This is a genomic window from Bradyrhizobium sp. SZCCHNR1093, assembly GCF_032381175.1.
Taxonomy (GTDB): Bacteria; Pseudomonadota; Alphaproteobacteria; order Rhizobiales; family Xanthobacteraceae; genus Bradyrhizobium.
Genome location: NZ_JAUHJJ010000018.1, coordinates 1 through 84130 on the forward strand (window position 1 = coordinate 1; position 84130 = coordinate 84130).

Annotated in this window: 79 protein-coding genes and 2 pseudogenes; 62 read left to right on the plus strand and 19 right to left on the minus strand. The window is 62.7% G+C overall.

Features of this window, described 5'->3' with window-relative positions; all coding sequences use genetic code 11:
* Positions 1 to 279: 279 nt before the first annotated feature.
* From QX070_RS31455 to QX070_RS31465, 3 genes are all read left to right on the plus strand, one after another.
* On the plus strand, positions 280 to 1038 hold the full coding sequence (locus tag QX070_RS31455; protein WP_315741030.1) for a hypothetical protein: 759 nt from the start codon (positions 280 to 282) through the stop codon (positions 1036 to 1038).
* A gap of 70 nt (positions 1039 to 1108) precedes the next feature.
* Positions 1109 to 1486: a hypothetical protein gene (locus tag QX070_RS31460; RefSeq protein WP_315741031.1), complete on the plus strand. Its 378-nt coding sequence runs from the start codon at positions 1109 to 1111 to the stop codon at positions 1484 to 1486.
* On the plus strand, positions 1486 to 2136 hold the full coding sequence (locus QX070_RS31465; protein ID WP_315741032.1) for a hypothetical protein: 651 nt from the start codon (positions 1486 to 1488) through the stop codon (positions 2134 to 2136). Before QX070_RS31460 ends, QX070_RS31465 begins: the two co-directional genes overlap by 1 nt.
* Positions 2137 to 2328: 192 nt before the next feature.
* Here the strand turns inward: QX070_RS31465 and QX070_RS31470 are convergent, their stop codons facing one another.
* From QX070_RS31470 to QX070_RS31490, 5 genes are all read right to left on the minus strand, one after another.
* Positions 2329 to 3942 (minus strand): recombinase family protein, encoded by a 1614-nt coding sequence (locus tag QX070_RS31470; protein WP_315741033.1) that lies wholly within the window; start codon positions 3940 to 3942, stop codon positions 2329 to 2331.
* 1484 nt (positions 3943 to 5426) lie between these two features.
* The gene (locus QX070_RS31475) at positions 5427 to 5693 is read right to left on the minus strand and encodes a hypothetical protein (RefSeq protein WP_315741034.1); all 267 of its coding nucleotides are present in this window, start codon (positions 5691 to 5693) and stop codon (positions 5427 to 5429) included.
* A 340-nt stretch (positions 5694 to 6033) separates the two neighbouring features.
* Positions 6034 to 6594 carry an antirestriction protein ArdA gene (locus QX070_RS31480; RefSeq protein WP_315741035.1) on the minus strand — a complete coding sequence of 187 codons (561 nt, stop codon included), beginning with the start codon at positions 6592 to 6594 and terminating at the stop codon, positions 6034 to 6036.
* 16 nt (positions 6595 to 6610) lie between these two features.
* Positions 6611 to 6844 (minus strand): hypothetical protein, encoded by a 234-nt coding sequence (locus QX070_RS31485; protein ID WP_315741036.1) that lies wholly within the window; start codon positions 6842 to 6844, stop codon positions 6611 to 6613.
* Positions 6845 to 6847: 3 nt separating this feature from the next.
* On the minus strand, positions 6848 to 7582 hold the full coding sequence (locus QX070_RS31490; protein ID WP_315741037.1) for a hypothetical protein: 735 nt from the start codon (positions 7580 to 7582) through the stop codon (positions 6848 to 6850).
* A gap of 719 nt (positions 7583 to 8301) precedes the next feature.
* Here QX070_RS31490 and QX070_RS31495 point away from each other — a divergent pair.
* From QX070_RS31495 to QX070_RS31635, 29 genes are all read left to right on the plus strand, one after another.
* Positions 8302 to 8901 carry a deoxynucleotide monophosphate kinase gene (locus QX070_RS31495; protein ID WP_315741038.1) on the plus strand — a complete coding sequence of 200 codons (600 nt, stop codon included), beginning with the start codon at positions 8302 to 8304 and terminating at the stop codon, positions 8899 to 8901.
* A 4-nt stretch (positions 8902 to 8905) separates the two neighbouring features.
* Positions 8906 to 9478 (plus strand): terminase small subunit, encoded by a 573-nt coding sequence (locus QX070_RS31500; RefSeq protein ID WP_315741039.1) that lies wholly within the window; start codon positions 8906 to 8908, stop codon positions 9476 to 9478.
* The gene (locus QX070_RS31505; RefSeq protein ID WP_315741040.1) at positions 9468 to 9653 is read left to right on the plus strand and encodes a hypothetical protein; all 186 of its coding nucleotides are present in this window, start codon (positions 9468 to 9470) and stop codon (positions 9651 to 9653) included. The genes QX070_RS31500 and QX070_RS31505 overlap by 11 nt, the downstream gene beginning before the upstream one ends.
* Positions 9646 to 11619 (plus strand): phage terminase large subunit family protein, encoded by a 1974-nt coding sequence (locus QX070_RS31510; RefSeq protein ID WP_315741041.1) that lies wholly within the window; start codon positions 9646 to 9648, stop codon positions 11617 to 11619. Before QX070_RS31505 ends, QX070_RS31510 begins: the two co-directional genes overlap by 8 nt.
* A 252-nt stretch (positions 11620 to 11871) precedes the next feature.
* Positions 11872 to 12750, plus strand: coding sequence for a hypothetical protein (locus QX070_RS31515; RefSeq protein ID WP_315741042.1), 879 nt, complete (start codon positions 11872 to 11874; stop codon positions 12748 to 12750).
* Positions 12751 to 13074: 324 nt separating this feature from the next.
* Positions 13075 to 13281: a hypothetical protein gene (locus QX070_RS31520; protein ID WP_315741043.1), complete on the plus strand. Its 207-nt coding sequence runs from the start codon at positions 13075 to 13077 to the stop codon at positions 13279 to 13281.
* Positions 13281 to 14897 (plus strand): phage portal protein, encoded by a 1617-nt coding sequence (locus tag QX070_RS31525; protein WP_315741044.1) that lies wholly within the window; start codon positions 13281 to 13283, stop codon positions 14895 to 14897. Before QX070_RS31520 ends, QX070_RS31525 begins: the two co-directional genes overlap by 1 nt.
* Positions 14894 to 16210 (plus strand): S49 family peptidase, encoded by a 1317-nt coding sequence (locus QX070_RS31530; RefSeq protein WP_315741045.1) that lies wholly within the window; start codon positions 14894 to 14896, stop codon positions 16208 to 16210. Before QX070_RS31525 ends, QX070_RS31530 begins: the two co-directional genes overlap by 4 nt.
* 12 nt (positions 16211 to 16222) lie before the next feature.
* Complete coding sequence (locus QX070_RS31535) at positions 16223 to 16585, plus strand: head decoration protein (RefSeq protein WP_315741046.1); 363 nt, start codon at positions 16223 to 16225, stop codon at positions 16583 to 16585.
* 39 nt (positions 16586 to 16624) lie between these two features.
* Positions 16625 to 17683 carry a major capsid protein gene (locus QX070_RS31540; protein ID WP_315741047.1) on the plus strand — a complete coding sequence of 353 codons (1059 nt, stop codon included), beginning with the start codon at positions 16625 to 16627 and terminating at the stop codon, positions 17681 to 17683.
* A 3-nt stretch (positions 17684 to 17686) separates the two neighbouring features.
* Positions 17687 to 18127 carry a hypothetical protein gene (locus tag QX070_RS31545; RefSeq protein WP_315741048.1) on the plus strand — a complete coding sequence of 147 codons (441 nt, stop codon included), beginning with the start codon at positions 17687 to 17689 and terminating at the stop codon, positions 18125 to 18127.
* Positions 18127 to 18480, plus strand: coding sequence for a head-tail joining protein (locus QX070_RS31550; protein WP_315741049.1), 354 nt, complete (start codon positions 18127 to 18129; stop codon positions 18478 to 18480). The genes QX070_RS31545 and QX070_RS31550 overlap by 1 nt, the downstream gene beginning before the upstream one ends.
* Before the next feature lies 1 nt (position 18481).
* A complete protein-coding gene (locus QX070_RS31555; RefSeq protein WP_315741050.1) occupies positions 18482 to 19009 on the plus strand; it encodes a hypothetical protein in 528 nt (175 codons plus the stop codon).
* Between the two features lies 1 nt (position 19010).
* Positions 19011 to 19799, plus strand: coding sequence for a hypothetical protein (locus QX070_RS31560; RefSeq protein ID WP_315741051.1), 789 nt, complete (start codon positions 19011 to 19013; stop codon positions 19797 to 19799).
* A gap of 54 nt (positions 19800 to 19853) precedes the next feature.
* Complete coding sequence (locus QX070_RS31565) at positions 19854 to 20267, plus strand: phage baseplate protein (protein WP_315741052.1); 414 nt, start codon at positions 19854 to 19856, stop codon at positions 20265 to 20267.
* A complete protein-coding gene (locus QX070_RS31570; RefSeq protein ID WP_315741053.1) occupies positions 20267 to 21127 on the plus strand; it encodes a baseplate J/gp47 family protein in 861 nt (286 codons plus the stop codon). Before QX070_RS31565 ends, QX070_RS31570 begins: the two co-directional genes overlap by 1 nt.
* Positions 21127 to 21972, plus strand: coding sequence for a hypothetical protein (locus QX070_RS31575; RefSeq protein WP_315741054.1), 846 nt, complete (start codon positions 21127 to 21129; stop codon positions 21970 to 21972). The genes QX070_RS31570 and QX070_RS31575 overlap by 1 nt, the downstream gene beginning before the upstream one ends.
* Complete coding sequence (locus QX070_RS31580; protein ID WP_315741055.1) at positions 21956 to 22654, plus strand: hypothetical protein; 699 nt, start codon at positions 21956 to 21958, stop codon at positions 22652 to 22654. Before QX070_RS31575 ends, QX070_RS31580 begins: the two co-directional genes overlap by 17 nt.
* Positions 22654 to 25872, plus strand: coding sequence for a DUF4815 domain-containing protein (locus QX070_RS31585; protein ID WP_315741056.1), 3219 nt, complete (start codon positions 22654 to 22656; stop codon positions 25870 to 25872). Before QX070_RS31580 ends, QX070_RS31585 begins: the two co-directional genes overlap by 1 nt.
* 3 nt (positions 25873 to 25875) lie before the next feature.
* On the plus strand, positions 25876 to 26982 hold the full coding sequence (locus QX070_RS31590; protein WP_315741057.1) for a hypothetical protein: 1107 nt from the start codon (positions 25876 to 25878) through the stop codon (positions 26980 to 26982).
* Positions 26983 to 26992: 10 nt separating this feature from the next.
* Positions 26993 to 27565 carry a hypothetical protein gene (locus tag QX070_RS31595; protein WP_315741058.1) on the plus strand — a complete coding sequence of 191 codons (573 nt, stop codon included), beginning with the start codon at positions 26993 to 26995 and terminating at the stop codon, positions 27563 to 27565.
* A gap of 90 nt (positions 27566 to 27655) precedes the next feature.
* A complete protein-coding gene (locus tag QX070_RS31600) occupies positions 27656 to 29065 on the plus strand; it encodes a phage tail sheath C-terminal domain-containing protein (protein WP_315741059.1) in 1410 nt (469 codons plus the stop codon).
* Positions 29066 to 29077: 12 nt separating this feature from the next.
* Positions 29078 to 29581 (plus strand): phage major tail tube protein, encoded by a 504-nt coding sequence (locus QX070_RS31605; RefSeq protein ID WP_315741060.1) that lies wholly within the window; start codon positions 29078 to 29080, stop codon positions 29579 to 29581.
* A gap of 74 nt (positions 29582 to 29655) precedes the next feature.
* Complete coding sequence (locus tag QX070_RS31610; protein ID WP_315741061.1) at positions 29656 to 29943, plus strand: phage tail assembly protein; 288 nt, start codon at positions 29656 to 29658, stop codon at positions 29941 to 29943.
* A 20-nt stretch (positions 29944 to 29963) separates the two neighbouring features.
* Positions 29964 to 30101 carry a hypothetical protein gene (locus QX070_RS31615; protein ID WP_315741062.1) on the plus strand — a complete coding sequence of 46 codons (138 nt, stop codon included), beginning with the start codon at positions 29964 to 29966 and terminating at the stop codon, positions 30099 to 30101.
* Positions 30102 to 32696, plus strand: coding sequence for a phage tail tape measure protein (locus QX070_RS31620; protein ID WP_315741063.1), 2595 nt, complete (start codon positions 30102 to 30104; stop codon positions 32694 to 32696).
* A 2-nt stretch (positions 32697 to 32698) separates the two neighbouring features.
* A complete protein-coding gene (locus tag QX070_RS31625; protein WP_315741064.1) occupies positions 32699 to 33085 on the plus strand; it encodes a phage tail protein in 387 nt (128 codons plus the stop codon).
* Positions 33085 to 33294, plus strand: a complete 210-nt coding sequence (locus QX070_RS31630) for a tail protein X (RefSeq protein ID WP_315741065.1) — start codon at positions 33085 to 33087, stop codon at positions 33292 to 33294. Before QX070_RS31625 ends, QX070_RS31630 begins: the two co-directional genes overlap by 1 nt.
* Positions 33291 to 34400 (plus strand): phage late control D family protein, encoded by a 1110-nt coding sequence (locus QX070_RS31635; RefSeq protein WP_315741066.1) that lies wholly within the window; start codon positions 33291 to 33293, stop codon positions 34398 to 34400. Before QX070_RS31630 ends, QX070_RS31635 begins: the two co-directional genes overlap by 4 nt.
* Positions 34401 to 34436: 36 nt before the next feature.
* Here the strand turns inward: QX070_RS31635 and QX070_RS31640 are convergent.
* A pseudogene (locus QX070_RS31640) lies at positions 34437 to 34707 on the minus strand (transposase); the annotation flags it as partial.
* A 216-nt stretch (positions 34708 to 34923) separates the two neighbouring features.
* Between QX070_RS31640 and QX070_RS31645 the strand changes: the two are divergent.
* The 6 genes from QX070_RS31645 (at position 34924) to QX070_RS31670 (ending at position 39659) form a co-directional block, all read left to right on the plus strand.
* Positions 34924 to 35436 carry a DUF2867 domain-containing protein gene (locus QX070_RS31645; RefSeq protein ID WP_315741067.1) on the plus strand — a complete coding sequence of 171 codons (513 nt, stop codon included), beginning with the start codon at positions 34924 to 34926 and terminating at the stop codon, positions 35434 to 35436.
* 154 nt (positions 35437 to 35590) lie between these two features.
* Positions 35591 to 36514: an N-acetylmuramoyl-L-alanine amidase gene (locus tag QX070_RS31650; protein WP_315741068.1), complete on the plus strand. Its 924-nt coding sequence runs from the start codon at positions 35591 to 35593 to the stop codon at positions 36512 to 36514.
* Entirely contained in the window at positions 36495 to 37001 is a 507-nt protein-coding gene (locus tag QX070_RS31655; protein ID WP_315741069.1) for a hypothetical protein, read from the plus strand. Before QX070_RS31650 ends, QX070_RS31655 begins: the two co-directional genes overlap by 20 nt.
* A 19-nt stretch (positions 37002 to 37020) precedes the next feature.
* Complete coding sequence (locus QX070_RS31660) at positions 37021 to 37203, plus strand: hypothetical protein (RefSeq protein ID WP_315741070.1); 183 nt, start codon at positions 37021 to 37023, stop codon at positions 37201 to 37203.
* Positions 37200 to 37544: a hypothetical protein gene (locus QX070_RS31665; RefSeq protein WP_315741071.1), complete on the plus strand. Its 345-nt coding sequence runs from the start codon at positions 37200 to 37202 to the stop codon at positions 37542 to 37544. The genes QX070_RS31660 and QX070_RS31665 overlap by 4 nt, the downstream gene beginning before the upstream one ends.
* 774 nt (positions 37545 to 38318) lie before the next feature.
* Entirely contained in the window at positions 38319 to 39659 is a 1341-nt protein-coding gene (locus QX070_RS31670) for a hypothetical protein (RefSeq protein WP_315741072.1), read from the plus strand.
* Positions 39660 to 40334: 675 nt separating this feature from the next.
* On the opposite strand, the gene QX070_RS31675 is transcribed toward QX070_RS31670, so the two are convergent.
* Complete coding sequence (locus tag QX070_RS31675; protein WP_315741073.1) at positions 40335 to 40706, minus strand: hypothetical protein; 372 nt, start codon at positions 40704 to 40706, stop codon at positions 40335 to 40337.
* 1050 nt (positions 40707 to 41756) lie between these two features.
* Complete coding sequence (locus QX070_RS31680; protein ID WP_315741074.1) at positions 41757 to 42758, minus strand: UDP-glucuronic acid decarboxylase family protein; 1002 nt, start codon at positions 42756 to 42758, stop codon at positions 41757 to 41759.
* Between the two features lie 173 nt (positions 42759 to 42931).
* Between QX070_RS31680 and QX070_RS31685 the strand changes: the two genes are divergently transcribed.
* On the plus strand, positions 42932 to 44014 hold the full coding sequence (locus QX070_RS31685) for a glycosyltransferase family protein (RefSeq protein WP_315741075.1): 1083 nt from the start codon (positions 42932 to 42934) through the stop codon (positions 44012 to 44014).
* Here QX070_RS31685 and QX070_RS31690 read toward each other — a convergent pair.
* Positions 43959 to 45092, minus strand: a complete 1134-nt coding sequence (locus tag QX070_RS31690; protein WP_315741076.1) for a glycosyltransferase — start codon at positions 45090 to 45092, stop codon at positions 43959 to 43961. The genes QX070_RS31685 and QX070_RS31690 overlap by 56 nt on opposite strands.
* Positions 45089 to 46231, minus strand: a complete 1143-nt coding sequence (locus QX070_RS31695) for a glycosyltransferase (protein ID WP_315741077.1) — start codon at positions 46229 to 46231, stop codon at positions 45089 to 45091. Before QX070_RS31695 ends, QX070_RS31690 begins: the two co-directional genes overlap by 4 nt.
* Before the next feature lie 353 nt (positions 46232 to 46584).
* Here QX070_RS31695 and QX070_RS31700 point away from each other — a divergent pair, with 353 nt between their 5' ends.
* The 4 genes from QX070_RS31700 to QX070_RS31715 all read left to right on the plus strand — a co-directional run bounded on the left by QX070_RS31700 (position 46585) and on the right by QX070_RS31715 (position 52053).
* The gene (locus QX070_RS31700; protein ID WP_315741078.1) at positions 46585 to 47838 is read left to right on the plus strand and encodes an LptF/LptG family permease; all 1254 of its coding nucleotides are present in this window, start codon (positions 46585 to 46587) and stop codon (positions 47836 to 47838) included.
* A gap of 44 nt (positions 47839 to 47882) precedes the next feature.
* Positions 47883 to 49088: a pyridoxal phosphate-dependent aminotransferase family protein gene (locus QX070_RS31705; protein ID WP_315741079.1), complete on the plus strand. Its 1206-nt coding sequence runs from the start codon at positions 47883 to 47885 to the stop codon at positions 49086 to 49088.
* A gap of 76 nt (positions 49089 to 49164) precedes the next feature.
* The gene (locus tag QX070_RS31710; protein WP_315717191.1) at positions 49165 to 50382 is read left to right on the plus strand and encodes a radical SAM protein; all 1218 of its coding nucleotides are present in this window, start codon (positions 49165 to 49167) and stop codon (positions 50380 to 50382) included.
* Between the two features lie 171 nt (positions 50383 to 50553).
* Positions 50554 to 52053 carry a B12-binding domain-containing radical SAM protein gene (locus QX070_RS31715; protein ID WP_315741080.1) on the plus strand — a complete coding sequence of 500 codons (1500 nt, stop codon included), beginning with the start codon at positions 50554 to 50556 and terminating at the stop codon, positions 52051 to 52053.
* Here QX070_RS31715 and QX070_RS31720 read toward each other — a convergent pair whose 3' ends face one another.
* The 7 genes from QX070_RS31720 to QX070_RS31750 form a co-directional block, all read right to left on the minus strand.
* Positions 52054 to 53187 (minus strand): glycosyltransferase, encoded by a 1134-nt coding sequence (locus QX070_RS31720; protein WP_315741081.1) that lies wholly within the window; start codon positions 53185 to 53187, stop codon positions 52054 to 52056. It lies immediately after the preceding gene.
* A 12-nt stretch (positions 53188 to 53199) separates the two neighbouring features.
* A complete protein-coding gene (locus QX070_RS31725) occupies positions 53200 to 53994 on the minus strand; it encodes an SDR family NAD(P)-dependent oxidoreductase (RefSeq protein ID WP_315741082.1) in 795 nt (264 codons plus the stop codon).
* 12 nt (positions 53995 to 54006) lie between these two features.
* Positions 54007 to 54957 carry a MaoC family dehydratase gene (locus tag QX070_RS31730; RefSeq protein ID WP_315741083.1) on the minus strand — a complete coding sequence of 317 codons (951 nt, stop codon included), beginning with the start codon at positions 54955 to 54957 and terminating at the stop codon, positions 54007 to 54009.
* A complete protein-coding gene (locus tag QX070_RS31735) occupies positions 54863 to 56077 on the minus strand; it encodes a beta-ketoacyl-[acyl-carrier-protein] synthase family protein (RefSeq protein ID WP_315741084.1) in 1215 nt (404 codons plus the stop codon). The genes QX070_RS31730 and QX070_RS31735 overlap by 95 nt, the downstream gene beginning before the upstream one ends.
* 1 nt (position 56078) lies before the next feature.
* A complete protein-coding gene (locus tag QX070_RS31740; protein ID WP_315741085.1) occupies positions 56079 to 56345 on the minus strand; it encodes an acyl carrier protein in 267 nt (88 codons plus the stop codon).
* Positions 56346 to 56413: 68 nt separating this feature from the next.
* Complete coding sequence (locus QX070_RS31745) at positions 56414 to 57613, minus strand: hypothetical protein (RefSeq protein WP_315741086.1); 1200 nt, start codon at positions 57611 to 57613, stop codon at positions 56414 to 56416.
* On the minus strand, positions 57610 to 58749 hold the full coding sequence (locus tag QX070_RS31750; RefSeq protein ID WP_315741087.1) for a hypothetical protein: 1140 nt from the start codon (positions 58747 to 58749) through the stop codon (positions 57610 to 57612). Before QX070_RS31750 ends, QX070_RS31745 begins: the two co-directional genes overlap by 4 nt.
* A 157-nt stretch (positions 58750 to 58906) precedes the next feature.
* On the opposite strand from QX070_RS31750, the gene QX070_RS31755 reads away from it, so the two are divergent.
* From QX070_RS31755 to QX070_RS31770, 4 genes are read left to right on the plus strand one after another with little or no spacing between them, the layout of a single operon-like run.
* A complete protein-coding gene (locus tag QX070_RS31755; RefSeq protein WP_315741088.1) occupies positions 58907 to 60331 on the plus strand; it encodes an ABC transporter ATP-binding protein in 1425 nt (474 codons plus the stop codon).
* Positions 60328 to 61206, plus strand: a complete 879-nt coding sequence (locus QX070_RS31760) for a class I SAM-dependent methyltransferase (protein ID WP_315741089.1) — start codon at positions 60328 to 60330, stop codon at positions 61204 to 61206. The genes QX070_RS31755 and QX070_RS31760 overlap by 4 nt, the downstream gene beginning before the upstream one ends.
* A gap of 25 nt (positions 61207 to 61231) precedes the next feature.
* Entirely contained in the window at positions 61232 to 62122 is an 891-nt protein-coding gene (locus QX070_RS31765) for a glycosyltransferase family 2 protein (protein ID WP_315741090.1), read from the plus strand.
* Between the two features lie 2 nt (positions 62123 to 62124).
* Positions 62125 to 64137 (plus strand): HAD family hydrolase, encoded by a 2013-nt coding sequence (locus tag QX070_RS31770; protein WP_315741091.1) that lies wholly within the window; start codon positions 62125 to 62127, stop codon positions 64135 to 64137.
* Here QX070_RS31770 and QX070_RS31775 read toward each other — a convergent pair.
* Positions 64096 to 65496, minus strand: a complete 1401-nt coding sequence (locus tag QX070_RS31775; RefSeq protein WP_315741092.1) for a hypothetical protein — start codon at positions 65494 to 65496, stop codon at positions 64096 to 64098. The two genes, QX070_RS31770 and QX070_RS31775, sit on opposite strands and share 42 nt — an antisense overlap.
* 130 nt (positions 65497 to 65626) lie before the next feature.
* Between QX070_RS31775 and QX070_RS31780 the strand changes: the two genes are divergently transcribed.
* From QX070_RS31780 to QX070_RS31820, 9 genes and pseudogenes are all read left to right on the plus strand, one after another.
* The gene (locus tag QX070_RS31780) at positions 65627 to 66475 is read left to right on the plus strand and encodes an ABC transporter permease (protein WP_315741093.1); all 849 of its coding nucleotides are present in this window, start codon (positions 65627 to 65629) and stop codon (positions 66473 to 66475) included.
* A 48-nt stretch (positions 66476 to 66523) separates the two neighbouring features.
* On the plus strand, positions 66524 to 67834 hold the full coding sequence (locus QX070_RS31785; RefSeq protein ID WP_315741094.1) for an alpha/beta hydrolase: 1311 nt from the start codon (positions 66524 to 66526) through the stop codon (positions 67832 to 67834).
* 133 nt (positions 67835 to 67967) lie between these two features.
* Positions 67968 to 68981 carry a UDP-glucose 4-epimerase GalE gene (gene galE, locus QX070_RS31790; RefSeq protein ID WP_315741095.1) on the plus strand — a complete coding sequence of 338 codons (1014 nt, stop codon included), beginning with the start codon at positions 67968 to 67970 and terminating at the stop codon, positions 68979 to 68981.
* Positions 68982 to 69036: 55 nt separating this feature from the next.
* A pseudogene (locus tag QX070_RS31795) lies at positions 69037 to 69324 on the plus strand (methyl-accepting chemotaxis protein); the annotation flags it as partial.
* 581 nt (positions 69325 to 69905) lie between these two features.
* Positions 69906 to 71234, plus strand: a complete 1329-nt coding sequence (locus QX070_RS31800; protein ID WP_315741096.1) for a dicarboxylate/amino acid:cation symporter — start codon at positions 69906 to 69908, stop codon at positions 71232 to 71234.
* A gap of 301 nt (positions 71235 to 71535) precedes the next feature.
* Positions 71536 to 72858 (plus strand): NAD(P)/FAD-dependent oxidoreductase, encoded by a 1323-nt coding sequence (locus tag QX070_RS31805; protein WP_315741097.1) that lies wholly within the window; start codon positions 71536 to 71538, stop codon positions 72856 to 72858.
* A gap of 155 nt (positions 72859 to 73013) precedes the next feature.
* Positions 73014 to 74816: an ATP-binding protein gene (locus QX070_RS31810; RefSeq protein ID WP_315741098.1), complete on the plus strand. Its 1803-nt coding sequence runs from the start codon at positions 73014 to 73016 to the stop codon at positions 74814 to 74816.
* A gap of 12 nt (positions 74817 to 74828) precedes the next feature.
* Positions 74829 to 76205: a sigma-54 dependent transcriptional regulator gene (locus tag QX070_RS31815; RefSeq protein ID WP_315741099.1), complete on the plus strand. Its 1377-nt coding sequence runs from the start codon at positions 74829 to 74831 to the stop codon at positions 76203 to 76205.
* Positions 76206 to 76291: 86 nt separating this feature from the next.
* Positions 76292 to 76528 carry a hypothetical protein gene (locus tag QX070_RS31820; protein WP_315741100.1) on the plus strand — a complete coding sequence of 79 codons (237 nt, stop codon included), beginning with the start codon at positions 76292 to 76294 and terminating at the stop codon, positions 76526 to 76528.
* A gap of 20 nt (positions 76529 to 76548) precedes the next feature.
* Here the strand turns inward: QX070_RS31820 and QX070_RS31825 are convergent, their stop codons facing one another.
* Positions 76549 to 76899, minus strand: coding sequence for a RidA family protein (locus QX070_RS31825; protein ID WP_315741101.1), 351 nt, complete (start codon positions 76897 to 76899; stop codon positions 76549 to 76551).
* Positions 76900 to 77190: 291 nt separating this feature from the next.
* On the opposite strand from QX070_RS31825, the gene QX070_RS31830 reads away from it, so the two are divergent.
* The 6 genes from QX070_RS31830 to QX070_RS31855 all read left to right on the plus strand — a co-directional run bounded on the left by QX070_RS31830 (position 77191) and on the right by QX070_RS31855 (position 83642).
* Positions 77191 to 78168, plus strand: coding sequence for an ABC transporter substrate-binding protein (locus tag QX070_RS31830; protein WP_315741102.1), 978 nt, complete (start codon positions 77191 to 77193; stop codon positions 78166 to 78168).
* 24 nt (positions 78169 to 78192) lie between these two features.
* Complete coding sequence (ilvD, locus tag QX070_RS31835) at positions 78193 to 79899, plus strand: dihydroxy-acid dehydratase (RefSeq protein ID WP_315741103.1); 1707 nt, start codon at positions 78193 to 78195, stop codon at positions 79897 to 79899.
* Positions 79900 to 80187: 288 nt separating this feature from the next.
* Positions 80188 to 81033: an ABC transporter ATP-binding protein gene (locus QX070_RS31840; protein ID WP_315741104.1), complete on the plus strand. Its 846-nt coding sequence runs from the start codon at positions 80188 to 80190 to the stop codon at positions 81031 to 81033.
* The gene (locus tag QX070_RS31845) at positions 81030 to 81806 is read left to right on the plus strand and encodes an ABC transporter permease (protein WP_315741105.1); all 777 of its coding nucleotides are present in this window, start codon (positions 81030 to 81032) and stop codon (positions 81804 to 81806) included. The genes QX070_RS31840 and QX070_RS31845 overlap by 4 nt, the downstream gene beginning before the upstream one ends.
* Positions 81803 to 82564 carry an ABC transporter permease gene (locus QX070_RS31850; protein ID WP_315741106.1) on the plus strand — a complete coding sequence of 254 codons (762 nt, stop codon included), beginning with the start codon at positions 81803 to 81805 and terminating at the stop codon, positions 82562 to 82564. The genes QX070_RS31845 and QX070_RS31850 overlap by 4 nt, the downstream gene beginning before the upstream one ends.
* A 31-nt stretch (positions 82565 to 82595) precedes the next feature.
* On the plus strand, positions 82596 to 83642 hold the full coding sequence (locus QX070_RS31855) for a peptidase M29 (protein ID WP_315741107.1): 1047 nt from the start codon (positions 82596 to 82598) through the stop codon (positions 83640 to 83642).
* Positions 83643 to 84130 lie beyond the last annotated feature (488 nt).

Genomic DNA, 84130 nt, shown 5'->3' on the forward strand with positions numbered 1-84130 from the left:
AATTGCAGCCGATGTTTCACTATTTCATCGGACCTCGCGGCGTTGAGCCAAAGCTCAAACTGAAGATCTCGCCGATACCGGGTCTAACCGCTGATGATCTTTCACTCTCGAAGATCACAGATCGAATAATTCTCGGTCCGAGCATCTCATCGCCCCTCGCTCATTCATCCGTTTTAAGAATGCTGGATCTTCTTGGCCATCCCGACCTCAAGCCAAGGCTCCGAGGATCGACTATCCCATTTCGAGGGGTCCGCTGAGGCGGCATGCGGGTGCGGGGCCATGAAGGATTTCTTAGAACATTTTGCTGCGGTTGTCGCGTCGATAGGCGTCTTCATTTTCGCGATGTCTTGGGTTCACGAGTACGGATATTTTTGGAGCGTCGGCCGCCAGTTTCAGGCATTTCTATCAACAACCGACTACATCACTAACAGCGCTCTGTGGATGCCAGCTGCGCTCTTCTTCGTGTACGCTTACACAGATTGGACTTGGTTCAAGAGGAAGGAAACGTCTTCCAAGACGAACTGGAAAGCGTGGTCTACTTGGGTCGGTTTCTTCTTTGTCGCGTTGTATGCACTCTCTTGGCTGAACGCTGCGAAATGGCCGCTGAACTATTTTGCAGCTATGAACACATTCGTTGCGGTTCTGTTCATTTGGTCCAAAATCTGGACGGTCTACGCCAACATGATTGTATTTGAGGAGCCGTTCAAAGGGCCGCTGACAGAGACGATCAAGGTGGGTCCAGTAGTTTTGATAGGAATGTTTCTGTATGGTTCGGTCGATGCCAATTTCGATCTAACGAGGTTGGATGATCCATACCTCTTCACGTTTAAGGGGCAGCCAACGCCAAAGCTAGAGGTTTTCTTGCGCAGCTTTGACCGGGGCGCACTTGTTCGCGATGCCGTGAGCAATCGGATCGAATTTCACCGATGGGATGAGATCACGTCTATCAGCGTCGCAGCCGCAAAACAGACCCGGAGTCCCCTTTGTTGGATTACTGGGCTGCTTTGCGAACAGACGCCGCTAGCCATAGAACCGTGAGTTGAGCTAGCAACTCTGAGGCTATCGGATCAGTCTCTTACGCGGCGGTGATCCGCAGCACCATGCGAGCATGGAAACTCGCGTCGTCAACACCATCCCCGAGTGGCGCTATCAGGCCGCTGTCATTGCCCGCCTCCACGACATGGAGGACCGTGGCTTGCCCTTCACATGCGCCGGCGACATGAACCGGGCCAAGCGCAGCCGTCGCGAGCGCATGGAGGCCAAGATCACCGGGATGACCGCCGGTGAGGCCGACGTTCGGGTCTACATGTTCGGCGGTCGTTTGCTCTCGATCGAGCTGAAGACACCCACCGGGTCGCGCTCGAAGGCGCAGAAGGATCGGCACAAGAAGCTGATCGCGCTCGGCTTCACCATCGTCACGCTGAAGGCCGACACCCCCGAAGAGATGGCCGACATGGTCGAGCAGATCGTGCGGGACCATCTCTGATGCAACTCACGCTGAAGCTCGACGACGCGGAGTGGCGCAAGCGCATCGAGCAGTTGCGCGTGAGCAGCGTCAACACGGCAACGGCGAAGGCGCTCACGTTCACCGCGAAGGATGCCCAGGCCGCTTTGAGGGCTGAAGTGCCCGGCCTCTTCGTGCTTCGGCGCAACTGGATTCTCACGGGCATCCGCATCCGGCCTGCGAACGGCAACAAGCTCACCGCCGTCGTCGGCTCGATCGACAAGTACATGGAACGCCATGTCGTCGGCGCGAAAGCGGACAAGCAACCGGACAGCAAGCTGTCGGTCCGCAGCAGGCGAGACCCATCGACCGGACGCCTCGCCACCGGCGGCATCCTGATCAAGCCTTACGGCTCGATCGGGAGCGCACCCATCCATACGGTGGTGCGTCGCCAGTTGAAGCGCATGGATGGGCAGAAGAAGAAAACGTTCCAGGTGAAGGGCAAGGACGGCAAGGTGTTCGTCGTCCGCCGCAAGGGGAGCGCGAAGAAGCCGCTCCAGACCCTGGCCGTGCTCCAGAACGAAGCGAAGATCGCGAAGGTGTGGGACTTCAGGGGCACCGTGTCCGGCGTTGTCCAGGCACGCTTCCCGCAGCACTTCTTCCGCGCAATCCTCGGCGCATCGAAGCGGTAGGGGACGGTCGTGTGCGGCTCCTGTCCACCTCGGACCCTTCGATCGGCATCCGTGATGTCCGTTTTTGGTGGGCAACCGGAAATAGGCAGTCCGACTGCCGGAAGGCCGCTCTTGACCCAAGGGCGACCTCATTTACCCAGCATGGTTCTTCCTGTTAGAGTCGTGTCCTCATGTGCATATGCGTCGGTGATGTCATCGCTCGCGAGAGGGCGCCCCCTTTGCTTGGCGGTTCCCTTTGCTGCCGAGGCCCACGCGTCTGACGAGCGATCGCGAAAGCTCCTCGAATGTCTCAAACCGTTCTATTTTGTGAGCAGCCCGTGACTCCTCGGAAAGCCAAAACAAGCGGCGAACATTCGGTATCGCAGTCGAGGGCATCAATAAATAGTCGAGGATCGACTTGTTGTGTTCACCCAACCTGAGCGCAATGACCCAACCCCTTGGCCACCGTACGCGACGCATTATTGTCCAACGCACTGGACGACCTTGGTATTTGCGCCACTTCGCTATTCGGAAGCTGATGTTCATCCCGTCATCGATCCGCAAACATTCCGAAGCTGGATCGAGAGTCGAGCGTATCCGTCGCTTCTCAAAGTCATCGCGGAGACGGGCGGCATTTTCGAGATGCAAACTGGCCCACCTCTTATGTTCTTCGAGCTTGTCCCAGTAGTGTTGATTGCCTGTGTATCCAATTAGTCGATATACATTCTTTAGGGTCCCAAAGTGAAGTAGGTACGCGGAGACGGACGGAAGGCCACGGGCCGCGTCGATTATTTCCGCAGTTAGTTTGGCATTCTTCGCCAGAAACTTTCGGAGGCGAACGAGCATCTCTTCCTCCGAGATATTGATCTTACGTTCCTCCATGATCTTCTTTGCGCGCAGGAAAACGTCTCGTTCGACGACGGGCTCGATGGCGCCCTCGCTCCTGATCCAGTTTTCCTTTGGGTTTCGGCTCCGCTTCGTGCCCAGCTTCTCGGTGTCACGATTGTAGATGAAGGTGCCGATGTAAGCTTCGTTTCGAAGGAGCACGCTCACGGTGCTTTTTGCCCAAGGTCCTCCTCGGTTTGAAGGAATGCCACGCCGGTTCAGCTCTCGCGTCACTTCCGCTTGCGACTTGTGTTGAACGTACTCGTTGAAGATCCATTTCACGACGTCGGCTTGATCGCGTGCTGGACCTAGTCTAACGCGGTCAGTAATCAAAAACTTCCGTTGGCCTCGTTTGAGGACGCCTTTGGGCTCACATTTGTCGTCAAAAACGCGGCGCTCAAGACCATAAGGTGGTGGACCGCCCATTTTGAAGCCGAGACCTGCGAGGCGTGAAGCCCCTGCAAACACCTTGGCTGACAACTCTCGGCTAAACTCCGCCGCCATGACTCTTTTGATATTCTTCACGATGCTCGAAAGCAGACTTCCGTCGTTGTCAAATTGCTCGGCGCAATAGACGACTTTGATGCCTGCACGTCGACAAACGAACTCGTAATGCGCACTCTCGTCAATGTCCTGAAAGCGTCCCCAGCGGCTCACGTCGAAAATCAGCAAATGGCCGAAGTCAGTGCGGCCGGACTCTACGTCTTCAATCAGCTCACTCAGGCCAGCCCTATTCTCTATCTTGAGGCCGCTTTCACCCGCGTCTCGATAGGTGCGGACGATCTTGAGGCCATGAAGCTCGGCATAGGTTGCGATGACCACCGCCTGATTTTCGATTGAGTATTGCTGATAGTCCGTCGACATACGGACGTATTGCGCCGCCCGATGCATCCTTTGCGATTGGGGCAGGTGTTCCTTGTGGACGATGAGCGCATTCGCCATGACATTCCTCCCGCTGCAGCGATTTCACCCCGCGCACTCGGTAAAGCTCTGAGCACAGCCAAGAACTCAGGCAGCCAAGAACCATAGCGTCGGCAGAGCGACGGGGAATATTAGTCAAAGCGTTCTTAAGCGCCTATTGTATCCCCTTTGGTTTGCGGGTCGGCGCAGCACGAATTGCGCCCGTGTGCGTCAGCATGCCCGACCTACGTTTCGCCGCAAGTTGAGCTTTGGGAGTTTGTAAAGCGTAGAGAGGGGGGGCGTGGCGCGGCCCTCCGGGCCTACGCTAAAAGTTCTTACGCGGGAAAAAATTTTTTCGCGTGTGCTTCCCGGGAAATCGATTTTGCCGACTCCTCGATCCGGCAACTTTGCTCGCTGGCACATGCCCGGCAATTTTATTAGGCTCGGATCGGTGGGGAATAATCGTGCTTCGCGTGAAAAGGGCAGCCCGACGATGGGGGGTTTGAAGCCTGCGCGCCGCGCCAGCGCGCGCCGCCTAGCGCGGTCCCGACACGCGGCCGTTACTACAACGACCACGCCACGGAGCACGCGTCAGCGGCCTCCTAATCGCTTCCTGACCGTGGCCGCAAAAAGCGCGTGGGACCACGTCACAGCGCCCTAGCGGTTGCTGATTAGTCGCCATGGTGCGACGCCTTGTCACAGCCTTGTGAACACGCGCGCGCGTTCGATCGCGCCGCAAACCGCGCGGCGGACCGTAGCGCGCGCCGCTATGGCCGCGCGTCATCGGCTGATTCCCTCCTATCGATCGCGCCCTAAGCGCATAGCGAAACGGCCGCACAATCGAGGCGCGGCCGTTCTTCCTATGCGCTAGCTAGATCCTGCATGCGGCTGATAGCGGGAGTCCGCGTTTAAGCATGACAAAGAACGGGGCTTGTTCGTTCGGACGGCGGACTAAGAGCGCGTCATGTCCCGCGCGAGCCGCTGGCATGCGGGACAACAGGACAGCAGGCTTTCCCCAAACGCAAAACGTGGTCGCGATATCTTCGGACGGTGCCGCATAGGCGGGACAGGCGAGCGCGACCAATGCCGCGCCCAAACGAGAAGCTTCATTCCGGTATACTCTCGACTAGGCCGCGCCGTGCGGCCGTCCCAACGCATTAAGGCGGGTAAGCTTGCGCTACCCGCTGTTAAGAGGATTGAGGATCGTGCTAGCCGTGTTTGCGCTGGCTTGCGGCAAACCTTCGGACTTCGCTAGGCGAGTACCAAAAGATCATGCCGAACGTTCCGCGCCACGCGTGACCGGCTGACACCGCGTCGTCTTCAGCTTTCCGAAGTGCCGCGCTCGTCTGGGTGTCAGCCGATAGCAGCCGCAAGCCTTCCGGCTCATTGGCTAGGGCAGTCTCTAAATCCGAGCGGCGAACGTTGCCGTAGCCGTTCGCAATGGCCCAATCGCAGAGCGCCTTAGACGCCGCGTCCCATTTCTCGCGCGCGTGCTCGCAAAGCTTGCGGTGTGACAGTCCCATGGTTCAGCCTTTCGCGCCATGCGCGTAAATGATCGTTAGGTTGCGGCCGTGTCCGTCTCGAATGCAGACATGGGCGCTGTCACCATCGAACCACCATGCACCACCCGCACGATCGAACGCCTTCCGCCAACGAAACGGCAGAGCAGCGCGGACCGCGTCGTTATCGGGGCGGTATGGGACTCCCGCGTCATAGAAGCCGACCAATCCGGCTTCCTTGGCGGGTACGGTGCAGCCTTTAAAGCCTGCACCATTAATCCGGAATGTCACCATGGCGTCACCGATAGAAGCGAGCGGCGGGATGCAAGGCGCGGATTCTTGCCTTTGCGGAGTCACGGTCCGAAGCGCGCATAAAGCCGCTTGCGTCTTCGTCCCGGCAACCCTCCTCAATGAGCGTGACGGACCACCAAAACAGCGGTTGTCCGTGTCCCCAATAAGCCCCGCCGCTGTCATATCCGCCGCTGTCAAGGCGGACGCGCTGCAAGGTGAAGCGGGAGTCCTGGTCAGTGACTAACAAGCCGCTCAAATGATCCGAGCTACGGCCGCAAGGCGCGCCGTAAGAGGTTCCAACGTTCGGAGTCGGGTTGTGCTTTGCCATGATCCGCGCTCCTAATTAGTGGTTCCAGAAAATGTACAGGTCCCCGCCATCGTGGCGGTAGCCGCTGAAATCGCCGCACATTTCAAATTCGCGCGCGATGCTGTCCCAATCGATATGCGCTTGCAGCCATTCCGGAATGGCGCGCATGTCTTGGGTTTCTTCCGTGAACTGCTCTGCGAAGTCGCGCCACGTATCGTATTTGCCGCGATAGCGGTCCGAGATGAAATCAGCCGCGTCGTCCGCGTTCGCGTCGTTCATTGCCTCGCGGAGAACGGCAAGCGGAATGTCGTGTTCTTCAGCAATCTCATTAATTGCGAAGATTTCGGCGATCTCGGCGAGTCCGGTGTACTCCTCTAACTTGCCGAATCCCTCATGATCATGAATCGCCCATTCTTCAGCGCTAGGAACGAAATCGCCTGTTTCGGGATGCTTTACCTTGATGTTAGGGAAAGGCGAGGCGCGCAACATGGCGTTGATTGCGTCCTGCATTGCGTCGATATCGTCCGACGCATCAACCCAAACGCCGTGCAAACGGCCGTTGTTATAGGAGGAGAGGCAAGCGGCATAGAATCGCATTTTCGGAGTCCTTAGTTCAGAAAATCGGGCGGGATTGATCAGGCGAAACCTCGCAAGAGACGACGCGGAACACCGCGATTCCCTTGCCGTGTAGTTCCGCAATCTTTTCGCGTGTCAGCTTGCAGGCGAGGCGCGCGCGCTCCGTCGCGCGCTCGCATGCCTTTTCCGCGTCGTTTGCGAAAAGTGAGACGTGAAAGTCTGTGCCCGTGGAAAGGCGGCGGACCGTGACGTTAAAGCGAGTGCTGGGCATGGCTTAGGCTTCCCATGCCGGATGCGAGTCGAACGCGTCGGAAATGTCCGCCCGCTCTTGCCGGGCTTGCCCAATGCTTTCGAGCAAATCAGCAACCGCGCCGCGCAACGCCTTGCACGTTGCGGGACCAAACGAGCGCATACGGGGCTTTAGTTCTGCGATCAAAGCGAGGCATTGCTTACGCTCGCCGCTGATATGGTCCGCCAATTCGTCATAACGAGCGCGTGCGCCAGTGACGCGCTGATAGTCGCGTTCGGCAGAGGCGTAACAGTCCGCCAAATGATCAGCCCAAATCGCGGCCGTGGTTTCGTCGTCTGTCGATTCAAACGACACAATGGCCGGACCATTGTTGTACGGGTCCGCGATGCCAGCCACTAAGAGCGTGCGGCCGTTGCGGGAGGGCAGGCGGAACACAACGCCGCGCGCCTTTTCGCCCATGCCTTCGTCATCAAGAAACCATCCCGTATGACCGACGGAGCGCGGCGCGATGTTGTCAGCAAAGCCGACAATGCGGAGTCCGTATTGCTCGGGACACTCAACCCATCGGCACATATCCCCGCCGACTTTGAACGGCGCGCCAATGGTCGCGGCGGGGATGAAAGAGGGATAGCGGATACCCCATGCTTTGCCGCTGGCAACGTTGAGGCGCGCCCAATGCAGCGCGAAAGAGCATTCGCGGTGCGGATAAGCGAGGCGCATTCTTCGGTATTCGTTCAAGAGGCCGTCGTTGAATGCCATGGTTTGCCGTCCGTTTGTTTGGCGAGCCGTCCCGCCGTTGTCCGTCATAGGCCGCAAAATGCGGCGGACAATCAAGCGAGAACGACGGACAAAACGGATGGGTAGGGCGAGGCACGGCGCTTAGGAAGGCGCTACAACGCCCCGAATGGGCATGGCGTGGTGATAGTCTCGTTATTTCAATGTCTTAATCAGCGCTTTGTTTGGTAAGTGACCAGCGCGTGACCGTAGCGCGCGAGGCGCAAAAGCCCGCGCGCAGAGCGCACACAACACATTGATATCATTACGCGAAGCGGCGCGTGGCGAAGCGCGGGGCGCCCTCCGGCTGCCCCAATGCTGCAACCGTGAATTGAAGCCTGAACAGCCGTGTTGATCTTCGGACAGTAGATGTATTCTGCGTAATGGACACATTAGAGAAGAAAGTTGTCGCTTTAGGGCAGAAATCGCCTTTTGGGTCCTTCCAGGAGGCCCCAGGGGGCGGGTGACGCGCGACCTCGACACATTTCTAGGTGCGAATTTTCAAAAGGCGATTGTTGTTCCTGGGATACCCTTTTCGGGGAGCCTACTTTTGCGTGTGCCGAATAGGTATTCTTGCGAGTTTACGGCGGATAAAATGAAAAATGGTCCGTTGGACGTTGCGTAGATCTCGAAGGATACCAAAGTAACCTCGAAAGAAATGATCCGGTGGGAGACCGTATGGCCCCAACGGAGCAATCGAGCGAATGATCATTGTCGGCATCAAGGGGCTGATCGGGTCCGGCAAGACCACGGTGGCTCGGTATCTAATCGAGCACCACGGCTTCGTGCGTGGCCGGTTCGCTGGCGCACTGAAGGAGATGCTGCGCGCCTATCTGGCCTACCGGGGTTGCGACCACCGGACCACCGAGCGCCTGGTTGAGGGTGATCTGAAGGAAACGCGCACCGATTGGCTCGGGGGCAAGTCGCCCCGCGAGGCCATGGAGTGGCTGGGCGGCTCGGGTCGCGACTATATGGGCGAAGACTTCTGGATCGACACGGAGGCCGACAAGCTTCTGTTCGAGAGCCCTACGCGTGTCGTGGTCGAGGATGTCCGCCACGCCAACGAGGGCGTTTGGATCGGCCAGAAAGGCGGCATGGTTCTGGAGGTGATCCGTCCAGGCCAGATGCCGCAAGATCACCGCACCGAGCGCGCCCAGGCCGACGTGAAGTCGGACCGCTGCCTGTTGAATTATGACGGCGATCTCGCCTCGACCTTTCGCCTGATCGATATCGTGGTCCGCGACCTGATCGCCAAAAACGTCGAGCCCGGCTCGCCACCGATGCAGTTGCAGCCGGTGCGGTAGCGCCATGGGCACAATCGTCAACCGCCAAGAGCTGGCGGACATCCTGGGCTACTCGCTTCCGACCATCAGCTCATGGACGGAGGACGGCATGCCGGTGAAGTCGCAGGGCAGCCGTGGAAAGCAGTTCGAGTATGACACCGCCGAGTGCGTGAAGTGGCTTCTCGCGCGAGCGCGCGGCGAGGCGAAGGCCAAGACAGCCGCGACCGTGAACGATGGCGGCGACGACATCACCATGGACAAGGCGCGGCTTCGCAACGAGATCGCCAAGGCGAAGCTATCCGAGTTGGAGTTGGCCCAAGAGATGGGCCTTGTCCGGCCGATCGACATGGTCGTGAAGGTGCTCAGCAACGAGATCGCGAACGCGCGGGCTCGCTTGCTCGGCATACCGTCGAAGCTACGGCCTGCGATCCAGCTTGAAGTTGGCTCGCCCGAAGGGACGAAGACGCTCGTGAACGAAGTCGAGCGCCTGATCCTCGAAGCCCTCAACGAAATTAAGTCCTACGCCGACGCGCCGATCGAGGAAGAGCCGCATGCCGAGCCCCAGGACGAACCGGAAGTGACCGCAGATGGCGAGTAGCGAGTTCAAACCTTCTTGGATGCGGTGGCCGCCGAACAGTTGCGAGGTGTGCACCGGCTGGGAAAAGCAGGACGACTGGATCGGAGTCTGCAAGCGCGCGGAGTCGATCCATTGCGGCGAGCGCACGGACGCGCGCCAGCGTTGCTTTGAGTACAAGCGCAAGCCCGATGCCTGAAGCTATCGCAGTCCTGGCCGAGTATGGAGCCGATCCCGCGTATGAGACGCGGCTTCGCGCCCAGGTGCGCCAGATCATTGCACAAAGCTTCAGTCCGCCGCCGGACCTAACCGTTTCGGAATGGGCGGACGAATACCGCGTGCTCTCTCCGGAGGCTTCATCTGAGCCGGGCAAATGGTCCACGGCCCGCGTCGAGCCGTCGCGCGGCATCATGGACGCATTCGCAGATCCTGAGACCGAGATCATCACTTGTATGGTCGCGGCTCAGACGGTGAAGACGGAAGTCATCAATAACGTCGCGGGGTATCACGTCCACCTCGATCCGTGCCCGATGCTCATCCTGCAACCGACGTTGCAGATGGCAGAGGCATACTCGAAGGATCGTCTCGCGCCGATGATCCGCGACATGCCTGAGCTATCTGCGAAGCTCGGCAACGCGGCGCGCGACTCCGAAGACACGATCCTCCACAAGAAGTATGCGGGCGGCCATATCACGATGGCGGGTGCAAACTCGCCTGCGTCGCTCGCGTCGCGACCGATCCGCATACTGCTCTGCGACGAAGTCGATCGCTATGAGGCGAGCGCCGGTAAAGAAGGCGATCCCGTCTCGCTGGCAATCGAGCGCACCACGACGTTCTGGAATCGCAAGATCGCGCTGGTCTCGACCCCGACGATCAAGGGCGCGTCGCGTATCGAGGCGTCTTATGAGGAAAGCGATCAGCGGCGCTTCTTCGTGCCGTGCCCGGAGTGCGGCCACATGCAGCATTTGCAGTGGAAGCAAGTCCGCTGGCCGGACAGCAAGCCGATGGAGGCGCGCTATCACTGCGAATACATGGACCCTCAGACCGGCGAGCTGTGCGACCGCGCGTGGAGCGAAGCCGAGCGGCTGAAGGCGATCTCGCGCGGCGTCTGGATCGCGACGCGACCGGACGTAAAGGGACACGCGGGCTTCCACCTCAACCGTATCGCCTCGCCGTGGCGCGCCCTGGGCGAGATGGCGCGCGACTTCGTGCTCGTGCGCAAGCATCCCGAGCGGCTGAAGACCTGGGTCAATACCCGGCTTGCCGAGACTTGGGAAGAGCGTGGGGAGCGCGCGAACCCGGACAGCATCCATGGCCGCCGCGAGGAGTATGACGCGGCTGTCGTGCTGCCGTTTGGTGTTGGGACGATCACCGCGTCGGTCGATATCCAAGACGACCGCGCCGAGATCGAGTGGTGCGGCTGGGGAGCCGACGACGAGTCATGGTCGCTGGATTACAAGGTCCACTACGGCGTGCCAAACACGCCCGGCTTTTGGGAGGTGATTGATAACGCGTTGCTTCGGACATTCCAGCACCCGGCGGGTGTTGAGATGCGTGTCGAGGCATCCTGCATCGACTCGGGCGGTCACTTCACGCAGCACGTCTACAACTTCGTCCGGACCCGAATGGTCCGTCGCGTGTATGCGATCAAGGGCATGAGCGGTCCCGGCCGCCCGATATGGCCGGTCAAAGGCACGGTGAACAAGGCTAAGAATGTGACGATCTTTGTCCTGGGCGTCGATCAGGCGAAGGACATGCACTACAAGCGGCTCGAAATCAAAGACCCGGGGCCGGGATACTGCCATTTCCCGCTGGCCGAGCACTATGACAAGAAGTATTTCGACGGTCTGACGGCCGAGAAGGCGGTTCTGAAGACCGACAAGAAGGGTTTCACTGTCAAGGAGTGGCACAAGGTCCAGCAACGCAACGAACCGCTCGACCTGCGCGTCTACAACATCGCGGCGCGGCTCTCCCTTGGCATCAACATGGAGCGCCGGCTGATGGCGCTGCGGGCGGCGGCTGCCCATGTGCTGAATGCACCTCCGGTGCAAACTAGGGTGAGCGTACCTGTGGAGCCGGACCGCGACCAGCGGGAGGAGGGCATCAGGGCGTGGAGTCATTCTGCGCCGAGGCGCCGCGTGCGGAGCCGCGGCGTTGAATCCTAATTGTGCCATCCGGAAGATGGAAGTGTCCCAGAGAGTTTCGGGACGCTCGCAGCGGCTCCGCAGAGTCGGATGACTCGAAGCCGCCCTGATGCGCGACCTTCGGCATCTCGATTGCGAACCGATACGCGGCCCGCCGAACTAGCGGACTTGCAACGTCAGATGGAAAGTTATTGCAAACATCTTTCGATGCGATATCGTTAGAGTTTGCTGGTTGCAGTACAAAGTTATTAATTTCGTTTTTGAGAGCGGGTCATGTCTTCAGAAACAGGCGGCTCACCTTCGGGACTAAATCTTGGTCCTCCAAACACCCAGACGAAATATTGGCTCATCTTCGGGGCAGTATTCGCAGCAGCAGCATTCGTCTTATTGATAGTAGCCTTCTTTGCGCCCGACAACTCTTGCGATAGGTGGACCCTTCTAAAGTTCATTATGCCACTATTTTCTGGAGTGGCAGCCGGGGCGTTCACTGGAGCCATCTCAGCTCAAGGGTCGCTAGGGAGACTCGTTGTTGCGGGTACAGGCGGGTTTGCTGTTTACTTGATCTCGCTCTTGGCCGTTGGAGAGCCGCGCCGTTGTGAAGTACCGCGGATCGAGAACTTCAAGAAGGTTGAAAACCAAAATGCTGAAGGCCCTCGCTCAAAGCGAGTGCCGCATGCTCTGAATCCCAAAACAGACCCATACGAAATCACCGGCAACGAAGACTTTGTGCTCTTCTTGGGGGCGGTCATCGGCAACGTGTATTCCGTGGGCAAGAAGGTTGATTTCACAATCACCGTTACGGGTTTGGACGCCAACGACAAAGTTGCATGGGTCGAGCGGGAGCATGTTCAGAACTTAGACTCTTGGAAAACCGACGGAAAAATCGTTCAGAGATGGAAGCCAGAAGAGATTCAAAAGTTCTTCGAGGTCTCAGACAACGCGGGAAAGTACATTATGCTCTGGGGTATCGAGTGCTTCACGGAAGATGAGATAGGCAAATGGTCCGGCAAGGTCGAAATCACAGTACAAGATAATAAGATGGCGCAGCCTCCGGCAGGAATCGCGTCTACAATAACCGAATACCTCTCAATTGGAGCGCGGCCCACGAAAACGTTACTACCTGGAAGTAGCGGCTGCCAGGCCAATACCTAGATCTTGTCTGCCACCAACGGAGGTGGCTTCAGGAGAACTCCTCCATGCGCAGCCTCACCAAGTCCTGCCACGATGCCTGCCACGTCACCCGGAAGCCGACCCGGACCTGCCATCACCGGTAAGAGCTGAAGAAGACGGAGTTCGACTGAGACGGCCACACTTGGCCGTCTTTTTTTTGAAGCGTCCCATTGGACTCTTCGAGTCGGCTGAAGGGCTAAGGCCCCAGCGCGGGCATGTGTCGGCGATAGCAAGGTCTGAGTGCTCCTTGCAAACAGATACCCAAACGATCTCTTCGCGTGCTGTCGTGTCCTTTAGCTTCGGGGCATGGCAAAGAGCGTCGAAGAGCAGCTTGAAGAGACCCTGAACTCGATTAGCACGGTCGAGCAGAACGGTCAGCGTTACACGATCAAGGATCGTGAGCTGTGGCGGGCCGACCTGCGGCAGCTCGATCAGCGTGCCCAGCGCCTCGAAAAGCAGGCGGCTCGGGCAAAGGCGGGCGGCATCAAGGTTCAGCGGGTGATCCCGCTGTGATGAAGCTCGCCGCCCCATCGTTTACCGATCGCCTTCTGGCGAGCGTCGCACCTGCCTACGCCACGCGGCGCTACCAGACGCGGATCGCCTTGAACCTTGCAGGCCAGTACGCTGGTGCCAGAGGCAACCGGGCGGCCCTGAAGGCGTGGCGCCCGCACGGCGGCTCGGCAGATGGCGACTCGATCGGCGATCTCCCCGCGCTGCGCAGCCGTTCGCGTGACCTCAACCGCAACAACCCCATCGCCACCGGCGCGCGCTCCACCTCGCGGGCGAACATCGTCGGCTCGGGGCTCCGCGCCCGCTCGAAGATCAAGCACGATCTGCTCGGGCTCAGCCCGGAGGCTGCTGATAAGTGGGAGCGCAAGACCGAGACCCTGTTCGACCTATGGGCTCAGTCCAAGCTCTGCGACATCTCGCTCGCGCAGAACTTTTACGAACTTCAGTCGCTGGTCTTCAACAGCGTGTTCGAGTCGGGCGACACGTTCGTCCTGCGTCGGACGCCGAAGCGGCCGAACGCGATCGTCCCACTCGCGCTAAATGTGGTCGAGGCCGACCGCGTCGCGACCCCAACCGATAGGCAGGGCGATTACTACGTGCGCGACGGCGTCAAGATCGACGACGACGGAGCGCCGGTGAGTTACTACGTACTCGACGACCATCCGGGCGAAAATCCGAACTATACGATCACCAACTATCGCGAGATTCCTGCGTTCGGCGCGAAGTCCGGCGAGCAGATGGTGTTGCATATCTTCGAGCGCCTTCGCCCCGGCCTGCATCGTGGGATTCCGCAGCTCGCGCCGGTCATCGAGCTTCTGAAGCAGCTCGACCGCTTCACCGACGCCGAGCTGATGAAAGCGGTCGTGTCGTCGTTCTTCACGGTCTTCCTGAAGACCGATGGGGACGATGGCCTGGCACCCGCCGTTGCGCCGGGGCAGCATCCAACCAGCGCCGACTTCTTCGGCCCCGGCGAAGTCACGATGGGGCCGGGCACGGTCGTTGACATCGGGACCAACGAGAGCATCGAGACCGCTCAGCCCGCGAACACCGCCAACTTCGATCCGTTCTTCACGTCCGTCGTGCGGCAGATCGGCGTCGCACTCTCGATCCCATTCGAAATGCTCATGCTGCATTTCACGGCGAGCTACAGCGCTTCGCGTGCGGCCCTGGAGATGGCCGCCATGTTCTTCCGCGACCGCCGGACGTGGCTTGTCCGCAACTTCTGCGACCCCGTTTACGAGTGGTTCATGACCGACGCGATCAACGCCGGTCTGATCACCGCGCCCGGCTTCTTCGAGGACCCGGTCAAGCGCGCGGCGTGGCTCGGTGCGCAGTGGATCGGCCCGGCTCGGATCATCCTCGACCCACTCAAGGAATGGAAGGCCGAGACTGAAGCCGTGAACCTCGGTGCTCGCACCGTCGAGGCCGTCATCATCGAGCGCGGCGGCGACGACTTCGAGCAGACCACCGCGCAGCGGGCCAAGGAACACGCAGCCCGCGCCGCCGCGAAGCTCGAACCCGAAATCCTCGCGCCGTCCGGCATGGGCTCGCAAGTCAAGGAAGACGTGAGCGAGCAGCCCACCGACGAACCGAAGAAGCCGAAGAAGGCCGAGAAATGACCATCAACGTCCGCAATCCGCTGATCTTCGATGCTGCGCTGACCGCCAATTGGGCGATCGACGAAGCAGCACTGCGTCAGATGATGGAGATCGCTGCGCGGCAAGATCGCCTCGATCCGCAGATGCTCGAAGCCTACCGCGCGCAAGAGCTGGCGCGAGCCGAGCGCGCGACGGTTCGCGACGGTGTCGCGATCATCGACGTGACCGGCCCGCTGTTCAAGCGCGCGAACCTGATGACGACTTTCTGCGGCGCGACCGCATACGAGACCGTCCGGCGCGATCTTCAGACCGCGATGGACAATGCCTCGGTGCGCGCGATCCTGCTCAACATCCATTCACCCGGAGGCGAGGCGGCGGGCGTTGCGGAGCTTGCCAGCGCGATCCACGACATCAGGGGCCGCAAGCCCATCGTGGCCTACGCAGGCGATCAGGCGGCCTCCGCAGCGCTTTGGACGGCCGTTGCGGCAGACGAGTTCTTCGTCGGGCCGACCGCGAGCGTTGGATCGCTGGGCGTCGTCTCGGGCTACCGGGACACGTCCGGCCAGGACGCGGCGCGCGGCATCAAGACCTATGAGTTCGTGTCGTCGCAGTCCCCATACAAGCGCGTCGATCTCAACACCAAGGAAGGCCGCGACCGCGTCCAGGCGCGTGTGGACTCCATGGCTGCCGTGTTCGTCGAGACGGTCGCGAAGTATCGCGGCAAGAGCGTCGATCACGTCCTCGAACATTTCGGCCAGGGCGATGTCCTGATTGGTCAGGCGGCTGTTTCCGCCGGAATGGCCGATGGCATCGCGACGTTCGAACAGGTTCTCGCGAGCCTCGCTCGCGGCGATAGCCCGAAGGCATCCTTCGGATTCAACCCGGCCGCCACCGGCCAAATGGAGAGTGAGACTATGGACAAGACCCCTGAGCAGTTGGCGGCCGAAGCTGAAGCCGCCGCCGCTGCGGCTGCCGCCGCTGCTTCGGCAGCGACCACGCAGACTGCCGCAACCACGACTGTCGAGACCGTGGACGCGGCTACCGATGCACGCGCTGCCGAGCGCAAGCGCGTGACCGACATCATGGGTCTCACGCTGCCGGGGTACGAGGCCGAAGCCCAGAAGGCTATCGAAACGGGCTCTTCGGCTCATGAGTTTTCGGCGATCATCGTGGCCGCTGAAAAGGCCAAGCGCACCACGCGCGCCGCTGACATCAAGGAAGACACCAAGGCGAATGCCGACGTGTCGCCCGCCGGTGCCACCGAGTCCGCGACGGGCGACGATGCCGCCGTCAACGCAATTCTCGCGTCCTTCAAGGCCGCGACCGCTAACTAAGGAGCCGCAACAGTGGCGAAGTATCAGGACGAAGGCACGTTCATCCAGAAGACCTGGGCGCTCGGTCATTGGCGCGCCCGCAAGGTCACCATCCCGGCCGGTGCGGGTGTGCTCGCGGAAGCGACCGTGCTCGGCAAGATCACCGCCAATGGCAAGTACATCAAATCGCTGAAGGCAGCGAACGATGGCTCCGAAGTGCCGGATGCGATCCTGTCCGAGGCGGTCGATGCGACCACGAAGGACGTCGAAACCATCGTGTTCATCGCCGGTGAGTTCGATCAGGACGCGCTCGTGCTGGGCGCAGGCCACACCCTCGGATCGATTGATGCGGTCTTCCGCACGAAGTCGATCTGGCTCGTGAAGCCGATGGGCTAACCGAGACTCCAACGAAGCATCTCAACGGGAAGCCCCACTATGAACCTCTTTTCGACTACCGCTCTCAACCGCGTTGTGGAGGAGCTGCCGCTTTCGGCGTTCTTCTTCCTCAACACCTTCTTCACCACTGTCGAGACCTCGGACACGGAGGATGTCAAGTTCGACAAGGTGAAGGGTCGGCGTCTGATCACGCCGTTGGTCTCCCCGATCGTGGCTGGCAAGGTGATCCGCGAGCAGGGCTACAAGACTGCCTCGATCGCCCCGGCCTACGTGAAGGACAAGCGCGTCTTCGATCCGAACAAGCAGTTCAAGCGCCGCGCCGGTGAGAAGATCGGCGGCAGCCTCACGCCCGAACAGCGCCTGCAAGCCTCGATCGCCTTCGCGCTGTCGGAACAGCTCGACATGTGGACGCGTCGCCAGGAAATCATGGCCGCCGAAGTGCTCCGCACCGGCAAGCTGATTCTCGAAGGCGACGACTATCCCCGCGAGGAGGTGGACTTCGGCCGCGCCGCCGGAGCAACCGTCGTCCTCACCGGCAACGATCGGTGGAGCAACGCGGCGGTGAACCCGCTCGACGACATCGAGCAGTGGGGTCAGGACATCTTCATCGAGTCCGGCCTGACCTGCCGTGACGTGATCATGGCCGCCGACGTGTGGAAGGTCATCCGCGCGAAGATGGCCGCGCCGGACACCGATGCTGTGGGCAAGGCGTTGCGTCTTCAGATCGATAACACCAAGGAAACCATTTCGGCCGCGCGCGCCGAGCTGGGTCCGATCCTGATCATGCCCGGCATCCGGCTTGTCGGCGTGTTCGGCGATTACCGCCTGTGGGTGCACTCCGACAAGTACATCGACCCGCTCGATGGCCTGGAGAAGGACGTGCTTCCGGCTGGTGAGATCGTGATGGCCTCGCGTGAGATCGAGGGCGTCCGGCACTACGGCGCGATCCGGGACCTAAAGGCGGGCATTCAGCCCCGTGCCTTCTTCGTGAAGTCCTGGGAGGAGGAGGACCCGAGCGTTCGCTACATCCTGGGTCAGTCGGCCCCGCTGATCGCGCCGTACCGCGTGAACGGCACGCTCGGCGCGAAGGTGCTCTAAGCCATGCCGCTCTACGAGGGTTTGGTGACGATCAAGCGCGGGGGGATTTACCATCCCCCCGGCACGATCCACGACTTCAGCGAGCTTGACGCGAAGGCTCTCGGGCCGTCCCGCGTCCGGCTTGCGCCGGAACAGGCCGCCGCCGAACCGGCGACCGTCGCCGACGTTGCCAGCGACTTCCCTGGCACCGAGACCGCCGGTGGTGCCCCCGGCGACGCGCCGTCCGCCGTTGATGCCCCTCCCACTCAACAGGCGGACGGCGCCAGCAATCGCGTGGCCGAGATCATGCACGCGCTCGATCTGCTCGACGAGAAGAAGGACTTTTGGAAGTCCGGCGCTCGCGCGGGCAAGCCGAAGCAGAAGGCGGTCGAGGACATCGTCGGCTTTGGCATCTCGGACGTTGACATCGACGCAGCGCTGGCGTTGCGCGACGCGGGCGTCTGATGCCCGTCGAGACCGACAACGATCTGCTCATCTTCCTCAACCCCGGCGAGTTCGGGGTTGAGGCGATGTATGTCTCGCGCGCCAACGGTGCCGAGCCGAAGCCGATCCCCGGTCTCTTCGACGACGAAGGAAGCAACTGGAACCCGAACCGCTGGAGCGGAACGGAGTTCCAGGCGCAGATGGGCGCGAGCATCACGTCCACCGGCCCAACGTTCCTATGTCGCACGTCCGATCTGCTCAGGGGCGGCCGGAAAGGCGAGGCCCTGACCATCAAGGATCAGGAATACCGGATCGAGGACAAACGGCCGGATGGCACCGGCATGACGCTGCTGTTGCTCATGGCAAACGACTGACATGGCGCATCCCCGCAAGCTCATTCGCGCGTCGTTCGTTGACCGGCTGAAGAACAGTCTGCCAGACGGCAGCTTCCGCACGCGTGCTCAGTCGCGTGTCTACAAAAGCCGCCTTGCGCCAATCAGCGAAGAAGAGCTGAACGAGGACGGGCCTGCCATCCTTGTTTATGCGCGCATGGAGGAGACGGGCAAACCGCAAGATTACGGCGTGGAGGGCGACGCCACTCATGTCGAGCGCAATCTCACGCTTGTCACCGAAGCGATGTTGCTCGCCGGGAGCGAGGTGGACGACGCGCTCGATGATATGGCCGAAGAGATCGAAGCGGCGATCGACGGCTTCATGATCCCAGGTTTCGAGTCGGCGCAGATCAGGCTCATTGAGTCCGACATCGACGTGGTGACCGAGCAGGTGAAGCGCCCGATCGGCGCGATCGGTCTCGTCTGGAACATCAAGTATCGCACCAACTGGCGCGCTCGGGCGAGCGCCAACGACCCGGACGCGCTCGAAGCGTTCCTGCGCGGGGAGTGACATGGTCAAGTTCCTGCGCGATCCAGCCTACACCGGCGGCGTCTCGGACCCGGAGGCGACGGACATCGACCGTCGCGCCCAGGACGTGGTGAAGTTCGGCCGCGTGAAGGAAGTTGACTACAAGCGGAGCCCGCCTTCCTACCGGATCGAGATCGGCGACGAGAACGACGAAGACAACTACATCCTGACCGATTGGCTTCCGGCGACTGGAGGCCGCGCAAAGGGCGACCGCGAAACGCATTACCTCGAAAAGGGCGAGAAGGTCGCGCTCTTGGCCGAAGGCGGTGAGCTTGCGACCGCCTATGTCATGCCCGCCGGGCAATACACCGAGCAGGAAGACGAGAAGGAAACGACGGACAAGGCGGGTGTCTGGCGCAAGATTTTCCAGAAGCCCAAGAGCAACGACGGGGAGGGCGGTGAGGGCGGCCAAGATGGCGGCGGGGACGGCCAGGAAGGCGATGACAGCGAGATCCTCGGCGAAATCTCCTATGACCGCAACACCGGCGATTGGCTGATCAAGGGCATCGAAGACAAGGGATCGATCACTCTCGAAGGCTCGGGCTGTAAAATCGTCATGAAGGATGGCACGATCACGCTGAAGGCGAAGAACGTCGTGGTCGAGGCCGACGATAAGTTCGAGTCCAAGACGAAGCAGTCGCTGCACACGGCCACCGCCTTCAAGACCATCGGCAAGACTTACCTCGGTCTTGAGGACAAGAACGATATGCCGGAAGAAAAGGTTGTCACCGAAGCCGGACCGGCGAAGCAGACCTTCGCAAAGGTCGGCTAGTAGGCGATCGGAACGGACTGTCGAGCAGCGCGCCGACGTGTCACGGTGCGCTTCATGGCGACGATCAATCTCACCACGGGCGAGAAGTTGGAAGGCATCGACGATGTCTGGCAATCGATCGCGACCATTCTCGGGACCACCATCGGATCGCTCGTGATGGCCCGTGACTTCGGCTCGAAGATGCCGCGCCTTGTGGATCGTGCCGTGTCTCAGGTGACCGTCATCGAGTTCTATGCGGCCGTGCCCGACGCCATCAATCGCATCAACCCCGAAGCGCTCATGGCTGAAGAGCCGCGCTTTCGCATCATTCAAATGACGCTCTCCGACATGACGGACCAAGGCAACGCGACGTTCGACATCGACGGCATCTATTACCCGCGCGGCCACCTTGGCGACTACTCGGAAGCGCGCGACGCTCAGGGGCGCGTCGTGGTCGCGAACAACGTTATCGTGGGGAGCTACGTGTAATGGACGCTCCGCTCCCGAACATCCCTTTGCCAGTCATCGAGCGCGAGCCCGAGTTCGAGACGCTGTTCAACAACCGCCTCGCTCAACTACGCGGCCTGCTCGCCGATGTTGGTTTCGATTGGGACACGCACATGCTGCGGTCCGATCCACTCAACCGCTTCTGCCGTCACGCAGCTTATGGCGATCTGCTCATGGTCTCGGCCATGAACGACACCTTCCGCGCCACGCTGACCGACTTCGCCCAGGGCGCGGATTTGATTGCACTGGCTTCCGATTGGAACCTCACGCGGGCCGATGGTGAGACGCTTGAAGATCTGCGCCGCCGCCTTCGGGAGACGAAGAAGGGGCAGGGCGGCTTCACCGACAACTGGTATAAGCGCTATACGTTCGCCTCCGATCCGCCGCGCGTCGATGACGTGGGCGTTGCAGGCGATGCCAAGGGCGGCGTGATCGTCTCGATCCTCTCGAAGGACAACGGGGGCGTGGCGAGCGATGATCTGCTCGCGACGGTGAGCGCTGCACTCAATCAGCCGAGCGTTCGTGGTGACAACGACCATATCACGGTCGTCCGCGCGGTGATCCGCACGGTCAACGTCGAGGCCGACATTTGGCTGCTGCCGGAAGCCACGATGGACACGACCATGGCCGCCTCACAAGCGGCGCTGGTCGCCGAGTTCGCGGCCGAGCGTCGCTTGGGCTGGGACTTCACATCCGACTTCGCAATTGCCGCGCTGCGGACGATCGGCGTCAAGCGTGTGTCGCTGGTCTCCCCAGCACCCAACAGCGTTGTGGTGACCGCGTCGAATGAGGCCGTGGCGCTCGGCACCATCAAGCTCAATTACATGGGTCGGGCATACTGATGACCGATCTTGCCGATCTCGCGCCACGCAACTCCACGCCGCTCGATCTGGTCGCTATTCGGACGGCAGACGCACGCTCTCGGTATGCGGCGATCGTCCAAGAGATCGCGGATATTCGCTATCGCGACGTGATCCCGGACGACGTGCTGCCGTGGCTGCTGCGCCATTGGGGGCTCGAAGACGCGGCTGCGTTTATGGACGAACACCAACGCCTCTACAAGGAGGGGAAGCGTTGGCAGACCGTCCGGGGCCGCCTGGAGGCGTTCCAAATCATCTTCGAGTGGCTTGCCCTCAATGGCGTGCATGAACGCGGCACGCATGCCGACGTTCGCTTTGGGCTGTTCCAGATCGGCCTAGACGGCGAGCCCGAGCTGAAGACGCTCCTCAACCTGATCGGCCTTGCAGACCTCTCTAAGGGCGCTGCAAGCGTCCTGGGACGCGTTTATGGCGGCTATGACATCCGCCCGATGCGGCTCGACATGATGCCCCTTGACGGCGCGCTGCTCGACGATTGGTCCGGCGTCTATCTGGAGGGCATCGGGCCGAAGCTTTCGTTCGGCCGCCTCCACGGCGAGGAGATCTATTTCGGAGCGCAAATCTCGAGCAGCTCGGACGGCCTGGTCTCCGGGACCGCGCGCTTCGAAGAGGGCTTCGTTCTCGACCGCTCGCAGCTCGACGGCGAAGTCCTCGAACCGTCCGTTGTCTCGATCCAGGCGGCGCTGTCCGGCGAGACGATCAATCTCGCCGACACTGTCTTCATGCCGTGGCCCAGCGCCCGTTGGGGCCAATCCTGGAACTTTGAACCCTTCATCATTTACGGAGGCCCTGATGGCACTTCTGGTTAATAGCGGTCGCGCCGGTCTGGCCGCCGCCCTCAAAGCTCGCCCGATGTTCTTCGCCTGGGGACGCGGGGCGTCGTGGTGGGGTGCGACCGACGTGAAAAACAAGACGTTCGCGGGCTCACCCGAGAAGTTCACGCTCGATCACGCGCCCGTTGCCTCGGTCGTGGTGAACAACGCAGGCAGCGCTCAGACCTATCAATCGCCCGCTGACTACCTGTTCGATCCGAACAGCGGTGCTGTGACGCGCGTCAACGGCGGCGCGATCCCCTCGGGAGCGACCGTCCAAGCGCAGGCCGTCTACGGCACCCCGCCCTTGAGCGCGAGCGACGTTGCCCTGACCGGGGAGGTCGGACGCCGCGCGGCTTCCGCCGTTGAGTTCGTTACGCCCGACCCGAACGGCAACCTCTACACGCCCGGCGGCGAGCGTTGGTCCGTATCGAGCACCGCCACGCGCTACCTGTACGTCGCCACGCAGTTCGATTTCCTCGAAGCTGCTACCGAGACGATCCGCGAAGTGGGCATCTTCGTCGATAGCGTGCGCGCGGCGGGAGTGCCCGAAGGGCAACTGTACTTGACTCCCGAAGAAGTGGCCGAACCCGGATACTTGCTTCTGCTCGACCGCTTCGCCGGTATCCCTCGGTCCCCGAGTTCTCGGCAGGGCTTCTCTTACGTCTTGGTGATCTAATGGCAGACGCTCGCGACCAACTCCCGACCTACATCAACACCTTCGATCGGGCGAAGGGTTACCAGCGTCTTGCGGCTCACTATGACCGCTTCCTGACCAGCAACGAGATCAATGTCATTCAGGACATTGAGGCGAACCGCGTGAAGGGTATTGCGGATGCCTTCTGGCGCGACGGTTCGCTCGTGAGCGGCGGCGCGATCGTGCTCGGGCCGATCACCAACGGCACGGTCGAGGCTCGCTTGGCGGCAGCCAAGGTCTACATTCGCGGCGCTGTTCATGACATCGAAGCGCGCAACATCACGATCTCGGCCATCGGAACCGTGGTCATAGGCATTCGCCTGCGCACCTTTACCGTGACCTATGAGCAGGATCCGACGCTCAAGGGTATGGCCCCCGGCACGCGTGCCCAGGGCGAGCCGGGGGCGTCCGCGCTCGCCATGCTCGGACGTTGGGGCTATGAGGGCGACGGCGAGGAGGGCGACTTCTTCCCGATCTACACGATCAAGGACGGCACGATCGACACGCCGACCGAGCCGGGCATGGACGATGCCTGGGCGAACTTGCTCGCGCGCTATGACCGGGAAGCGCACGGCGGCTATGTCGTTGAGGGCTTCAACGTCAAGGCGCTGGGCCTCGATGAAACCGGCAAGCAAGCCTTCACCATCTCGGAAGGAACGATCAACGTTTACGGCTACAAGCGCACGCGGCCTGCGTCCGCTCGCCTGCGCGTGACCGAAGAGCCCGAGATCATGCTGATCGATGACGAGCCTCACGCGGTCAATTCCGGCACGCAGACGATCAAGGTCCGGTTTGCGCCCATCGCGGCCGTGAGGGAAGTCACGATCATCGCCGAGAAGACCGTGACGCTCACGCACGGCACCTATACCGGCGTTTCGGACACGCTGCCCGACCCGACCGTGCTTTCGATCCGGCAAGTCAGGCAGGGCACGACCGTCTATGCGCCGACCGCCGACTACAAGCTGACCGGCGCGGCAGTTGACTGGTCGCCGAGCGGCGCGGAGGTTGCGCCGGGCTCGACCTATCAGGTCACGTATCGCTATCTGACCAATGCGGTTCCGACCAACGTGACGCGCGACTCGTTTGATATCACCGGCGCGGCTGACGACACGACGGCCTTCGTGAAGTATGACACGAAGCTGCCGCGCTATGACGCGATCGTTGTCGATCAGGCGGGCGCGATCTCTTACCTCAAGGGCATCAGCTCGCTATACGCGCCGCAGCCCGCCACGGTCGCGCCGACGCTTCACAAGCTCGCCGATGTCTACAACAATTGGGGGCTCGTCCCGACCGTGAAACAGGTCGCGACGATCCGTATGCCGTTTGCTGATCTGCGCAGCCTCGAAACGATGGTGAGCGATCTCTACGCGCTGGTCGCTGAAGAGCGGCTTCAGCGGGACGTGGACCGCAAGGAAGTGTCTTCGAAGCGCGGCGTGTTCGTCGATCCGCTGCTCGACGACGATATGCGGGACCAGGGCCTGCCGCAGACGGGCGCGATCTTCGGCGGTCTGCTTTGGCTGCCGGTGACCCCGACCGTCTCGATCATGCCTCTGTCGGCGACGACGCTCGACTTCACCACCGAGAACGTATTCGAGCAGCGCCAGATCACCGGCGAGTCCAAGATCAACCCCTATGCGTCGTTCGCGCCGCCCCCGACCGATGTCACGCTCGATCCGTCGGTCGATCTGTGGACCGATACGCAGAACGTGTGGACCTCCGTCTTCACGTCTCGCGTCGCATGGCAGCGTACCAACTTCGCCGCCGGGCCGCTGATCGGCACCTCGACACAAACGACCGACCGCATCGTGAACAGTGTCACGACTGCGGAGGAGAACATCCGGCAGCGCTCGGTCGGCTTCACGATCCACAAGTGGGGCTTCAACGAAGTCCTGAAGAAGGTCACGTTCGACGATATCGACGTGACCCCGCCGAACGTGCGCGCGGATGGCAATGGGACCGTTGTCTCGGCATTCCAAATTCCGGCGGGTGTTCCGGTCGGCGTGAAGCACGTCGCGTTCGAGGGCATGGGTGGCTCGAAGGCCGACGCGCTCTATACGGCCTATGGGTGGCTCACCACCATCAACAACGAGCGCACGGTCGTCACGACCTATTGGTACAGCGCCGACCCGCTCGCGCAGACCTTCCGCTTGAGCGAGCCGCGCCAAGCGCTCGGCGTCGATGTCAAGTTCACCAAGGTCGGCGACCGGAGCAAGCCGGTGCGTCTCCAGATTCGGGAAGTCGAGCTGGGCATCCCGACTGAGCGCGTTGTCGCCGAGTCCCTAATTGACATGAACACCGTCACGGTCATCGATCCGCTCTCGGTTGCGCCGCGCGTCGAGTCCGATTGGACCTATGCGCCGTTCGCCCGGCCCGTGACGCTGCGCGAGGATCGCAGCTATGCGATCACGCTCCTCACCGACGACGCGACGCACTCGGTCGCTATCGCCGACCTGGGCGGCTTTGACCAGCTCAATGGCTGGGTAACCAGCAACGCGTTCCCGCTGGGCACCTTCCTCGACGGCTCGGACTCTCGTACTTGGTTGCCGAAGCCGGGTCGCTCGCTGGGCTTCCGTCTGCGCTGCGCGAAGTATGCGCCGGCGGCGCGTTCTATCGAGGTTGGCACGGTCGATGTCGTGAACTGCTCGGACCTGATGCCGCTGATCGCGGCCGAGCGCCCTGAAGGGACGGCAATCGAAGTCGAGTTCGAGGCCCCGGACGGTGCGAAGTACGTCACTGCCCCGGCGGTGAACATCCAACTTCCGGTCTCGATCACCGGCACGTTGAAGGTCCGCATGCGGATCACGGGCACGTCCAGCCTGTCGGCTCTCATGCTGCCTTTCCTGCAAGTCGTCGCGGGCTCGATCCAGCCGAACGGCGACTACATCACGCGCGCCTTTGAGGCCGGGACCGACTCGAAGATTCGTTTGATCCTGGACGTTTACCTGCCGGGCAACTCGACGTTCGAGGCCAAGATTCAAACGGGCGTCAACGCTGGGCTTCCGGTGTGGTCTGCCGCCAACGCGCTCACCCTGGAGAAGGCCACGCCGCTCGGGGATGGCTGGGAGGAGCGTCAGTACATGCTCGACCACGTCTCGATATCGGCCTCGCGGGCTTACGTCAAGCTCGGCGGCGGCCCGGCGGCACGCTCGAATGCTCGCAACATCCGCGCAGTCGCGGTCAAGTCCACCACGGGGGCCTAATAGATGACTGACGAGACCACGCAGCGGGGCTACCCGCTGCCGAACCCCGACAACATCGCGCGCGACGATGCGACCCGCATCCGCAGCGCCATTGCGATGATCAACGACGACGTGACCGAGCTTGAAGAGCGCAATGTCGTTGCCACCGAGACGGAAACGGGCAGCGTACGTCTCGCCACAACCGCAGAGGCCAGCGCCGGAACGGCGACCGATCGCGTGCTTACCGTCAAGCGCACGAAGGATATGATCACGTCGGCTCTGCAGGCGATCCAAGGCGCGATGACGGCGCTACAGGACGCCGTCACGAAGCAATTGACCGACAATGACGCTGAAGTTGATCAGGCTATTCACGATCTGAATGACTCAGTCGCGACCCAGCTCCAGAGCTTCACGACCACTCTGGCCGCGAAGTTCGACAAGGCTGGCGGTACGCTGACGGGCGACGTCTCCCTCGACCGGGCGAACGGTGGCATCAACATTCGCGGCAAGCTCGGCGGCAAGGATCGCTGGGTGCTCCAGCTTGGCGATGGCGCGGCAGAAGGGGCCAACAACGCGGGGTCAAACTTCAATCTTCTCCGCTATGCCAACGATGGCACGGTCCTCGATACGCCGGTGAGTATCAACCGCGCCTCCGGAAGCTTTGCGATCAAGGGCAATGTCACGCTGAACGGCACTTTCTCGACGACTGCGGGCGCAACCTTCGGCGGCGATAGCAAGGTGGCAGCCCGCTTCGCCATTGGCGGCGAGCCGGTCGGCGGATCGCAAGCTGGCGACGTAACCGTAATCCGCGCGGGTTCTCCAACGACTGGCGTTGTCTTCCTTGGCAATAGTGGAGCGCGCTACATCTATTGGGATGGAAGTAGCTACCAACTCGGTAGCGCTGGGGCGATCTGGCACGCTGGAAATATCCAGCCCGTGACATCTCTGCGCGCTGTCCACGCGGGCGATCTCGACCAGAGTAGCGTCGCACAGGTATCGGGGGGCACCGACAACTTCGGGACGATGTGTGCCGTTTCCGGAATCTTCACCAGCAACTTCACCGGCAACACCACCTATCGCTTCCGCTATCATCAGTACGCAACTCCGCAAGGATGGTTCAACTTCAACTAAGGGGACGATCATGAACATCATCGACCGGGGCTATTGGGCATCGTATATTCCCGACCCGTTTCCGCCCGAGCTCGCCATCAACACGGCGTTCGCAAAGCGCGAGAGCGATGGGCTCGATTGGTACGAAGCGCTCTACGGCGAAACGGCACTCTTCGCGCCTGGGACCGTGAAGGCAACGGTCTGGCAGTTACCGAACGGTGATTGGCAGGTACAGGCGGTGGATCGCGACCCGTCGCGGATGTTTCCGCCGGGCGCTCGTGTGATCGAGATCGAGGGCTATACTGGTTCTGATCCATTCGCGGACTTCAGCGGGAAGAAGTTCGACCCGGTCGCAATGAGCGTGGCGGACTTCCCGGTCGTATTGACGGTCTCGCCGCGCCAGATCAGGTTAGCGATGACCAAGATGGGCGTGCGGCAGCAAGTCGAGGACTACGTTAAGTCTGCATCACTCGACGTGCAAGATAGCTGGGATTACAGCACGCAGTTCGTCTCCACCGATCCAATGGTAGCGGCCTGCATGCAGGCACTTGGCAAGTCGGAGGGTGATCTGATTGCACTCTTCCAATTGGCAAAGTCGCTCTGATCTGGGGGCTACTGGAACGGTCCCGACAACTAAGCGGGCGCTTCCTACGGTGCTCTCAATCCCAATGCTTCGAGGATTGAGAGCACACATATGTCCCTTACCGACTTTCTGCACGGCGTCGAGACTGTCGTCGTTGACTCCGGCCCCCGGCCGATCCAGACCGTCCGCTCGTCCGTCATCGGATTGATCGGCACCGCCCCCGGAGCGAACGAAGTCGCATTCCCGCTCGACTTTCCGGTTCTCGTCAATCGTCGGCAGGCCGCTGCGATGATCGGCACGACCGGCACCCTGCCGCAAGCTATCGACGCAATTTACGATCAGGGCGGCGCTCTGATCGTCGTGATCCGCGTTGCGGAGGTGGAGCACGAGAACGAGCAGCTTTCGAAAGTGATCGGCGGCGTGGATGCCGACACCGGCGCATTCACCGGCGTTCACGTCCTGCGCGCTGCGGAGGCCGAGTGCGGCGTTGCGCCGATGATCTTCATCGCGCCGGGCTTCACCCATCAGCGCCCGATCGGCGTGAGCGGTCACACCGTCATGTCCCAGGGCAACGGCTACACCCACGCGGAAGTTGTCTTCACGGGCGGCGGCGTCGGCGCGGTGCTTCCGTCCGCGACCGTAATCCTGACCAACGGCAAGGTGACCGGCCTCGACTTCAAGTCGCTGGGCTATGGCATCGTGTCGCCGATCACCGCGACGATCACCGGCGACGGCACCGGCGCGGCGATCACGATCCTGACCGGCGCTTCGGCGAACCCGGTGGTCGGCGAGCTGAAGCAGCTCGCGGACGGCATGAAGGCGCACATCATCGCCGATGGTCCGGCGACCACGGACTCGGCCGTCTTCGCCTATCGCAACGACCACGGCACCCGTCGCGTGTTCATCGTCGATCCCAAGGTGTCGGGGTGGTCGGTGAAGACGAACACCTATGCGCTGGAGCCCGCGTCGCCGCGCGTCGCCGGTCTGATCTCTCGCGTGGACAACAACTCGGGCTTCTGGGAGTCGCCGTCCAACAAGGAAGTCTACGGCATCGGCGGCATCTCGCGTCCGATCGACTACGCCTATGGCGACAAGAACAGCCGCGCAAACATCCTCAACGAAAACCAGATCGCGACGTTCATCCGCGACGACGGCTGGTATCTGTGGGGTAACCGTACCTGCTCGGCTGACCTGAAGTTCGCCTTCCTGTCCGTGTCACGGACGGCCGACATGATCGATATCTCGATCGCGAAGGCGCACCGCTGGGCGGTCGATCGCTCCATCACCAAGAACTACCTCGACGACGTGGTCGCGTCGGTCAAGGCGTACATGCGGCAGTTGAAGACCAAGGGCGCGATCCTTGGCGGCGACTGCTGGGTCGATCCGGAGTTCAACACGGAGGCCGACATCACCGATGGTCATGTCACCTTCTCTTATGACTTCACCCCGCCGTATCCGGCCGAGCGCGTGACCTTCCGGTCGCATCTCGTCTCCGACTACATCCGTAACCTCTTCGCATAACGGGGAAAAGAGATGATCCCGCGCGTACTTCGCAACTTCAACACCTTCGTCAACGGGACCGGCTGGGCCGGTCGCGTTGCCGAAGTCGAGCTGCCGGACTTCCAAGTGAAGACGGAGGAGTATCGCGGGGGCGGCATGGACGCCCCCGTCGAACTCGACATGGGCTTGGAGGTCATGACCGCCAAGTTCACCTTCGGCGAATACAACACGCAGATTCTCGGGCTGTTCGGCAACATGGACGGCAACGCTGCGCGCGTGCAGCTCCGTGGCGCTCTTCAGCGCGACGGCGAGGCCGCCGTCGCGATGGTGGTCGATCTGCACGGCGGCTTCAAGGGCAACACCCTTGGGAGCTGGAAAGCCGGTGACATGACGCAGAACGAAGCCGAGATGACGCTTCGCTACGTCAAGGTCCAGATCGGCGACACCGTCGCCATCGAGATCGACGTGGACAACATGATCCGCATCGTCAACGGCGTGGATCAACTCGCCTCAATCCGGGCAGCGATGGGCATGTAATGCGGCGAGACTAGCCCCTCTAAGCGTAAGCGCACGGGCTAGTCTCTTCGAACCATCAACGGGAGAACTAAACAGTGAGCGACGAAGAGAAGCAGCCCGATATGCGGGCGGAGGCCCCGATCACTCTCGACTTTCCGATCGAGGTGGACGGCGTGAAGTATTCGAGCCTGACCATGCGTCGGCCGAAAACCAAGGACTCCAAGAAGGCCGCCAAGTTCAAGGGCCACGACGCGGACCGTGGCGTGCTGCTTCTGGCTGATCTGTGCGGTGTCGCGCCGAACGTGATCGACGAACTCGACGAGTACGACGCGAAGAAGCTGGGCGATCAGCTCGATGCTTTTCGTGGGGGTCAGTCGAGCTAAGCGATCTCCGCAAGGCGATATTGACGCTAGTTCGGCTGACCAAAGGCGGCGTCACGATCAGCGAGGTCGAAGAGATGTTCCTCGACGACTTCTATGAATGGCTTGAAGCGGCAACTGAGCTTCAGGCCGACATCAACAAGGCGATGAAGGCGAAGTAAATGGCGACCGGCTTCTCGGTATTCGTCAATATCGGTGGCAAGGTCAGTCCGAGCCTCAACGCCGCTGTTAGCGTTGCGAAGGCCCAGATCAACGGCCTGGGTGCTTCGCTCGCTAACATGGGCGCGCGCATGAACGCGCCATTCCAGGCCGTCAACAAGCACATTGCCGAGACATCGAAGCTGATGTCCAAGGTCCAGCGGACCGGCCGCAACGCGACGTTCGGCGTCACGGTGCCCGCCGGGCTCCTGGGCGTCGAGGCGATCAAGGCTGCCAACGAGCGCGCCAAGGCGGGTAACACGCTCGAAGCCATTGGCCTCGACGGCATGACGTCCGAGCAGCGCACGAAGGCGCGCAAAGAGATCGTGGCCTACGCGGACGCCATTGCCGCGAAGTACGGCGACGCGACCGAGATCATGAAAACCTTCAACGAGCTTCTGAAGGCGGGCTTCAGCGTTGATGCGGCTAAGGGGGCAATTGAGACCATCTTGCAGGGCGCGACCACGGCCGAAGACATGAGCGGCGCAGAGCTGGGCGGCTACGTCACGAAACTCGCGACGCAATACAAGCTCGGAATGAAGTCAACGGAGGACGCGGCGGCGAGCACGCAGCGCATCGTGGATAACTTGGTGTATGGCGCGTTGAAGACCAGCGCGAGCACGAAGGATATGGCGCAGTCGTTCCGGTACGTCGGCGCTGCCGCCGCAGCGGCTGGCAACTCGGTCGAGCAGACGAACGCCATGATCATCGCCATGGCAAAGGCTGGCATCCTCAATTCGGAATCGGGCGTCGCCTTGCGCTCGGCCTACGTCCGCATGGTCAAGCCGACCAAGGCGGGGCGTGCCACGATGGCGAAGCTCGGTCTCCAATATTCGGACTATGTGAACCAAGGCAACCGCACCGGCGCGAACCTGAGCGCCGGTCTCGCGGCGTCGGGCTATGACATCGATCCCAAGGTTCTCGACAAGGTGCTCAACGCGAACAAGGGGTCGCCCGAGAAGCAGCGCAAGGCGATCTATGATGCCGTCGTGGCGAGGCTCGGCACCAAGAGCGCGCAGGACATGAGTGCGATCATGGAGGCGGTGGATGACACGTTCACCACGGCAGGGTCCGAAATCGATCTTCTGAAGCTTGCAAAGGATCTGAAATCGAAGGGGGCGACCCAAGGCGATCTCGCCAACATCTTCGAAGGCCGCCAGTCGGTCCGCATGTTGGCGCTGCTATCGCAGAACCTTGACGAAATCCTCAAGGACATTTCAGACAACGTCAAAGGCTACTCTGCGAAGGCGTGGGGAGTTCGCTACCAGGGTCTGGAGAAGTCGATCCTTGAACTCGACGCTGCCTACAAGGGGCTTCGGAACACGCTGACAGAGCTGGTCATGCCGGACATCCTCAACGGCATGAAGTGGCTCGAAAACCTGATGAAGGGCATGGCCGCGTCATCCCCCGGCTTGCTCGAGACGGGCCTGTATCTCTCCGCTGCGGCTGCCGCCGCAGGACCGCTGCTCTATGTGCTGGGTGCAGTCGGTCGCGTGGCCCTGTTCGCTATGCGGGGCTTGAGTGCAACCATGATGCTGGCGTTCGCGTCCTCGCGCATGTTGCTCGGTGCTATCGCGTTGCTCTCGGGCGGCCTTGTTCGCGGCGGTGCCATCATGCTCGCGTTCGCGGCCCGCACTCGCGTCGCCCTGGCCGCGATGTCGATGTTGCGTTGGTCAACGATCGCGCTTGCCGGGCTGTTCGTCGCGGGCGGCGGTCTAATGGCACTCGGCAAGGCAATTTTGCTGTTCCCCGTCACGGCGCTCCGCGCGATCGGCGCTGCCATGTGGGCACTTGTCGCGAACCCGGTGGGGCTGATCATGACGGCGCTGGTTGCCGCGCTCACCGCGCTCGGGGTGTGGGTCTACAATAATTGGGACGGCCTCAAATCCTTCTTCGCGGGCTTTGGGGAGGGCTTCATGAAGGGCCTGGGTCCGGCAGGGGAGGGGGTCAAGAAGCTCGCTGACGGCCTCGGCAGCGTCGTGGATTGGTTCGGGAGGTTGCTTGGTCCCATCGACGAGAGCGGGGCGAAGTGGCGGACCTGGGGCGAGACGGTCGGGGGCGTGGCGGCCGAAGGTGTCAAGAAGGTGATCTCGGCCATCGAGACGCTGGTCGGCTGGATCGGAACGGCGATCGACAAGATGTCGGCCCTCGGCGCGGCCATCAAGAACATCTTCAATAGCGGGCCGAGCACGAAGTCTTGGCTCAACTCTGGCAATCCGGCGAACCCTGTTGCTGGTGCTCGCGCCCTGGGCGGCCCGGTGAGCTATGGCAAGCCGTACCTTGTCGGCGAGCGCGGCCCCGAGCTGTTCGTGCCCGGCGCGAACGGTCGGATCGAGACGAACGCAACGCTGCGTCGCCTCAACGCGAGCGGCGCGGCTGCGGTCGCGTCGTCGTCGGCGGCGGGTACGGGCGGAATGGTCTCCCGGTCCCAGCGCGCGGAGGTCAACATCACCGTCAAGGGCGGCGATCCGGCTGAAGTCCGCCGGGCCGCCGAAGAAGCCGTCTATGCCGCCTTCGCCCGGCTCGAGTCCGAGCAGCGCGGCCTCTTGAGTGATTGATCATGCAAAGCTCGGTGATGCTCGCGCTCGGCGCGTTTCGCTTCTCGGTCTCGACAGCCGCCTATCAGAAGTTCGAGCGGTCTTCTGAATGGCGGTGGCCTGCCACGGATCGCATTGGCATGGCCCCGGCCAAGCAATACGTCGGACCCGGCGAGGACACGATCACGGTCGATGGCGTGATCTTCCCGCACTATCGCGGCGGTCTGCGGCAGATGGACATGATGCGTGCGCAAGCCGGTCTCGGGCAGCCGCTCCCGCTGATCACCGGCTTTGGCCGCTATCTCGGCTTCTACTGCATCGAGAAGGTCAAGGAGAGCATGGAGACCTTCATGTCGGACGGCGCGCCGCGCAAGATCGAGTTCACCGTTGAGCTGGGGGCCTACGCCTGATGGCCGAGACCTACACCACGATCGAAGGCGACACGGTTGACATGATCGCCTGGAGCCGGTTCGGCGTCACGCACGGCGCGACCGAAGCGATCCTGCGCGCCAACCAGGGCCTCGCCGCAGCGGGGACGCGGCTGCCCCAGGGCCTCACGATCGTCATCCCGGCCTACGCCCCGAAGAAGGTCTCGGCAGCCGCGAGGATTTGGTCGTGACGCCTGCTGCACGCGTAGTCCTCGGCGGCAGGGACATTACGGCAAACCTAATTCCGGCCCCCTTCGGAATGCCGCTGCTCGGTGGCGGTGTGGGCATTCCTGGCGGCCTCATCCCAGCAATCGGCAACGGCGGCGGCCCGCTGCTCTCCCTCACGATTCAGGACAACGAGGGCAAGAAGTCCGACTCGTGCGAGCTGGAGCTTGACAACCACGAGTATATTCCATCGCCGGGCAAGGGCTCGAAGCTGCAAGTATGGCTCGGGTTCGTCGAGAGCGGCATCAACTTCATGGGCTCGTATCAGATCGACTCGTGGACGAAGAAGGGGCGGCCGAAGATCATGACCGTTTCGGCCAAGGCCGCCGGTCTGACCACGGAGATCAAGGCCCCGAAGTCGCGCTCCTATCACGAGAAGAGCATCGAAGAGATCGTGCAGTACATCGCCGGGCGCAACGGCCTGCGTGCAATCGTGGCCGGTGAGCTGGGCAGCATCAAACCAGGCCATCTTGACCAGTCCAACGAGTCCGATCTCAACTTCCTCACCCGCCTCGCGGGCCGCGTCGGCGGGAACTTCAAGCTGGCGAACGACACGGTCATCTTCAACAAGGCGGGCTCCGGGCAACTTCCGAGCGGCGGCGCGGCCCCGACCTTCATGCTGACCGAGACCGGGCAAACGGATTGGGACTGCACGGGCTCAACGCGCGGCGATTACGAGTCGGTCGAGGCGGCGTGGCACAACATCAAGAAGGGCGAGCGCGAGTGGGTCAAAGCGAGCGGGGCAGGCGGCGGGAGTGGTGGCCGTAACGGGCCGAAGCATCGCGTACGCAAGCTCTTCAAGACGAAGGAGGAGGCAGAAGCCCAGGCGAAAGCGACGAAGGGCGCGCTCGCTCGCGGCAAGAAAGTCTTTGCCGCCAGCTTCGTCGGGCGGACCGAGATCTTCGCCGGTGCTGGCCTAACGGCGGTCGGCTTTGACCCTGACTGCGACGGCAGCTACACCATCAAGTCCGCGATCCACACTCTGAATAGCTCGGGCCTCAAGACACGCATCTCATGTGAGACCGCTGGCGAGGGCGATGGCGATACATGGGGAGGCGGCGGCTGGGACTAGGACGCGGACTCATTACCGCGCAGCCATAGCCTGATTATCGATCATCTGAACAGCAGCATCATGGGCACGGCAAGCGCGTCTATGATGCTACCCCAGACACCGGCCCGCCGCCAACGGACAAAGCGATTGTAGCAGGTGGTATAGGGGTCAAACTCCTGCGGCAGATCGCGCCAGGGTGCCCCTGATCGCAAAACCCAAAGATGCCATTGAGGACTTGTCGGTCATTCACTCGCGGTACACCTCGCGGCTTGCTTGGCAGCATCGGGCTTATAGCGGTCCATTCATAGTCGACGAGTTCGTAGCGCATGATTCGAGCTCCCAGTTTCGGAAGTTTGAATCAGGAGTGGCTAACCGAAAGCAACGGTTCTGGCCCGGCCAGGCTTCAGCGTTTTATGGGCTGGAGCAGAGATCGATCGGCTGACAATCCCGGCCGCACCGTCAAAAATTTCAAGAGGCGTTTCATAGAACTTACCCGTATTGCTTGGTAGTATGAATATAGGGAAGCGAGAGAGGAATCTGGCCTATGCCAAATGCGCGCAAGGTCGCGTTTCCAGTGGAAAGCCAATTGCATCGAGACCTCGATCAAGCGTTTTACAGTGACGCCTTTGAGGCTGATTTGATCGATAAGAGTCTGTCTCCTGTAGATATCGCCACTCGCGCATTGGTATCCACGCCAAGGTGGGTGGACGGGCTGGTCAATCTCCGCGACCACATCGCATCCCTGTTTGGACTCAAGACGGTCGGGCGCCTAAGGCTGTCGGAAAGTGATCGTGCGCTTAAAGAACCTGCCGTTGGCGATGCGTTCAGCATCTTCCGCGTTGTCTTTCTTGACAGCTCTGAACTGGTGCTCGGTATCGACGACACGCACCTCAATGTGCGCATGTCGTTCCTAAAGCGCTCTTCGGATTCGCGCGCGAGCTACGTTGTCAGTTCTTGGGTCAAGACGCACAACCTGCTGGGCCGCTTCTATATGCTACCGGTTGCTCCCGTTCATCGTGTCCTGGTCAAACTGATGATGCTTGGTGTCCCAATGTGAAACTTGGTCGGGAGCTGGATGGATAGAGCGAACATATCCTCCGTCGCGTCGCGTCGCCGAGTTTGTGGGTAAACGGCCTAGTCGAGGGCGACTCAAACGGTCCCGCCAACTACGCAACGAATAGCCATGATGCTTCCAACAACTGGAGAGCATCATGTCGATCAGCATCAAGAAGGGGCTCGGCTATCGCGACGGGGCACCGTTCCCGTTCAAGAAGAGCCCGAACCACGGCGGCGCTCTGAAGCCGCGCTTCATTGTGATCCATGATACCGCGTCTGGCCTCAAGGACGACGGCGACATTTCGTGGCTGACCAATTCGGCAGCGAAGGTCTCCGCGCACGTCGTGGTGAGCCGCGAGGGCAAGATCACCCAGCTCGTCCCGTTCAACGTCGTCGCGTGGCACGCCGGTCAGTCCCAATGGAAGGGGCTGAAGTTCATGAATAGCTACGCCATTGGGATCGAGATCGACAACCCTGGCAAGCTTCAGAAGGTGTCGGACGGCGTCTACAAGAACGACATCTGCACGATCGACACGAACAAGAATCAGGCGCTGAAGGTCGAGTACGCGAAGACGGCGGCTCACGGTGCGGGCTATTGGCTGCACTACAGCCCCGAGCAGATCGCGGCCGTAACCGATCTGTGCTTCGCCCTCGCGCAAGAGTTCAAGATCGAGGACATCATCACGCATTGGATGATCTCGCCCGGCCGGAAGATCGATACCAACCCGCTGTACCCTCTCGATCAGTTGCGCGCCTCCGCGCTGCCCTACAAGCCGGTCGGCCTCATGGAGACCCCGGACGGTGGCGAGCGGCAGGACAGCGACGAGTCCGGTGAGGAGCACGTCCACCTCGAACCGCAGTGCGACGTACACGACGAGAGCGCGACCAAGCCGGGCAAACTGAAGGCGTTCATCAAGAGTAAGCTCACGGCAGGCACCGGCTTGTTCACCGGCCTCTCGCTGTCGTCCTTCACGGGCCTGCTCACCGACTGGAAGGTGATCGTGGCGCTTGGCGGCGTGATCATCGTGGGCCTGGGCGTGTGGTTCTGGATCGACCGCGATGATGGCTGCGCTCGCTAAGTCGATGGCTGACAAGCTCGGCTTCGGCGATCTGCTGTGGCAGATCGCAACGTCGGATGCCGTTCTGTTGCTGGTCGCCGGGCTCATCGTGATCGCCATGCTCGTCGGTCACTTCCCGGTGCTCTCAAAGCTGTCGGTACTGCAACAGTACGTCATTCCGGCGAAGCTCGCCGTGTACGCGTTCGTCTTCCTCTTCGCGTTCCTGCTCGGATTCCGGACGGCAGACGATCGGGCAGAGGCGAAGGTGCTGCGGGCCGATGTCGCGAGAAAAGACGAGGTGATCGCCGCGAAGGACTTCGATCTGCGCCTCGCGCTCGAAGCTGCCGAAGCGGCGCAGAAGCAACGTGATGAAGCGGCGCTCCGCGCCAAGGAAGCTCAGGACGAAATCGATGACTATGCCAAGCGCCTCAAGGCGCGCCCTAACGCTTCTTGCGTGCTCGCTCCTAGCGACTTCCCTGGGAGCTTGCCAGACGACGGAAAGCGTTAGGCCCTCGCCGAGCTTCACCATGCCGCACGAGTCAACGCTCGTGCTTGACGAAGTGCCCGCTCCAAAAATCAAGCCCGGTGACGACGCGCGCGTGGCTTGGCGTCTGGAGCGGGCCGCCCGGATCGAGGCCAATCATCGGCTTCGTGTCTCCCGGTCAAACGTGCGCGACGTGCGCCTCAAAGCATCGGCGATTGCAAAATGATCACGATCCCTGAATGGCTCATGGGCCTGCTCGGCACCGGCTTCGGGGCGGTTGTTGCGCTTCTGATCCGCAACGCGGTCTCGCACACAAAGAACGAAGCGTCGGCCAAGGCGGGGCAGGCCATTGCCAATGAGGCAAAGGCCGCAGCCGCCGAAGCGCAGAGGCTTGCCGCAGCGCTCGAACGCGACCTCGCGCAGTTCCGCGAGCGCGTCGCGCAGGAATACGCGACAGTGCAACTGATCGACCGCATCGAAGAGCGTCTTGTCGGAGCGTTGGATCGCATCGGCGCGCGCTTCGATCAGTTTCTTTTGACGCAGACCGGGAAGACAAGTGACTACTGACAAGCAAAGATGATAACTATCGAGACGGGCTTTCGTGAAGTCGTCGTAGCCTGGCGAGTAGGAGGCACTGAAAGGGTTAGCCGTAGGTATCGGCCTTGGACTGAAGCTGAATTGGAGCGCGATCACAGTCGGTGCGCGTCGAACACTATATAGCCTGAGGCGAAACGGACAGGTTGTTATGTTGCGCCGGGGCCTGTGACCGCAACGTTACCGCCTCTTGACTCTTGCGGTTGTGTATCGGATCATATCGCCTTTAAAGAGAGAGGTTTGTAGGATGTGCGTCTTCGCGCATCGAGAATGATTTTGCGGCCGATGTGCCTATTTGGAGGCTCTTATGAAGATACTATGGACGGCCGCGCTGTGGGCCGTATTCTGCGCTGCAACATCTACTGGCGCATCTGCGCGAGACGGCATCGTGCCCGAACGTGCGCTGCGACTTGCGCAAACGTCAACGAAGTCGTCCGAATGCATTAATCAAATTACTTGCGGCACTAAGAACGGGGTGCGCAAAGAATATCCGACGCCCTGTGCCGCGAGAGACGATGGTGCGGAGAACATTTCACCTAAAGTAGGACCAACCTGCGAAGCCTCAAAATAGGCGCGTATGCGGCGAGACCTTTACGGCTGCGACAGTCCTATAATGCTAACGTTCTCTGGTTGGATCGACTGATCTCCCAGTGGCTAGTCTGCCAAGGCTGCGCTTCCGCTTTACTGCTTTAGTGTCATCGTCGGTTTTATGCCGGCGCCCAATTCAACGCGCAAGGGAGGGATTTCATGGATTTGATTCGTCCGCGTCATTACAAGCTTGTGCCGGAGTTGGTTCGCCGGGATCGAGGAGACCACGGCCGGCGTGGAGAGAGCTTTTTCCCGGAGCTGTTAAACAGATCGGCCGCGCTTGACTTCATCCATGAAAGCCTCCCGCGGCCGGTCCGCCCGACTAGTCCTTCGCTGATGCCCACTGCTGAGGGGCCAATTGAGCGTATTCTGCTAACGATTCCAAACTATGCCGTGCAGGATCCAACCATGGCAGCAGCATTCCAGGGCTTGCTTGGGTCACTTCCCGCAGCGACTAGACTTGTGGTGCTCGTCCAGGCTTCCGCGAAGTCGGTTGTGGAGGCTTGGCTGAAAGCAGCGGGGAAGGAGCAAGCCGAGCTCAATACTTTCGAGGATACATTAAACATATCCATCTGGGCGGAAGACGCGTTCGTAGTAGCGAAGGACACGGTGACAGGAGCGACATTCTTTGTCGAGCCCTACTCTTTTCCCCGGTATGCGGACGGACTGATCGGAGACTTCGTGGCAAATTTCACTGATCTAAGAGACACGCGGGCTCCGTTGTATTTTCAAGGTGGCAATACCTTGATCGGCGACGACTTCTTCTTCATCGGCGCTGATTACCCGGCAAGGTCGCTACAATACATCAGCAGTCATGTCCTAACCCCGCCAGTCGGAGTGTCCGCGAAAGAGTTCGTAAAAAGCGCCTACAAGGACTACTTAGACAAGAATCGGAAGATAATCTACGTTGGAAGCCGCGTTCCTGTACCACAGGAGACGACTAGAAAATTCAATGTAAGCGGAGAAGAATGGACAGAGACGCTCTATGCCGGGAATGCTCAAGGAACGACCCAGCCCCTCTTTCACATTGATATGTTTATCACGTTAGTAGGGCGGGGGGACGCCGGAAAATACAAAGTCCTGGTGGGCGATCCTAAAATGGCATTTAAGACGTTGGGCCGGCCCGCACCGTTACACGCTATGGTTTCTGTTTTTGACGACATTGCTTCAGGCTTGGCGGATCAAGGCTTTGATGTAGTCCGCAATCCGTTGCCCCTTGTCTACATGGACGACCCCCAAAACAAAGAGCGGCGCTGGTATTTTGCGACATCGAACAATGCTCTCGTTCAGAACGGTCCTAAGAAGGAGGTTTGGCTTCCCACGTACGGCTACGGAGATTGGACCGAGCTGAAGAAGACGGACGATGAAAATGCGACAATTTGGGAGGAGTTGGGTTTTGCAGTGCACAGGCTCCCGGATTTCCATCCGTTCGCCGAGAACCTTGGAGCTGTGCACTGCATCAAGAAGTACTTAGCAAGATCGCAGCCGGCTACGTCCTAGAACCTAGAGACAATCTACCTACACTGCGCTGGCGCGCCTCACGAAGTTGCTCGGGCCATGACCGGAGCGCGTCTGACAGAATGTCTGGCCTCGCTGCGGTGGACGCAGCGGGGCCTTGCCGCGATCCTGGAATGTGATGATCGCCTCGTTCGCCGGTGGGTCCAGTCAGGCGGACATTCCCCCCAGCGTTGCGGCCTGGCTAGAGGCGTTAGCGAAGGCGCACGATGCGCTCCCGCCCCCGGAAGGATGGAAAAGAAGGGCAGTCAGCGGAGGTAAGGCTGGTACCTGAGGCGGCCTTCAACGAAGTAACCCTGCCGCCACGAGACGTGGCGTCGACTTAGATCCCGATCGATCCTACAGCGTCAGCGTTGTCCACTGAGCTAGTTTCGGAGCAGGGCGGGAGATGCGGAGAATCATCTTAAGCATGCGTCCGCCTCTCTACCCGGGCTGATCCAGGCTGCAACGAAGGTAATTCGGATACTCCCAAAGTCAACTTAGGACACGTGCGCTAACAGCGAGATTATCCTAATTCACGTGAACGCCCCGTTCTTGCACGGCGAGCCTGCCAAACAGGACGTGAGCCAGATCACGGGCGGAAGTCAGATGGCCCGGCGCAGACCCGCGCCGTGGGTGTCGTGGGTGTGACGCGTGCAGGCTGTTTCCCGGCTTCCGTTTTCAAGAATTGTCTGAGATATACTTCAGCACTTGGTCCGCGCTCTTGAATTTCTTTTGGGACCCTGGGACGATAGTCGGAATCGTGAATGATCCCTTTGTTCCTCCCGTGCCGGGCTTCAGGATCAGACAGCTGTAAACGTCCGAGCCCACATCAACCCGGATCGTATCCTGACCACGGGTGAGCTGAATCGTCTGACCTTCACGGGAAAGCGAAAGGCCGACTTCCTCGGGGTTCTTTGCCTTGATCGCCTCCTCCATTTTGGCGGCACGATCCAGGGCTAGATTCCTTTTATCTTGGCGCTCTTGTTCGGCCGCTGCTTTCGTTGCTGCCTCAGCCGCAGCCTTTTGATCTTTCATGTCCTTGAAACTCATAAAGTATGCTCCGTATTCCTCTGAATGCTTGTCAGGTAGAAAGTGGGACCACATTTTCAAGCGCCGACCGCCGGTTATGCGGCGAATTTGTGGGGCCGAGCGATCCTAGGCGATCTGGCGCGCCTCCCGCCTCGCACGCGGCTGCCCTCAGGGTCTTCGCCCGTCCACCGACGTGCTTCACCGACTCCCGACGTTCGCTCGGGCAGGAAAGGCCATCCTAGATGGTGCCAAGTGTGATATAAATCGGGATTCGTTTGTGATACAGGGCGTTCGCAAGAGCGGTAAATGTTAAGCAAAATCAATGATAGTGGTCGTGTTGTGGTTCCCTCCGAGCGCACCAGCACTTGGCACTGTCGACTTGGTATGATCGTCTCGCGATGCACATCGGTGTTCAGGCTGCCGCACGATGCTGACGGGAGGGGATCGGCCGACCGGGCATCGCGCCCATGACGGAAAGCGCGTCTATGCGAGCAAGGCTCACCTCAGACCAGATGCGCCCCATCTCGGCCCCCTCCACCGGGTTGGCGTGGGCTCGGACATCGAGCCGCAATTGATCCGCCAGGAATGGGTCGCCCTCGTCTTTGGGGAAGGTCGCTCAAGGGTGGCGGGAAGGCTTGGCGGTGCTTTTTTCCGGCAGCTTTGGCTTCTGAATCGCCCAGTAACCTGTTGAGATCGTTGGGGTCGAAATCCGCTCCAAGTTCAGAATGCCCATTGAAATCATTCAGCTTCCAGGCAGCTTTTGATTCCGCCATTCGGAGGTTCGATCCCTCCCGCCCCAGCCAGATTTCTGAAGCGAAGTCAGTATTTTATATTTTCGCGATTTTGTTGTTCTGAAACTCTCAGGCGTCCCAGGAGTCTGGCCCTCCGAAGGCGGTTGCTGCGAAAAGATTGCCCTGCACTCTCATGATGCCCGCTTGTTTCTGGCAGCCAATTTACTTGGAGCTGAGCGAGAGTCTGTGCTCCGCCCAGCTCGTCTTGCCACTTCTCGCGCAGGCATCAGACGCTGGCGAGCGAGATTCCGTCGACCGATCCACACCGAGGCCCGTCACCTCAATCCGGGTCGTCCAGCAGGGATCGGCGGACAGCATCCTCGGAGAGGAGCCGGTCGAAATAGGCGATCGTCCTGGTCAGGCCTTCGGTAAGGCCAATCCTCGGCTGCCACGACAGGACAGCTTCGGCACACGCAATGTCGGGCCGTCGCCGACATGGATCATCCACCGGTCGCTTCCCGCATACGATGGCAGACCGCGAATTGCACAAGTCGATGATGGTCCTGGCGAGTTCCTGGATCGAGATCTCGGCGGGGTTGCCGAGATTGACCGGTCCGGTCACATCGTCGGGTGTCGCGGCGAGGCGGACGAGCGCATCGACCATGTCGTCGACATAGCAGAACGATCGCGTCTGCGATCCGTTGCCATACAGGGTGATCGGCTTGCCGAGCAGCGCCTGGACGATGAAGTTCGAGACGACGCGCCCGTCGTGGGGGTGCATGCGAGGCCCGTAGGTATTGAAGATTCTGGCCACCTTGATCTGTAAGCGGTGCTGGCGCCAATAATCGAAGAACAGCGTCTCGGCGCAGCGCTTACCTTCATCATAACAGGACCGCGGACCGATCGGATTGACGTTGCCCCAATAATCCTCCGTCTGTGGATGCTTCTCCGGGTCGCCGTAGACTTCCGAGGTCGAGGCCTGAAGGATCATGGCCTTGAGCCGTTTCGCCAGCCCTAGCATGTTGATGGCGCCGTGAACGCTGGTCTTGGTCGTCTGCACGGGATCGTGCTGGTAATGGACCGGCGAGGCGGGGCAGGCGAGGTTGTAGATGCTGTCGACCTCGACATAGAGAGGAAACGTCACGTCGTGCCGAAGCAGCTCGAAATTCCTATCGTCGAGAAGGGGCTCGATATTGCGGCGTGTGCCGGTGAAGAAATTGTCGACGCAGACGACCTGATGGCCGTCGGAAATCAGTCGCTCGCACAGATGCGAACCGATGAAGCCGGCGCCGCCCGTAACCAAACTGTTCTCGCTGATGCGCCTGGACGCTCTTCTCGACACGACCCTTGCTCGTTAGAATGTTCAGCAACCAATAACAACCATAAGATGAGTCGAAGGGCAAGGCGACGGTCCTGCGGGACTGTCGGCACAAGGAATGAACGGGCCGATGGTGAATTGTCCTTCGCGGCGCTGGCCGCCGCTTCACCCGCCTGCCGGCGCATCGGTCTGAAGTCATGGCGCGCATTCTCTATGGCGTGCATGGGACCGGCCGGGGGCACGCGATCCGCGCCTTGACCCTGGCTCAGCATTATTCCCAGCACGACTTCCTGTTCGTCTGTCATGGAGAAGCGGCGCGCCTGCTCGGGGGCCAATTCCGGGTATTCGAGTGTCCCAATCCGGTTACGCCCGTGGGCTCGCATCGGGTCGATGCTCCGGCGGCGTTGCTGCGTACCGCGGCGACACTCAGCAATGGCGCACATTGGCGCCGCCGGGTCGAGCAGGCGGCCGAGGCCTTCGTCCCGGACTTTGCCATGACCGACTACGAGTTCTTCGTGCCGCGGGTGGCGCGCAGGATGGGAGTGGCCTGCCTGTCGCTCGACAACCAACATGTCATCACCATGGGACGGATCGCATGCCCTCTGGGCCAGATGTCGAGCCGGTTAGCGACGGCTGCGGCGGTCCGGCTTCTGTTCAGTTCGGCCGACCAGTACCTCGTCTGCAATTTCTTCGACGTTCCCGCGCGGGCGTCGAGCCCCTGGCTTCGGCAACTGCCGCCGCTGCTGCGGCGCGACGTCGTTGCGCGCCGGCCGACGACGGGTGACCACGTCGTCGCCTATCAGGGCTATCCGACGTTCCCGGCCTTCGTCGAGCATCTCGCCACGCTTGGCCGGCCTGTCCGCGTCTACGGCCTGGGCGAGCGCTGCAGCCTGGGTCGCGTCATCTTCAAGGCATTCGACGAGCAATCGTTTCTCGATGATCTGGCGTCCTGCGCCTTCGTCGTCTGCGGCGGTGGCCATACGCTCATCTCCGAGGCGCTGCATCTCGGCAAGCCGGTGTTGTCGATTCCGGTCCGTGGCGCCTTCGAGCAGTTTCTCAACGCGCACTATCTGGAGCGGCTCGGTTACGGCATGCGTGCCGATCTGGCGACTTTCTCGTCGCGGATCCTGCACGAATTCGAGGTGCGGCTGGAGAGCTATCGCGCCCGGATTGGTCACGGAGATTTCTGCGGCAACGATGCGGCCTTTGCTGCGATCGACGCGTTCATCGACGGCCGTTGGCGCCGCTCCCCGCGCTCCGGGCCTCGAGCACGGATTTGAACAGCGTTTCATAGGCTTCGACCACGCGATCCGAGCCGTATTGCGACAGCGCGCGGATCGCGCCCCTCGCGGCAACGCGGGCCCGTTCCTCGGGATGGGCTATGACGTGGCCGATGAGCTCGGCGAGCGCGTCGGGATTGCCGGGCGGCACCAGCCAGCCGTCGACGCCGGAGGTGATCAGGCTGCGAAGTCCATCGACCGGCGAGGTAATCACCGGTTTGCCCATGGCCATGGCCTCGAGGACCGCGAGCGGCAGACCCTCGAAATAAGTCGGATGAACGAAGATATCCATCGCGGCGATCCAGTCGCGAACGTTGCCGCGGTCGCCGGCGAAGACCACGCGATCGGCGATGCCGAGCGCGCGCGCCTGCTCCATGAGTTGCGCGCGATCGGGTCCGTCGCCAACCAGCCAGAGGCGAACGTCCGAACACGCCAGCTTTGCGAACGCCTCGAGGAGATCGGGGTGGGCCTTCTGTGGGTGCAACCGTGCGACCATGCCGAGGATGGTTGTGGCGCTGCCGCCATGGTCCCGGCGCAGGGCGGATGCTGCAACGGAACGGTCACGGTCGTCCGCATCGACCCCGTTCGGAATGACCTGAACCTGGTCGCGCCGGACACCTTCATGCGCGAGCGAGAAGGGAACGATTTCGGCGCTCTGGAAGGCCACGCGGTCGGCCCAGGCCGCGGTCTTGCGATCGAACCACAATTGCAGCCGCGGCTTGTCCGCGTAGCGGGCGGTCACAGTCGAGACAATCGGGGCGATGCCGGCGACGCGGGCGGCGGTACGTCCGATCAAATCGCCCCACGGGAGTTCGGTGTGGACGAGATCCGGCCGGCGCCGCCGCAATTCCGCGGCGAGGTGCCAAAGACCGATCAGGCCGTACAGGCGCGGCCGCCCGATGATCTCGACGCTGGCTCCGGCGGCGCGCATGGTAGCGACGACCTCTTCGTTGAATATCTCGTTGAGGCAAATGATGTGCTGGATGTGGCCGCGCGCCGTGAGGCCGGCCACCACGCTGCGCAGCATGGTTTGAGCTCCGCCGCGGTCGAGATTGTCGAGGATATGAACGATCTTCATCGCAACGGGGCTCCCACGCGCAGTGCCGCGTCCTTCAGGCCGTCGCGATACAATGTCGCGTAGGCATCCGCCATGCCATCCAGTGAGAAATGCTCGCGAACGTGCCGCAAGCCTGCCTGGCCGATGTCGGCTGCCCGGGCGGGATCCGCCAGGATATCCATCATGCAACGTGCAAGGGCGTCGGCGTCGCCCGGCCTGACCATCCAGCCGGTCTTGCCGTGGATCACCAGTTCGCGGATGGCGTCGACATCGGAAGCGACCACCGGCCGGCTCGCGGCCATGGCCTCCATCAGTGCATTGGGCATGCCTTCCCACAACGAGGGAAGCGCGAAGAGATCGATGGCATCGAGGATGTCGCGCACGTCGCGCCGGGTGCCCGCGAAGCGGACGAACGTCGTTATCCCGAGCTCGTCAGCTTCGCGCTCCAAGGCTGCTCGACACTCACCGTCGCCGACGAGCCACAGAACCGCGCCGGGGTAGCGCTCGCGAACGAGACGGAAGGCGCGCAACAGATATTGTTGTCCCTTGGACGGATGGAGGCGGGCGACGGTCGCGAGCACGGTCGCTTCCGCGGACGTCTGTAGTTCCCTGCGCACGTCGCCGGGTGGCCGGCGCGCCGTCGTGATCGAAACGCCATTGGGAATGTAGACGACTTGGCCTGCGCGTATACCCTCGTGGCGGATCGCAAACGGCACCGCCTCGCGGTCATTGAAGACGACCGCTCTGGCCAGATGTGCAGTGCGGCGATCAAGCCACCTCTGCCAGCTTGGTTTGTCGACGTTCCGGCCGCGGATGGTCGAAAAGATCGCCGGTACCCCCGTCAGCCATGCCAGCAAGCGGCCGATCATGTCGGAGGTCGGCAGCGCCGTCTGCACGACCTGTGCCGGCCAGGTCCGGAGTTCCTGCGCCAGCCGCAGCAGTCCGGGTCCTGCCCACAGGCGGCCTTCGCCGATGATTTGAACTTCGGCGTGAGGCGCCAGACGTTCGAGGATCTCGGGATGTGCGATTGCACGCATGCCGTAGACGCGCACTGCGAAACCGCGCGCGGCCAGCGCCGGCACCAGGAGAGTCAGCCAGTTCTGGGTCCCGCCGACACCAAGATCGTCGATGAAAATCGCGAGATTGATGAGCTTCTGCATTGCTGCTCAGTGAGCCTACGCTTCGTGACGACAGTACCGCGTCGGTCGGTTCCGTCGGCGGTTGGTCGGGGCGTCCACACGGCGGGGTCGGATGGCTGTGGACGTGGAAAATTGTCCAAAGACGTCATTGCCGCGAACCATTGACCGTATTCGGCCGCTGCCCGCAAGAGCGGCGCGAAATGTGGACGGCCGGCGGCGTTTTCATGACATGCTCGCCAAGATAGTATAATTTTCGTATGTCTAGTGTCGGCGGTAAGAGACAGTCGCCGGCAATACGGCTTTGGGGGCCGTGGTGGGAACGATTCCTAGGAAGGACCGTCCCCCCGGAGTGGAACTGCTGCCAGGGGCGAAGCGTGCTAGTTGGGGTCATTGACAGATATCTGACACGGCAGATTTTGCTTGCTTCGGCCGTCGCCGTTGCGGCTGTCGTCGCGCCGGTGATTCTGATCTCTCTGATCAGCCATCTGGGCGAAGAGGCGCTCTATACCAGCTTGGTGTGGCCCGCGCTCGCCAGCACTGGGCCGATGATCCTCTTCCATGTTCTCCCGGCGTTGGTTGCGATCGCGATCGTCTGGTCCTACGGCAGGTTTGCAGCAGATGGGATCCTGATCGTGATCTATTCGAGCGGTCGCTCGACCTTCGCTGCGCGGTTGCCGGGTTTTGCCGTCGCGTTCGCCGCGGTGGCGCTCGGCTATTTGCTGACCTGTTGGGTCGTTCCGCTAACCTCAGGGCATCTCCACGACGTGCTGTTCTCGCTGCGGCGCGGGGTAAATCCGGCGTTGCTCAAGGTCGGCGTTTTCAATCAGTTCGATCATGGTCGTCAGGTCTTCTATTTCAGGAACTATATCAAGGGCAACGAGCTTGCCGATGTCTTCATCCGGCAGGAGATGTCCGACGGCGAGGAGCGGGTCTTCAAAGCTCGTTTCGCGGTGTTCGAAAGGCAGGGGGACGAAAGCGGCTTAGTGCTGCTCGACGGGACCGTTCAGAGCTTGCGGAACGGACAGTCGGAGGTCAGGGGCGTCGCCTATGCTCGTATATTCGTACCACTGAACGAATATGGCTTCGGAGGCGTCAAGCGTGACTATACGATCATCGACGAAGTGCCCCTGCGGGACTTCCTCGATGGCCGCTCCAAGGCCATGGCCGCCCCGGGGACGGCGCGCGAATGGATTCATGAGGCTCTCAACCGCCTGGGAATCCCGCTTCTCGCGCTCCTCCACACCTGGCTCGGCCTCGAACTGCTTCCCGTCTGGCGCAGCTTCGGCGACCGCCGAGGTCCGCGTGCCTTGCTCGTCTGCGCCGCGATCGGGGCGCTGCATTTCTTCATGGTGCTCACCATCGAGCAGACGCTGGTGGACTTGCGGACGACATGGGCGGTCGGCGGGCTCTTTCTGGCCGAGTTGGCGCTGGCACTCATCCTCGCCCTCAGGCGCCGCGGCGGGGCGATGGCCGCACCGTCCGCCACGCCCGCCGTTTCGATGCGGCTCGGAATGACCGGCGTGCCGGCGCTGCACGCCGGACTAGCTTTGTGGGACGGGGGCGCCGCCGTTCTTGCCAATGGACCGCACGATCAATTGCCGAACGCGATCGCGCCGCCGTGTCCTTGACAGGTAGTTCGGGCGACTCATCGATTACTTGGACGGATCGGCTTATGGACAACGGCGGAAACGGGATATTGGCGCGTGCAGATCGCCTCGGCAACTCGCTGGAGAGGCTGGCCGATTCGCGAACCAACCCGCTGAGCATCGTCGTCGATGATGTCGTGGACACCGTCACCGCTATGGTCGCAGGCCGCCGAACGTTGATGTTCGGTACCAACAGCTATCTTGGGCTCAACTTCAATCCGGCGTGCATCGAGGCCTCGGTCGAGGCTGCGCGACACTACGGGACGGGCTCCACGGCTTCGCGGGTCGCTGCAGGCAATCACCGTCTCCACGTGATGCTCGAGGAGGACATCGCGACCCTCTATGGTCGGCGCGACGCGGTGATTTTCAGCACGGGATTCATGGCCAATCTGGGCGTGACTTCGGCGCTCGCCCGCAAGGGCGACATGATTTTTGTCGATGCCCATTGCCACGCCAGCATCTTCGATGCCTGTCGGTTGAGTGGCGCCCAGGTGGAGAGCTTCGCTCACAATGACCGCAGCGATCTCGACAGCCGATTTGCACGCAGCAATGTTCCCGGACCGCAGACATTGGTGATCTGCGAGGGGCTCTACAGCGTTCGAGGCGACCTTGGCGAGCTCAAGGGGCTGACGGCCGTCGCGCGGCGCCATGGAGCGGTGGTCATCGTCGACGAGGCCCATTCGCTCGGCATCTACGGGCGCTACGGCCGCGGCATCGCCGAACATCTCGGCGTCGAAGCCAATGTCGATGTGATCGTCGGCACCTTCAGCAAGAGCCTTGGCGGAATCGGTGGCTACGCCGTGAGCGATTCGAGTGCGTTGCGCGCGCTGCGCTTCATGAGCAGGCCGTATCTCTACACCGCATCGCTCCCACCTCCGATCGTGGCGGCGGCGCGGCGGGCGCTTCACCTCATCGGAGGGGAGCCGAAATTGCGGGACGACCTCTGGCGCAACGCGCGAGCCATGCATGACGGCCTCGCCGGGATCGGCGTCCGGCCTTGCGCGGACCCCGGCCCCGTGGGGAGCATCCGGATGCCTGGGTTGGCCGCTGGCTATGAATTCTGGAAGGCACTGCTCGATCGCGGCATCTACGTCAATCTGCTGGTGCCGCCGGCGACACCCGACGGAGACGTGGTGTTGCGCTTCAGCGTCTCCGCTGCCCATACGCCGGATCAGATCCGGGCGGCGGTCGACGCCGTAGCCGAGGTGTCGAAGTTGGTGAAGCTGGCTTGATTGGAAGATGATGCTGGCGCCGCACGGCGTCGCGGCTTCGGATCGGGCTTGATGGGACGACGACGGTCGGGAAGTCATGGCAAAGACGAGCAGTCTGGGGATACTAACTGCGGCGCGCTACGCGCGACGAGTCCTTCCGCATCCATGGATCGCAACCAAGCTGATCCAGATGGAGGCTGACAAGCGGATTTTCAGCAAGTTCCGGATCAGTCGTGCGGAAGGCGAGGCCGGTAGGATTCGCCAAGCGAGCTTCCGTCTGACCGACCGCTGCAATCTGCGCTGCCATACCTGCGGCCAGTGGGGCGACAATGGCTATCTGCTCAACTCCAGCCTCCGGCATCTGAAGGAGCGCGAGATCCCGACCGGTCGCTATCTCGAATTGCTGCACGACCTCGTCGACCATGGTCATGGCCCGCTGGTCTACTTCTGGGGCGGCGAGCCGATGCTCTATGACGGCATCCTCGACCTGATCGAGGGCGCTACCGAACTCGGGCTGCCGGTGAGCATCGCGACCAACGGTACGCGGGTGGCTGCCTCCGCCGAACGGCTGGCCAAGGCGCCGCTCTTTCTGTTGCAGGTGTCGGTCGACGGCCATCGCGCTGACCTGCACAATGCGCTGCGACCGGCCGCGGGGGGCGGCGGCGACAATTTCCACGAGCTTTGCCGCGGGCTGGATGCGGTTGCCGAGGCGCGAGCGAAGCACGGCCGCGGGCTGCCCTTCATCGCCGCCCTGACCGTGATCTCGCAGGCCAACTGCAAGCATCTGGTCGACATCTACGATGCCTTTCGGGACAAGGTCGATCTGTTTGTCTTCTATCTGTCATGGTGGATCGACCAGGGTAACGCGGAGGCGCACGAGAAGGATTTCTTTCGCCGCTTCGGCTTCTATCCGACCCGCCACCACGGCTGGGTCGGAAACTGGAAGCCCAGCAGCACGGAGGCGCTGGACGATCAGCTACGGGCGGTGATGGAACGATCGTCCGGCTGGTCATCGCCTGCGGTCGCGTTGATTCCGCCGATCTCCGGCTCTGACAAGCTGACGACGTATTACACCGATCACCAGGAGCACTTCGGCTATGACGAATGTGCGGCGATCTTCCAGGCGGTCGAGATCAACAGCAACGGCGATGTCTCGCCGTGCCGCGACTACCACGACTACGTCGTCGGCAACGTCAAGACGTCGACGATCACCGAATTATGGAATTCCGAGCCGTACAGGAAGTTCCGGGCGAGCATCGGTCGCGACGGGCTCATGCCGGTCTGCGCCCGCTGTTGCGGTCTGATGGGATACTAGGCGGCTGCGGTCGGCAGGATCTGGAGGGAGTTCATGGCAGCGACACGATGCAACGTCCTCCTCGTTTATCCTCGCTTCGATCTGACGTCGTTCTGGAGCCTGACGACGACGTGCCGGATCGCCGGCAAGCGGCGCATGGAGCCTCCGCTCGGCCTGATCACCGTCGCGGCGATGCTGCCGAAGGAATGGTCGGTCCGCCTCATCGATCGCAATGCGGAGGAGGTCGGCGAATGCGATCTCGCCTGGGCCGACATGGTCATGACCGGCGGCATGATCCCGCAGCGAGCCGACACGCTGCGCCTGATCGAACTCGGTCAATCCCGCGGCAAACCGGTCGTCGTCGGCGGGCCGGACATCACCTCCAGTCCGGATGCCTACAGTCATGCGGACTTTCGCATGCCGGGTGAGGTCGAAGCGACGATGGCCGCCTTCATAGAGTCCTGGGATGCGGGCGAGCGCCGCGGGCTGTTCGAGGCGGAGAAATTCACCGTCGATGTGACCAAGAGTCCGCTCCCGCGTTTCGACCTTCTCAAGCTCGACCATTATCTGGCTTTGTCCGTCCAGTTTTCGCGGGGCTGTCCGTTCATCTGCGAGTTCTGCGACATCATCGAGCTCTACGGACGGGTGCCGCGCGCCAAGACCGTTGAACAGTTGCTCGGCGAGCTGGAGAATCTCTACCGGCTCGGTTATCGCGGCCATGTCGATTTCGTCGACGACAATCTGATCGGCAACAAGAAGGCGGTGAAGCAGTTTCTGCCGCATCTATGCGCCTGGCAAAAGGCGCACGGCTATCCCTTCACGTTCAGCACGCAGGCCTCGATCAACCTCGCCGACGACGACGTCCTCCTGCACTTGATGCGCGACGCGAATTTCGGGGCGGTCTTCATTGGGATCGAAAGCCCCAACGAGGACGCACTGCTGTCCACCCAGAAGAAGCAGAATATGCGGCGCAATCTCGCCGACTGCGTCCACAAGGTCTACCGTGCCGGAATGTTCGTGACCGCAGGTTTCGTGGTTGGATTCGACAACGAACACGAGCGGATCGCCGACGAGATGGTCTCCTGCATCGAAACGGCCGGGCTGCCGATCTGTATGGTCGGCCTGCTGACCGCGCTGCCGCAGACCCAGCTCTCGCGACGACTCGAACGCGAGGGGCGGCTGAACCCTGACGTCGATTTCAGCTTCGTCAGCAGCGCCGATGGCGGCGATCAATGCACCGAGGGCCTCAATTTCCGAACCGCCCGGGCGCGGCGCGACGTGTTGGGCGACTACCGCTCGATATTGGAACGGGTCAATCGGCCTGCGGCCTTCTTCGGCCGGATCCGGGCGGTCGCCCGCCTGCTGGTCCCGGCTCGCATCAATGCCTCGGTGCCCTGGCGGGTGGTTTTGAACGATGCGGCGACGGTCGTGCGCCTGCTCTGGTTCGTGGCCGCGCGGCGGCCGGACCTCCTGAGCGGATTCCTTGCGACCATTGCCGAATGCGCAATCCGCAATCCGAGGGCGCTCAAACAGGTGGTCTCGCTATTTCTACTCTACCTCCATGTTGGGCCGTTCTCCAAAGAGGTGATCGCAAGCCTGAACCGGCAGATCGGATCAATCGATGCCGGCCTTGCGCGGCGGCATGAACCGCCGGCGGCGATCGGTCAGGCGGCGGTCCGATCGGGCCTCTGATCAGCCGGTCTTGGCGGGAACGTCGAACGGCAGTCCGGCCCAGGTCACACGGCGGTCGAGCAGCGCCTTCAGCCACATCACGGGAAGCAGGACTTCCCGGCACAATCCAGAGAGTGGGGACATCCAGGACCAGCCCCAGCCTTTGGCCGCGAAGAAGGTGACGTCGAGCAAGACCCAGCCGAGCAGGGTCCCGCCCGCCATCAGCCACCATGGCATTCCGAAGGCTGCAGCGCCCACGGCGCCGCACAGGGCTGTGAAAGCGCCACTGACCAGCGGCTCGCCGCAGAAGGCCAGCGGCGCCTGGATTCGACGAATGACCATCCAGCGCTGGTGGCGGTCCCAGACTTCGCTGAACGGCCGCCGGCCGATCGCCTGACGGATCTCCTTGGCTGCGAACACCGTTCGCAGGCCGAGGCGTGCCAGCCCTTGCGACAGCGCGTGATCGTCGCCGAAGGCCGAAGCCATCAATCCGATGCCGCCCGCCCGTGCCAGATCTCGCCGGTCGAACAGCATGACCTTGCCGAAGCCGACGTTTGCGCCGGCGGCGGACAGTGCCAGCGTCAGCGGAGCGGCCTGCCCATTGAGGAATGCTCGCTCGAGTTCGGCGGCGAATCCGGTCGGGGCGACGGCAACCGGGATCGCGCAGACGAGGCCGACGCCGGCGGTCAGGTTCGTCATCAGATCGGCGAGTTGGTCGGGGCTCAGGAGAATGTTCGAATCCTTGATCAGGATCAGGTCGTGTTGCGCCGCTGCGATGGCCGGCGCGAGATTGCTGACTTTCGGGTTCGGAGTGATGCGCTTGTTTCCGGTCAGGATCCGCGCGCCGACCGCCGGGAATTGCGCAGCGACCTGCCGGGCGATCTCGATCATCGGCGAGTGGTCTTCCGCGGCGGCGACCAGAATCTCGCTTTGCGGATAGACTTGCGCGAAGGCGGACGTGAAGGCCGCTTCGGCTTCGAACTCCAGCCGGCGGATTGGGATCACGATCGAGACCGGCGGTCGATCATGTCGTGTAGCCAACCTGTGCCGTAAGCGAGGGTGCGCCAATGCGGCCGAGATGGTCGTGATGCGAAGAGCGCAGGAGATCGCCCACCATGCCGCTGCGGCGACCGGGAGCATCGAGAGCGCGTCCATCGCCGGCGCCTGTCACTCGTTGTAGAGTTCGGTGCGCTCGGGCACGTCGACATGGACTGCGGCGAACGCAAGGTCGGTCAAGCGCCGCGGCAACAGGCGGGTCAAATGCAGACCGAAGGCCAGCAGGCGGGGGAATGCGATGACCGCATCGCCGCGCTCCAGCCGCCGCCGTATGATGGCGGCTGCACGGTCGGCGCTCATGATGAGGGGCTTCGGACAGACGGTGTCGCGGTTGAGCGCCGTGTCGACGAATCCAGGCGCAATGGTGCTGATGGTAACGCCCTGGGCGGCAAGAGTGGGACGAAGCGACTCGGCATAGGCGTGAAGGCCGGCCTTGCTGGCGCTGTATGCGGGACAGGAGGGCAGGCCGCGCAAGGCGCCGATCGACCCGATGACGGCGATCGTCCCGCGCCCGCGCATGCACATCCGCTCCGCCAGGGGATCGATGGTGTTGATGGCGCCGATCAGGTTGATTGCGATCACGTTGCGCACGACGGCCGGATCTTCCCGCAGCCGGCCGATGCCGAGCCCAGCGGTGACCCCGGCGCCGGCGATCGCGAGCCCGATCGGGGCGGCGTCGTCGATGGCGCGGATCCATCCCGCCATTCGATCGCGATCCCGGACATCGATTGATGCGGTCGTGACGGCTGCGCCTTTGGCCCGGCATTGTGCTGCCGTTTCTTCCAGGCGGCCCTCGTCCCGACCGGACAGCGCCATGTGGATCCCCGGCGCGGCATAGTTCATCGCGAGCGCGCGGCCGATGCCGCTGCTGGCTCCCGTGATGACGATCGAGCTGGGGGCGGACATGATGTGCGATCCTCAGCCGTCGTGGCGCGCCGCGATTTCAGCGACGCATGCTGCGTACCCCGCATCGGTCGAGACGATGACGCGCAGGATCAACTGCTCGGCGCGACCGCTACTCGGCACGTCCGATGGCATTCGCTTGACAACACGACCGGAGAAGAGGAGGCGGCTGCCAACTGGAACGGGCAACAGGAAATTGCCATGGATGCGATTGATCCGCAGTGCCGGCATCCAGTCGCGGAGCGCGCCTTCGATCTGCCCCATCGCCAGCATGCCGTGGATTATCAGGCCGTCGAGACCCGCGGCGCGAGCCGTCGCGGGATCGCTGTGGAGCGGATTGTCGTCGAGCGATGCCGCCGCGTAGCTCTCGGTCTGCGCGATGTCGATCGGCCCAGTCTCGATCACCGGAAAGCTCGAGTCCGGCATCGGGCGCGAGCGGAGTGCGGCGTCGCGTGCTGCGTCGGGACGAAACGTGCGCAACAGCGTGTCGAGCGTTGCGACGATCCGCCCTTCGGAATCGCACACGGTCCCGCGCAAGAGCGTCCGGTCCGTTGGGGTCCGCTCGCGACGGGCTTCGACTGCGAAGCCGTAGTCGCGATCGGGGCCGAGGCCTTCATGATAGGTGAAGGTCTGCGATTGCTGCACGACGATTTCATCGGTGAGCCCGAGCCTGCCGATCACGGTTGGTCGGATTGCGGGAAGGCTGAGCCAGCGGATCGGAAAGGCAAACGGTACGGGGCCGAAGCGGCGCTGCAGCCCCAGCGCGGACACGAAGGCAGCGACGTCCGCCCTGTCAGCGCGGACCGCAATCGGACCGATGCTGACCTGATCCTGCGCGCTGTCCGGCCCGCTCACATCAGATCCCTCAGGGTCAATCCGCCCGCGCGACGGCGAGGCATGCGTTGACGCCTCCGAAGGCGAAGGAGTTCGAGATCGCGACGCGGATCGGCATTGCGCGCGCCGCATTGGCGACCGGGTCGATGCCGCATTTCGCATCGGCACCGAGCCAGTTGATGGTCGGCGGCGCAATGTTGTCGCGCATCGCCATGATGGTGATCGCCAGCTCGATCGCCCCGCCGGCGCCCAGTGCGTGGCCGTGGATCGGCTTCGTGGACGACACTGCGAGGCGGGGCAGCCGGTCGCCGAACACGCGCTGCAGCGCCTCGGCCTCGGCGATATCGTTGGCGACGGTGCCGGTGCCATGGGCGTTGACATAGTCGATATCGCCGGGCGTCAGCCCGGCGTCGGCGATGGCCTGTTCGATCGCGGACCGAGCGCCATTGGGGTCAGGACGAACGATGTCGAAAGCATCGCTCGACGTGCCATAGCCGACGATCTCGGCCAGCGGTTCGACGTTGCGTCGGCGCGCGGTCTCGAGTTTTTCGATCACCATGATGGCGGCGCCCTCGCCGAGCACCATGCCGTTGCGGCCGGTGGAGAAGGGCCGACAGGCATCCGGGGTCAGCACCCGCAGCAATTCCCAGGTGCGGATATTCAGCGCGGTCATTGACGATTCGCTGCCGCCAACGATCGCCCGCTCCACCGCGCCGGACCGGACCAGCGAGGTACCTACTCCGATCGCCTGGGCCGATGAGGCGCAGGCGCTCGTGATGGTGAAGGTCGGGCCAGTGCAGCCGTAGCGTATGCTCAGGTGCGAGGTGGCGGCGCTGCTCATGATGCGCGGAATGGCCAGCGGATTGAGACGGGACTTCGTCGCGTAGGCGCTGTAGCACTGCTCGTCGATGGTGGTGATGCCGCCGACGCCGGTTCCGAGAATCACGGCGGTCGTCGGCCCCTGGCGCTCCTCGCGCGCAAGGCCTGCCTGGGACAGGGCTTCGTCCGCAGCGACGATGGCAAGCTGCGCATATCGGTCGCAGAACGGCAGAACCTTGGCCTCGACATAGCTCTCCGGGGCGAAGGATTTGATCTGCGCTGCGAGCTTGATCTGGTTCGAGCCCGGCCGCTCGAACTCGAGCGGTCCCACGGCGCTTTGTCCGTCGCGGGCTGCGCGCCAGAGGGCGTCAATGCCCTTGCCGGTCGCGCAAGCCGCGCCCATGCCAGTGACGACGACGCGAGGGCGCGACACGTCAGCTGCGCTCCACCAGAATGCGGGCTTCGATCTGTTGCACGAATCCGCTCAGGTCCTTGACGTCAGCGATGCCGCCGTCGATCGGCACATAGACGCCGAACTTCTCCTCGATCGCCATCAGGATCATGACGACGTCGATGGATTGGATCTCGAGACTCTCCAGCGTCGCATCGGGGGTCGTCTTGGCCGGGTCGATCTTCCCTTCGCTGACAATGACTTCAAGGATCTGGTCGGCCAGGGAGGCGGCAGGAGCGGCCTTTTCCACATTCGATTGGGTCAATCGTGCCTCCGATTGCGTGCCAAGTTGCGCTGCCTAGTTACGGCAACTTCAAGTCAGTCTACAATGCTCTTCTCGTAGACTCCATAGGTGTGGGACTGTCGCAATCCGATCCGGGTCAGGGATTGCGCCAGGGGGTTGTTGTCGAGAACCCACCCGGCTATTGCCCGGTCGATGCCCAGCGTCGATCCGCGCTTCCAGAGTTCCTCGACCATGACGGCCGCAATTGCTGCGCGGAGAGCGCTGCTGCGGTATTTCGAGGCCATGCCGAGCAGGACAATTCTGAAGGAACGGTACTTCGCGCGTTTGATGCGGATCAACAGCTTGAGCCAGCCGACGAGGCTCGGGACAGGCCCGAGCCCGGCGGCGACATCGAACAAGTTGGGAATCGCCAGCATGAATGCTGCGGGCTCGCCATCGACCTCGATGAAAAATCCAGCGTCCGAAAACAGCATCGGCTTGAATTGGGCCGTCAGTGCACGCACATCGGACTGCGTGGTCGGGGTGAAGCCCCAATTGTCCTGCCAACCATCATTGAAGATCTGCCTCGCCAGCTCCATGTCGGCGTCGAGGGCGTCGAGATGAATGTCGCGCGTGGTGATGCCGGCGTGACGTCGCATGGAGGAGAATCGTTCGAAACGACTCTCGGTGCCGACGTCCATTCTATTGTACTCGAAGCAGAGCAACTCTCGGACGAGCGCGTATCCGGCGTCGCGAACGCGACCATCGAGATAGCCGGGATGCCATGGGAACAGCGTCATCGGCGGCTCCTGTTGCCCTTCCAGGAGGAGGCCAGATTCGCCATTGATCGACAGCAGGAACGGTCCCCGAGCCACCTTGCGCCGCTGCCGACGCAGCCAAGCCTCCGCGGCCACGAACAGCGCGTTGACGACGTCGCCGTCGTCGATCGCGTCGAGACACCCGAACAGTCCGATGTCGGCCGCTTCCGGCCCGGTGGCAGCGTGATCGATCTGGGCCGAGATGCGTCCCTGCGGCCGACCATTCCGCATGGCGATCCAATAGGCTGCCTGCCCATGCGTGAAGAATGAGTTGTGCCGGGGATCAAGCATCTGCCGCCGTTCGTAGTCGAGCGGAGCGACGAAACCCGGCATCCCGTTGTAGATCACTCGCGGCAGGACGATGAAATCGTGTAATTGCGCGCGGGTGTGGACCTGCTCGATCGTCAGCGGCGACGAGGTCGTGCGGCGATGCACCACCGCAGAAGAGGAGCGGCTGTTCTCGCCGGTTGCGGTCATGTGCGGTCTCGGGGCAAGGCAGCGGGATGGGGGCTGCCGTGGCGGTCGGGCCCTTCGGCCCCACCGCCGAGGAACCAAAGCCACTGGGCCGCGGTTCGAGCCGTATTGTAATGCGCGCGCATTTGGGCATGTCCCTGACGCGCAATGCGATCCAGCCGCACATCATCGTTCAAGATTTGCCCAATCGCGTCGCGCCATTGATCCGCGGTCTGCGCCGACGGCATGCCGCAGACCTCGCTGAAGGCGACAACATCCGGCGACCGGGCGTCGCCGATGGCCGGACATCCCCGGGCGAACAGACCACGCATGCGGCCGGCAGACTTGAGATAGGAATCGGGAACTGACGGCCGCGCCGGGACGATGCCCAGCCGGGCCTGGGCTGCCAGCGCGCACAGCGCTTTGGGCGACCAGGGGGTGTAGCGGACCGGCAGAGCGCCCCACCGTTCGCTCCGCTCCGGAAGGTTCGTGAGGATGACGAGTTCGGCATCGGTGTCGCGGCCGAGCGAAGCGAGCGCGTCCTTCAGGGCGACGAGACCATCGAGGCTTTCCCGCGTACCATGCCACAACAAGAGTGGCGGTCGTTGCGAGGGGGCCACAGCGTCGAGCGCGGCGCCGCCGCTTTCGATGAGATCGACCGTTTCGGTCTCTTCGATGAACCAGGTGCGGGAATGGGCAGTCCCTAAGAACGATGCGAATACCGGAGAGGAAACCGAGACGACATGAGCGAAGCGGTCGAGATCCGCCCAGACCCGGTCCGCGTCGTCGGGCTGCAGCAGGACGGTACGATGCGGTGAGCACAGGCCACGCGGCGGAACGGCCTTGAGGCAGAGCAGCCAATCCACCGGCGCGGTGGGGAGGCCTCCGGCATCGATCTGCCAAGGCAGACCGAGAGCTGCGACTTGACGGCGCAACTCCGGTACGACCCGATCGACATGGATGGCGGTGCTGGGCCACGGATTGGGTGTCCAGAAGTGAATGCGGAGTGGCGCGCGGAGCGGGTCGGGCGGCGGTTCCTCCGGGACAGCCACGAACCGGCCCGTTGTCCGTCCGCCGTGATGCGCCGCCAGCATGTGCCGGAAGCGAAGCTTGGCCGGCAGAAGCGGCGCCCAGCGGGGCAATGTGTTGTCCCAGATCAAGAAAGAATACCGGTACGAATTGTATTCAACGATTCTGTCGTTCTTCTCTACCGTTCTTCGCCCCGGATTGATAGATATCGGACATCTTCAAGGTTGCAATTGCCATGGCCTGCTCGTTGATGTTTGATGGCATGGCCTTCGTCCGCAGTCTGCGCAGATGCCATCACTCGCCATCAAAGTCGAGAACGTCTCCAAAGCCTATACGGTTTGGTCGTCGCCGGCGGCGCGCCTACATGGGCCACTGCTCGGGCGACTTGGCCAACTGCCGTTCCTGCCGGCCGCGGTGCGAGACACCTGCGAGCGATTGTCGCATGGCGCCGTTCGCAACTACTACGCCCTGCATGACGTCTCGCTCGAGGTGCGGCGCGGCGCCAGTGTCGGCATCATCGGCCGCAATGGTTCAGGCAAGAGCACGCTCTTGCAGCTGCTCGCTGGGACGCTGACGCCGAGCCAGGGCGAGATCGCCGTCGTCGGCAGCATTGCCGCCATGCTCGAGCTTGGCAGTGGCTTCGATCCGGACTTTTCGGGGCGTGAGAATGTCTATCTGAATGCGGCCATCCGCGGTATGAGCCGGCGGCAAACCGACGCGAAATTCGACGAAATCGCCGCGTTTGCGGACATCGGCGACTTCATCGACCAACCGACCAAGACCTATTCCAGCGGCATGACCGTCCGTCTGGCGTTCGCCACCTCCGCCTGTCTCAAGCCGGAGGTGCTGCTGGTTGATGAGGCGCTGAGCGTCGGCGACATCTTCTTCCAGCAGAAATGCATCCGCCACATGAGGGAGGCGATGGCCGATGTCACCAAGGTCTTCGTCACGCACGACCTCCAGGCGATCCGCAGCGTGACCGAATACGCCTATGTGCTCGACCGTGGCGAAATCGTCTTCGCCGGAAGCTCCAGGGATGCAGTCGATTTCTACATCAGGATGTCGCACCGCGTCTCCGACGGACGCGACCGTTCCGTGGCGGACGCCGGCTCTGCAGCGCTGGGCAGACGCGCCGCGCCGGGCGCGGACATGGACGCGAACAGGTTCGAACGGCTGCCATGGATTGATCTCAAATCGTCGCAATTGAGCGGGGCGGGGGACGTTCTGATCAGGCGGGTCGCCGTCACCAGACCTGATCTTGCTCCGGCCGGTACGGTTCAGGCGGGGGACCGGATCAGCGTCGATCTGTTGCTGGGGTGCGCCGCAACGAAGACGCACGTGATCGTCGGCTATCTGCTCAGCGACCGTCACGGCAATCAAATCTGCGGCGAGAACAGTTGTAGCCTCGCCCGCGGCGTCGTCGCACTCGATCCCGGCGAACACCTGGTGCGGCTCGAATTTGTCTGGCCGGAAATCCAGCCGGGCGACTACACCCTTACGGTCGGCATTGGCGAGGGGACGGATCCGCTGCGGCACGTCGTCCAATGCTGGGCTCATAGCGTCGTCAAGCTCAACGCCATCAGTCCTGGTCGGGCGATCCACGGCATCTTCAACAACCCGATAACGAAGCTCGACATCGTGCCGTTTGGCGATTCCACGGCCTGGCCAGCCCCCGGTTCGGCAGCGCCTCCATCAATCCGGTGTGGCGTATGATCGAGCCCGAGCATTCCGCCGACTTGTCGCAGCAACCAGCCTGGGTCGTCAGCGAACCAGCTTACGAGTCGGATGTCCTGAACCCGCAGCTCGCGATATCCCCCTGGCAGGGGCACCGCGACTTCGCCTATGATCTGGTCGGCTTTTCGCGGCCGCGCCTGATCGTCGAACTCGGCGTTCACTACGGCTGCTCCTATTTTGCCTTCTGCCAGGCGGTCAAAGATCGCGATCTGCCGAGCCGGGTCGTCGGCATCGATACGTGGGAAGGCGACGAGCACTGCGGCCACTACGGCGGCGAAGTGTACGAGACGGCAGCGAAGACGATGGCCGGCTCGTTCGCCGATGATCGCTTTGTGCTGCATCGCGCCCGCTTCGATCAGGCGACGGAAGCGTTCGACGACGATTCGATCGATCTGCTGCATATCGACGGCCTGCACACCTATGATGCGGTTCGCAGCGATTTCACCACCTGGTTGCCAAAGCTTGCCCGGGACGGAATCATCCTGATGCACGACATCGCGCCGTCATCGGGCTACGAGTCCGCCCGTTTCTGGGCAGAGATCAAGCAGCGCCATCCGCACTTCGAATTCCTGAACCGGTGGGGGCTCGGCATCCTCTTTCCCAAGGGCGAACGCTGGTACCGCGCCGGGCTCGCGGAAGGCGTGCCGGACAAGATCCGCGGCTATCTCTACCGCGGCGAATGGCTCGTCGAGCGCTACCGCGCCGCCATCGACTTGCAATGGCAGAGGGAGCAGACCGACCGCTGGTGGCAGGAAAGCGAGAGATTCAAACAGCGCGTCGGCGAACTGGAAAGACGGCAGCCTTCTGGCTGGTTGCGCGCGATCGGCATCGTTCGTCGCTCCGACGGTGATTGACGGGATGGATTGGGGATATCATCAGATGGATGACACTGTTGCGGTGATCACGCGGACCAGGAACCGTCCGTTGCTGTTGCCGCGCGCCCTGGACAGCGTGTTGGGCCAGAGCTTCGAGAATTGGATTCACGTCGTGGTCAACGACGGCGGCGATCCTGCCACGGTCGACGGACTGATCGCCCAGCGCACGGGCCGCTATGCAGGTCGTTGCCACGTCATCCACAATAATACATCGCGCGGCATGGAAGCCGCGTCAAATCAAGGCGTTGAAGCGTCATCCAGCCGCTATATCGTTATTCACGACGATGACGACGCATGGCGACCGGACTTCCTCAGTAAGACTGTGGCCTATATGGAGGCGAATGCGACGTTTCCGAAACTGGCCGGCGTGATCACCCACACGGAGAGAGTCGTCGAGTCCATCAGGGAGGACCGGATCGAGACCGTGCAACGACACGATTTCAATTCCTGGGTGAAGGGGGTGCATTTGTTTCGCATGCTGGCGCAAAACATGTTCCCGCCGATCTCGTTCCTGTTCAGGAGAGATGCGCTGGTGAAGATCGGCCCGTTCCGGGAGGATCTTCCGGTTCTGGGTGACTGGGAATTTAATGTCCGATTCCTGCAATCCTTCGAGATCGGAGTGCTGTGCGAATGCCTGGCCTATTATCACCATCGTTTGCCGGCAGGCGCGGTCGAATACAGCAATTCGGTCGTCGATCAGAGCCACCAGCATGAGAACTACAGCGTCTTCCTCCGCAACGAATGGCTTCGTCAGGAACTGAATAGCGGCCGCACCGGGATCGGCACCCTGGCCAATATTTCGTGGCAGATGTTTCTATTGGAGGCGTGGCTTCGAAAGCGGCGCCAGGACAAGGGCTTTCTTCATCGCGTCTTTCGCCGAAGAAAATTCGATTGAGCATGCAAAGCGACATGGACGCGGAACTCCAATCCAGACTTGATGACGCCGACGTCGTTTCATTCGACGTCTTCGATACGTCGATTCTTCGCGCGTTGGCGGAGCCCGATGATCTCTTTCTGTTGATGGAGCCGGCTGTGCGCCGCAGGCTCGGCGCCGATTCAATTCAGTTCGCGGCGGCGCGGCGCGATGCGGAGCGGTTGGCGCGCGAACGCGCCTGGCAAAGCCATCGTGCCCGGGAAGTCACGTTGGACGAAATCTACGACACCCTTTCCGAGTCCCTGGCTATCGATTCGGAGTTGTCTAAGGCCGTTGCTCAAATGGAGATCGAGGCGGAGCTCGACGTCTGCCGGCGCAATCCGTTCATTCATGATGCCTATCGCTGGTGCCGCGATCGCGGCAAGCGAATCGCCTTCATCTCCGATTCGTACCTTCCGAAGCAGGTGATTGCCGACCTGCTGCGGAATGCCGGCTATGACGGCTATGAAGCCTTACTGGTTTCGTCGGTCTCGAAGAAGACGAAGTCAACCGGCGAGCTCCATGCCGAAGCGCGAGCGCGCCTGCCCGGTGAAGGTCAGCGCTGGCTCCACATCGGCGACAACATCCGCGCGGATATCGAGATGGGACGGAAGCATGGAATGTCGACCTGGCATTACCGGCGCTGCATGGACGCGTATATGAGCTCTCACCGCGCCTCGAAGGTGTGGAAGACATCGGAGCCTGTATCTGCGGCAAGGTCGGTTGCGCAGGGGCTGATCGCCAACCGGATCACCCATGCAAGGCGGGACGCCGTGCCGGTCTCGCGCGAGGAGAGCTTTTGGGAGGATTTCGGCTATGTAACGGCCGGTCCGCTGTTTGTCGGCTTTACGGAATGGTTGATTGAGCAGGCTAAGGCGCGCCGCTTGGACGCCCTGTATTTCCTGGCCCGTGAAGGGCTCGTGATGCAGCAGGTCTATGACAAGCTGGCCGCCGCGACAGATGGAGCGGTCAAAGAGACGCACTATCTTTATGGTTCGAGGCGTGCGCTTAACGTGGCGGCGATCAAGGACCTCAATGAGGATGTCATCCGGTTTCTGTCGGGCGGGACATCGGTGCTTACAGCGGCGCAATTCATCGAGCGCGCTGGCGTCGACTGGCGCAAACATCAGGGAGCTTTCGGTGCGGCTGGATTTAGCGGCCCCGACCACGAGGTCAAGACGGAAGCGGACTATGGACGCCTGCGGCAATTGTTCCTCGGGCTTGCAGGACCGATCTGCGAGAACGCGTGTGAGGAACGTGAGGTTCTGCTGGACTATTTGAGCGCTTCCGGTCTGGTGGGGGGCCGTCGCGTTGGCCTGATCGACGTCGGGTGGCATGGTACGATGCAGCGGTCGATCACCGATATGCTGCGTGAGAGGGGGGATTGCCCGGAGATTACCGGACTCTACCTCGGCACATATGGGTTCGCGCACGAGATCGTTCTGCCCGACGAGAAATATCCCCACGACGCCTATCTTTTCCGGCGGGGCGAACCGGACGACTACCGGCGCTTGATCTGGGAGGGGGTCGAAGTCGTCGAATTGTTGTTTTCGGCGACGGAGGGGACGATCGTTCGTATGGAGCGCGACGCCGACGGCAACTATTTTCCGGTTAGGGCGTCCACCGATCTCGAGCCCTACAGGGTCGAGAGTATCGTGCGCATGCAACAAGGGGCGATGCAATTCGTCGACGACTATCTGGCGCTGAAGGTCCGGTTTCCGGACCTCGCCTTGTCCAAGGACGCGGCGGCGGCGCAATTGAAGCGCTTCCTGCAGTATCCGACCGAAGCCGAGGCGCGTCATGTCGGCGATATTCCGCATGGAGAAGGATTCGGTGCCGTATACGCAAGACGACTGCTGGCCTATCCGCACAGCCTGCGGATGCTGGCGCGACCGCAGTCGTTCCGATGGGTGCTCCGGCACGATTATTGGCATGCCGGCCGCAATCGTCGCGGCTCACCGGTGCAGCGCGCGGTCTATTGGCTTCTGACCCGGTAATCCCGCGGACGTCGCCGCCGGCGCGGCCAGCCCGCCGGCGGCGCCCTCCGCCTTGGTCCCATGGTCATCGCCCACAGTCCGCGCTCGTTCCATCAGTGCGAGATCGCGCGACGTCAACCCAAGGATCAGGAAGAACAGGATCACGCCCGCATATCCGAACCGATAATCCGGTACGACGATGAGGGGAAGCAGCATGACCTGATAGGCGAAAGCCACGACCAGATAGACGATCCACTCCGGTCGACGCCGATGCAGCTTCAGCCGCACTATGGCCGCCAGAAGGACGACGGCTCCGATCATCGGGAGCCAATGGCTGGAGAGCCATTGAGGCGCGGCATCGAGATAGGCATTCACCATTCCGTTCGCCTTCGGCCAAAAGAGGTGAATACGAGGATTTGAATCGATGCCGGGATGGTACGTCCAATGCCCGCGCAGGTACTCGCGCACGATGACGCTGCGGGTGTCGAGATATGCGAGCGGATAGGCCACAACGGCGCTCTCCCAGCGGCGACGCAGTTCTGCCAAGTCGTCGCCGACGACGAACCGCACCATTTCACTTTCGGGATTCGCCCATGCGATCGGAGACAGGCTGTCGCTCCAGTAGTGCCGCTGCAGCACAGCAAGATCGTTGGCGGGAAAGCTCGCGGGAGTCAGCAAGAGCTGATCGGTCCGGATCGAAATGCCGGCGAGGTCGAACAGAAAGATCCCGCCCTCGGCATGCCGGGCTTCAGGCTTGACGACTTTTGCGACGAACAGGCCTAGCGCGGCGGCGGTGAGGAGCAAGACCCCGGCGAAGCGGGCGGCGGGGAGCAATTTTCGTCCGGCCAGGACGTACTCGCCCCAAATGAACAGCGGCAGCAGGAGAACGGTCTCCGGGCGTATCGATGGCGCGAGCGCAATCAGGGCTGCGCGCGTATGGACGAGCCTGGTTGGCGCGGCCGCCGAGGACATCGCGAAGGTCGCGACGAATAGCGCGGCCACCCAGGTGTCCTTCGAGACCGCAACGAGGTGGTTGAGTACGGGTGGGAACAACGCGAATCCGAACGCGGCCAGCAACGCCGCCGGCGACGAAAGGCCATTGGCGCGTAAGGTGAGGACGACCGCATAAACGATCGCGAAGACGATCAGCGTGGTATGCCCCGCGACCAGGGACGGAGAGGCGCCGATCGTTCTCCACAGCCAGGCCACGAGAGGAGCGTGCCAGTCGTGAAAGCGGTCGCCGAGTGCCTGGCCATACAGGTCGAGCGCATCGGCATTCATCCGTCCGGGAAACGAGGGCAACGCGATCAGCGCTGATCCGACGAAGGTCAAGAGCGCCAGAGCCCAAGGCGGAAAGCGATCCTGATGCTCGGTCGTCATGAGCGCTGTGCCTGAGAAGGATACGGAATCGTCGCTGTCGGCTTGCGAAATTCAGCTATTTGCTTGCACTCGTTTGGCGCTACTGTCAAACTTGTTGATACTTATGGTTTCGTAGCGGGGGCGACGTAACATGGCGGCCGTGCAGCAATCGCGAGATCATTTTTCCTGGCCGCAACTGCTGTTGCCGTGGGAAATCGTGCGCAGACTGGTCGCGCACGGCACGCTGCTTCGGCAGTTTACCTTGCGGGATATTCTGGCGCGCTACCGCGGCTCGTATCTGGGCGTTGTCTGGTCGCTGTTGCGGCCGCTGGGGATGCTGACTGTCTATGTGGTCGTCTTCGGCTTCATCCTGCAGCCGCAACTCGGCGGTGGCGCGGGCAAGCTGGACTTCGTGCTCTCGATGTTCTGCGGGCTGATCCTATTCGATTTCTTCGCCGAGGCGGTCGGACGCTCGCCCGCTCTGGTCGTCTCGAAACCTAACTTCGTCACCAAGGTGGTTTTCCCGCTGGAGATTCTGTCGCTGTCGGCCGTGGCGGCCGCGCTCGTGCAGATGATCGTCAGCTTCGTCCCATTCTTCTGTGGCGTCCTGCTGGCGCACGGTACGGTTCCGGCCACGGCGACGCTGCTTCCGCTCGTGGTCGCGCCGTTGATCTGCTTTGCATTGGGCTTGAGCTGGCTGCTGTCCAGTCTCGGCGTGTTTGTCAGGGATCTCAACGCGATGGTGCCATTGTTGCTGACAGTGCTCATGTTTGCCAGCGCGATCTTCTATTCGCTGAGCAGTGTCCCCTCGGAATTCCGATGGTTGTTCGATCTCAATCCGATTGCTGCGCTGGTCGATGATGCGCGCAAGGTCGCCGTGCTGGGGCTTGCGCCGGAATGGGGGAGGCTGGGCGCGATGTTCGCCGCTGGCGTCGTTGTCGCTGTTGCTGGCTATGCTTTCTTCATGCGCACGAAGCGCGGCTTCGCCGACGTGGTCTGACGGTCTGCGGACGCGATGAACAGCACAACGTGCGCTTCGGCCGGGGCGATGAAGGCGCCCACACCGTTCCGATTGGCAATTCTGTTCGACGATGCCGACGCGGCATCGCTGGCGCGAGCCGCCACCTTGTGCGACGGTTTCGATCCCACTTGGTTTGCGCCGGAACTCTGGCCGGCCGGACTCACGCGGTTCTCCGGCCTGATGCGGCTGGCCTGGCAGTTGCGTAGCCGTCGGCCCGCGGCACTCTACGCGCCGTCGTCGCGCGGTGCGAACTGGGGCGCCGTTTTGGGCGTCCTGTTCGGCATTCCCGTCGTGACGGACAGTCCCCAACCCGGCATTGCGCGCCTCGTGCGGCTGGTTCGTGGCCGCTATGCCGCTGTGGGCTTGGATGCAGTGGCGTCTTCAGCCAAAACATCTTCTGCCAAGACGTTGGCGCTGCCAGCCATCGAGGGCGTCGAGCATGTTCTGCGCGGGGTCCTGCAGATGGGATCGTCGTGGACGACGACGGGCGACGGGCGGCTGCCGATCGAGTTGGCGCTGGGCACCAGGAACGGCGGATCGGCGATGGCCGATCGGATCGAAGAGCGTGGCGTCAGTCGTCCCGACCGGTCGGTGCGCGTCGTCGGCCGGCCGACCTTGACGGTGTTCCTCCCCGAGCGGCGGATCGCGACCGGAACGGCGATCGTCATCTGTCCGGGCGGCGGCTATGCCGGCGTCACCATCGACAAGGAAGGTCATGACGTCGCGCGCTGGCTGGCGGCGCGGGGCATCGCCGGCCTTGTCCTGAAATACCGGCTGCCGCAATCGGATCGGGCGGACACCGCCCTGCCGTTGCCGATGGCCGATCTCGACGAAGCGCTGGCAGTGACGCGCGCCCATGCGACGGTGTGGGGGATCCGCTCCGATCGGATCGGCGCCATGGGCTTCTCGGCCGGCGGGCATATGGTGGCATGGGCCTCGCGGTCGGCGGGATCGCCGGCCTTTGCCATCCTGGTCTACCCCGTAATCTCAATGGATCGAGCCATTACCCATGCTGGATCACGCAAGGCCCTGCTCGGGAAGTCTCCATCCGATGCCGTGGCCGGACGTTACTCGTTTGAGCGGGCCGTCACGCCAGGCGTCTGTCCGACATTTGTCGTTCACGCTCGGGACGACACCGTCGCCAAGCCAGAGAATAGCTTCGTCTATCTTGAGGCGCTGCGCGCGGCGGCCGTGCCTGTGGAGGCCATGATCTGTGATCACGGCGGCCATGGCTTTGGCCTCGGAATTCATGGCGGCGAGGTCGCAAACTGGCCGGATCGTTGCCTTGAGTGGATCGCTACGACGACTGCAGCACGTTGGAGGCCGTCACCCGAATGAGCGGGACTCGAGCAAGCCGGTCGACCACAACGATAACCCATGGTATCGATCGAAAGGTGTCGTGTCGATATTTGATCGCATTGGTTGAGGTTGCGAGGCGGGAAGGTTGCGGCTGAAGAAAGCGAGTTCTTGCATGGGTGCTGGGCGGCGGATTCTTGTTACGGGCGGAGCCGGATACATCGGGGCACATTGTTGCAAGGCAGTTAGGGAAGCTGGATTTGAGCCTGTCTGCTACGACAACCTTGCGATCGGCCATCGATCGTTTGTGAACTGGGGACCTCTTGTTACGGGGGACATCCTGGACGAACGGAGCCTCGTTGCAGCGCTGAGGGAGTTTGAGATCCAGGCCGTTATTCATTTGGCGGCATCGAGCCTGGTGGGTGAGTCTGTATCGCATCCTCACATATATTATCGTAACAACGTGGTCGGCACGCTGACGCTGCTCGACTCCATGCGCAAGGCCGGATGCTCCAACATTGTTTTTTCGAGCACCGGCGCAGTCTATGGCGAAGTACCTAGGATGCCCATCAGAGAAGCCCAAGCAGGGCATGCCGTAAATCCATACGGCAGATCGAAATGGATGGCCGAGCAGATCATCGGGGACTTCGAGGCTTCATATGGGTTCAACGCGATTCGGTTGCGCTATTTCAATGCTTGCGGGGCAGATGATTGCGGGCTCATCGGCGAACTTCGGGACCCCGAAACTCATCTGATTCCGCGGGCGCTGATGGTCATTCAGGGACACCTGGATGAGTTCGCCGTCTACGGGGATGATTACGATACTCCCGATGGATCGGCAGTCCGGGACTACATTCATGTCAGCGATTTGGCAGATGCGCATGTGAGGGCGATCCATGCCTTGATGAGAAACGAAAGGAAAATTGTCGGACGAGCGTTCAATCTCGGAACCGGCAAGGGTTATTCGGTCAAAGAGGTGTTGCACGCCATTGAGCGGGAAACCGGTTCTGCGCCGCCCACAACGATGAAGGATCGTCGCCCCGGTGACCCGTCCACGTTGGTGGCGGACCCCACAGCTGCCAACGACGATCTCCAGTTCCGCCCATTGCGATCGGACCTGCATACGATCATCAGGTCAGCCTGGGCATGGCATACGAAGGCGCATCCTCGCCGGGTCCGCGAGCTTTGACCAAGGGGAGCCGCCGTTGCGTCCTTCTTTCCGGCTGCCGGCCATGTCAAAGTCGCGAACGACGCGGCCCACCGGCGAGATCGGCCAGCAGCTCTCGAGCATCCAGTCCGCCCCCCAGCAATCGGTCGGTGCCATCCGCGAGATCGGCATCACAATCGAGAAGCTGCAGGAGATTTCGTCGACGATCGCATCGGCCGTGGAGCAGCAGGGCGCTGTCACGCAGGATATCTCGCGCAATGTCCAGCACGCGGCGGCGGGAATGCAGTTGGTCTCGGCCAACATTGCGGATGGACAGCGTGGCGCAGTCGATGCCGGAACCGCCACATCCCAGGTTCTGTCCGCCGGGTACTAGGGCTAGAATCTGCGCCAAATTCAGAATTGGCGTTGATTTACAGCGGACGCCCGTAGCTTTTGATCCCGCCATTCGGAGGTTCGATCCCTCCCGCCCCAGCCAGGTCGAGCGCCCGACAGGCAGGGCTGGATATCGCCCGTGGGACAATGTCGCCGGTACGTCCGATGTTTCGGGTGCCTGCGACGGCAAAATTCCGGAAGTCCAGACAAACCGCGCGCTGTGCCTTGACCGCCCGCCGCGTGATGGTTCACAAATCGTAGCAAACTGAAGGACATGCAGGCGCCCCATGCTGCGCCGCTCCGCTGGCACGATTGCTGCTTAATGAGCCGCCAAACGAGCGCCAGCTCCAGAACAACAGATGCGAGGGACGTCCGGATGCCAGCCCACAGCCCATCCCTCACCTGAGATCCGGCGACAGGCGATTCCGCCTGCGCAGCTTCGCGGGTCCGCCCCCCGGCCCGGCCCGCGTCCGGACGCATGACGTTGCTCCGGCATGCAATGGAGCCGGCGCGGAAGCGGGTCATAGGCAGACCAGAGAGATAGACCGAGTAAGATCAGGGAGAGAAGATACGATGTCTGCAACCACCACAGCGGCCGCGGCACCACCGCAGAAGCCGTTCTACCGGGTCCTCTATGTGCAGGTCCTGTTCGCGATCGTGCTCGGTGTCATCGTCGGCTGGCTCTGGCCCGAGCTCGGCAAGAACGAATGGATCAAGGCGCTGGGCGACGGCTTCGTCAAGCTGATCAAGATGGTGATCGCGCCGGTCATCTTCTGCACCGTCGTGTCGGGCATCGCGCACGTCTCCGAGGTGAAGAAGGTCGGGCGCGTTGCCGTCAAGGCGCTGATCTATTTCGAGATCGTCTCGACCTTCGCGCTTGCGCTCGGGCTCATCGTCGGCAATTTCATTCAGCCGGGGGCAGGGTTCCAGGGCCAGAGCAACGCCGGCACCGCCGCCGTCGCCAACTACGCCAAGCAGGCGAGCGAGATGAAGTCGGTCGACTTCGTGCTTCACATCATCCCGGACACGGTGGTCGGAGCGTTCGCGCAGGGCGATATCCTGCAGGTGCTGCTGTTCTCGATCCTGTTCGGCATCGCCCTGATGACGCTCGGTGAGCGCGGCCATACGATGCGCGCCTTCATCGACGACGCCGCGCACGCGATCTTCGGCGTCATCGCCCTCGTGGTGAAGGCCGCTCCGATCGGTGCCTTCGGCGCCATGGCCTTCACCATCGGTCGCTACGGGCCGCAGGCGCTCGGCAACCTCGCCGGCCTGATCGCGACCTTCTATCTCACGTCACTCGCTTTCGTCGTGATCGTGCTCGGCATCATCGCCCGCATCGCCGGATTCTCGATCTTCAAGTTCCTCAAATACATCAAGGACGAGCTGCTGATCGTGCTCGGCACCTCGTCATCCGAGAGCGCGCTGCCGCAGATGATGGAGAAGCTGGAGCGGCTCGGCTGTTCCAAGCCGGTCGTCGGCCTGGTGGTTCCGACCGGCTACTCGTTCAATCTCGACGGCACTAACATCTACATGACGCTGGCGACGCTGTTCATCGCGCAGGCGATGAACGTTCACCTCTCCTTCGGCGAGCAGATCACGATCCTGCTGGTCGCGATGCTGACCTCGAAGGGCGCCTCGGGCATCACCGGCGCCGGCTTCATCACCCTGGCCGGAACGCTTGCGGCTGTGCGGCCGGAGCTCGTTCCGGGCATGGCGATCGTGCTCGGCATCGACAAGTTCATGAGCGAGTGCCGCGCACTGACCAATCTGTGCGGCAACGGCGTCGCCTGCGTGATCGTGGCGTGGTGGGAAGGCGAGCTCGATCGCGACAAGCTGCGCATCGCGCTCGATCGCGATATCGATCCCGCCGATGTCGAAGTCGCAGTCACCACGGGATAGGCCTGCGGTCGCGGTGGGCGCTGCTGTCGCATTCCAGCGTCGGTAGCGCCGGCCGCGGCCCTGCCCAATCGCGATGCCGCCAACATCTCGGATAATCTGCTAAGGTGGCGGCGGGCAGGGGTTTACCGTGGAGGCATCCTGCCTGGTGCCGCAAGGCCGGCATGGTCTGACCATCGCGACGATACGGCGTATCGTGAACATGGTCGCGCTGGCTGGGGCGGCGGTGCCGAAGTGATGACGCAGCCGGAGTGACATCGCAGTCATTCCGTCGCGCCGCGGTCACCCTCGGGGAGATTGGATGATGGCCGTTGCGCAGTCTGGTGTTCCTCGCATCGTGATCGTCGGCGGTGGCGCCGGCGGCTTGGAGCTCGCGACCCGGCTCGGAGACAGATACGGCCGCAAGGGCAAGCTCGACGTCACGCTGGTCGAGCGCAACCGTACCCATGTCTGGAAGCCGAAGCTGCACGAGATCGCGGCCGGCAGCATGGACATCTCCGCGCACGAGGTCGACTATCTCGCCCAGGCCTATTGGCACGGCTTTCACTACCGCATCGGCGACATGATCGGCCTCGACCGCGACAAGCGCGAGGTGCTGGTGGCTCCCTACCTCGACGCCGAGGGGCGCGAGGTCACGCCGCAGCGGACCATCCCCTATGACGTGCTCGTCATTTCCATCGGCAGCCAGAACAACGATTTCGGCACGCCCGGCGTCGTCGACCACGCCATCAAGCTGGAATCGCAGCGCGACGCCAGGCGCTTCCACGAGCGCATGGTCAACGCCTGCATCCGCGTCCATTCGCAGTCGTCGCCGATCGCGCCGCACCAGCTGAAGGTCGCGATTATCGGCGCCGGCGCGACCGGTGTCGAATTGGCCGCGGAGCTGCATCGCACGACGCGCGAGGTGGTGGCCTATGGTCTCGACCAGGTCGACGCCGAGAAGGACATCAGGATCACGCTGATCGAGGCCGCGGGCCGGGTGTTGCCGGCATTGCCTGAGCGGGTCTCGCGTGAGACCGAGAAGCTGCTCGCAAAGCTCGGCGTCGAGGTCCTGGTTGGCGCCAAGGTCGCCGAGGTCGGCGCCGACAAGGTCAGCCTTGCCGACGGCCGTGTCATCCCGGCCGAATTGATCGTCTGGGCCGCGGGCGTCAAGGCGCCCGACTTCCTGAAGGACATTGCGGGCCTGGAGACCAACCGCATCAACCAGCTCGTGGTCAGGCAGACCCTGCAGACCACGCGCGACGAGCGCGTCTTCGCGATCGGCGACTGCTCGGCCTGCTCCTGGGGCGAGCGCGGCAACGTGCCGCCGCGGGCGCAGGCGGCGCATCAGCAGGCGTCGCATCTCTACAAGCAGATTCCGCGCTTCGTCAGAGGCGAGCCGCTGGCGGACTACCGCTATCACGATTTCGGCTCGCTGGTGTCACTCGGCGAGTTCAGCACGGTCGGCTCGATGATGGGCGCGCTGGTCGGCGGCAATCTGGTGTTCGAAGGCCTGTTCGCGCGGATGATGTATCTGTCGCTCTACAAGATGCACGAATACGCGCTGCACGGGCTCGCGAAGGTGTCGCTGGACACGCTGGCGCGCCTGATCACCCGCCGCACCGAGCCGCACGTCAAGCTGCACTGACGAGGGCGCCTTGGCGTCGGCCCGGCCGATTTTGTTGTCGCCTATTGCCCGGCAAGACCTTAGACTTGCAGCACAATTACGGATACGGCAGCCGCGGCCCGGTACACGGGCCTGGGAAGTGATGGGCCTGGAACGTGATGGGCCTGGAAAAGGGAATGACGGACCTTCCATTCCGGATCGGCCTCGAGGGACATCCCGACGTCACCGCGGTGGTCGGCAGGCGCGCGGGCTGGGTCGCTCGCGGAGTGATGGCGGCTGCGCTGGTCGGCGTCGCGGCATGGCTCGGCTATGCCATTGCCTTTTCCCGCGGGCTCGATCAGCGGCACGCCGCGGCCCAGCAGCGGCTGGCGGTCGAGGCCGCGCAGCTCGACGGCTACCTCTCGCGCTTCGAATATCTGCCCTCGCTGCTGGAGACCTCGCCCGATGTCTTCCGGCTGCTCGGCACGCCGGACGATCGCGCGCTGCAGCAGAGCGTCAGCCTGCATCTGAAGTCGATCAACCTGCTGGCCGGCGCCGACAACCTCTATGTCCTCACCGTCGCCGGTGATGCGATCGCCGCCGCCGACTTCGATCAGCCGGGAACGCCGGTCGGCAGCAACCTGTCCTACCGCCCCTATATGCGCCAGGCGCTGGCGACCGGTCGCGGCGTGTTCTTCGGCATCGGCATCACCAGCGCGCGCGCCGGCTATTACCTGTCCTATGCCGTCAAGCAAGAGGGACGGACGATCGGTGTCGCCGTCGTCAAGGTCAATCTCGATGCCTTCGAGCGCGAATGGCGCAACCGCGGTGCCGACATGCTGCTGGTCGACGCCCGCGGCGTCACCATTCTCGCCTCGCGCGAGGAATGGCGTTTCCGCCCGTTGACGCCGCTCTCGGCCGACGCGCTCGAGGAGATCGCGACGTCCAAGCCCTATGGCAGCTCCAGCCTCGCGCCGCTCGGCTGGAGCTTCATGGAGAGGACCGATCGCGGCGGCCAGGTCGCGACCGAGCGCGGCGCGGTCTACAGCGTCGACGAGCGTCCGCTCAACGGGCGGCAATGGCAGCTGCTGCTGCTCGACGACGAGGCGCCGATCCGGCGGACGGCCTTGATCATCGGCACGCTCTCGGGTCTCGCCAGCATCGTGGCGCTGCTGGCGTTCGGCCTGCTGGCGCAGCGACGCCGCGAGATCCGGCAGCGGCTGGCGAGCCAGGCCGCGCTGCAGGCCGCCAATGACAGGCTGGAAATGCGGGTGCAGGAGCGCACCGCCGAATTGCGCGCCGCGCAGGACGAACTCGTCCATGCCGGCAAGCTCGCCGTGCTCGGCCAGATGTCGGCCGGCATGGTGCACGAGATCAACCAGCCGCTGGCGGCGCTGCAGACCGCCTCCGACAATGCCGTGCAATTCGTCGATCGCGGCATGATCGGCGAGGCCCGCGGCAATCTCATCCGCATCGGCGAGCTGGTCCGCCGGCTGGCGCGCCTGACCGGCCAGCTGCGCGTGTTCGCCTACAAATCGAACGCGCCGCTCGATGCCGTCTCGGTCGAGCAGGCGCTGTCCGAGACGCTCAAGATCCTCGGCGCGCGGGTGAAGGACGGCAATGTCGACGTGACCATCGATCTCGCGCCCGAGCTTCATGTCAGGGCCGATCAGATCCGGCTCGAGCAACTGCTCTGCAACATCATCGCCAACGCGCTCGATGCCGTCGAGGGCGCCGCGCGGAAGTCCATCCACATCCGCGCCGTGCGTGAGGAGGGCCAGTGCCGCATCACCATCGCCAACAGCGGCCCAGCGATCGCCGCCGATGTCCTGCCGCGCCTGTTCGAGCCCTTCGTGACGACCAAGCCGGCCGGCAAGGGTCTCGGACTTGGGCTCGTGATCGCCAATCACATCGCGCGGTCGTTCGGCGGCGAGCTGCGGGCGCGGAATCTCGAACCGTCCGGCGCCGAGTTCATTGTGCTGCTGCCGCTTGCCGATTGAAGAGGTTCCCGCATGACTCCTGAGCAACCGGTCGGCGTGATCTATGTCGAGGACGACGAGGATGTCCGCATCGGCGCCGTCCAGGCGCTGCAGCTCGCCGGGCTCTCGGTCACGCCGTTCGCCTCCGCCGAAGCCGCAGGCACGACCGTTCGCGCCGACATGCCGTTCGTGGTGGTCTCCGACGTGCGGCTGCGTGGCAAGAGCGGCACCGAGTGGCTGTCCGAGCTGCACCGGCTCGATCCGGACCTGCCGGTCATCCTGGTCACCGGACACGGCGATATCTCGATGGCCGTGGAAGCGATGCGCAACGGCGCCTATGACTTCATCGAGAAGCCGTGCTCGTCGGAGCAACTCGTCTCCGTCGTGCGCCGCGCGCTCGACAAGCGCCGCCTGACGCTCGAAGTCCGCGCGCTGCGCTCGGCGCTCGCCGACCGCCAGGGCATCGAGGCGAGCCTGCTCGGGCGTTCGCCGCAGATCCAGGAGGTGCGCCGCCTGGTCTCGACCCTGGCCTCGACCAATGTCGACGTGACGATCTATGGCGAGACCGGCACCGGCAAGGACGTCGTCGCCCGCTGCCTGCACGCTCACAGCGCCCGGCGCGGCGGCAACTATGTCGCGGTGAATTGCGGCGGCCTGCCGGAGTCGCTGGTCGAGAGCGAATTGTTCGGCCACGAGGCCGGCGCCTTCACCGGCGCGACCAAGCAGCGGATCGGCAAGATCGAATATGCCCATGGCGGCACGCTGTTCCTCGACGAAATCGAGAGCATGCCGCTCAGCGTGCAGGTGAAGCTGCTGCGGGCGTTGCAGGACCGCTCGGTCGAGCGCGTCGGCTCCAACAAGCCGGTGGCGGTGGATTGCCGCGTGGTGGCGGCCAGCAAGGCCAATCTGTTCGAGCTCAGCGAGCAGAAGCTGTTCCGCGCCGATCTGTATTATCGTCTCGGCGTCGCGTTCATCGAGCTGCCTCCGTTGCGCGAACGCCGCGAGGACATCCCGATCCTGTTCGAGCACTTCACCCTCGAGGCTGCCAAGCGGTTCGAGCGCGACGCGCCGATCGTGAACGAGCAGACCATGTCGCTGCTGCTCGGCTACTCATGGCCGGGCAACGTGCGCGAGCTGCGCAACGTCGCCGACCGCTTCGTGCTCGGTGTGCTCGACCGCAAGGTCCTCGACCGCTCGGGCGCCGCGGCCTCGGAGCTGTCGCTGCCACGGCAGCTGGAGAACATCGAGCGCTCGATCATCGAGGATGCGTTGCGCCGCAAGCTCGGCGACGTGCCGGCGACTGCGGCGCTGCTGAGCATTCCGAAGCAGACGCTTTACGACAAGATCAAACGGCTGGCCGTGAAGGTCGACGGCGTCCGCGAGGGCGCGCCGCTGCGGCCGCAGTCCTGACCGTGGCTGGTCCTGCGGCGGCAGGAGGGCATCTGTTCCATGCCGGCGATCAGGAACGAATGCTGGACACCGCTTGTTGAAAGATCATGACAGGCAGAGACACCCGCGACCTGCGCTCCGGCGCCTACGACCCCGTCAGCAAGGACGGTCTGCCGCAGTCGCACCAGGTCAAGGACAAAACGACGCCCCGCCAGCAGGAGCAGTGGGGCGCCGACGTGCGGGCCGAGCCGTTGCCCGGCACCGAGCCGGTGCTTCCGGAAGGGCTCATGCGCGAGCGGCGTGGTCCGCTCAATCGCAATACTGGTCGCCGCGACACTGACTAGTGCGCGGCGACCCAGCGCGCCTATTTCGCCGCGATCACCATGATCTCGACGGTGTATTGCGGCGCAGCCAGCTTGGCTTCGACCGTGGCGCGCGCCGGGGTATTGCCGGCCGAGACCCAGCCATCCCACACGGCGTTCATTTCGCCGAAGGTCTTGATGTCGGTGAGGTAGATCGTCGCGGACAACAGCTTCGACTTGTCGGTGCCGGCCTTGGCGAGGTGGCCGTCGATGATCGAGAGAATCTCCTCGGTCTGCTTGGTGACGCTTTCACCGGCCGTCTTCTGCGCGACGACTCCCGCGAGATAGACGGTATTGCCGTGAACGACGACCTGGCTCATGCGCGGGCCAATTTCGAAACGCTGGATCGACATCGAAGAACTCCTCAAAAGGTCAATTCGGGGCTTCTCCCTAGCGCGTGCGACGCGGCGACGCCAGTCGGCTGAACGGCCACAATCGCCACCCTGGAGCGTGCGACCTTGCGTTGTCGACCGCGCCGCGGCACACGGACCGCGGGGCGTTTCACGATGACCCGGCCTTGTCGCGCTGCAAAGCGGGCTTGCCCATGGGGCAGGCAAAGGCGGGGCGTTTTCCGCGCTTGCACAGATATTTGAGACATGAAACATTCTCCGCGAGGTTCCTTTTTGAAAGGGCGGAGGGGCGTGATGCGGAAACGGTTGATGCTGGCGGCACTCGCGGCGATGGCTTTGGTGACGAGCGCGGGGCCGACATTCGCACAGCAGACGATCCGCGTCGGCTGGACCATCCCGGCGGAAGAATCCAAATACTGGATGATGAAGCGGCCGACCGAATTTCCGGATCTCGGCAAGACCTACAACATCGAATGGACCCAGTTCCAGGGAACGGCACCGATGACGCAGGCGCTCGCCGCCGGCGCGCTCGACTGCGCCACGCAGGCGCCGCTGTCACTGGCGAACGGCGTCGTCGGCGGCGGCCTCAAGGCCTACATCGTCGCCCAGCACGTCTATGAGAAGCCGGGCGGCTTCTCGGTCTACTGGGCGGTCAAGGACGATTCCCCGATCAAGACCATCGCCGATCTCAAGGGCAAGACGGTCGGCATTTCCGTGATCGGCGGCGGCACGCAAGGGCCGTTCAACATGCTGCTGAAGCAGGCCGGGCTCGATCCGGCCAAGGACATCAAGCTGGTCGAAGTCGGTTTCGCGGTGTCGGAGGATGCGCTGCGCCAGGGCCGTGTCGACGCCGTCAACATGAATCAACCCTTTGCCGCGCGCGCCGAGGCCAAGGGCGGCACCCGCAAGCTGTTCTCGCTGTCCGAGGCGATGCCGAACATCGTCCACATCCTCGAGGCCTGTCGCGCCGACTTCGTCGACAAGAACCCGGAGCTGGTGAAGGCCTATGTCCGCGACATCACCGCCGGCATGAAGAAGGCGCTCGCCAATCGCGACGAGACCTTGAAGGTGGTGTCGGAGGTCATGAAGGCGCCGGTCGCCGTGATCGACACCTATCTGCTGAAAGATAATGATTTCGGCCGCGATCCGGTGGCCGCGCCGAACTTCCCGGCGATCCAGAAGATGCTCGACATCTACGCCGAGACCGGCATGCTGCCGAAGCTCGACGTCGCCCAGTTCAAGCATCCCACGATCGTCGCGCCGATCCAGTAGGCGGCTTCACGCGGAGCCTTGTCGATGAGGAAGCTGCGATCGCGTGTGACGGTGGAAGGGCTCGATCGCGCTCCGCACCGGGCCTTCATGCGCGCGATGGGGCTGGACGATGCCGACATCGCCAAGCCGATGATCGGCGTCGTTAGCCAGAAGGGCGAGCAGACGCCCTGCAACATGACGCACGATTTCCAGGTCGATGCGGCGAAGACGGGCGTCTCCGAAGCCGGCGGCACGCCGCGGGAATTCGCCACCGTCTCGGTCTCCGACGGCATCAGCATGAACCATGAGGGGATGAAGTTCTCTCTGTTCTCGCGCGAGCTGATTGCCGACTCCATCGAGGCCGTGGTCCATGGCCTGGCCTATGACGCGCTGATCGGCTTCGGCGGCTGCGACAAGACCCTGCCCGGCGTCATGATGGGCATGGTCCGCTGCAACGTTCCGTCGATCTTCATCTATGGCGGCAGCGCGCTGCCCGGCAAGTACCGGGGCAGGACGCTCACGGTGCTCGACTCGTATGAAGCGGTCGGCAGCTACATGACCGGCGAGATCGATGCACAGACGCTCGAAGGCATCGAGCGGACCTGCCTGCCGACCATCGGTGCCTGCGCCGGGCAGTTCACCGCCAACACCATGGGCATGCTGTCGGAGGCGATGGGCCTGTCGATGCCCAACGTCTCGATGATCCCCGGCGTCTATGCCGAGCGCGCGCACGTCGCGCGGCAGGCCGGACGCATGATCATGCAGATGCTCGCGCGTGGCGGCCCGCTGCCGCGCGACATCGTGACCCGGAAGGCGCTGGAGAACGGGGCGGCCATCGTCGCGGCTACCGGCGGCTCCACCAACGCCGCGCTGCATCTGCCGGCGATCGCCAATGAGGCCGGCATCCGCTTCACCCTCGACGATGTCGGTGAGGTGTTCGCGCGCACGCCGCTGATCGGCAATCTCAGGCCGGGCGGCAAGTACACGGCGAAGGACGTCTACGATATCGGCGGCGCCGCCGTGGTGATCCGCGCGCTGATCGAGAGCGGCCACATCGACGGCTCCTGCATCACTGTCACGGGCCGCACGCTGGCTGATGAATACGGCTCGGCCAACCCGCCGGACGGCGAGATCGTCTTCAGCCCGGCCAAGCCGATCATGGCGGATGGCGGCGTGGCTGTCCTCAAGGGTAACCTCGCGCCCGACGGCGCCGTCATCAAGATTGCCGGCCTCAAGAACCTCGTGTTCGAGGGCCGCGCGCGGGTGTTCGAGGACGAGGAGGCCTGCGTCGCTGCGGTCCGCGCACGCAACTATCAGGCGGGCGAGGTGCTGATCATCCGCAACGAGGGTCCGGTCGGCGGTCCGGGGATGCGCGAGATGCTCGGCGTCACCGCGCTGATCTATGGCCAGGGCATGGGCGAGAAGGTCGCGCTGATCACCGACGGCCGCTTCTCCGGCGCCACCCGCGGCATGTGCATCGGCTATGTCTCGCCGGAAGCCTTCGTCGGCGGTCCGCTGGCGATGGTGCAAGACGGCGATCCGATCCGCATCGATGCGAAGGCGCGCACGCTCGATGTGCTGCTTGATGACGTTGAGCTGGCTTCGCGCCGCAAGCACTGGACGCAGCGGCCGCCGCGGCACCGCGCGGGAGCGCTGGCGAAGTATGCGAAATTGGTCGGGCAGGCGCCGCTCGGCGCCGTCACGCATGAGGGACCGGCCGAATGGCCCTGGTTCGATCAGGAGCAGCAATGAGCGGCGTGCGTGGGACGATTGGCAGGGTTCTTGCTAATCTTTCCAGGTCCCCGTCATTCCGGGGCAATCGTCGAGGCGCAGACGCGAAGCGGCTGCGCTTCGATGATTGAACCCGGAATCTCGAGCTTGTTGAGCATGACGCAAGGCAATCTCGAGATTCCGGGTTCAAGGCCTTTCGGCCTTGCCCCGGAATGACGGTGGATGTGGTTTAAAACGATCGTCTGCGGCAGTCTTCATGCCCGATATCACGGAGCCTCTAAGCGTGCTGCATCGGAAAGAGAAGCCGACATGGGCGTGACCCCGATCCGACCCGGCCAGCTCGCGGGCGCTCCGCTCGGCCGCCGCGCGGCCACGCCGATCATCGAGATCGATCACGTGTCGCAGGTGTTCAAGACGTCGTCGCGCCGCGACCACACCGCGCTGTCGGACATTTCGCTTTCGGTCGGCGAGGGCGCCTTCGTCTCCATCCTCGGGCCCTCCGGCTGCGGCAAGTCGACCTTGCTCTACATCGTCGGTGGCTTCGTCAGCCCCACCAAAGGCACGGCGAAGATGAAGGGCAAGCCGATCACCGGTCCCGGCACCGATCGCGGCCCGGTGTTCCAGGAGTTCGCGCTGTTTCCCTGGAAGAGCGTGCTCGGCAACGTCATGTATGGTCCGCTGCAGCAGGGCAAGAAGCCGGCGAAGGCCGAGGCGCTCGCGCGGACTTTGCTCGCCATGGTCGGACTCACCGGCTTCGAGAAGTTCTATCCCAAGGAGCTGTCCGGCGGCATGAAGCAGCGCGTCGCGCTCGCCCGCACGCTGGCCTACGGGCCGGAGGTGCTGCTGATGGACGAGCCGTTCGGCGCGCTCGACGCGCATACGCGCACGCGGCTGCAGAACGACCTGCTCGACATCTGGGAGCGCGACCGCAAGACGGTGCTGTTCGTGACCCACTCGGTCGAGGAAGCCGTGTTCCTGTCCGACAAGGTCGTGATGATGTCGCGTTCGCCTGGCCGCATCCGCGAGGTGATCGACATCGACCTGCCGCGGCCCCGACGCCGCGAGGAGCTTCTGCTGGACCCGCGCTACCAGAAATACATCGTCGACATCGAGCGCATGTTCGACGATTCCGGTGACAACGAGCTGCCGTCATGAACGGCCTGCTGAAGCCGCTCGCGCCGGTGCTGGCTTGCTGCGGTCTGCTGCTGGCGTGGCAGCTCGCCTCGCTCGGACTGAAGAACGACAGCTTTCCGACCGCGCTGGAATCGCTGCGTGCGATCCCGCCGATCCTCACCGACAAGGAATCCCTGATCAACATCCTGGCCTCGCTGCGGCGGATGGCGATCGGCTTCGCACTGGCGCTTGCGTTCTCGATTCCGCTCGGGTTGCTGATGGGGCGCAGCCGGTCGACCGCCGCCTTCTTCAATCCGCTGCTGATGCTGATCTACCCGGTGCCGAAGGCGGCGCTGATGCCGATCATCATGCTGTGGCTCGGCGTCGGAGACATCTCCAAGACGCTGGTGATCTTCCTCGGCGTCAGCCTTCCGGTGATCTACCACAGTTTCGAGGGCGCCAAGGCGGTCGAGGAGAAGATGCTGTGGTCGGGCGCGGCGATGGGGCTCTCGGCCGGCGAGCGCCTGCTGCGCATTGTCCTGCCCGCGGCGCTTCCGGAGATCCTCACCGGCTGCCGCACTGGAATCGTGCTGGCGCTGATCACGATGGTGACGAGCGAGATGATCGCGCGGCAATCCGGCGCCGGCAACATCCTGTTCAACGCGCTCGACATGGGCCAGTACGACACGGTGTTCGCGATGATCATCATCATCGGCGCCATGGGCATCTGCCTCGATGCGGCGTTCGAGGTCGTCAGGCGCTGGCTGGTGCGCTGGTCCGAGCCGCAGTTCGACATGCCGCTGAGCTTCTCATGACGCGCACCTCCAACGACATCCTCCTTGGCGCCGCGCCGATCGTGCTGGTCCTGCTGCTGTGGCAGGGGCTGGTGTCGTTCGGCTATGCGCCGCCGACCCTGCTGCCGCCGCCGGGGCAGGTGTTTTTGCGGATGGGCCAGCAGCTCACCAGTGTCACGTTTCAGCAGGACATCGCGGCAACGCTGTTCCGGCTGTTCGCCGGCTTTGCGATCGCCGTGGTGCTCGGTGTTTCCCTTGGAATTGCCGCCGCGGTGAGCCCGCCTGTCAACGCCGCCGTCAAGCCGATCGTGCGCGTGCTGGCGCCGCTGCCGAAGGTCGCGCTCTATCCGGCGTTCCTGCTGCTGCTCGGCTTCGGCCACGAATCCAAGATCATGCTGGTGGCGGCGGACGCGCTGTTTCCGATCCTGCTGTCGACCTACTACGGCGCGACGACCGTCGAGCAGAAGCTGATCTGGTCGGCGCTCGCGGCCGGCACGCCGCCGCGCGACGTGCTGTGGAAGGTGGTGCTGCCGGCCGCGATGCCGTCGATCCTGACCGGCTGCCGCATCGGCCTCGTGATCTCTTGCATCGTCGTGTTCCTGGCCGAGATGATCACCTCGACCGACGGGCTCGGTCACGTGCTGGTGACCGCCGCGCGCACCTTCCAGGCTGTCGACATGTTCGTGCCGCTGATCACGATCTCGCTGCTGGGTCTCATTCTCAACGCCTTGCTGCAAGGCCTGCGCGCTTATCTGCTGCGCGGCTTTCCCTCAGTCTGATAACAACACAACGACAATCGGGAGAACGACCATGCTGGCGGATCGCATCGAGGCGAAATGGATCGACGCATTCTGCGAGATCTTCGAGCGCTGTGCCGTCAAGGCGGGTGACACCGCCGCGATCCTGTCGGAGACGCAGTCCCGGGCGCTGAACGTCCACATCGCCGAGCTGGCGTTGCTGCGGATGGGCGCGCGGCCGTTCCATGTCGTGGTGCCGACCCCGCGCAACCGCCATCCGGTGCCGGTGCGCTCGACCGGTGCGTCGGAGGCGATCGGCAAGCTCGGGCCGGTGGTCTCAGCGTTGCAGCAGGCCGGCTTCGTCGTCGACTGCACCATCGAAGGCTTGATGCATGCGGTGGAGACGCCGGAGATCCTGAAAGCCGGCGCACGCATTCTGGTGATCTCCAACGAGCACCCGGAGGCGCTCGAGCGCATGGTGCCCGACTCTGCGCTCGAGAAGCGCGTGCGCGCCGCCGCCAAGATGCTGCGCGGCACCAAGCGGATGCGCGTGACCTCGAAGGCCGGCACCGATCTCGACGTGATCATGGAGGGCGCCTCGACTGTCGGCGTCTGGGGCTGGACCGACCGTCCCGGCACGCTGGCGCATTGGCCGGGCGGCATCGTCGTCAGCTTCCCCAGGAGTAAATCGGTCAACGGCACCATCGTGATGGCGCCCGGCGACATCAACCTCACCTTCAAGCGCTATTTGTCCTCGCCTGTCACGATGACGCTGCGCGACGACTACGTGATCGACGTGGAAGGCGAGGGCGCCGACGCAGCGATGATGCGCGCCTATCTCGCCTCCTGGGGCGACCGCGAGGCCTATGCGGTGTCGCATGTCGGCTGGGGCATGAATCCGGGCGCGCGCTACGAGGCGCTGACCATGTACGACCAGCGCGACACCAACGGCACCGAGCTGCGCGCCGTCCCCGGCAACTTCCTGTTCTCCACCGGCGCCAACGAATTCGCCGGCCGCTACACGGCGGGCCATTTCGACCTGCCGATGATGGGCACCACGATCGAGCTGGACGGTGTGGCCGTGATCAAGGAGGGCGTGCTGCAGGACGTGTTCGGGTAATTCTCCGGGTCGTCGCTCGCGAGTGGGCGCCACGGCGGCAGTCAACTCCCCTCCCCGCAAGGGGGAGGGGAGCGCACCGTCACATGAGGGGCAGGTCGCCCCACAATGGCGAAGCGTCCCCGATGCAGAATTGCGTCCAGCGAGTTCTGAAAAAAATAATTCACTTGCCATTTTCCGGAAATTGTGGTTCTCTCTCGCCATCCCGCCTCATTGCGGAGGGGCGTTGCGCGCGATCGTCACGACACGCGAGGCGGGGAGCGATGGCCGCGAGAGATCGCAGCGTCCTCTCATGAGGGCGCGGACGAACGATCGATTGCGGACGTGAAGTCGCAGCGTCCTGACACCCCGAAGCTGGTGTCCAGCGCAATGCGCCTAAAGCGCATTGTCGCCATGGTGGCCAACAAGCCCGGCGCACCAGGGAGACTGCGTATAAGGTGCGCCGTGGAAAGGCGCGGTTCTTGAGAGGGTGAAAGTCCCTTCCGGCAAAT

Bases quoted from the DNA above. Each gene is read 5' to 3' on its own strand.
- QX070_RS31545 (WP_315741048.1), top strand. From the start codon at position 17,687: ATGCCGCTCTACGAGGGTTTGGTGACGATCAAGCGCGGGGGGATTTAC.
- QX070_RS31810 (WP_315741098.1), top strand. From the start codon at position 73,014: ATGACGGACCTTCCATTCCGGATCGGCCTCGAGGGACATCCCGACGTC.
- QX070_RS31720 (WP_315741081.1), bottom strand. From the start codon at position 53,187: ATGGACGCGCTCTCGATGCTCCCGGTCGCCGCAGCGGCATGGTGGGCG.
- QX070_RS31770 (WP_315741091.1), top strand. From the start codon at position 62,125: ATGCAAAGCGACATGGACGCGGAACTCCAATCCAGACTTGATGACGCC.
- QX070_RS31490 (WP_315741037.1), bottom strand. From the start codon at position 7,582: ATGGCATTCAACGACGGCCTCTTGAACGAATACCGAAGAATGCGCCTC.
- QX070_RS31690 (WP_315741076.1), bottom strand. From the start codon at position 45,092: ATGAAGATCGTTCATATCCTCGACAATCTCGACCGCGGCGGAGCTCAA.
- QX070_RS31485 (WP_315741036.1), bottom strand. From the start codon at position 6,844: ATGCCCAGCACTCGCTTTAACGTCACGGTCCGCCGCCTTTCCACGGGC.
- QX070_RS31670 (WP_315741072.1), top strand. From the start codon at position 38,319: ATGGATTTGATTCGTCCGCGTCATTACAAGCTTGTGCCGGAGTTGGTT.
- QX070_RS31780 (WP_315741093.1), top strand. From the start codon at position 65,627: ATGGCGGCCGTGCAGCAATCGCGAGATCATTTTTCCTGGCCGCAACTG.
- QX070_RS31655 (WP_315741069.1), top strand. From the start codon at position 36,495: ATGATGGCTGCGCTCGCTAAGTCGATGGCTGACAAGCTCGGCTTCGGC.
- QX070_RS31660 (WP_315741070.1), top strand. From the start codon at position 37,021: ATGCCGCACGAGTCAACGCTCGTGCTTGACGAAGTGCCCGCTCCAAAA.
- QX070_RS31565 (WP_315741052.1), top strand. From the start codon at position 19,854: ATGGCGACGATCAATCTCACCACGGGCGAGAAGTTGGAAGGCATCGAC.
- QX070_RS31510 (WP_315741041.1), top strand. From the start codon at position 9,646: ATGCCTGAAGCTATCGCAGTCCTGGCCGAGTATGGAGCCGATCCCGCG.
- QX070_RS31675 (WP_315741073.1), bottom strand. From the start codon at position 40,706: ATGAGTTTCAAGGACATGAAAGATCAAAAGGCTGCGGCTGAGGCAGCA.
- QX070_RS31855 (WP_315741107.1), top strand. From the start codon at position 82,596: ATGCTGGCGGATCGCATCGAGGCGAAATGGATCGACGCATTCTGCGAG.
- QX070_RS31600 (WP_315741059.1), top strand. From the start codon at position 27,656: ATGTCCCTTACCGACTTTCTGCACGGCGTCGAGACTGTCGTCGTTGAC.
- QX070_RS31590 (WP_315741057.1), top strand. From the start codon at position 25,876: ATGACTGACGAGACCACGCAGCGGGGCTACCCGCTGCCGAACCCCGAC.
- QX070_RS31645 (WP_315741067.1), top strand. From the start codon at position 34,924: ATGCCAAATGCGCGCAAGGTCGCGTTTCCAGTGGAAAGCCAATTGCAT.
- QX070_RS31815 (WP_315741099.1), top strand. From the start codon at position 74,829: ATGACTCCTGAGCAACCGGTCGGCGTGATCTATGTCGAGGACGACGAG.
- QX070_RS31620 (WP_315741063.1), top strand. From the start codon at position 30,102: ATGGCGACCGGCTTCTCGGTATTCGTCAATATCGGTGGCAAGGTCAGT.
- QX070_RS31525 (WP_315741044.1), top strand. From the start codon at position 13,281: ATGAAGCTCGCCGCCCCATCGTTTACCGATCGCCTTCTGGCGAGCGTC.
- QX070_RS31570 (WP_315741053.1), top strand. From the start codon at position 20,267: ATGGACGCTCCGCTCCCGAACATCCCTTTGCCAGTCATCGAGCGCGAG.
- QX070_RS31585 (WP_315741056.1), top strand. From the start codon at position 22,654: ATGGCAGACGCTCGCGACCAACTCCCGACCTACATCAACACCTTCGAT.
- QX070_RS31550 (WP_315741049.1), top strand. From the start codon at position 18,127: ATGCCCGTCGAGACCGACAACGATCTGCTCATCTTCCTCAACCCCGGC.
- QX070_RS31755 (WP_315741088.1), top strand. From the start codon at position 58,907: ATGCCATCACTCGCCATCAAAGTCGAGAACGTCTCCAAAGCCTATACG.
- QX070_RS31595 (WP_315741058.1), top strand. From the start codon at position 26,993: ATGAACATCATCGACCGGGGCTATTGGGCATCGTATATTCCCGACCCG.
- QX070_RS31840 (WP_315741104.1), top strand. From the start codon at position 80,188: ATGGGCGTGACCCCGATCCGACCCGGCCAGCTCGCGGGCGCTCCGCTC.
- QX070_RS31460 (WP_315741031.1), top strand. From the start codon at position 1,109: ATGGAAACTCGCGTCGTCAACACCATCCCCGAGTGGCGCTATCAGGCC.
- QX070_RS31470 (WP_315741033.1), bottom strand. From the start codon at position 3,942: ATGGCGAATGCGCTCATCGTCCACAAGGAACACCTGCCCCAATCGCAA.
- QX070_RS31775 (WP_315741092.1), bottom strand. From the start codon at position 65,496: ATGACGACCGAGCATCAGGATCGCTTTCCGCCTTGGGCTCTGGCGCTC.
- QX070_RS31845 (WP_315741105.1), top strand. From the start codon at position 81,030: ATGAACGGCCTGCTGAAGCCGCTCGCGCCGGTGCTGGCTTGCTGCGGT.
- QX070_RS31785 (WP_315741094.1), top strand. From the start codon at position 66,524: ATGAAGGCGCCCACACCGTTCCGATTGGCAATTCTGTTCGACGATGCC.
- galE (WP_315741095.1), top strand. From the start codon at position 67,968: ATGGGTGCTGGGCGGCGGATTCTTGTTACGGGCGGAGCCGGATACATC.
- QX070_RS31830 (WP_315741102.1), top strand. From the start codon at position 77,191: ATGCGGAAACGGTTGATGCTGGCGGCACTCGCGGCGATGGCTTTGGTG.
- QX070_RS31825 (WP_315741101.1), bottom strand. From the start codon at position 76,899: ATGTCGATCCAGCGTTTCGAAATTGGCCCGCGCATGAGCCAGGTCGTC.
- QX070_RS31800 (WP_315741096.1), top strand. From the start codon at position 69,906: ATGTCTGCAACCACCACAGCGGCCGCGGCACCACCGCAGAAGCCGTTC.
- QX070_RS31515 (WP_315741042.1), top strand. From the start codon at position 11,872: ATGTCTTCAGAAACAGGCGGCTCACCTTCGGGACTAAATCTTGGTCCT.
- QX070_RS31730 (WP_315741083.1), bottom strand. From the start codon at position 54,957: ATGCGGCGCGCGCAATGCCGATCCGCGTCGCGATCTCGAACTCCTTCG.
- QX070_RS31715 (WP_315741080.1), top strand. From the start codon at position 50,554: ATGCTGCCGAAGGAATGGTCGGTCCGCCTCATCGATCGCAATGCGGAG.
- QX070_RS31850 (WP_315741106.1), top strand. From the start codon at position 81,803: ATGACGCGCACCTCCAACGACATCCTCCTTGGCGCCGCGCCGATCGTG.
- QX070_RS31560 (WP_315741051.1), top strand. From the start codon at position 19,011: ATGGTCAAGTTCCTGCGCGATCCAGCCTACACCGGCGGCGTCTCGGAC.
- QX070_RS31555 (WP_315741050.1), top strand. From the start codon at position 18,482: ATGGCGCATCCCCGCAAGCTCATTCGCGCGTCGTTCGTTGACCGGCTG.
- QX070_RS31665 (WP_315741071.1), top strand. From the start codon at position 37,200: ATGATCACGATCCCTGAATGGCTCATGGGCCTGCTCGGCACCGGCTTC.
- QX070_RS31500 (WP_315741039.1), top strand. From the start codon at position 8,906: ATGGGCACAATCGTCAACCGCCAAGAGCTGGCGGACATCCTGGGCTAC.
- QX070_RS31705 (WP_315741079.1), top strand. From the start codon at position 47,883: ATGGACAACGGCGGAAACGGGATATTGGCGCGTGCAGATCGCCTCGGC.
- QX070_RS31505 (WP_315741040.1), top strand. From the start codon at position 9,468: ATGGCGAGTAGCGAGTTCAAACCTTCTTGGATGCGGTGGCCGCCGAAC.
- QX070_RS31625 (WP_315741064.1), top strand. From the start codon at position 32,699: ATGCAAAGCTCGGTGATGCTCGCGCTCGGCGCGTTTCGCTTCTCGGTC.
- QX070_RS31650 (WP_315741068.1), top strand. From the start codon at position 35,591: ATGTCGATCAGCATCAAGAAGGGGCTCGGCTATCGCGACGGGGCACCG.
- QX070_RS31685 (WP_315741075.1), top strand. From the start codon at position 42,932: ATGGCGCGCATTCTCTATGGCGTGCATGGGACCGGCCGGGGGCACGCG.
- QX070_RS31710 (WP_315717191.1), top strand. From the start codon at position 49,165: ATGGCAAAGACGAGCAGTCTGGGGATACTAACTGCGGCGCGCTACGCG.
- ilvD (WP_315741103.1), top strand. From the start codon at position 78,193: ATGAGGAAGCTGCGATCGCGTGTGACGGTGGAAGGGCTCGATCGCGCT.
- QX070_RS31765 (WP_315741090.1), top strand. From the start codon at position 61,232: ATGGATGACACTGTTGCGGTGATCACGCGGACCAGGAACCGTCCGTTG.
- QX070_RS31580 (WP_315741055.1), top strand. From the start codon at position 21,956: ATGGCACTTCTGGTTAATAGCGGTCGCGCCGGTCTGGCCGCCGCCCTC.
- QX070_RS31695 (WP_315741077.1), bottom strand. From the start codon at position 46,231: ATGCAGAAGCTCATCAATCTCGCGATTTTCATCGACGATCTTGGTGTC.
- QX070_RS31455 (WP_315741030.1), top strand. From the start codon at position 280: ATGAAGGATTTCTTAGAACATTTTGCTGCGGTTGTCGCGTCGATAGGC.
- QX070_RS31745 (WP_315741086.1), bottom strand. From the start codon at position 57,613: ATGACCGCAACCGGCGAGAACAGCCGCTCCTCTTCTGCGGTGGTGCAT.
- QX070_RS31760 (WP_315741089.1), top strand. From the start codon at position 60,328: ATGATCGAGCCCGAGCATTCCGCCGACTTGTCGCAGCAACCAGCCTGG.
- QX070_RS31605 (WP_315741060.1), top strand. From the start codon at position 29,078: ATGATCCCGCGCGTACTTCGCAACTTCAACACCTTCGTCAACGGGACC.
- QX070_RS31575 (WP_315741054.1), top strand. From the start codon at position 21,127: ATGACCGATCTTGCCGATCTCGCGCCACGCAACTCCACGCCGCTCGAT.
- QX070_RS31475 (WP_315741034.1), bottom strand. From the start codon at position 5,693: ATGGTGACATTCCGGATTAATGGTGCAGGCTTTAAAGGCTGCACCGTA.
- QX070_RS31495 (WP_315741038.1), top strand. From the start codon at position 8,302: ATGATCATTGTCGGCATCAAGGGGCTGATCGGGTCCGGCAAGACCACG.
- QX070_RS31725 (WP_315741082.1), bottom strand. From the start codon at position 53,994: ATGTCCGCCCCCAGCTCGATCGTCATCACGGGAGCCAGCAGCGGCATC.
- QX070_RS31630 (WP_315741065.1), top strand. From the start codon at position 33,085: ATGGCCGAGACCTACACCACGATCGAAGGCGACACGGTTGACATGATC.
- QX070_RS31465 (WP_315741032.1), top strand. From the start codon at position 1,486: ATGCAACTCACGCTGAAGCTCGACGACGCGGAGTGGCGCAAGCGCATC.
- QX070_RS31820 (WP_315741100.1), top strand. From the start codon at position 76,292: ATGACAGGCAGAGACACCCGCGACCTGCGCTCCGGCGCCTACGACCCC.
- QX070_RS31480 (WP_315741035.1), bottom strand. From the start codon at position 6,594: ATGCGATTCTATGCCGCTTGCCTCTCCTCCTATAACAACGGCCGTTTG.
- QX070_RS31520 (WP_315741043.1), top strand. From the start codon at position 13,075: ATGGCAAAGAGCGTCGAAGAGCAGCTTGAAGAGACCCTGAACTCGATT.
- QX070_RS31530 (WP_315741045.1), top strand. From the start codon at position 14,894: ATGACCATCAACGTCCGCAATCCGCTGATCTTCGATGCTGCGCTGACC.
- QX070_RS31540 (WP_315741047.1), top strand. From the start codon at position 16,625: ATGAACCTCTTTTCGACTACCGCTCTCAACCGCGTTGTGGAGGAGCTG.
- QX070_RS31805 (WP_315741097.1), top strand. From the start codon at position 71,536: ATGGCCGTTGCGCAGTCTGGTGTTCCTCGCATCGTGATCGTCGGCGGT.